The following is a 113375-nucleotide window of genomic DNA, read 5'->3' on the forward strand; positions in this document are numbered from 1 at the left end:
ATGCCGAGCGGTGTCACGTCGCCGTTGGGCGAGGTCAGCGTAATCGTTCCGCCGACCGTTATGCCAAGCTGCTCGGCCATGCGCGAACCGATAGCCACGCCAGAGCCGGAGGCAAAGCCGACGAGATCGCCGGACTGGATGTGGTCAGAAACCGACTTCATCTTGCTCAAGTCGTCGGCGCGGATACCGCGCACCAGCGCACCGGTCGAGCTGTCACCGACCCCTTGCGCCAGGACCTGGCCTTCGACCATCGGGATCGCCATGGTGACGCCCTTGACGCCCGAAAATTTGGTCGCCAGTTCCGGATAATTGTTGAGCGGACCGTCGATCGGCTGGACGATCATGTGGCCGTTGATGCCGAGGATGCGGGAGATGAGCTCGGTGCGGAAGCCGTTCATCACCGCCATGACGATGATCAGCGTCGCCACGCCGAGCATGATGCCGATGAAGGAGAAGCCGGCGATGACAGAGATGAAGGCTTCCTTGCGTCTGGAGCGCAGGTAGCGCCACGCCACCATACGCTCGAAGGCGGAAAAGGGTCGGCTGGAGGACTTTTCAGGCCGCTCTGCGGCCTGCACCTGATTTTCAGTCACGGCGGTCATCCTGCCTTCCCTCGNAAGCCGGCGATGACAGAGATGAAGGCTTCCTTGCGTCTGGAGCGCAGGTAGCGCCACGCCACCAAACGCTCGAAGGCGGAAAAGGGTCGGCTGGAGGACTTTTCAGGCCGCTCTGCGGCCTGCACCTGATTTTCAGTCACGGCGGTCATCCTGCCTTCCCTCGCCTCGTCACTTCGTTGCGATCAGCTTGTTGATCGCCGCTTCGACGGTCATCGTCTCGCGCTCGCCGGTCTTGCGGTCCTTGACCTCGACTTCGCCATTGGCGATCGAACGCGGTCCGACGATGATCTGGACCGGAACGCCGATCAGATCAGCCGTCGCGAACTTCGCACCAGCGCGGTCGTCCCTGTCGTCGAGCAGCGCCTCGAATCCAGCCTTGCCGAGTTCAGAATAGAGCGTCTCGCAGGCGCCGTCACAAGCGGCATCGCCCGCTTTCATGTTTATGATGACGCCATCGAACGGCGCGATCGACTTCGGCCAGATGATGCCGTTGTCGTCATGCGAGGCTTCGATGATCGCCGGCACCAGACGGGTCGGGCCGATGCCATAGGAGCCCATGTGCACTGCATGCTCCTTGCCGTCGGGGCCGAGAACCTTGGCGCCCATGGCTTCGGAGTACTTGGTGCCGAAATAGAAGATGTGGCCGACTTCGATGCCGCGGGCCGACAGTCGGTCGCCCTCGGCAACCGCGTTGAAGGCTGCCTCGTCGTGCATTTCCGACGTCGCCGCATAACGCGAGGTCCACTTGTCGAAGATCGTCTTCAGGCCGGCAACGTCATCGAAATTCGTGTCTTCGCCCGGAATATCGAAGCCGAGGAAATCCTTATGGCAGAAGACTTCGGACTCGCCGGTATCGGCAAGAATGATGAATTCGTGGCTGAGATTGCCGCCGATCGGGCCGGTATCGGCGCGCATCGGAATGGCGCGAAGGCCCATGCGCGCGAAGGTGCGCAAGTAAGCGGCAAACATCCGGTTATAGGCGTGTTCGGCCCCTTCCCGATCGAGATCGAAGGAATAGGCGTCCTTCATCAGGAATTCGCGCGAGCGCATGGTGCCGAAGCGCGGACGGATCTCGTCACGGAACTTCAGCTGGATGTGGTAGAGATTGAGCGGCAGGTCGCGGTAGGACTTCACGTAGGAACGGAAGACGTCCGTGATCATTTCCTCGTTCGTCGGGCCGTAGAGCATCGGCCGGTCCTGCCGGTCCTTGATACGCAGCATTTCCTTGCCGTAGGCGTCGTAGCGACCGCTTTCCTGCCACAGCTCGGCAGACTGGAGGGTCGGCATCAGAAGCTCGATCGCGCCGGAGCGGTTCTGCTCCTCGCGGATGACCGCGTTGACCTTGTCGAGAACCCGCTTGCCCAATGGCAGCCAGGTATAGATGCCCGAAGACTGCTGCCGGACCATGCCCGTGCGCAGCATGAGGCGGTGGGAAACGATTTCCGCTTCCTTGGGATTTTCCTTCAGGATGGGCATAAAAAAGCGGGACAGGCGCATGACGGGTTCCAGAACTTGATGAACGTCGCACTATCGGCGGATTCGGGCGAAATGACGTTGAGCGAGATGCCGGCTTCACCTTTTGATTGGTAAAGGCGACCGCTGCTTTTCGGGTCGGGCTCTCCATTTTCCATCACCGGCAAAGCCGGCAGGAACCTTTAGGAGCCTTGCGTTCATAGCTGCTTCGCCGGCGGAAGAAAACCCTGCTCTCCGTTGTCACGGGCAGAGAAAGCATCCACGGATTTTCAGGGGGAACTCGACGCCGCTCCTGCGTCAAAAGAGCACGCTAGTAACAAGATTACGACAGTAATTGTCAACGGGAATATTTTACCCAACTGTAGCAAAAATGCAAAAAAACAGGATGACAGAGCCCAATGTTTGGGCTAGTTTCGGCTCACAAAACAGGCATGAAGACTAAATTCTTGCCGACTTTCGCGGTCAAGTCTTGGGAGGATAAGATCTTAGGCGCGCTTCGTCGCTGCCGCCGGAAACGGATTAAAGATCACGCGAAACTTGAAAAACAAGGCTTTTAGCCTTGTTTTTTTTTGCTTTTCAGCAAGAGACAGACGCGCGAAGCACCTTGCAAAATTGAACTATGTCAATTTCACGGCGGTCAATCCTGCAATTGCCCGGGTTTTGCCCGCGGGCATGCGCGCAGGCTCCGTCAAGGCACAGATGTGCCCATCAAATTGCACAGAACATGTCGCATTGAGAGCGACCGGCTCACGCGGCGGCCGCGATGAACTTATCAATCAAATTTTGGGTAGAAACGCGGAATGGAATCTATGCCGTAGCCGAGCCTGACGGACAGGATATACCAGGCAAGTTGAATGACGGCCGCAATCACCGTCGTCAAAAGCACAACACGCTTGGCGTTGAACTTCGCCGGGGCGCTCTCGACACTCCCCGGAACGACGCTGTTTTCTTCAGCCTGAGTGCGCACGCCGAGGGGCAGCACGGCAAAGAGCGTGATCCACCAGATGATGAAGTAGATGGCAAAGGTCGAAAAAAGCGGCATTTCAAGCTCCCGGTGAAGGCGATCGGCAAGACAGCGAGCAACCCGCGTTTCGCCGCGACTTCCGCGACATTCCGTCCGCCTTATAGCGCTGACCGCCCGATCGCACAAACCGGCATCGCGCGATCTACTGTCACACCTCTTCGAGTTCGATCAGCGTACCCTGAAAATCCTTGGGATGCAGGAAGAGCACCGGCTTGCCATGGGCGCCGATCTTCGGCTCACCATCGCCCAACACTCGCGCTCCGGCGGCGCGCAACGCGTCGCGCGCCGACAGGATGTTCTCTACCTCGTAGCAGATGTGATGCATCCCGCCCGAAGGGTTCTTCGCCAGGAAAGCGGCAATCGGTGAGCCCTCGCCGAGCGGCTCCAGCAGCTCGACCTTGGTGTTTGCAAGCGTGACGAACACGACGGTGACGCCGTGTTCGGGCAAAGCCTGTGGCTCGGTGACGGAGGCGCCGAGCGTCGAGCGATAGCTTTCGGCGGCGGAGTGAAGATCCGGCACTGCGATGGCGATGTGGTTCACTCTTCCAAGCATTGCGATCTCCCGCTTTGACGTCCGGTTCCGCTTACATGGTCACGGGCGACCGGCCAATCAGACTTTGGTGACAAACACCGTGACGATCGGCTTCTTGCCCCAGATCTGGTTGGCGGTGCTGCGCACGGCGCGGCGGACCGCCTCCTGCAGCATTGCCAGATCCTTGCGCTTTGCCCGCGGAATGCTCTCGACGGCGCCAAGAATGGCGTCATAGAGCGTGTCCTCCATGTCCTCGCCCTCGTCGTCGAACTCCGGCAAGCCGATCGCGACGATATCCGGGTCGCCCATGAAATCGTAGCGGCTGTCGAGAACCACGTTGACGGCGACATGGCCGGCGAAGGAGAGCTTGCGGCGTTCGCCGATGCCCATCTCCTCGAAATCGCCGATGAGGCTGCCGTCCTTGTAGATGCGGCCATGGGGCGCTTCGTCGATCACTTCGGCGGGACCTGGCGCAAGACGCAGCATTTCGCCGTTCCTGAGACGCGGAACGCTGGCGATGCCGGACTGCCGGCCCAGTTCGCCATGCGCCGTCAGATGCGCCGCCTCGCCATGAACAGGTACGAGGATCTGCGGCCGTAGCCACTGGTACATCTGCTGCAGCTCGGTGCGACGCGGGTGGCCGGATACGTGCACCAGCGCCTCGCTGTCGGTGATGATGTGGATGCCCTGTTCCACCAGGCCGTTCTTGATGTCGTTGATCGCCTTTTCGTTGCCCGGGATCGTGCGTGAGGAAAACACGACCGTGTCGCCAGCCGAGAAGGCGACATTTCGCATCTCGTCACGGGCGATCTTGGCAAGGGCTGCCCGCGGCTCGCCCTGGCTGCCAGTCAGGATGACCACGACCTTGTCGCGCGGCACGTAGCCGAACTCGTCTTCGGCGAGGAAAGGTTTGATGCCTTCCATCAGCCCAAGATCCGTAGCGACGGCGACGACCCGCTTCATCGAACTGCCGAGCAGAAGCACATCCCTGCCGGCCTCTTCCGCCGCTTCGGCGATCGAGCGGATGCGCCCGACATTCGAGGAGAACGTCGTGATCGCCACCCGACCCTCAGCGTTGGCGATGATCTTCGTCAGGCTTTCGGAAACCTCCTGCTCCGACGGCGAAACGCCGTCGCGCATCGCATTGGTGGAATCGCAGACGAGCGCAAGCACACCTTCATCGCCGATCTGGCGGAAGCGTGTCTCGTCGGTCAACGGTCCGAGCGACGGGTGAAGGTCGATCTTCCAGTCGCCGGTATGAACCACGGTGCCGACCGGCGTGCGAATGATCAGCGACATTGGCTCGGGGATCGAGTGGTTGACGCCGACGGCCTCAATCTCGAAGGGGCCGACATTGATACGGTCGCCCTGCTTGAAGATCGTGATGGGGATCTCGCCCCGGCTCTTCTCGAAGTCCCGCTTGGCTTCGAGCATGCCTGCCGTGAACGGCGAGGCATAGACCGGCACATTGAGACCGGGCCACAGGTCGTTCAGACCGCCATAGTGGTCCTCGTGCGCATGGGTGATGATGATCGCCTTGAGATTGCGGCGCTCTTCGGCGAGAAAGCCGATATCGGGGAGCACGAGGTCGACCCCCGGGAGCTCTGGCCCCGGGAAAGTCACACCGCAATCGACCATGATCCACTGGCGGCTGCCCGGCCGTCCGTAGCCGTACAGGCCAAGATTCATGCCGATTTCGCCGACGCCGCCGAGCGGCAAGAACACCAATTCTTCTTCTTGCGCCATGTCGTGTTGCGCCCCTGTTCCAAATTTATCCGAAAAATACGTCGCCGGCGGCAATCGCCTGCGTCATGCCGTTGCCGGTGTCGAGCACCAGCCGTCCGGCCTCATCAATACCGGCAAAGCGCCCTGAAAGCGACCGGTCCGGCAGGTTCACGGTTATCGTTTCACCGATGCCGCGGGCTGCCGCCCGCCATTGTTCGATCGTCGTAGCGATACCGGCGCCCCGATCCCAAACCTGCAGGGTCTCCGCCATCGTCAGGAACAGGCGAGCAAACAGTTCGTCGGGCGAAACCGACGCACCTTCGTTGGCCAGCGACGTCACGGGATAGAGCCCTTCATCCGGCTGGACCGCGATGTTGATGCCGCAACCGATGACCAGCGCCCGGCGCCCGTCCGGGAGGCTTTCGCCTTCAAGCAGGATACCGCAGGTCTTCTTGCCGTCGATCAGGATGTCGTTCGGCCACTTGATCTCCACCGGCGCCGAACCCGGCGGCATCACCTGTCGGATCGCCCTGTGAACGGCGACGGCGACAGCGAGCGGCAAAGAGTGCAGGTACTCGACCGGTGCCGGCTCGATGAGGAGAAGCGAAGCGTAGAGATTGCCCGGTTCGGAGAACCATGCCCGGCCGCGACGTCCGCGCCCGCCGGTCTGCCTGATGGCCGTGACCCAGAGATTGCCCGGGTCACCCTGGCGCGCACGCGCCAGGCATTCACTGTTGGTCGACCCGACCGCATCGAGAGCGACGTGCCGGAAATCGTCGAGCGAGATCCGGCCGCCACTTTCAAAGGCGATCAAAAGAAGGTCCGCGCCGCGACTTCAGCGGCGTTTCCGAGCGGGCCGCCGATGAGCACGTATCCGAGAACGAACAGGCCCGAGAGACCGAACACCAGCCGCAGTTCGCCGGCGGTGCGGGCGAACTCGCCCTTGGCATCGTCGAACCACATCACCTTGATGACGCGCAGGTAGTAGTAGGCGCCGACGACGGATGCGAGAACGCCGATGATGGCGAGCGCATAGAGCTGGGCTTCAATGGCCGCCATGAAGACGAAGTACTTCCCGAAGAAGCCTGCCATCGGCGGGATGCCGGCGAGCGAGAACATCAGGACGGTCAGCACCGTCGCCATGAAGGGGTTGGTCTGCGAGAGACCGGCGAGATCGTCGACGTTCTCGACGTTTTCGCCTTCCTTGCGGCGCATCGCCAGGATGCAGGCGAAGGTGCCAAGCGTCATGACCATGTAGATGAGCATGTAGAGCAGCACGCCGCGAACACCAGCCATGGAGCCGGCAGCAAGGCCGACCAGCGCGTAGCCCATGTGGCCGATCGAGGAATAGGCCATCAGGCGCTTGATGTTCTTCTGGCCGATCGCCGCGAAGGCACCGAGCAGCATCGATGCGATCGAGATGAAGACGATGATCTGCTGCCAGTCTGCAACGACAGGCTCGAAGGCGTTGATGACGATGCGAACGAGGATCGCCATGGCGGCGACCTTCGGTGCCGCCGCGAAGAAGGCGGTGACCGGCGTCGGCGCGCCTTCATAAACGTCAGGCGTCCACATGTGGAACGGCACGGCCGAGATCTTGAAGGCTAGGCCGGCGAGTACGAAAACCAGCCCGAAGATCAGGCCGAGCGAGCGGCCTTCAGCCGTCAGCGCAGCCGCGATCTGGGTAAAGCCGGTGTGGCCGGTGAAGCCGTAGATCAGCGACATGCCGTAAAGCAGCATGCCCGAAGAAAGCGCACCGAGGACGAAGTACTTCAGGCCGGCTTCCGTCGAGCGGATGCTGTCTCGGTTGATGGCAGCGACGACATAAAGGGCCAGCGACTGCAGTTCCAGCGACAGGTAGAGCGAGATCAGGTCGTTGGCCGAGATCATCAAGAGCATGCCGAGCGTTGCCAGCACCAGAAGCACCGGGAACTCGAAACGGTCAATCTGGGCGGAGCGCGCATGGCCGACCGTCATCACCAGGGCGGTGATGGAGCCGATCAGGGCCAGAACCTTCATGAACTTGGCGAAGGGGTCCGACAGGAAGGCGCCGCCATAGGCTTCGCCTTCACCGGTCTTAAGCACGAGCCAGAGGCCAGCGATGATCAGGAGGGCAACCGCAAGACCGGTGACCGTCGACGCCGACTTCTCGCCGGAAAACACGCCAATCATCAGCAACGCCATCGCGCCGACCGCGAGGATCAGCTCGGGGATCGAGAGTTGCAGGCTTGCAAGGAGGGTTTCAGCAGTCATGTCCAATCACGTCCTGTGGTCATTGCACCGAAAGCGCAACGTTTTGCGCTGCCTGCAGGGCTGCGGAGTAGTTGTTGACGAGCAGATCCACGGAGGCCGCGGTCGCATCGAAGATCGGTGCCGGGTAGACGCCGAAGAAGATCGTCAGGATCACCAGCGGATAAAGGATGGCCTTTTCGCGACCGGAAAGATCGAGCAACGACTTCAGGCTTTCCTTCTCCAGGGCACCGAAGACGACCCGGCGATAAAGCCAGAGGGCGTACGCTGCCGAGAGGATCACGCCCGAGGTCGCAAAGAGCGCAACCCAGGTGTTGGCACGGAAGGCACCGACGAGGGTCAGGACTTCGCCGACGAAGCTGGACGTGCCCGGCAGGCCGACGTTCGCCATGGTGAACACCATGAAGGCGACGGCGTACTTCGGCATGTTGTTTACGAGGCCGCCATAGGCGGCGATTTCGCGGGTGTGCAGGCGGTCGTAGACAACGCCGACGCAAAGGAAGAGCGCGCCGGAGACAATGCCGTGCGACAGCATCTGGAAGATCGCACCCTGCACGCCCTGAACGTTGGCGGCAAAGATACCCATCGTCACGTAGCCCATGTGCGCAACGGACGAATAGGCGATCAACTTCTTGATATCGGTCTGCATCAGCGCCACCAGCGAGGTGTAGATGATGGCGACGACCGAAAGCGTGAAGACGAACGGCGCGAAGTAATCTGAGGCCAGCGGGAACATCGGCAGCGAGAAGCGCAGGAAGCCGTAACCGCCGAGCTTTAGCAAGACGCCGGCCAGAATGACCGAGCCCGCCGTCGGCGCCTGAACGTGTGCGTCGGGAAGCCAGGTGTGGACCGGCCACATCGGCATCTTCACCGCAAAGGAGGCGAAGAAGGCGAGCCACAGCCAAGTCTGCATCTGGCGCGGGAAGTTATAGGCCAGTAGCTGCGTGATGTCGGTCGTACCGGCCTGCCAGTACATCGCCATGATCGCGAGCAGCATCAGCACTGAGCCGAGCAGCGTATAGAGGAAGAACTTGTAGCTGGCGTAAACGCGGTCCTTGCCGCCCCAGACACCGATGATGAGGAACATCGGGATGAGACCGGCTTCGAAGAACACGTAGAAGAGCACGATATCGAGCGACACGAAGACGCCGATCATGAACGTTTCCAGGACCAGGAACGCGATCATGTAGGCCTTCAGCCGCTTCTCGATCGACAGCCAGCTCGCCAGTACGCAGAACGGCATGAGGAAGGCCGAGAGCACCACGAACAGCATCGAGATACCATCGACACCGAGATGGTAGGAAATGCCGGTGCCGAGCCACTCGTGCTTCTCGATCATCTGGAAGCCCGGGTTCGAGGAATCGAACTGGTACCAGATGTAGACCGACACGGCGAAGGTGAAGATCGTCGTCAGCAGCGAAACGTTCAGGATATTCCGGCGGCCGTAGGCGCTGTCTTCCCTTGTGAGCAAGAGAAGCAGGACGCCGACGAGCGGCATGAAGGTGACCGCGGAAAGTACGGGCCAATCGGTCATCAGAAGGAACTCCTGAACATCATCCAAGTAACAAGCGCGGCAATGCCGATCAGCATCGCAAACGCGTAGTGATAGAGGTAACCAGTCTGCAGGCGGACAACGCGGTCAGTGACGTTGAGCACACGTGCGGCAATGCCGTTCGGGCCGTAGCCGTCGATCACGCGACCGTCGCCTTCCTTCCACAGGAAGGTGCCGAGCCACTTGGCCGAGCGTACGAACAGGAAGTCATAGAGCTCGTCGAAGTACCACTTATTGAGCAGGAACTGGTAGAGGCCACGGTGCTGCTCTGCCAGATACTTCGGCAGTTCCGGCCGGCGGATATACATGTACCAGGCCGTGAAGAGGCCAAGCGCCATGGCGACAAACGGGCTCCACTTAACCCACTTCGGCACGTGGTGGTACTCATGCAGGATTTCGTTTTCCGCCGAGGTGAACAGCGCACCCTTCCAGAATTCGGCATAGCCTTCGCCGAAGAAGTGATCGTGGAAGATGAAGCCGGCGACCAGCGCACCGACGCCAAGGATATAGAGCGGCACCAGCATGACCTGCGGCGATTCATGCACGTGATGCATGACATCCGAGGAAGCGCGCGGCTTGCCATGGAAGGTCATGAAGGTCAGGCGCCACGAATAGAAGCTGGTGAAGAGTGCCGCGACAACGAGCAGCGCATAGGCGAAACCGGAAACCGAGCTGTGGGCGGCATAGGCGGACTCGATGATCGCGTCCTTCGAGAAGAAGCCTGCGGTACCGATGATCGTGCCAGGGATGCCGACGCCGGTCAGTGCGATCGTGCCGATGAACATCATCCAGTAGGTAACCGGAATGTGCTTCCTGAGACCGCCCATGTAACGCATGTCCTGCTCGCCATCGACGGCGTGGATGACCGAACCGGCACCCAAGAACAGCAGAGCCTTGAAGAAGGCGTGCGTGAACAGGTGGAAGATCGCCGCGCCATAGGCACCGACGCCGAGGGCCACGAACATGTAGCCGAGCTGCGAGCAGGTCGAATAGGCGATGACGCGCTTGATGTCGTTCTGGACGAGGCCGACGGTCGCCGCGAAGAAGGCGGTGATCGCGCCGATGATGGTGACGACGGTCAGCGCATCCGGCGACAGCTCGAACACCGGCGACATGCGGGCGACGAGGAAGACGCCGGCGGTAACCATGGTTGCGGCATGGATAAGAGCCGAAACCGGGGTCGGGCCTTCCATGGCGTCCGGAAGCCAGGTGTGCAGCAGGAACTGCGCCGACTTGCCCATCGCGCCCATGAAGAGCAGCAGGGATGCGGCGGTGATGGCGTCAGCCTTGTCGAGGTGCATGCCGAACAGGGTGACGACGGCCTCCCCTGCTCCCGCACCTTCGGCCGGCAGATAGGTCTTGGCGGCAGCGAAGATCGTTTCCAGGTTGACCGAGCCGAACAGCACGAAGACCAGGAAGATACCGAGCGCGAACCCGAAGTCACCGACGCGGTTGACGATGAAGGCCTTCATCGCAGCAGCGTTGGCCGACGGCTTCTTGTACCAGAAGCCGATGAGCAGGTAGGACGCAAGACCCACGCCTTCCCAGCCGAAGAACATCTGCACCAGGTTGTCCGACGTGATGAGCATCAACATCGCGAAGGTGAAGAGCGACAGATAGGCAAAGAAGCGCGGACGATGCGGATCGTGGTGCATGTAGCCGATCGAATAGACATGCACGAGGGTCGACACCGTGTTGACGACCACGAACATGACCGAGGTCAGCGTATCGACGCGGAACGCCCATTCGACATCGAAGGTGCCGGACTGGATCCAGCGCAGCACCGACACCTTGATCATTTCCTGGTGGCCCATGGCGACGTCGAAGAAGACGTACCAGGAGAGCGCAGCGGCAATGATCATCAGACCGCTGGTGACATATTCCGATGCCTTGGCGCCGATCGAACTACCGAAGAGGCCGGCGATCAGAAAGCCGATCAAAGGCAGGAAGACGATAGCCTTGATGATGGTATCCATAGCCCAATCAGCCCTTCATCATGTTGACGTCTTCAACAGCGATCGAGCCGCGGTTGCGGTAGAAGACGACGAGAATTGCAAGTCCGATGGCCGCTTCCGCAGCCGCGACGGTCAGGATGAACAGGGCAAAGACCTGGCCAGTGATGTCATTCAGGAACGCCGAGAAGGCGACCATGTTGATGTTGACCGCAAGAAGAATGAGTTCGACCGACATCAGGATGACGATGACGTTCTTCCGGTTCAGGAAGATGCCGAAGACGCCCAGCGTGAACAGGATGGCGCTGACGGTGAGATAGTGGGAAATTCCGATTTCCATTTTTTTGTTCCTCGATCTCGCGTCCGACTTAAATGCCCTGGCCGGGCTTGACCGTGACCACTTCGACGGCGGTCTCGGGCGTGCGGGCAACCTGCTGCGGGATGTTCTGGCGCTTGATGTTTTCGCGGTGGCGCAGGGTCAGCACGATCGCGCCGATCATGGCTACGAGCAGGACCAGGCCGGCGATCTGGAAGAAGTAGACGTAGTGCGTGTAGAGCACGTCGCCGAGCGCTGCCGTGTTCGTGCGGTCGGCGACCGCCGGGATCGGCATCGAAATCGACTTGGCGATCTCAGGCGAGAATGTCGCACCGCCAACCACGATGATGAGCTCGGCTGCAAGGATCAGACCGATCAGCGCGCCCACCGGCGCATATTCAAGCACGCCGGCCCGCAGTTCCGCGAAGTCGATGTCGAGCATCATGACCACGAACAGGAACAGCACCGCGACCGCGCCGACATAAACGACCAGCAGGATCATCGCGAGGAATTCGGCGCCAGTCAGCAGGAACAGACCTGCCGCGTTAAAGAAGGTCAGGATCAGGAACAGAACCGAATAAACCGGGTTCCTGGCCGCAATGACCATGAATGCCGACGCCACCGCGATGAAGGCAAAGAGATAGAAAAAAAGAACCTGCAGACCCATGATCGGTGCCTTCTTCGTCTTGCACGGCGTGAGGCGCTTCTGGCCCCACTCCACAGGCAAAGCCGGACACGCGTCCGGCCGTTGCCCAAACCTATGTCACATGCACCGCCCTCCCCGGGGCGGCGCTACGCTCTGGCCTCAGCGATAGGGCGAGTCCATTGCGATGTTGCGTGCGATTTCCCGTTCCCAACGGTCGCCGTTGGCGAGGAGCTTGTCCTTGTCGTAGTAAAGCTCTTCGCGCGTCTCGGTGGCGAACTCGAAGTTCGGGCCCTCGACGATGGCATCGACCGGACAGGCTTCCTGGCAGAAACCGCAATAGATGCACTTCACCATGTCGATGTCGTAGCGAACCGTACGGCGTGTGCCGTCGTTGCGGCGCGGGCCGGCTTCGATGGTGATGGCCTGTGCAGGACAGATCGCCTCGCACAGCTTGCAGGCGATGCAACGCTCTTCACCGTTCGGATAACGGCGCAGCGCATGCTCGCCGCGGAAGCGCGGGCTGACCGGTCCCTTTTCGAAGGGGTAGTTCAACGTCGCCTTCGGCTTGAAGAAATAGCGCATCGACAGAAAGAACGCGCCGACGAATTCCTTCAGGAACAGCGAGCTGACGGCTTGCGAAAGACCGGCCATCATTTACCTCCAGAGTTGCCGGCCTGGGAGCGACCGGCGGTATGCTGCCAAACGTGAGCCATCGTCATGCGGCTCCCGTCAGCTTGAGAACGAACGCAGTGATCACGACCATTGCGAGAGAGATCGGCAGGAAGACCTTCCAGCCAAGACGCATCAGCTGGTCGTAGCGGTAACGCGGCACGAAAGCCTTCACCATCGCGAACATGAAGAACACGAAGGATGCCTTCAGCACAAACCAGATGATGCCGGGTACCCAGTTGAGGAACCAGACGTCCACCGGAGGCAGCCAGCCACCGAGGAACAGGATCGTCGTCAGCGCGCACATCAGGCAGATGGCGGCATATTCGCCGAGCATGAACATCATGTAAGGCGTGGAGCCGTACTCGACCATGAAGCCGGCGACGAGTTCGGATTCCGCTTCGGGAAGGTCGAAAGGCGGGCGGTTCGTTTCGGCCAGCGCCGAAATGAAGAACACGATGAACATCGGGAACAGCGCCAGCCAATGCCAGTCGAGGAACGACGCCGGCAGGCCGAGGTTGGTGCCGATGCCGCTCGACTGCGCGTTGACGATGTCCGTCAGGTTCAGCGAGCCGACGCAGAGCAGGACGGTGACGATAACGAAGCCGATCGAGACTTCGTAGGAGACCATCTGTGCCGCGGAGCGAAGCGCGCCGAGGAAGGGATATTTGGAGTTCGACGCCCAGCCGCCCATGATGATGCCATAAACTTCAAGAGAAGATATGGCGAACACGAAGAGGATGCCGACGTTGATGTTCGCGATCACCCAGCCGGCGTTGAGCGGGATCACGGCCCAAGCGGCGAGCGCCAGCGTCACGGAGACGAGCGGGGCGAGCAGGAAGATCGCCTTGTTGGCGCCGGCCGGGATAACCGGCTCCTTGAAGACGAACTTCAAAAGGTCGGCGAAGGACTGGAAAAGTCCCCAGGGGCCCACCACATTCGGACCACGGCGGAGCTGAACTGCAGCCCAGATCTTACGGTCTGCGAGCAGGATGTAGGCGATGAAAAGCAGCAGCGCGACCAGGAGCAGCAGCGACTGGGCGACCATGATGATCGCGGGCCAGACATAGGTCGAAACGAAAGCGTCCATGATACTCTATTCCCTCGCGCTCATTCCGCCGCAGCTTTGAAATTGTTGCGTGCCAAAGCCGAGCATTCGGCCATGACGGCGGATGCGCGCGCTATCGGGTTCGTCAAATAGAAGTCTTTGACCGGAGACGCAAACACGGATTTGCCCATCTCACCTGCTTTTTGACCAAGTGCGGCAATTTCGTCGCCGTTGCCGCTCGCGATCGCGTCGATATCGGCGAAATGCGGGTGGGCCGCATAGAGCTTCGAGCGCAATTCGCCAAGCGAATCAAAGGGCAGCTTCTTGCCGAGCACGTCGGAGAGCGCGCGGATGATCGCCCAGTCCTCGCGTGCGTCGCCCGGTGCGAAGCCGGCGCGGTTGCCGACCTGAACGCGGCCTTCGGTGTTGACCCAGGTGCCGGACTTTTCGGTGTAGGTCGCGCCCGGCAGGATGACGTCGGCGGCATGTGCGCCGTTGTCGCCGTGCGAGCCGATATAAACCGTGAAGCCGGACTTGCGTTCCGCAAGGTCGATCTCGTCAGCGCCGAGCAGGAAGAGAACGTCGGAGGCGGTGACCATCTCGGCCGCCGTCTTGCCGTTCGCGCCCGGAACGAAGCCGAGGTCGAGACCACCGACGCGGGAAGCGGCCGTGTGAAGAACGGCAAAACCGTTCCACTCGGCGGTAATCGCACCGACGGCGCCTGCGAGCTTGGCGGCGGCAGAAAGAACGGCATCGCCGCCCTCCCCTGCAACAGCACCCTGGCCGATGAGGATCATCGGGCGCTGCGCCTTCTTTAAGGTCGCTGCAAACTTGCCCTTGCCCGAGACGAGCTCGGCGAGCGTTTCGGTGCCGGCGCCGAGATACTCGTATTCGTAACGCAGTTCGCCCGGCTCGCCGATCACGGCGATCGGGAAGTTGCCCATGCGGTAGCGCTTGCGGATGCGGGCGTTGAGAACCGAAGCCTCAAAGCGCGGATTGGAGCCGATGATCAGCAGCGCGTCAGCGCTTTCGATGCCAGCGATCGTCGGGTTGAAAAGGTAGCTGGCGCGACCGAGCGACGGGTCGAGTGCGGCGCCATCCTGGCGGCAGTCGACACTCTCGGAGCCGAGCGCTGCGATCAGCTGCTTCAGCGCGTACATTTCTTCGACCGAAGCGAGGTCGCCGGCAATGGCGCCGATCTTGTCGCCGGAAGTCTGGGCGACGGCAGCCTTGACCGCCTGGAAGGCTTCGCCCCACGTTGCCGGCTGCAGACGGCCGTCCTTCTTGACGTATGGACGATCGAGGCGCTGCGTCTTCAGGCCATCCCAGATGAAGCGGCTCTTGTCGGAGATCCACTCTTCGTTGATGTCCTCATTGACGCGCGGCATGATGCGCATGACTTCGCGGCCGCGGGTATCGACGCGGATCGCCGAACCGAGCGCGTCCATCACGTCGATGGATTCGGTCTTGTTCAGCTCCCACGGACGGGCGGTGAAGGCAAACGGCTTCGAGGTCAGCGCACCGACCGGGCAGAGGTCAACGACGTTGCCCTGCAGTTCGGAGGTCATCGCCTGCTCGAGATAGGTGGTGATCTCGGCGTCTTCGCCGCGGCCGATCAGGCCAAGTTCGGCAATGCCGGCAACTTCGGTCGTGAAGCGAACGCAGCGCGTGCAGTGAATGCAGCGGTTCATCACGGTCTTGACGAGCGGGCCGATATACTTGTCTTCGACGGCGCGCTTGTTTTCCTGGTAGCGCGAGCTGTCGATACCGAAGGCCATGGCCTGGTCCTGCAGGTCGCATTCGCCGCCCTGGTCACAGATCGGGCAGTCGAGCGGATGGTTGATCAGCAGGAATTCCATCACGCCTTCGCGCGCCTTCTTGACCATCGGCGTGGTCGTGAAGACTTCCGGCGCTTCGCCGTTCGGGCCCGGACGGAGGTCGCGCACGCCCATGGCGCAGGAAGCGGCGGGCTTGGGCGGCCCTCCCTTCACCTCGATCAGACACATGCGGCAGTTGCCGGCGACCGAAAGCCGCTCGTGAAAACAGAAGCGCGGAACTTCAGCCCCGGCCTCTTCGCACGCCTGAAGCAGCGTGAAATGATCCGGTACCTCGATCTCTTTTCCGTCGACTTTCAGCTTTGCCATCTTCGTACTCAATCCTGTCTTCCGTCCGTCGGCCCATCGGCGACGCACAATTCCAACACAGCCTTGCTGCTTGCGGGCGATGGCCGTCCCCGGTCCCCGCCCTGTTGTCTCAAGCGCCTTTCAGCGCCTTGGCCTGTCCAACCCAATCGTCCCGCTTGATCCGCCCGCCGAAACCGAGTTCGTCGTCGAAGCGGGCGACATCCGCCTCGCTCCAACCGGCGATGTCGGCAAAGCCGCTGATGCCCTTCGCGTTCAGCACCTGCTCGAGCTTCGGGCCGATGCCGGAGATCCGCTTCAGGTCGTCGGTGGCTTTCGCCTTGGCGCGCGTCGCGCGAACCTTGACCACCTTTTGAGCGGCAACCTTCTCGACCACCGGCTTTGCGGCTGCGCGCTTGGCAGGCGCGGACGGCTTGGCGACCGGTTCCGGCTTTGCGTCGGCCTGCACCGTCTTTGCGACAACGGCAGTCGTCGTGTCAGACGATGCGGGCTCTGCCCGCTTCTGCGCCGCCTCGACGGCCCCTTGCATCGCGCCGATCATGGCGCCCGCAATCTGGGTCGTGAGACCGAAGCCGATCGCGGTCGCTGCTGCAACTGCGGCTGCCGGGTGAACCATCAGCGGATGCAGCGGCACCTGTGAAAGGCCCTTCATCCATTCGCCCATGCCGAACGGGTCGGCCGGATCGCCGCCAAGCGGACGTGCGAACGGAATGCCTGCTTCGGCCTGTCCCTTCATCTGTCCCTCTTCGCGTGCGCCGGCCATCGTCGGGTTACTCCGCCGCTTCCAGAACCGCGCCATGCGACGACGCATTGCGCGTATATTCGTCGATGCGCTTTTCCATTTCCGGACGGAAATGCTTGATCAGACCCTGGATCGGCCAGGCAGCTGCGTCGCCGAGCGCGCAGATCGTGTGGCCTTCCACCTGCTTGGTGACGTCGAACAGCATGTCGATTTCGCGCTTCTGGGCGCGGCCCTGAACCATGCGTTCCATGACGCGCATCATCCAGCCGGTGCCTTCGCGGCACGGCGTGCACTGACCGCAGCTCTCGTGCTTGTAGAAGGCCGAGAGACGCCAGATCGCCTTGATGATGTCGGTCGACCTGTCCATCACGATGACGGCGGCGGTTCCAAGACTGGAACCGACCTCGCGCAGACCGTCGAAATCCATGATCGCGTCCTTCATCTGCGCGCCGGGCACGCAAGGAACGGACGAACCGCCGGGAATGACGGCAAGCAGGTTGTCCCAGCCGCCGCGGATGCCGCCACAGTGCTTTTCGATCAGCTCATGGAACGGGATCGACATCGCGTCTTCGACCGTGCACGGGCGGTTGACGTGACCGGAGACCGAATAGAGCTTGGTGCCGTGGTTGTTCGGCCGGCCGAAGCTCGTGTACCAGCCGGCGCCGCGGCGCAGGATGGTCGGGGTGACCGCGATCGACTCGACGTTGTTGACGGTCGTCGGGCAGCCGTAGAGGCCCATGTTGGCCGGGAACGGCGGCTTCAGGCGCGGCTGGCCTTTCTTGCCTTCAAGGCTTTCGAGCAGCGCCGTCTCTTCGCCACAGATGTAGGCGCCGGCACCATGGTGCACGTAGATGTCGATGTCGTAGCCGAGCTTGTTGTTCTTGCCGAGCAGGCCATAGGCGTAGCACTCGTCGATCGCCGCCTGCAGCGCCTCGCGCTCGCGGACGAATTCGCCGCGGACGTAGATGTAGGCGACATGGGCACCCATGGCGAAGCTGGCGACGACGCAGCCTTCGATCAGCGTATGCGGATCGTGACGCATGATGTCACGGTCCTTGCAGGTGCCGGGCTCGGACTCGTCGGCATTGACGACGAGGTAATGCGGACGGCCGTCGCTTTCCTTCGGCATGAAGGACCACTTGAGGCCCGTCGGGAAGCCGGCGCCGCCACGACCGCGAAGGCCGGAAGCCTTCACTTCGTTGACGATCCAGTCACGGCCCTTTTCGAGCAGCTGCTTGGTGCCGTCCCAGTGGCCGCGCGCCATGGCGCCCTTCAGGGACTTGTCCTTGAGGCCGTAGATATTGGTAAAGATGCGGTCTTCATCTCTGAGCATAATTCACCTCTTTACCGCGGCTTCTTGCCGAAGACCTTGATGTATTCGGCTTCGCCGCCATTGGCGAGCGCCTTGGCCTGCTTGACCCAGTCGTCGCGTTCGATGCGGCCCTTGAAATTCAGGTATCCGTCGACCCACTCGCGCTCCGCCTTCTTCCACGAAGCAACTTGCGCGTAGGTGTAGATGCCCAGTTCGTTGAGCGTACCCTCGATCTTCGGACCGACGCCCGAGATCATCTTGAGATCGTCGGTCGCTGCCGGCTTCTCGATGCCGGCCGGACGGTTCTTGTCCTCCAGCGACGGCTTGCCGGAGACGGCAGCAGCCTTGGCCGGCTTCGACTTGTCGACAGTGTCGCCTTCCACCTTGGCGTTGGCAGCGGCTTCCGCCTTTGCCGTCGCCGGGGTCTTCAGCGATGCGTCGGTCACGGCCGACGCGGTCTTGGCGCGGCCGGCATTCGACGGCGGTACGGAGACGGCCGGAGCATCGCTCACCTTCTTGGCGGCGCTGGACGCAGCCTTGGCCGGAGCCGCATCCGCAAGCATGAGGGTCGTCGGGCCGCCTTCCGGAGCCGAATAGATGCGATCGATCTGCGGACCGGGGGTGATTTCAGCACCCTTGCCTGCTTCGAAACGGTCGATGATCTGCTCGAGTTGCTCGGGCGTCAGGTCTTCGAAGGTGTCCTTGAAGATCATAACCATCGGCGCGTTGACGCAGGCGCCCTGACATTCGACTTCTTCCCAAGAAAGCGTGCCACTCTCGTTCAGGGTGAAGGGATCATGGGCAATCTTGCTCTTGCAGACCTTGATCAGGTCTTCGGCGCCACGCAGCATGCAGGGCGTCGTACCGCAAACCTGAATGTGGGCGCGCGTGCCGACCGGCTTCAACTGGAACTGGGTGTAGAAGGTCGCAACTTCGAGCGCGCGGATGTACGGCATGCCGAGCATGTCCGCGATCGACTCGATGGCGGCCTTCGTGACCCAGCCGTCCTGGTCCTGAGCGCGCATCAACAACGGGATGACGGCAGACTGCTCTCGACCCTTGGGGTACTTATTGATCGTTTCCTTCGCCCAGGCGGCGTTCTCCTTGCTGAAGGCAAAGCTCGCTGGCTGGACGGTGTCTTCGGCTAGTCGACGAACGGACATTCTAGTGGACACCTTATCAGTTAATCGAACCGCACCGCGATTTCGTCACCGAGACGAATTCGCAGGCATAGGCTGACTGGTCTTTCTGCAAAAATACGATGTAGCGCGTGCCATTGGCGACCGCGGCCTTGATCTCGTAGCCCTTGGCAACGAGATCGGCCATCGAGCCCCCGCGCATGCCGCCCGACGTCGCGCCGCTTTCGACCTGCTCCTGCGCAGAAACGGTCGATGCAAGCGCGAGAAGAGCGAGCGTGGCCAGGGGCGCGAGACGCATCAGCGGTCCACCTCACCGAACACGATATCGAGGGAGCCCAGCACGGCCGAAACGTCGGCAAGCTGGTGTCCCCGACAGAGGAAATCCATCGCCTGCAGATGCGCATAACCTGGGGCACGGATCTTGCAGCGATAGGGCTTGTTGGTGCCGTCGGAGACGAGATAGACGCCGAATTCGCCCTTCGGCGCTTCGACGGCGGCGTAAACTTCGCCGGCCGGCACGTGGTAGCCTTCGGTATAGAGCTTGAAGTGGTGGATGAGCGCTTCCATCGAACGCTTCATCTCGCCGCGCTTCGGCGGAACGATCTTGCCGTCGAGCGACGAAACCGGGCCGACCTTGGCATCGCCGAGCAGGCGATCGACGCACTGGCGCATGATGCGGGCCGACTGGCGCATTTCGATCATACGGATCAGATAACGGTCGAAGCAGTCGCCGTTCTTGCCGATCGGGATATCGAACTCGAGATCCGAATAGCACTCATAGGGCTGCGAACGACGCAGGTCCCAGGCAGCGCCCGAGCCACGCACCATCACGCCCGAGAAGCCCCAGGCCCAGGCATCGTCAAGCTTGACGACGCCGATGTCGACGTTGCGCTGCTTGAAGATGCGGTTGCCGGTCAAGAGTTCGTCGATGTCGTCGACGGTCTTCAGGAACGGATCGATCCACTTGCCGATGTCTTCGACGAGTTCGTGCGGCAGGTCCTGATGGACGCCGCCCGGACGGAAGTAGGCCGAGTGCATGCGCGCGCCGCAGGCACGCTCGTAGAACACCATCAGCTTTTCGCGCTCTTCAAAGCCCCAGAGCGGCGGCGTCAGCGCGCCGACGTCCATGGCCTGCGTCGTGACGTTCAGAAGATGCGAGAGGATGCGGCCGATTTCCGAATAGAGGACGCGGATTAGCTGGCCGCGGATCGGAACTTTGGTCGCCGTCAGCTTCTCGATCGCCAGCGCGTAGGCATGCTCCTGGTTCATCGGCGCCACGTAGTCGAGGCGGTCGAAATAGGGCACGGCCTGCAGGTAGGTCTTGGTCTCGATCAGCTTTTCGGTACCGCGATGCAGCAGGCCGATATGCGGATCGACGCGCTCGACGATTTCGCCATCAAGCTCGAGCACCAGACGAAGAACGCCGTGCGCCGCCGGATGCTGCGGACCAAAGTTGATGTTGAAGTTGCGGACGTTATGTTCGGTCATACCGATTGCTCCAGGTCGGACGACAGCCGTTCACCGGCTACCGCGGACCACTTAGTCTCACCGTGCTTTCGCCTTCTCGTCGCCGGGCAGCACGTAGTCCGTGCCTTCCCAGGGAGAGAGGAAGTCGAAGTTGCGGAATTCCTGCTTCAGTTCGACGGGTTCGTAGACGACGCGCTTTGCTTCGTCGTCGTAACGCACCTCGACAAAACCGGTGACCGGGAAGTCCTTGCGCAGCGGATGTCCTTCGAAACCGTAGTCCGTCAGGATGCGACGCAGGTCAGGATGGCCGGTAAACAGGATGCCGTACATATCGTAGGCTTCGCGCTCGAACCAGTCGGCACCGGGATAGACCGGCGTTGCCGACGGAACCGGCTCGTTCTCGCCGGTTGCGACCTTGACGCGCACGCGCAGGTTCTGGCGCGGCGACAAGAGATGATAGACAACGTCGAAACGGTCCGGCCGCTGTGGCCAGTCGACGCCGCAGACATCGACGAAATTGACGAAGGCGCACTGCACATCGTCACGAAGGAACGTAAGCAGCGCGATCAGGTTCGCCGACGTCGTCGTCAGCGTCAGCTCGCCATAGGCCAGCGATGCGTCGGAGATCAGCGCACCGCGCGTTTCGCGCAAGTAGGACGCAAGCTCATTCAGGGCTTCACTCATATCAAAGACCCCCTGCCCTTAGCGCTCGATCGTGCCGGTCCGGCGGATCTTCTTCTGCAGCAGGAGCACGCCGTAAAGCAGCGCTTCTGCCGTGGGAGGACAGCCTGGCACGTAGATGTCGACGGGAACGACGCGGTCGCAACCGCGAACAACCGAATAGGAATAGTGGTAGTAGCCGCCGCCATTGGCGCACGAACCCATCGAGATGACGTAACGCGGCTCCGGCATCTGGTCATAGACCTTGCGGAGCGCAGGCGCCATCTTGTTGGTCAGCGTGCCGGCGACGATCATGACGTCGGACTGGCGCGGCGAGGCGCGCGGCGCAAAACCGAAGCGTTCGGCGTCGTAGCGCGGCATCGACATCTGCATCATTTCGACCGCGCAGCAGGCGAGACCGAAGGTCATCCACATCAACGAACCGGTACGGGCCCAATTGATGAGCTCGTCGGTCGAGGTGACTAGAAAACCCTTGTCGGCGAGCTCATTGTTGATCTCGCCGAAGAATGCATCATTGCTGCCAATCGGCTTGCCGGTGGAGGGATCGATGATCCCTTTCGGCTTGGGCGCAACGAGCGTGGTGCCGGAGGTCAGTTCCATTCCAGCGCTCCCTTCTTCCATTCATAGATAAAGCCGATCGTCAGCACTCCGAGGAAGACCATCATTGACCAGAAGCCGAACCAGCCCAGCTCGTGGAACGAAACCGCCCAAGGAAAGAGGAAGGCAACTTCGAGGTCGAAGATGATGAAGAGGATCGACACGAGATAGAAGCGGATGTCGAACTTCATGCGGGCGTCGTCGAACGCATTGAAGCCGCACTCGTAGGCCGACAGCTTTTCCGAATCAGGAGCCTTGAAGGCGACGGCGAAGGGAGCAATCAGAAGCGCCACACCGATCACCAATGCGATTCCAATGAAAATCGCGATCGGAACGTAGGAACCGAGAAGTTCAGTCATTGTTATCCGTCCCTGCCTGCGGGAGGGCGCATGGGAGAGCGCCAGAACAACAAATCTCGCAGGCCGAAAAATATGTTGCAACGCCGGAGTGGTTAGCGCAGCCCGCGCCGTCGCGCAAGCCTTGAGGGGCCATTTAAACCGCTTCGCAACACAGGATCGGACGGGTGATACCGACAAAGCGCGGATTCGCGGGCCGACGCGAACTTTACGGTAAAACAAAGCGAGACGAGACAGATTGCCGCAGCGCACAATCCGGCCCTAGGGCCGGCGCAATTCACAGGAAGGACGGAGAGAAGAAATGGCGCGAGTGACGGGGCTCGAACCCGCGACCTCCGGCGTGACAGGCCGGCACTCTAACCGACTGAGCTACACCCGCGCATGATGACCGCGAACGATCATTAGTATCACCATCGGCCCTCGTTGAGAACGCCTAGGCAAATCCAGATCAAGAGTGGCGCGAGTGACGGGGCTCGAACCCGCGACCTCCGGCGTGACAGGCCGGCACTCTAACCGACTGAGCTACACCCGCATCATCTTGACTTGGTTGAGGCGTTTCCGCCCCGCATCGAGCAGCAGCGCCGTTCGATGAGCGGCTAACTAAGCGGTTCGGATTGGGGTGTCAAGCGTGTTTGAAGACAAATCCGTGACGGAGTGAAAATTGATCCACAGGGCGATAAAAGGATCGAAATCGGAATGGACCAATGGCGCCTGCCGCCACCGGCCCGTCGTCACCTATCCCAACACGCACTCGTCGATGCGCGTACACGGAGGCTGATTCCGGATTGCCTCCCCTCCCTCCCCCGTTCGCCGTTACCGAGGCACCGTCCGCGCATTTTGTCCACAAGCACGAAGCCCGCAGTTTCAGGGTGTCGCGCAACCGCCAACAAAAAAAATCATAAAAACGATACAAATGCTCTTGCGGTTTTTTTCGGTTACGCCTAGATCACGGCCACCGACGCGGCGGACTGATCCGGTCCAAACGCGGAAGGGCGATTAGCTCAGTTGGTAGAGCGCCTCGTTTACACCGAGGATGTCGGGAGTTCGAGTCTCTCATCGCCCACCATTTTCTCCCACAGAAAATCATCACCAAATCTGCTCAAATTGCTGTTCGCGTTATCGCGTGCCGTTTGCGATAGGCCTGCCGCTTCGAATTGCTTTGGCTTTAGAGCTCAGCCGTCAACGGTCGGGAATCAGGGATTCGACGGCCTCGATCGCGATACCCGCCACCGTCAGCCTCGCCGGAGCAGCAAACCCGCCAAATCCCAACGTATCGATAGGCCCACCGGCGCTACCCGCCGCGATACTGCTCGTCGCTGACATGCTCCAGCCAATCCACAGCCTTGCCGTCGAGCGCTTCCTGAATCGCAAGATGCACCATGGCCGTATCGGGTGCTGCACCGTGCCAGTGCTTTTCGCCCGGCGGGAACCAGACGACATCGCCCATACGAATCTCTTGCACAGGGCCACCCCAGCTTTGCACGAGACCACGGCCGGCGGTGACAACCAGGGTCTGGCCGAGCGGGTGCGTATGCCAGGCCGTCCGAGCGCCGGGCTCGAAGGTGACGCTGACAGCGCGGACGCGCGCCGGGTCTGCGGCCTCGATCACCGGGTCCTGGCGTACCGTGCCGGTGAAGTATTCCGCCGGGGCGCGCATCGAAGGTCTCGATCCACCGGGTATGATGTCCATATCTCGTTCCTCCCATTTTCGTGTGTGGCGCTCGTCGTCAGCGAAAGTGCGCTACGGCCAACAGGCCCGACCTCGCCCGCGAGCCTATCATAACCTGTGGATTGTCACAGTCGGACAGGCCTCACGGGCGATCTCGCAAAGATGCTCGTGGTGCGTCAGATAGATCACCTGGCCGACGCGGGCCATTTCGGCCATCTGCTCGAAGGCGCGGCCGGCGCGTCCGTCGTCGAAGGTCTCCATGATGTCGTCGGCGATGAAGGGCAGCGATTCGCGCGCGGCTGCGATTTCGTGATAGCCGGCGATTCTGAGCGCCAGATAGAGCTGAAAGCGCGTGCCCTTGGAGAGATCCTTGGCAAGCTTCGACCCACCGGCCGCCGCATTGGCGATCAGGAACTCCTGTCCCCGGTCGGACTGCGCCGACAGGCCGGAATATTCTCCGCCGCTGATCCGGCTGAAGGTCTCCGACGCGCGCCGCATCATTGCGCTGCGATGCCGCTCGCGGAAAAGCCGGAGCGCGGTCTCGGCGGCGATTACGCCGGCGCGAAGCCGCAGATAGGCAAGCGCCTTGTTTTCGATGTCGAGCAGCAACGTCCGCCGCTTCTGTTCGAGTTCTGCGACCGTGTCGCCGCCTTCGACAGCCGCGAGCGCCTTTTCTCTTTCCCGCATCTCCGTATGCAGTTCACTGACGTCGCGGTCGCTTTGTTCGAGTGCGGCATCCATCCGTGCCAGCTCCAGCCGCACCGCCGTGTCATCGAGTTCCGCGAGCAAAGCCTCCGCCTGCGTGCTCTCGGCGACATCAAGGCGGGAGGCAAGATCCGCCTCCGATTCGGCGATGCGTTCACGCAGGCGCTGCTGTTCCCGACCGGCCTCGAATAGCTGCGCGGCCTCATCGAGCGTTTCGCAGTCGAAGAATTCAAGCACCTGCCGCCTGCGCGCCACATGGAGTTCCCGCTCCGCACAGGCGACACGCCGCTCTTCCTCCAGGCGGGCGATTTCGGCGAGGAAGGTTGCGCGGCGATCCGAAAGCCGCTGCGCCTCGGCGGCGCGCGTCTTCAACGTCATGTAGGTCGTCAGTGTGTCATCAGCGGCCGTCCCGCGGGCAAGCTTGGCAATGGCACGGTCGAATTCAACCTGGTCCTTGCGCATGCCGGCGATGCGATATTCGAGGTCGGCCTTGCGCTGCGTCAGCTTATCGAGCTCCTGCAGGATCGTCAGCATCGGACCGGTCTGCTCTGGAGTCAGCGGTTCGCTCCGCGCGGCCAACCAGCTTTTGGCAAGAAGTTCCGACCATTGTTCTTGCCACGCGTCCATCGCGTCTTCAGCCAGATCGAGCGCCGACTGCCGGCTTTCCAGAAGCGTTCGCGCCCGCTTTGCCGCCTCACGGGCTGCGTTGCGGGCGCCGTCCAGCGCACGCGCCTGCGACACCGCCTGCTCGGCGGCAAGGAGAAGGTTGTCGAGCCGCTCCGGCAGGCGTCCGTCGATATCTATGGCCGCAAGCTCCTCGCGCAAGCCGGCAATCGCTTCGGCCTCCTCGGAATGGGCGCGATCGAAATCCTGGCGCGCCGCGCGCAAATGCGCGCGCAGGTCCAGCGCCGCAAGCCGTGTGGTCAGCCAAGCCTCCAGCTGCGTCAGACGCATCACGCTAGGTAAGCCGCAGGCCAAGACGGCTGTTGCCAAAACCTGCGCTTGCGTCGCCGCGTCGGCCAGAGATTGCTTCTCCTGCTGACGCAGCGTCGCGATGCGGGCACGCCGCTCGGCGATCGACAGCGACAAGCCGCGCATGTCGGCAAGCTGCGCCGTGTCCGCAAGGCGTCGCGCGGAAACCTCATCGTCTTCGCTCATCGCCTGCTCGAAGGCAGTGGCCGTTTCCAGAGCAAGCTCCGCCTTGTGCTGGCGCCACGCTTCATTGCGGCGCTGGCGCAGTGCTGAGGCCGAGAAATCGTCCATCGTGCCGCCAACGGCGGACAGCCCGGCCAGCCGCGCCTCGTCCCCCGCCAGCAACTCCTGCTCGGCGGCGATGCGGTCGACAACTCGCAAATGCCGCTCCTCCTGACTGGCAGCTGCCCTGCGCCAGGTCTCCAGCGTTGCCGGCGACGGGGCGTCGAGCGCGAGCAGGTCATCGGCCGTTCCGGCAAAGGGCCTCAGCTGCACAAGCTTGTCGGCGAGTTCCGCATCCAACCGGTCGATGGCCTGTTGCGCCGCCTGCTTGCGCAGGACGCAGTCACTGCGTCGCAACAGCGACAGCTTTTCGGCAAGTCCGGAGACGTCCGCTGCCCCCTGCTCTTCGAGCCGTAGCAAATCGCCTTCAGCGTCCCGATCTGATTCGACGGCGCTCTGCAGCTCCAGGCGAGCCGAAGCGACACGCTCGACGAGGGCCGAGTGCCGGCGCGCCAAATCCTGAAGCTGCGCGCCGGTCCCGGCCGCAAGTAAAAGCGACGCGGGATCGCGGTCGGCCGGTTCGCCGAGCCGCAACAGGCAGCCAAGAATTTCTGCCCCGGTCCGCGCCAGATCCTCCAATCGAGACGGCATGTCGCGCGCCGCGGTGACATAACGTGCATCAAGCGCGGTTTCCTGAAGCGCGGTCAGGCGCTCGATCAGGCAGAGACCTTCCTTGTCGAGCGGCATTTCCTCGAGCGCATCGCGGCGATGCTGCATCTCGCTGTCGATCTGTCGTAGCCTGATCTCGGTCTCCGCCTCCTGGCGCCGAAGCGCCGGCAGTTCACTCGCCCACTCCGCTGGCGGTACCGGCAGCGGCGGAGCGCCCGCCAGTTCCGCGCGGAGGGCGCGCAGCCTGCCGAAATGGGGCAACGCTTCGACCTCGGCTTTCAGGCGGGCCCGCGCCAGCCGCAACTCGGCTCGACGCGTGATCGCTTCATCGTGGCGTTCACGCGCCTGCGTCAGCGTTTTGCGCAGCGCCGCATATTCGCGTGCATTGATATCGAGCGCATTGCGTTCGACCCTCAGGGCCTCAAGCTCGCCTTTCAGTTCCGCAAGCTGATGCTTGCGCGCCTGTGGCCGGTAGAAGCCGTCGGCCTGCCCGCGCAGGGCTGCAAGGATCGCCGTGCTGTCCGGAAGGCCCGAGCTTGCCGAAAACAGCAGCGACCCGAGTTCGCCTTCGCTTTTCAGGATCGCCTCGCCGCCCTTCTCGATGCTCTCGTCGTCCAGCGAGAACATCATTTGGTAGGTGTCGCGATCGATCGCGCCGAGCGCTCCGGAAAACAGGTTGTCGGGCAAGGGCTGGTCGTCGAGGCCGACCAGCGAGTTCGTCTTTCGCTTGATCCGGAAGACGCGATCGCTGCGGCCGGCCGCTTCGATCGTGCCGCCCACGCGCATCGTCTGGTAAGGGTGCAGGAAGCCGTAGGGGCTCGAATGCTCGATGCCGAAGAGCAGGTCGAGAAAACCGGAAAACAGAGTCGACTTTCCAGCCTCGTTGGGGCCGTAGACGATGTGGAGGTCGGGAGTGCCGGGCACGCCATCGCCGAAGTCAAGGCGACGATCGGTAAACTTGCCGTAGCGGACGAGATCGAGCGCGCTGATCCGCATCAGTGGCCACCCTCGCCGGCGCCGCCGCCATGAAGATGGGCGAGCACCTCGGCGGTTCCCGACAGACCGGCTTCAAACGCCAGCCGCGCGACCGCCTCTTCGTCCGGTGCCAGCGATTGGCGAAGCTCGGGCGGAAGCTGTTGCAGGACGTCTTCCACGGCCGCCAGCACGTCCTGGCGAAACCCGTGCGCCGGCAAGACGTCCGCTTCGACGAGCGCCGCCAGCTCTTCGACGGGATCGAGCATGGCGCCCGGTTTTTCGGTCCGGGCGTTGCCGCAGGTGAGTTCGACCTTCTCGATCCAGCAGCCGGCGATGCCGGCGGCGATGTTGTCGATCTCCGCCCGCAACAGGTCCGCGTCACGGCGAAGGCGCCAGGCCAAGGGCGTCGCGCCGGCGAGCGTCAGACGCAGGATGACGTTCTCTGCCGCTGCTTCACCACAGGTGTGCGAAAGCGCCTGCCTGACGGCATCGAGCATGTCGCGCCATTCCGAGATGCCCGTCAGATCGACACGAAGGCGTTCGAAGCTGGCGATGCCGATCGCCCGCTCGGCAAGACTGACATGGCCGTCGTCGTCGACCGTGACGAACGACACGCTCTTCACGCCGACTTCGTTGATGTCGCGACCCTGCGGCATACCCGGCATGACGATGAAGGGCTCCGCCGCATGGACCTGCCGCTGGTGGATGTGGCCAAGTGCCCAGTAATCGAAGCCATGGGCAACGAGATCGGCGACGCTGCAGGGGGCATAGAGATCGTGACCCGCGGCACCTGCGAGGCTCGTGTGCAGCATGCCGATGTTCACCGCGCCGGGCACCGGCGGCTGGAAGGCCGGAAGCAGGCTTTCGGGCGCATGCGGGCTGGCGAAGCTTACGCCGTGCACATAGACGTCGCGACCGCTTGCCAGCGTCTTGGCGACCACCGCCTTTGCCCTGCCCTTGAAGACGTGGGCGGATGGCGGCAGGGTCAGTTCATTGGTGACCTGCGACTGGGCGTCGTGGTTGCCGCGGATGATGAAGACGCGGATGCCGTGTTCATCCAGCCGGCGCAGTTCCCGTCCGAGAAACAGGGCCGTGTTCATCGACGTCTGGCTGCCGTCATAGAGATCGCCGGCAATCAGCAGGGCATCGGCCTCTTCGGCGATGCAGAGATCGACGATCTTGACCAGAGCCTGCCGCGACGCCCCGCGCACGATCTCTGCGAGGTCGGCATTTCTAAGGGCGAGGCTGCGGAGAGGCGAATCGAGATGCAGGTCTGCGGTATGGACGAAACGGAAGGGCATGGCCGACCATGGCCGTCCCGCCACCGCCCGTCAATCAGCCGTCACACGTCATCCACTTGCGAAATGCGCAGGCTCCCGGCAAGCATATTTCAGCCTGCTGAAGTAAAGGCGGCGCTAATACAAATGCGGTTGGCGGCGATTGTTAACATCGTCTGTTCAAGACATCGCGGCGCTACCTGCAAATATCAGATTATACTCACTTTAATTGATTAGGGCTTTTGTAAGATCTTGTTCGATAGGTTTGCCCCGGCTGCGTTTCAAGCGCGTCCAGGCACCGGAATGATTCCTGCTTCGGCTATCCGCTCCGTCATGACGATCAAGAGCCGGAATGACTTAATTCAAGTACAATTTTACGGACGGCCGTCCTTCCGGGGGTACCATGTCACGGCTCAAGATTTCCCACACGCTTATTGCCCTTTTCCTCGTGGTCGCCGTTATCGTTTCGGCGCTTGCCGTTTCATCTCTCGGCGGCATCAAGATGATGAACGAGCGCAACAACGAGATCGCCACCACCTGGCTACCGCGCGTCTCGCTTTCCCGCGCGCTCGAAACGCAGCTTTCCGATACCCGCATGGCGTTTGCCCGCCATCTGATTTCCCTGACGCCGTTTGAAAAGAAGGCAGCGGAAAAGGTCATCGGTGAGACCGTCGGAGGCTTCAACAAGCTCGCCGACGAATATTCGAGCCTGATGGTCACCGATGCCGACAAGGCGGCGCTCGACAATGTCCGGACTGCCTATCAGGCCTATCTCTCCGTCGCCGAAGGCATGGTCAAGCTCTCCAACAACCTCGAGAACATGAAGGCGCAGAGCGTCTTCAAGGTCGAGATGCGCGAGACCGAAGGCAAGGTCGACGAGGCGATCAAGGAAATGCGGGCGCTGAACCTCACCGGCGCGGATGCCGCCGTTGCCGCAAGCTCGGCCACGCATGACCAGATCCGCATGATCGAGATCGGCGTCATCGCCCTTGCCGCCGTCATCGTGCTCGGCGCCATCCTCTATGCCGTGCGCGGCATCGCTCGCCCGATCCAGATCATCACCCGCTCGATGGCACGCCTTGCCGAAGGTGACACCGACAGCAGCATCCCCTATGGTGCCCGCAAGGACGAAATCGGCGAGATGGCCCGTGCGGTCGAGGTCTTCCGCCAGGCGGCGATCGCCAATCAGCATCTCGAAGCCGACGCCCAGACACAGCGCGCCAAGGCGGAAGCCGAGCGTCTGCGCGTGACGGAAGAAGCGGAAGCAGCAGCCCAGCGCCGCCTTCAGGAAGCCACCGCCGGTCTTGCGAGCGGCCTGCGCCGCCTTGCTTCGGGCGATCTCGCCTTCCAGCTCAACGAACCCTTCTCGCCCGATTTCGAGCAGCTGCGTCACGACCTGAACCAGGCTGTCGCCCAGCTCGCCGACACGCTTGCCGCCGTCTCGTCAGCATCGGGCAGCATCGACAGCGGTGCCCGTGAAGTCAGCCAGAGCGCCGACGACCTGTCGCGCCGGACCGAGCAGCAGGCAGCGTCTCTGGAAGAAACGGCGGCAGCACTCGACCAGATCACGGTCAATGTCGGCAATTCGTCAAAGCGCACTCACGAGGCCCGCAGCGTTGCCGGCCAGGCCAACGAAAGCGCCCGCAAGTCCGGCGCGATCGTCTCCGGCGCGGTCGACGCCATGGGCCGCATCGAGCATTCGTCGAGCCAGATCTCCAACATCATCGGCGTCATCGACGAGATCGCTTTCCAGACCAACCTGCTGGCGCTCAACGCCGGCGTCGAAGCAGCACGTGCCGGTGATGCCGGCAAGGGTTTCGCCGTCGTCGCTCAGGAAGTGCGCGAGCTTGCCCAGCGCTCGGCCAACGCGGCCAAGGAGATCAAGGATCTGATCCGCAACTCCGCCGTTGAAGTCGAAAGCGGCGTCCGTCTCGTGCGCGAAACCGGCGAGGCTCTTCGCACGATCGAAGGCTTCATCGTCACGATCAACCAGCATATGGACGCGATCGCCGTCTCGGCACAGGAACAGTCCGCCGGGCTCTCCGAGGTCAATACGGCCGTCAACCAGATGGACCAGGTCACCCAGCAGAACGCGGCGATGGTCGAGGAAGCCAATGCGGCAAGCGCGACGCTTGCCCAGGAAGCCGGCCGTCTGCGCGAACTGATCGCGCGCTTCACGCTCGCCGAGGCTGGCGGTCACGGCTACGCCCAGTCGACCAACGGCGCGCGCTGGGCCGCCTGATCGCGATCGGAGGCGACGCGCAAGTCGTGTGACGCGCAAACGGTCGCCTGTCGCGAGAATTTCTTGCCACATCGAGTGAAACGGCCGCCAGAAATGGCGGCCGTTTCTTTGTCGGCAATGGAGTTACCGTGAAACGCCGGAGGTTTGTGTCGACAAATGCGGCAATTATAACTATCACTAATGTTACTGCCATTTCACATGGCACCTCATGAAATTCCAGCGACGATCATGAAGAAGACATTTGAAGTTTCCGATAGACTGTTCGAGCTTTACCACCGGGTTCACCGGCTGGTGAACGAATCGATGACCGAGGAAGGCGTGTCGCTGGCGCGCAGCAAGTTCCTCTTCTTCCTCAGCAAGCTCGGCCCCTGTCGTTCGACCGACATCGCCTGCGCGCTGAACTTCGCGCCGCGCACCGTCACCGAAGCGATCGACGGCCTGGAGCGTGACCGCCTGGTCATGCGCAAGCCCGATCCTGAAGACCGGCGCGCCAAGATCGTCTCGATCACCGAAACGGGCCGCGTCGTACTGGAAGCCGCAGAGCACCCGCGCAAGCAGCTGCTCGAGGAGATCTTCTCGGCCCTCGACGACGAAGAACTCGACGCGCTCTTTGATATCGTCGGCAAGCTGGTCGACCGGACGGACGAGATCCGCAAGCGCAAGGATGAGGCCGAAGAGGCAGCGCAGATCGCGATCGCCCGCTAGGAGCGTTCTCGCTCGTCGCAAATCACAAGTGCCGAAACAGAAAGAGGCCGGGACGTCATGTCCCGGCCTCTCCCGTTTTCTCCGGGCGGTAACGCTTACATCGCGTTGATTGCGCCAATGGAGAAGAACAGGGTTTCGCCAGAGGAGTCGTCGACGCCGTCATTGTCGGTGACGACATAGCCGTTGCCGGCGGCATCGACGGTGAAGCCTTCGACCTTGTCGACGACGTAGCCATTCAGCGCCTTCAGTTCCGGAATGAGATCACGAACCTCTTCCTTCTTGACGACGGGCAGTTCACCGCCAAGGGCAGCTGGCTTCAGTTCCGAGAGCGCAACGCGATAGATCTTCTTCAGCTTGGCAGCCTGACCGATCAGGTTGTCGCGCTCGATGACATAGGCATAGTCGCCGTGGACGGAAATTTCCGACAGACCAACCCAGCCGTCACCGGCCTTTTCGAGCGGGTAGCGCACGGCGCCCCATTCTTCGCTCTTCAGGTTGTAGGAGACGAGCTTGACGAAGCCCTTCTCGTCATCCTTCCATTCGCGCTGAACCGCCATCCACAGCGTCTGCTCGTCGCCTTCGCCGACAACGGTGATGCCTTCGAAGCCAAAGCGGGTTTCGCCGGCACGCAGCGCTTCCGGCAGGGCGATTTCCTTCTTGATCTCGCCCTTCTTGTTCACGTGGAAGATCGCGTGGCTGTAGAGCTGGTCGGAGTTGCCTTCCGACGCGAGCCAGAAGCCCCCTTCCCCGTCATTGGCGATGCCTTCGATGTCGAGCTTCTGCGCCGGTGCGCCATCGCGGGTGATGGCGAGCGCTTCGGTGATCAGCGCCGGCTTCTGGGTGGCGTCGATGGTGAAGATCGTGGGCTGCGACGAGTAGACCGAATCGTTGACGGCGCGCAGGAAACCGGGCTTGTCGGCAACGGCAGCGAGACCGGAGAGTGCGCCGAAGCCGATCGGCAGGCCATCCTTCTCGGCGGAGCGGATCTGCGGATAGACCGCTTCGCCCTCGGCACGCTCATAGATCATCACGTGCGAGCGCGCGCCGCCGTCCTCGACGAGATCGACTTCGTTTGCGGTCGCAAAGAGATTGCGCGCGGGGATCGCGACGGCGCCTTCCGGCGAGATGCCCGACGGCAGGAGCTGCAGCAGCTCAGGCTCGGCGCCCGTATCCTTGTAGACGCCGACGATCGAGGCACGTTCGGACAGAACGAAGAACAGGTTGTCGTCACCGAACTTCGCCGCTTCCAGGCCCTCGGGCTCAACGCCCTTGGCCGAAGAGCGCTTCTCGGGATAGTGTCCGATGGCGGCAATCGCATGCTCGAAGCTCGCGCCCGATTCGAAGAGCACCTTGCCGGTGGTGTCGAAGATCGTGAAACCGCGCGAACCGCCTTCATAGTCGCCTTCGTTGGCAACGACGATGCGGTTGTCGCCGAGCCACTTCACCGCGTCGGGCTCGCGTTTGCGGCCCGGCTGCTCGTCCTTGAAGGCAATCGCGCCGTTGCGCTTGGTGTCGATGTTCTTGAGGTCGACCGTGCCGGCAGAGAAATGCGTCTTCACCGTTCCCGTCTTGCCGTCGATGATGACGATGTGGTTGTTCTCCTGCAGCGTCAGCGCGATCTCGTCCTTGCCGTTGAAGGAAACGAATTCCGGCTCCGGGTCTTCACCGGCGATTTCGGCAAGACCGGTCAGCGTCACGCGCTTCAGCGAACCGCAATCGGCAACACCATCCTTCAACGACAAGATGACGAGGTCGCCGGCCGGCATCTGCGGGATCTTGCCGTCGTTCAGCTCTTCATCGCGCTCGTTCTCGATGGCGATGGCCGCCAGCGTGCGGTCCTTGTTGACGGCGATCGAATCCGGCTGGCCGCCGAGATCGCAGGTCGCATCGACTTTCTTCGAGGCCAGATCGACGATCGCAAGAAGCCCCGAAGGCTTGACGAAGCTTTCGCGCGTGTTGACCGCGACGAGTGCCTTTGCACCGGCGATGGTGACCGAGGTCGGCTCGCCGGCAAAAGAGACCGTGCCGGCTGCCTTCGGCGCCTTGGCATCGGTGATGTCGATCAGGCCGACGCGCTTGCCGGGGCTGTCGGAATAGACAAGCGTGTTGCCGTCTTCGCTGGCCGTGATGATTTCGGCAGATGTCGGCGCCTTGCGCGCATCGCCTTCCGGCAGGTTATCGGCAACAGCAAAGGATGCAATGCGGTTGAAGACGGGCTCGGCCGCCGCAGGAAATGCTGCGGATGCAAGAAGAACGGCCGCAAGCGCGGTCACGCGCGAAGTGATGGTCATGAAATCCCCCATGTGCGAACACTGAAAACATGGGGGTTCTGCGCGATGCCGATGACAGCCGAATGACAACGCTTGGGTTTTACACCGTTCCGGTTGCAGGCGCGGCGCGCTCGCGCCGCATCTCGTTGCGCATGATGAACAGCGAGGCGCCAAGGATCAGCACTGCGCCGACCCAAAGATATCCTGTCGGCGCGTAACCGAAGACCAGCCAGCCCGCAAAGACGTTAAGCGGCAGCTTCAGATCGTCGAAGGGCTGCACATAGGCAGCGTCGGCAACAGTATAGGCGAGCGTCAGCAGATATTGCGCGACTACGGTCAGTATCCCGGCGAGCAGCAGGAAGCCGAGTGCTGTCCCATCCGGCATGGTGAAGCCGGCCGAAAGCGCGATGGCGCCGTTGATCGGGGTCAGAAGCACAAGCAGCCATACGGTGATCGTTTCGGGGCGCTCGAGACTTGTGAGGCTCTTGGTGATGAGCGACGAAGCGCCCCACAACAGCGCCGACAGGATCGGCAAAAGGGCGGCCCAGCTGAAGCTGTCCGACCACGGTTCGAGAATGATCATCGCCCCGGCGAAACCGACCGCGGTTGCGGCCCAGCGCGCCGCGCCGACGCGTTCGCCGAGAAACAGGCGGGCGCCGAGGATGATGAAGAACGGTGAGGTCATGACCAGCGCGATCGCCTGCCAGATCGGCACGTGCGCCAGACCGGAGACCCAGGCCCCCACACCGAAGGCGGCCAGCACCACGCGCACGACGTGACGCCAGGGATAGTCGGTGCGCATGGCCGACAGCCCGACGCGTCGCAGAAACGGCAGTGAGAAGAGGAAGGCGAAGGCATATTGCCAGAACGCCATGGCGGTGGCTGGAAAACCGAGCTTCATCGTCAGCCATTGGGTGACGACATTGAGGCCGGCGAAAGCGATCCCAGCCAACACCATGAAGCCGGCTCCGGCCATGGCGCGCGAGGAGAAAAAGCCGAGGGAAGTCTGATTCATGTCATGCACCCTGAAAGCGGACCAAACACAAATCAGGACGCATGAGCGCACGGCACGACGCCGGGCATCCCTACCCTTCGTGCCAGCGACCATTCTCTTTCATCCGGACTATGACCGTCGGCTCCGGAGTTGCACCGGATCTGCTGACCCTCTCCCCAAAAATCGAGGAAAGGCGCTCGCGGGCTTGGGCCACCTTCGCGCGTCTCCAAGACGCCGCGCTGTCATGCCCTTACCGCCGGTGGGGACTTTCACCCCGCCCTGAGAATGGGCAAGCCCTAGAGCAAATGACGGACACTCGCAAGGGCTGCCCCAAAAATGCGAAAGGGTCCGGCTTGCGCCGAACCCTCGAATACCTGGACTGCCGGCCTCGTGTCCGGCCGCCAAGCAAATCTCATCAGCCGTTGACGGCATCCTTCAGGCCCTTGCCGGCCGTGAACTTCGGCACGTTGCGTGCCGGGATGTCAACTTCCGCACCCGTGGACGGGTTACGGCCCTTCGAGGCTTCGCGGCGCGAAACCGAGAAGTTGCCGAAGCCGACCAGGCGAATGTCGCCGCCGTTCTTCAGCTCAGCCTGGATGGTCTCGAAAACTGCATCAACTGCAGAAGATGCGTCGGTCTTGGAAAGTCCGGCCTTCTCAGCAACGGCAGACACGAGCTCATTTTTGTTCATGTTTCCACCCCTTTCAGATTGGTTCGAAACGACTGTGTTTTAAGGCGCGGCGGCTTGCGCTTCGCCCGCGTCTTGCCTTTCCCAATTGCGCCTAATCCCTTGGAATGCAAGGCTTGCAGGGCGCTTTTACAACAAAAAAGACCGGCCAATGGCCGGTCTTCCCAATTTTTCTGCAAAATGAGCGCCGCGCGAGCCGGCTGCACCCATTTTCAAGCCCCCGTCAGTGGGCGACGGAGGAGCCTGCTTCGTCCTGCGAATCAACCGGTGCTACGGTTGCCGGCTCGTTTGCCGGGTCCCAATCGATCGGTTCCGGCATGCGCACCAGAGCGTGTTCGAGCACTTCGCCCACCCGCGAAACCGGGATGATTTCGAGCGCGTTCTTCACGTTGTCCGGGATCTCGGCGAGATCCTTGGCGTTCTCTTCCGGGATCAGCACCTTCTTGATGCCGCCCCGCAGCGCTGCCAGGAGCTTCTCCTTCAGACCGCCGATCGGCAGCACGCGGCCGCGCAGCGTGATCTCGCCGGTCATTGCGACATCCTTGGAGATCGGGATGCCGGTCATGATCGACACGATCGTGGTTGCCATGGCGACGCCGGCCGACGGGCCATCCTTCGGCGTCGCACCTTCCGGTACGTGCACGTGGATGTCACGCTTGTCGAACAGCGGCGGTTCGATGCCGAAGTCGATTGCGCGCGAGCGGACATAAGAAGCCGCCGCGGAAATCGATTCCTTCATCACGTCGCGCAGGTTGCCGGTGACGGTCATGCGGCCCTTGCCGGGCATCATGACGCCTTCGATCGTCAGAAGCTCGCCGCCGACCTCAGTCCATGCGAGACCGGTGACAACACCGATCTGATCGTCACGTTCGGCTTCGCCGTGGCGGAAGCGCGGAACGCCCAGATAGTCGTTAATGTTGGCAGCGTTCACTTCGACCTTCTTGGCCTTGCCCTTGATGATCTCGGTCACGGCCTTGCGGGCGAGCTTCATCAACTCGCGTTCGAAGTTACGCACACCGGCTTCGCGGGTGTAGGTCTGGATGACCGCCATCAGCGCGCCGTCTGTGACCGAGAATTCCTTCGGCTGCAGCGCGTGGTCGCGGATCGCCTTCGGCAGCAGATGCCGCTTGGCGATTTCCAGCTTTTCCTCTTCCGTGTAGCCGGCGATGCGGATCACTTCCATGCGGTCCATCAACGGCGCCGGGATATTCAGCGTGTTGGCGGTGGTGATGAACATCACGTTGGACAGGTCGTATTCGACCTCCAGGTAGTGGTCCATGAAGGTCGAGTTCTGTTCCGGATCCAGCACCTCGAGCAGCGCCGACGACGGATCGCCGCGGAAGTCCTGGCCCATCTTGTCGATTTCGTCGAGCAGGAACAGCGGATTGGACCGCTTCGCCTTCTTCATCGACTGAACGACCTTGCCCGGCATCGAGCCGATATAGGTGCGGCGGTGGCCACGGATCTCGGCTTCGTCACGAACGCCGCCCAGCGCCATGCGCACATATTCGCGGCCGGTCGCCTTGGCGATCGACTTGGCGAGCGAGGTCTTGCCGACGCCCGGAGGGCCGACGAGGCACAGGATGGGGCCCTTGATCTTGGTCGAACGCGCCTGCACGGCGAGATACTCGACGATGCGCTCCTTGACCTTGTCGAGGCCGAAATGATCGACGTTGAGCACTTCCTCGGCATGGTTCAGGTCGGTCTTGATCTTCGACTTCTTGCCCCAGGGCAGGCCGAGCAGCCAATCCAGGTAGTTGCGAACGACGGTGGCTTCCGCCGACATCGGGCTCATCTGGCGCAGCTTCTTCAGCTCTGCATCAGCCTTTTCGCGCGCTTCCTTGGAAAGCTTGGTCTTGGCGATACGCTCTTCGAGCTCGGCCATCTCGTCGCGGCCGTCTTCGCCGTCGCCGAGTTCCTTCTGGATCGCCTTCATCTGTTCGTTGAGGTAGTACTCGCGCTGGGTCTTCTCCATCTGGCGCTTGACGCGCGAGCGGATGCGCTTTTCCACCTGCAGGACGGAGATCTCGCCTTCCATGAAGCCGAGCGCCTTTTCCAGGCGCATCTTCACGCTGGTGGTCTCCAGCATTTCCTGCTTTTCGACGATCTTGATCGACAGGTGCGAAGCGACCGTGTCGGCCAGCTTCGAATAGTCCTCGATCTGGCTGGCAACGCCGACGACCTCGGGAGAGATCTTCTTGTTGAGCTTTACGTAGCTTTCGAATTCGGACACGACCGAGCGGCTGAGCGCCTCGATCTCGACCGGATCTTCCTCCGGCTCGCTCAGGCTATGCGCCGAAGCCTCATAGAATTCCTCGCGCGGCGTGTAGCCGTCGATTTTGGCGCGCGCGCGGCCCTCGACCAGTACCTTGACGGTGCCGTCGGGCAGCTTCAGCAGTTGAAGAACGTTGGCGATGGTGCCGACTTCGTAGATCGCGGACGGTTCCGGATCGTCGTCTGTGGCGTTGATCTGGGTGGCAAGCATGATCTGCTTGTCGGTGCCCATGACTTCCTCAAGCGCACGGATCGATTTTTCGCGGCCGACGAAAAGCGGCACGATCATATGCGGGAAGACTACGATGTCGCGGAGCGGCAGGACCGGGTAGGTCGCGCTTTCAGTCGCCGGTGACGTTTTGTTCGTCATGTCATTTCCTTTCCGTCCCGATTTCGGGCCCGTATCCGGGAGCCCTACAGGCACTCCCGGCTGTCATATTTTCCACATGAAAGTGGAGTGCGACCGCGTCCATTTCAAGGCTCGACGCAGACATCCACAAACAGTGGCCGGGTCCTTCTGACTACGCATCAATGCTGTTGCGGACCTTGCGACGGACTACAAGCTCATGGACCGCAACCATTAAGGTCCTTCATTGAATCGTCACATCATTGCGTTGTTTGCGGCACTTTAGCAACAATCGAATTGTGAAATCTGCGCCCCGGCGCAGGTGTCTCAACAGCTAAGTGTGAACACATGAAGCAGACATGAAAAAGCCCGCACGAGGCGGGCTTCTCAAAGGGTAATTCAGGACGCTCAGGCCGAAACGTTGGTCTTTTCGTCCGACCGTTCCGAGTAGATGTAGAGCGGCCGGGCAGCGCCCTTGACCACCTCGTCCGAGATGACCACTTCGCGCACGCCTTCGAGCGTCGGCAGCTCGAACATGGTGTCGAGCAGGATCTTCTCCATGATGGAGCGAAGGCCACGGGCACCGGTCTTGCGCACGATCGCCCGACGCGCGATCTCGCGAAGCGCGTCCTCGTGGAAGGTCAGTTCGACGTCTTCCATCTCGAACAGGCGCTGGTACTGCTTGATCAGAGCGTTCTTCGGCTCGGATAGGATCTGGATCAGCGCATCTTCATCGAGATCTTCCAGCGTCGCCAGAACCGGCAGACGACCGATGAATTCCGGGATCAGGCCGAACTTGACGAGATCTTCCGGCTCCAGTTCGCGCAGAACTTCGCCGACACGGCGATCTTCCGGCGAGCGGACCGTTGCGCCGAAACCGATCGAGGTCTTCTCGCCACGGGCGGAGATGATCTTGTCGAGGCCGGCAAAGGCACCGCCGCAGATGAACAGGATGTTGGTCGTATCCACCTGCAGGAATTCCTGCTGCGGATGCTTGCGGCCGCCCTGCGGTGGTACCGAGGCAACCGTGCCTTCCATGATCTTCAGAAGCGCCTGCTGCACGCCCTCGCCCGATACGTCGCGGGTTATCGACGGGTTGTCGGACTTGCGCGAAATCTTGTCGACTTCGTCGATGTAGACGATGCCGCGCTGGGCGCGCTCGACGTTGTAGTCGGCAGCCTGAAGCAGCTTCAGGATAATGTTCTCGACGTCTTCACCGACATAACCGGCTTCGGTCAGCGTCGTTGCGTCGGCCATGGTGAACGGCACGTCGATGATGCGGGCGAGCGTCTGGGCGAGATAGGTCTTGCCGCAGCCGGTCGGGCCGACCAGCATGATGTTCGACTTCGCAAGCTCGACGTCGCTGCCCTTGGCGGCGTGCGCCAGGCGCTTGTAATGGTTGTGAACGGCGACCGAAAGGATGCGCTTCGCCTGCTGCTGGCCGATGACGTATTCGTCCAGAACCTTGATGATTTCCTGAGGCGTCGGAACACCGTCGCGGGACTTGACCATCGAGGTCTTGTTCTCTTCGCGAATGATATCCATGCACAGTTCGACGCATTCATCGCAGATGAACACGGTCGGTCCGGCAATCAGTTTTCGGACTTCGTGCTGGCTCTTGCCGCAGAACGAACAATAAAGTGTATTCTTCGAGTCACCGCCGTTGCTTCCGCTGACCTTGCTCATTTCCACTTCCTTCCAGCACGCCGGACACTTTCAAGATAAGTATCGCGGACCACTCAATTTGCCCTGAGCCTCAACCTCAAACAGGGCTTCCGGGAGTACTCACCGCCCCAGGCGTAAACGCCCGACGCAGTCGCAACGACTCTCCCAACTCCGAACGAACACTACGCTGACAGATTCCAACATAGCATTAATGGTTCATATTACCGGCTTTACCCTGTCGATAAAGCCCTTGAGCCATTACAATTGTGTCACAATTACATCTATCCCGACACAAATGCGCGTTATCAGGCCTGCTCGCCGCCCTCGATCTCTTCGCGCGAGGTCAGAACCTTGTCGACAAGGCCCCAGCTCAGAGCTTCGTCCGCATTCATGAAATGATCGCGATCGAGCGTCTGCTCAACCTCTTCATAGGTCCGTCCGCAGTGCTTGACGTAGACCTCGTTGAGGCGGCGCTTCATCTTCAGGATGTCCTTGGCGTGGCGCTCGATATCCGAGGCCTGGCCCTGGAAACCGCCCGAGGGCTGGTGAACCATGATGCGCGCGTTCGGCGTCGCGAAACGCATGTCCTTGTGGCCGGCGGCCAGGAGCAGCGAACCCATCGAGGCGGCCTGACCGACGCAGAGCGTCGAAACGGCCGGCTTGATGAACTGCATCGTGTCGTAGATCGCCATGCCCGACGTGACGACGCCGCCCGGCGAATTGATGTAGAGCGCGATTTCCTTCTTAGGGTTTTCTGCTTCAAGGAAAAGAAGCTGGGCGCAGACGAGCGTTGCCATCTGGTCTTCGACCGGGCCGGTCACGAAGATGATGCGCTCCTTCAGAAGGCGCGAAAAGATATCGTAGGAACGTTCACCGCGGTTGGTCTGTTCAACAACCATCGGCACCAGTGCCAGGGCGGTATCAACGGGATTTCTCATATCGAACCTTCATCAATCGGGTTCGCAAAACCTTTGCGAACCGGGAATCACGGGATTTACCTTCTGCTCCTACATAGAGTGTCAACACCCTTCACTTCAAGTCGCGAAGCTTCGATAAGCTTAATCGAAGGTCCGCTTTGCTTCGAAGTTCGGCCGTCCTCCACACATGGTTGGCGATAGAACATTTTTCCATCGATATCCTCGGTTGAGGCCATGGACGCAAACTCTGCACACAGGCTTCGGTGATATCGGTAAACGAAGGGGAAATCCGCGAACCTGGGCGCTGTTCACAGCTGCGACTCGATCGGCAACACACGGATTACCCCGGCGATCATGCGCCTTGCCAGGCTCGCGTCCGGCTCGTGGCGCACCAGCCGCTCGGAGCCATTGGCGCGATCACGCCAGACAAGACGCGATCCTTCGATGTCGACCCGGTAGCTGATCGACGGCGAAGTTTCCTCCTCGAACATGGAAGCCAGTTCGCCGGCGAGTGCCGCATCCTGAAAGACGACGCCCATTTCCGTGTTGAGTGAAGCGGAGCGCGGATCGAAGTTCATCGAGCCGACAAAACCGTTCAGGCCATCGACCACGAACGCCTTGCTGTGCAGGCTCGCGTTGCGGCGTCCGAACAATGTCATGCGGTGTCCCTCGGCGACATCGCCCTGCTCCTTCAACTCGAAGAGCGCGACGCCGGCCCGGATGAGCTTCCGGCGATATTTGACATAACCGCCGTGAACGGCGGCAACGTCGGTCGCTGCAAGCGAATTGGTCAGGACCGCCACGCGAGCGCCGCGCGAAACAATGGCGGCGAGTTCCCGCGTGCCGGCAACGCCGGGAATGAAATAGGGCGAGATTATCCGCAAGTCCCGCGTGGCTGCCTCGATCAGCGGAAAGAGTTCGCGCAACAGCCAGTTCTGGCGCCGCTGCATCAGCGCCTTTTCCGGCGGATCGGATGCCAGACGGATCTCGGAACTCCAGTGAAGCCGCCGTGTGCCTTGGTAGATCTCCGCCTCGTCAACCGCCTTGTCGACGCGCTCGAGATAGAACCGGCCTGCCGGCGTGCGCGCCAATCCTTCGACGGAATCGCGCAGTGCCGGCAGATACTGCTTGCGCGGCGTGCGCAGCGCCGCGATCGGGAGCACGGATGTGCTGTTCCAGTAGCGGTCGAACATGGCGGATGCCTGCTCCAGCACGGGTCCGACCATCCAGACATCGAGGTCACGGAAATTGGAGAGCTCGGCGGCATCGAAATAGGCGTCTCCGATGTTGCGGCCGCCGGCTATCGCAACGCGGCCGTCGGCTACCCAGAGCTTGTTGTGCATGCGGCGCGTGGCGCTGAAGGCGCGGATCGCCATTTCGAAGCCGCGGCGAAAGCGGTCGGTGCGCGCCCGGCTCGGATTGAAGAGCCGTACGTCGATATGGGGATGGGCGTCGAGCGCGATGCACATTCGGTCATGGATGCCCGCATTGATGTCGTCGAGCAGCAGCCGGACGCGCACGCCACGGTCCGCGGCGGCCAGGATCTCGCGGGCGAGAAGAAGACCGGTCAGGTCGCCCTTCCAGTAGTAGTACTGCAGGTCGAGGCTGCGTCCGGCGCGCCGTGCTGCGTGCGCTCGGACCACCAGGGCCTCAATATTATCGGAAACAAGCGCCACCCCATTGGCACCCGCCTGCCCCGCAACGAGCGGCGCCACATATCGGTCGAGCTCCGTGCCGGCATCGGCCAGCGGGAGTGCGCTTGACGGCGGCCCGTGCGGGCGGCGGCCGAACCGGCCGTAGACATAGAGAACCGTCGCCACAACCAGTCCGAGGATGGCGGCAACGGTGAACAGGATAGAGGATCCCATCGAAAACTCGCCCGTGCCTTTAGGCCGCCCCCGTACGCCCGGCTTCGACCCGTCGGCCGTCTCTTTGTTCCGGCTGCGCCGCCTTCAGGTCGATCGAGGCCTTTACCGGCAGATGATCCGAGGCAATCCGCGCCAACGGCGAATCGTGCACGGCGACCGACGTCACCAGGCTATGCGGGTTTCCGAGCACACGGTCGAGCGGCAACAGGGGAAAGCGTGAGGGAAAACTGGCGACCGTCGCGTGGGACGGATCGAATACCGGGCTGAGGAAGGACAGCGACGAACGCCGCCCCATCCGCCATTCATTAAGGTCGCCGATGAGCAGCGTCGGCCGCCCGTTCGCGTCGGACGCTGCCTCGAGGATCGCCTCGGCCTGCTGGGCACGCGAATGCCGCAGAAGTCCTAGATGGGCGGCGATGATGCGCAGCGGCCCCACTTTCAGATCGAGATCGACGACCAGCGCACCGCGCGGTTCCACGCCGGGCAGCTTGAGCTGCCGCACGTCGGAAACGGCGCCCTCACGCAGCAGCAGGACATTGCCGTGCCAGCCATGCCCCTTGGTCGAAAATCCGGAAATCGGCACCGAAACAAGGTGTGCCTCGCGGCGCAAATGCTCGAGATCGAGCAGACCGGCACGCTCACCGAACCGCTGGTCGGCCTCCTGAAGCGCGACGATATCTGCGCCCAACTCACCGATGACATTGGCGGTACGACCGGGGTCGAAGCGCCCGTCGGTGCCGACGCATTTGTGAATGTTGTAGGAGGCGATTACGATATCGCCACGGCTGACCGCGGCTTCGCGATGAACGACGGTGGGGCGTCTCTTGCGGATCGCAGCGACGATCCCCGCCGATAGACTGGACTGGTTTTTTCCCATGCCGCTCCCTGCTTGCTGGCCGCATCATGCGCAAATAGGTCGCCTGGTGCCACAGAAAAAGGGAGGAAAGCGGAAGTTTGTTCCCCGCGGATAGCACGCCTGGAGATACGGACGCCGGCAGCAAACGCGCGCTACCGGCGCCCCTTCCCGCGCTTTCGTTCAATCGGCCGGCCCTGCAAACAGGATCAGATTTCCGTCGGGATCGAGCACGATAAACGTCCGTGCGCCCCAGGGTTCCGTGCGCAACGTTTGGTGAAAAAAGACCCCGGCCGACTGGTAGCTCAGGAACAATTGCTTGATGTCATTGGCGGTATCGAGGGCGATGGAGGCGGAAAGCAGGTGCTCGCGCTGCCGGATGTCGCCGACGAAGACGGGTTCGCAGACGAGACGCAGAGCGAGCCGAGCATTGTCCCGGATCACCTGCCCGTAGAAGGGCGGATCGCCGTAGACGAAATCGACCGCAAAGCCGAGCTTCTCGGTGAAGAAGTCGCACGCGGCGCTGATATCGGCAACGAACAACTGCGCGGCTGTCGATTGCAGCACCGGCTGCGGTGTGGCGGGTTTGGATTGCATGGTCATTGTCAGGGCTCCTGATTTGAGCGCCTGCCAACTGTCGAACCCCGATTGACGCGCGATCAGTTCCTGCGCGTCGGCGAGCTTGAACTCCGACTTGAGAATAGTCTCGTCGTCAAGATCGCGGAAGCGCGGCAAGGCAGCCCTGATCTCGGCTGCGACCGGATAGTATTGGTCGCGATGCCATCTGAGGTATTGCTTCGCTTGCTTCTTCAGGTTTTCAAGGTTTGGCATGGGCGCAACTACGGTCTGTGTTCCGTAGGCGGGCGTTGCCCTTTCAGCCCTCTGCCGATGCGCCCTACGCAGCCAGCAGAGATTGGCCGCCATGGCACGTGCTGTCAACGCCCCGATGGCGGCGGGTGCCGATATCCGCCCTTGCCGGCCGAACCGCGGTTCCCTTAGACATAGGGACCATTGAAGTCCGCGAAGAGCCGCTGCCATGCCTGCCATTTCCATCGACCGCACGCTGAGGCGCGTTTCCATCGACGCGCGGGATCCAGCCTTCTACCGTGATCCGCTCGCAGCCTATGCCGAGATCCATGCGCAGTGCCCGGCCTTCTTCTGGGAGGAACGTCAGCAATGGTATTTCGCCGGCTACGACCTGGTGAACGCGCTTTTGCGCGACCGACGCTTCGGCCGGCAGATACTGCATGTGGCGACACGCGACGAACTCGGCCTGCCGCTGCCGAAGCCGCATCTGAAGGATTTCGACGCGCTCGAAGCGCATTCGCTGCTGGAACTCGAACCACCGGCGCACACGCGGCTGCGCACGCTCGTCAACCGGGCCTTCGTCTCGCGGCAGATCGAACAGCTGCGGCCGGACATCGAGCAACTGTCGCATGCCCTCATCGACAGCTTTGCCGATGACGGCGAGGTCGAACTGCTGAAAAGCTTTGCCGAAACGCTTCCCGTGACCATCATCGCCCGCATGCTCGGCATTCCCGTCGAAGCGGCGCCCGATCTGCTCGACTGGTCGCATCGCATGGTTCGGATGTATGTCTTCAACCCGAGCTACGAGACCGAACTCGACGCTAACCAAGCCTCCGCAGATTTTGCCGACTATCTGCGCGGCATCATCGCCGAGAAGTGCCGCACCCCCGCAGACGACCTGCTGACGCACATGATTACCTCGGAAAAGGATGGCGAGCGGCTGTCGGAGGCGGAGCTGGTCTCGACCACCGCCCTCCTCCTCAACGCAGGTCACGAGGCGACCGTGCACCAGATCGGCAACGCGGTGAAGACAATCCTGCAATCCGGGCTTCCGGCGAAAGACCTGTTTGCCACGGAGACGGCAACCGCGCTGACGGTGGAGGAGTGTCTGCGCTTTGCGGCACCGCTGCATATTTTCCAGCGTTATGCGCTCTCGGATATCGAACTCGATGAAGGCGTCACTCTGCGAAAGGGCGACAAGATCGGCCTGCTGCTCGGAGCGGCGAACGTGGACCCGAAGAAGTTCACCGGACCGAACGCGTTCCGGCCGACGCGCGACGAAGGCGCCAATGTCTCTTTCGGAGCGGGCCTGCATTTCTGTATCGGCGCGCCGCTTGCCCGGCTGGAGCTCAATCTGGCGCTGCCTATTCTGTTTCAGCGCCTGCCGAACATGCGGCTGAAGAACGAGCCCGAGGTCAAGGACGCGTTCCATTTTCACGGCCTGGAACGCCTCGACCTCGTCTGGTGACGAGCACCGAAGACTGATCTCCGGTGCCCCAGCGATCACAGACGGATGACATAGTCCTTGCGGGTCGTCTCCACGACCTCCCAGGTGCCCTCAAAGCCGGGACGCAGGATCATGCTGTCGCCGGCGCGCAGATGCGCCGCTTCGCCGCCATCCTGCGTGACGATCGAATAGCCTGAGAGGATGTGGAAGTATTCCCACTCCTCGTAGACGATCCGCCATTTGCCGGGCGTCGATTCCCAGACCCCGGCATAGAGACCACCTTCGGCCTCCTCAAGGTTCCAGGTCTTGAACTGCGGCGCACCTGAGATGAGCCGGTCGGCCGCAGGCGTACCGATTTCCGCCTCGGCGGTGGACAGGTCAAACTTCTGCATATTCGTCATCTTGGCACCCTTGCGAAGGGCGCGCTGGCGCGCCCTTCGCAGCTAGTGTTTCAAAGCTTTGCCAACGACTGTTCGAGATCGGCGATGATGTCCGAAACATCCTCAATGCCGACCGACAGGCGCACGACGTCAGGGCCGGCACCGGCCGCCACCTGCTGCTCGGGCGTGAGCTGGCGATGCGTGGTCGAGGCTGGGTGAATGACGAGCGAGCGCGTGTCGCCGATATTGGCGAGGTGAGAGAACATTTCCAGCCCCTCGACGAAACGCTTGCCCGCCTCGTAGCCACCCTTGAGCCCGAAGGTGAAGACGGCACCGGCGCCCTTCGGCGAATAGCGCTGCTGCAGGGCGTGGTTCGGGTCGTCCTCCAGCCCGGCATAGTTGACCCAGGAAATCTTGTCGTGCGTCTTCAGCCACTTGGCGACCGCAAGTGCGTTGTCGCAATGGCGCTGCATGCGCAGCGGCAGCGTTTCGGAGCCCGTTACCAGCATGAAGGCATTGAACGGCGAGATCGCCGGACCGAAGTCGCGCAGGCCGAGGACACGCGCGGCAATGGCGAAGGCGATGTTACCGAAGGTCTGATGCAGCACGACGCCGGCATACTCCGGACGCGGTTCGGACAGCATCGGATACTTGCCGGACTTCGACCAGTCGAAGGTGCCGCCATCGACGATGACGCCGCCCATGGAGTTGCCGTGGCCGCCGATGAACTTCGTCAGCGAATGCACGACGATATCGGCGCCATGCTCCAGCGGCCGCAACAGGTAAGGTGTGGCCATGGTGTTGTCGACGATCAGCGGCAGGTCGTGCTTGCGGGCAACCTCGGCGATGGCGGCAATATCGACGAAGGTGCCGCCGGGATTGGCGAGGCTCTCGATGAAGATCGCCTTGGTGCGCCGATCGATCTTCGCCTCAATGGAAGCCGGATCGGCAGGGTCGGCCCAGCGGACCTGCCAGTCGAAGGACTTGAAGGCGTGGCCGAACTGGTTGACCGAGCCGCCATAAAGCCGGTTGGCGGCAATGAAATTGTCGCCCGGGCTCATGATCGTGTGGAAGACGAGGAGCTGTGCGGCGTGGCCGGAGGCGACGGCGAGCGCCGCCGTGCCGCCTTCGAGCGCGGCAATACGCTCTTCGAGCACTGCCTGCGTCGGGTTCATGATGCGGGTATAGATGTTGCCGAACTGCTGGAGACCGAAGAGTGCCGCCGCATGGTCGGTGTCGTTGAAGACGAAGCTCGTCGTCTGGTAGATCGGCGTCGCCCGTGCACCCGTGGTTGGGTCAGGTTGCGCCCCCGCATGGATTGCGAGCGTGTTGAAACCAGGATTGTCTTTCGTCATTTCGTCCCTCCCGTGACCAGAGCGCGGCCGCCAACCGGCGCGCCGGAGATGCTCTATCACCTTGAATCTACGCGTGAACCGCTATCGAACCTGCGCAGTTGCACGCGCAAGCCGCGGCACTATTCCAGAGCCTTCGCATGCGGTCAAAGAGGATTTTTCAAGAACTGACGGTTGTATGGTCCGCCGGCGATGTGCCGCCCGAGATCAGCCGATCAGGCGTGGGTACTCGATCGCCGGACAGCGGTCCATGACCACCTTGATGCCGGCGGCTTCCGCTTTCGCCGCAGCGCCGTCATGGCGCACGGAGAGCTGGCCCCAGATCGCCTTCGGCAGCGTCTCCAACGCGAGAATCTCGTCGACGAGCGCCGGCAGGGCGTCGGCAGCGCGGAAGACGTCGACCATATCGATCGGCTCCTTGATATCGGCGAGCCGGCCGACCACGGCCTGGCCTTGGATGCTCTTGCCGACATGCCCGGGATTGATCGGGATTACCCGGTAGCCCTTGCGCAGCAGAAACGCCATGACCCGATGGCTCGGACGCTCAGGATTCGGCGAAGCGCCGACAAGGGCGATCGTCTTGGTCTCGCGCAGGATGTCTGCGAGATAATAGTCCGGGTAAGCGTCGTGGTTCATCTGCAGCTTCGGATCCGTTCGTGTTAAACGGTCGTATAATGATGGCGAGGCCGGCCAAGTCAACCGTGCGGCCCGCTCGTCCCCCGCCAAAGATTGCCGCTTCCGCAAGACTTTCCGGTTGCTTTTGCGCCCGTGCGGCGCGACAAGCGTCTCAACGCCCGCTACACCGTTTCCGAGGTTTCAATCTTGCCGCTTGATGTCATTGCGCTCGTCCTGTTCGGGGCGTTGTTGCACGCGACCTGGAATGCGTTGGTCAAGGCGGGAACGGAAAAGTCGCTCGACGCTGCGATGATCGCGCTCGGGGCCGCAGCCGTCGCCATCCCCTTCCTGCCGTTCATGCCATTGCCCAAACCGGAAGCGTGGCCATACATCCTGGTTTCGGCACTGTTCCAGTTCGCCTATTTCCAGCTCGTCGCCGCATCCTATCGCGCCGGCGACATCGGCCTTGTCTATCCGCTGATGCGCGGAGCGGCGCCGTTGATCGTCGCGATGACCAGTGGGGCGTTGATCGGCGAAAAGCTCACCTTCGGAACGATGATCGGTATCCTAACGATCTCTGCCGGGGTGCTGACGCTCGCCTTCGAGTCGCGCAAGGGCGGCAAGAACGCGATCGTGCTTGCGCTGCTCAATGCCTGCGTCATCGCAAGTTACACCTTTGTCGACGGCATCGGCGCGCGCGTCTCGGGCAATGCGATCTCCTACACGCTGTGGATGGCGCTGCTGCCGCCGGTTCTGCTTTTCACCTGGGCCTTTGCCCGGCGCGGCATCAAGCCGGTCGCCCGCCACGTCTACAAGAACTGGTGGCGGGGCCTCATCGGCGGCGCCGGCTCGATCGGCGCCTATGGCTTGGCGCTCTGGGCGATGACCAAGGCGCCGGTTGCAACCGTCGCGGCACTCCGCGAGACCTCGATCCTCTTTGCCGTGGTGATCTCGGTCGTGTTCCTCAAGGAACCGGTCAGCGTCTGGCGCATCGCAGCGGCCTGCGTCATCGCGCTCGGCGCCCTGCTCCTGAAGCTCGCCTGAGCGTCAGTCTTCCTTCCATTCCGGCATGCGCTTGCCGAGGAATGCGCCGATACCGTCCTCGGCATCGCGCGCGAGCATGTTCTCGACCATGACGCCGACGGCATAGTCGTAGGCCTCTGGCAGGTCCATCTCCGCCTGGCGATAGAAGGCCTCCTTGCCGATCTTCAGCGCCTGCGGCGACTTCGAGGCAATGACTGCTGCGTATTTGTCGACCACCTGGCGCAGGTACTGCTGCGGTACGATGCGGTTGACGAGACCGAAATCCTTGGCGGTCGAAGCGTCGATGGTCTCGCCGGTGAGCAGCATTTCCATCGCCTGCTTGCGATGTGCCGCACGCGTGAGCGCGACCATCGGCGTCGAGCAGAAGAGGCCGATATTGACACCGGGCGTGCAGAAGGTGGAGCTGTCAGTGCAGATCGCGAGGTCACAGCTTGCGACGAGCTGGCAGCCAGCTGCCGTAGCCAAACCATCGATCTCGGCGATGACGGCCTGCGGCAGCCGGGTGATTTTCAGCATGAGATCGCCGCAGAGGCGGATCGTCCGTTCGAAGAAGGCCCTGCCCCGGTCGTCGTCTTCGCGGTGCGCAGTCATTTCTTTCAGATCGTGACCGGCGGAAAACAGCTTGCCCGTGGCGGCGAGCACGACGACCCTGATGTCCTTGGCGGTGGCGACCGCATCGAACTCGGCGTGCAGCGCCTCCATCATGGCGATCGACAGCACGTTGGCCGGCGGGTTGTTGAGCGTCAGCCGCAAGACGGGCCCTGACTGTTCACGCAGCAGCAGGCCGTTCGGCTCTTCCTTCTTGAACGACACGACGTCGGCCATCTTCTTCTCCTGAAACTTGAATTTGGTTGGTGGTACGCCGGCCACGCGTGCCGTGCAAGCCGACAGCACACCCCGGTGACGCATTCCGCCTACGACCATTTTCCGCCTTGCGTCCGGCCACCAGCCGGTTTCAGGTGACGGACAGACATGTTGAAGGATAGAATGCATGACCATCGAGCCGATCATGACCGTCGACGACCTCAACCGATTTCTCGACACGGATTTCCCGCAGGTCCATACCGACGGCAAGGTCTTCCATGTCACGGCTGTTGGACCCGGCTTTGCCACCATGCGGCTCGATCCGAACGAACGGCATATCCGGCCAGGCGGCACGGTTTCCGGCCCTACGCTTTTCGCGCTCGCGGACGTCTCGGCCTATGTCGCATTGATCGCCCATATCGGACCGGTTGCGCTTGCCGTCACCACCAATCTCAACATCAACTTCCTGCGCAAGCCCGAGCCGGAACCGCTCGAATGCACCTGCCGCATCCTCAAACTCGGCAAGCGGCTCGCCGTTCTCGACGCGTCGATCGTCAAGGTTGGCGACGACGACCTCGTTGCGCATGCCACAGCGACCTATTCGATTCCGCCGCGATAATTTGTGGTATCAAAATACCATACATATAACATATTGTTTTTGCTTATCTTTATTTCCATGTCGCAGATTTCGCGTTCTTGACGCTTGTTTCGCACTTGCGTATAAGCTGCCGCAGATCGCGGTCCTCTGAGGGCCGCTTTCTCTTTTGCCCGGGAAACTGGACAAAACCAAGCAACAAGAAACGCCCAGCGGTTCGCCGCTCGGGTCCAAAGAAAGATTTTGATATGGCAACCTTCATTCAGAAGCCTGCAGAGGTGGAGAAGAAGTGGATCATCATCGACGCCGAAGGCCTCGTTGTTGGTCGCCTCGCTTCCCTCATCGCAAACCGCCTGCGCGGCAAGCACAAAGCTACCTTCACCCCGCATGTTGACGACGGCGACAACGTCATCGTCATCAACGCCGAGAAGGCAGTTCTGACGGGCAAGAAGTACACCGACAAGAAGTACTACTGGCACACCGGCTACCCCGGCGGCATCAAGGAGCGCACCGCGCGCCAGATCATCGAAGGCCGCTTTCCGGAGCGCGTCATCGAGAAGGCCGTCGAGCGCATGGTTCCGCGCGGTCCGCTTGGCCGTCGCCAGATGAAGAACCTGCGCGTATACGCAGGCGCCAACCACCCGCATGAAGCACAGCAGCCGGCCGTCCTCGACGTCGCCAAGCTGAACAGCAAGAACACAAGGAGCGCCTGATAATGGCTGACCTTTCCGCTCTCAAGGAAATCGCCACGACCGCGGAACCGGCTGCTCCGGTTCACGTCAAGAAGGTCGACGCCCAGGGTCGCTCCTACGCGACCGGCAAGCGTAAGGACGCTGTCGCCCGCGTATGGGTCAAGCCGGGCACCGGCAAGATCACCATCAACGGCAAGCCCTACGCGGCTTACTTCGCCCGTCCGGTTCTGCAGATGATCCTGCAGCAGCCGATCGTCGCTGCTGCCCGTGACGGCCAATTCGACATCGACGCGACCGTTGCTGGCGGTGGTCTTTCCGGCCAGGCCGGTGCCGTTCGTCACGGCATCTCCAAGGCACTCACCTACTTCGAACCGGGCCTGCGCTCGGTCCTGAAGCGCGGTGGCTTCCTCACCCGCGACAGCCGCGTGGTCGAGCGTAAGAAGTACGGCCGTGCGAAGGCACGTCGTTCGTTCCAGTTCTCGAAGCGTTAATCGCTTCAACTGCGACACTTGGAAAGGCGGGGCTTTGCTCCGCCTTTTTTTGTTATCATCCGCCGCAACGTCGACCCCTCGAGGCACAGCATGACAAGCTCCCCCGTCGCCAAGACCCCAGCGCCGCCCTATTACATCGTCACGTTCGCCTCGCGGCGCACGGCAGGCGACCACGGCTACGACAACATGGGAGACGAAATGGAGCGACTTGCGCGCGAGCAGCCGGGTTTTCTCGGTCTCGAAAGCGTGCGCGGCGCCGACGGCTTCGGCCTAACCAATTCCTACTGGGCGGATGAGGAGAGCATCGCGGCCTGGAAAAACAATGTCCGCCACCTGACGGCCCAGCGCCTCGGCCGCGAGCGCTGGTACGAGGATTATCAGGTTCGTGTGGGCAAGATCGAGCGCCAATACGGTTTCGAACGCCCCTAGTTCTGCGGCTGCGCACGGTCGCCGCCACAAGCGGGCTAAATCGGCAACTCCGTCGTCGACTTGAGTTCGCGCAGGACGAAGCTCGACACCACGGTGCGCACATGGGGATTGCGCATCAGATAGCGCGTCATGAAGGTATCGTAGCTTTCGACGTCATTGGCGCGGATCTTCAGCATGTAGTCGAATGTGCCGGATAGAGCGTAGCACTCCATGATCTCCGGCCGGTCGCGCACGACGGCGGAAAAGGCGGCAATCGCCTCGTCGTGATGATCTTCGAGCGTCACATGGGCGATGATACAGAGTTTCAAGTCGAGCTTTGCCGGATCGAGCAGCGCCACGCGCTTGCGAATGACGCCATCCGTCTCCAGTTCCTGCAGCCGCCGCCAGGCCGAGCTTTGCGACATGCCGGCTTTCTCCGCGAGATCGGCGAGCGACTGGCCGCTATCGGCCTGAATGAGCCGCAGCAGCTTTCGCACAGGCTGAAGACTTTCTTTCACATCGGACGGCATTTCGAATTTTCCTCCCGCGATCAGGCGTCAACGTGGCAACTGTGGAACAAATACTCGCTCCATCCGCGATACAATTGCAACAGGAGAGTTCATCTGACGAATGAGGAGACGTCATGACGAAGGAAAGCAGCTACACGGCCAAACTGCCGGAACCGGACGGCACCTATCACTATACCCCGGAAGAAGATGCGATCTGGGGCGAGCTGTACCAGCGGCAGATGAAACTTCTGGCCGACAAGGCGTGCGACGAATACCTCGAGGGCGCCAAGACGCTCGATCTCGGCCCTGACCACGTGCCGCAGTTGAAGGACGTGAACCGCCGCCTTGCCGAAACCACCGGCTTCGGTGTCGAAGGTGTTCCCGCCCTCATTCCGCCGTCCCGCTTCTACGAACTGCTGTCCCAAGGCAAGTTTCCGCTGGCGACCTTCATTCGCCGCCGCGAGCATATCGATTACATCGAAGAACCCGACATCTTCCACGAGGTCTTCGGTCACTGCCCGCTACTGACCAACCAGAGCTACGCCAACTTCGTCCGTCGCTTCGGCGAAAAGGCGGTTTCGCTAGGCAAGGGCTATTCCTGGCACATGTTCCGGATCTTCTGGTTCACCGTCGAGTTCGGGCTGATCAACACGTCGAAGGGCCGCCGCTGCTATGGCGCCGGCATCGTGTCTTCGCCTAACGAGACACGGAATGCGATGGGAACTCCAGGCGTCGAGTTCCGCCCGTTCGACCTGATGACTGTGCTGCGTACACCCTATCGCATCGATATCGTCCAGCCGATCTATTACGTGATCGACAGTTTCGCCCAGCTGGAAACGATCATCGAAGAGGATATCGCCGCGCGCATCACCGAAGCCAAGGCGCTTGGCGACTTCGCCCCGACCTACGAAGCCAAGGCCTCGTAATCGCCGAAGAAACGGCCGGCAGGGCCTTGCCTTGCCGGCAACGATTGTCCAACCTTCCGCCACCACAGGTTTGAGCGGGATGCGCGCAGAGGATGCGCGCTTTCCGGCTCCGAGGCAGAGGCGGGATATGGCGAACAGGACGATCGATCATGCGCTGACGGCGCGCTCACTCACATCGGCGGCGTCCGATCCGACCCATGCCGGGATTCTCTCCTTCATGCGCCGCAAATATTCGAAGCAGTTGAAGGGTGTCGATGCCGTCGTCTGGGGCATTCCCTTCGACGCCGCCACTTCGAACCGCCCCGGCGCGCGCTTCGGGCCGCAGGCGATCCGCCGCGCCTCGGCAATCTTCGACAACGATCCGCAGTACCCGTTCGACCGCGATCTCTTCGCGGAGATGGCGACGGTCGACTATGGCGACTGCCTGCTCGACTACGGCAATCATTCGAAGACGCCGGCAACGATCGAACGCGAAGCGACTAAGATCATCAGGAGCGGCGCCTATCTGCAGACGCTCGGCGGCGACCACTTCGTCACCTACCCGATCCTGAAGGCGCAGGCGGCTCTGCACGGCCCCCTCGCCCTCGTCCAGTTCGACGCCCACCAGGATACCTGGCCGGATGAACGCGGTCGCATCGACCACGGCTCCTTTGTCGGCCGTGCGGCGCGCGAGGGCCTGATCGATACAGATGCCTCGATCCAGATCGGCATCCGCACGCACGCGCCCGAGGATTGCGGCATCCGCATTCTCTATGGCTACGACGTCGAAGAGATGAGCGCTGCCGAGATCGCCGAGACGATCATAAGGCAGGTTGGCGAACGCAAGGCCTATCTGACCTTTGATATTGACTGCCTCGACCCGGCCTATGCGCCCGGCACCGGCACCCCGGTCGCCGGCGGCCCGTCGAGCGCCAAGATCCTTTCGGTGCTGCGCAAGCTCGGGGCGCTGACGGTGGTCGGCAGCGACGTCGTCGAAGTGGCGCCAGCCTACGACCATGCCGACGTCACCGCAATCGCCGGTGCGACGGTCGCGATGTATATGTTGGGCCTGCATGCGGAGAAGCTTGCCGAGCGTGCGCCGCTTCGCTGAGCGCTGCCGTTGCGATGAATGGCCGCTGCTTATATAGGAACAGGTGGGTTTGGCGGCGTTCCGCCGGCCCGTTGAGAAATTGATTCAATTCTATGCCAGAATGATTCCGGAACGGCTTCTAACTGTCTGGCAGAACGGGAAAATCATGAAACCGAAGATCTTCATCGATGGCGAACACGGCACCACGGGCCTGCAGATCCGCACGCGCATGGCCGGCCGTAGCGATCTCGAACTGCTTTCCATTCCGGAAGCGGAACGACGCAATGCCGCGATGCGAGAAGATCTTCTGAACGAAGCAGACATCGCCATCCTCTGCCTGCCGGACGACGCCTCGCGCGAGGCGGTTTCGATGGTCTCGGGCAACAACAAGGTCCGCATCATCGACACCTCGACCGCGCATCGCATTGCGCCCGACTGGGCCTATGGCTTTGCCGAAATGGACAAGGCGCAGCCGGAGAAGATCCGCAGCGCCCGTTGCGTCGCCAATCCCGGTTGCTATCCGACCGGCGCGATCGGCGTGATCCGGCCGCTGCGCCAGGCCGGCATCCTGCCGGACGGCTATCCGGTGACGGTCAACGCGGTCTCCGGCTACACGGGCGGCGGCAAGCAGATGATCGCGCAGATGGAAGACGCGACCAATGCGGATCACATCAGCGCACCGCACTTCCTCTACGGCCTGACGCTCAAGCACAAGCATGTGCCCGAGATGAAGATGCACGGGCTGCTCGACCGCGCACCGGTCTTTGCGCCCTCGGTCGGCAAGTTCGCACAGGGCATGATCGTCCAGGTGCCGCTCTATCTCGAAGACCTCGCCGCCGGCACGACGCTGGAGACGATCCATGCTGCAATCGTCGCGCATTATGCCGGCCAGTCGATCGTCGAGGTCGTGCCGCTCCAGGAGAGTGAAAAGCTCGGCCGCATCGACGCCACCGAGCTTGCCGGCAAGGACACGATGAAGCTTTTCGTCTTCGGCACCCCTGGCGGCAACCATGTGAACCTCGTCGCCCTGCTCGACAATCTCGGCAAGGGCGCTTCGGGCGCGGCGGTCCAGAACATGGACCTGATGCTGTCGGCCTGATCGGCACTGAGCTCAAAACAAAAGACCCCGGCGAGCCGCTCGCCGGGGTCTTTCTTTTTCCGGAGCTCGTCCGGCGTCAGTCGCGCAGTTCGATCGCCGTCGGCCGCGGGTACTCGCCGTAGAAACCGCGCCAGTGGGCGATGGCAAAGCCAAGCACCACAAGCGCGCCACCCTGGTGCGCCACGCCCCAGCCGACCGGCACCTGCAGCACCAGCGTGGTAATCCCGATCACCGCCTGCACCGAGACGAGCAGGAACAGGAGCACGGCGCGGCGCGCATGGGTGGTTTCGGGTGCGGCCCGCAGCGAGGCAATCATGTGCATCAGTGCGAAGGCAAAGAGCACATAGGCGCCAATGCGGTGGACGAACTGGACCGTCTTCGGGTTCTCGAACAGGTTGATCCACCAGGGCTGCTGCAGGAACAGGTCCTGCGGGATGATCGCGCCATCCATCAGCGGCCAGGTGTTGTAGCTGAAGCCGGCATCGAGACCGGCGACGAGCGCGCCGAGATAGATCTGGAACAGACTGAAGATGGCGATGATCGCCGCCATCTTGCGCGAACGGTCGGTGGGCGCCGTGTCATTCGAATGCGCGCTCAGCCCGCGGAAGATCCACATACAGGCGGCAAAGATCAGACAGGCGATGACGAGATGCGTCGCAAGCCGGTACTGGCTGACCTCGGTGCGCTCCACGAGGCCCGATGAAACCATCCACCACCCGATGAACCCCTGGAAACCGCCAAGCGCAAGGATACCGAGCAGCGGCATGCGCAGCTTGCGCTCGACCTTTCCGGTGAACCAGAAATAGGCAAGCGGCAACGCGAAGATCAGGCCGATGGTGCGGGCAAGCAGACGGTGCGCCCATTCCCACCAGAAAATCGTCTTGAACTCGTCGACCGTCATGCTGCTGTTCATCTGCTGATACTGCGGAATGCGCTGGTAGAGCTGGAATTCCTCTTCCCACTCGGCGACCGTCAGCGGCGGGATCACGCCATGGATCGGCTTCCACTCGGTGATGGAGAGGCCCGATTCGGTAAGCCGCGTCGCGCCGCCGACGAGCACCAGGGCAAAGAGGGTGAACAGCACGACTGCCAGCCAGCCGCGGATCTGCCGGCGGTTGCGGTCGGTCCTGCCGATCTCGTTTCGAAGCATTTGTTCAGTCGCCATTTCGACGCCGGCCATCATGTTCCCTCTGGTGTCGTAGGGTTGTCGGCGGTGCAACCGGACGGATCAACGGTCGCACCTCAGGAAAGCCGTTGATTTGCACCAGAGCGGCATGCAAAACAAGGCCGAAACCTTTGCGGCATGCGGTCGCGGCCGCTCCGCGCGCATTTGCCCATGTGAAAGATATGAAATGCCCGTACGCCTCAGAAAGCTGATCGGCACGATCCTGATCATCATCCTCGTCGTCGTCTATGCGCTGGCCGCCGTCACCTTCGCCTCGCTGCTGCTCGGCGCTGCCCCCTGGTACGTGCATCTGGCCTACTTCTTCTTCACCGGCCTGCTCTGGATATTGCCCGCCATGCTGATCATCAAATGGATGGAAAAGCCCGCCAAGGATCGTTGATCCTCAATCCGGTAGCCATTCGGGGGGACGCCCATGCGACTTGCAGTTATCGCTGACATCCACGGCAACGATCTTGCGCTCGAAGCGGTACTCGCCGACATCGATGCGCAAGGGATCACCGATATCGTCAATCTTGGCGACCATCTGAGCGGCCCCCTCAATGCCGCACGCACGGCCGACATCCTCATCAAACGGGCGATCCTTTCGATCCGCGGCAATCACGATCGCTATCTCCTGACGATCGATCCGCATGAAATGGGGCTGTCCGATCGCGCAGCCTATGATCAATTGCAGCCGCAGCACCGCGAATGGCTGGCCACCCTACCCGTCGCGCACGTCCACAAGGAAACGTTCTTTCTGTGCCATGCGACGCCGACGGATGACGAGACCTACTGGCTGGAGGCCTTGACGGCCGTCGGCACCGTCCACATGGCGCAGCATTCGGCCATAGAAGCGAAAGCAGCCGGCGTCGACTATCCGGTTATCCTGTGCGGCCACACCCATATCCAGCGCGCCGTGCGGCTTTCCGACGGCCGCCTCGTCGTCAATCCCGGCAGCGTCGGCTGCCCCGGGTATGACGACGACCAACCGGTGCCGCACAAGGTCGAAGCGGGCTCCCCGGACGCCCGCTACGCGATCATCGAGAAATCGGCCTCGGGGTGGCACGTCACCTTCCGCAATGTCCCCTATGACTGGATGGCAATGTCCCAGCTTGCGGCCAGCCGCAACCGCATGGAATGGGCAAAGGCGTTGGCCACCGGCTTTCTCGATTGAAATTTGCGCGCGCTTCACATTCCTCGCTTCACGCTTTGCTAACCGCGTTCGCCGGTTATTCCCAATCGGCTTCATAAGTATTCCCGAATTAAAGCGATCGTAGCGGGCTTGAGGTTCAATCTCTCCGCAACAAGGACCGGACGGCACCTGCGATGACGAACTCGGAACTCACCATGGACGGCTCCGGCGACCGCCGCGCGCACGCGTCCTTGCGTGCAGATCCGACCGATGCCGCCGGCCGCTTCGAAATCTCGCTTCACCGCAATATGGAGGCGCTCGAAACCGAGTGGCGCGTGCTCGACGGTCTTCCTGAGAACTCGCTGCATCATGCCTATCAATGGTGCAGCGCCTGGGCTGCGACCCATGTCAGCGACCTGGCCCTTCTGCGCGTTACCTTCGATGGCGAACTCCTGCTCGTCCTGCCGCTGGAAGTGGCGCGCGGACGCTTGTTTCGAACGGCAAAGCTGATCGGAACCGAGCATAGCAACCTCAACACCGGGCTCTTTGCCCCCAACGCCGCGGCGATCATCAGCACGCCCGCGCTTGCCGACGCGCTTGCCCGCGCCATCTGTGGCGCGCTGCGCGGCCTTGCCGACATCGTCATGCTCGATCGTCTACCGAGCGACTGGCGCGGTGCCCCCAGCCCCTTCTCCCTGCTTTCGAACGTTGCCAATCCCAACCCGTCGTTTCAGCTTCCCCTTCTCGGCGGCATTCAGCCGACACTGGCCCAGCTCAACGCCAAGCGGCGGCGCAAGAAGATGCGCATTTCCGAGCGACGGCTGGCTGAAATGGGCGGCTACGACTATGTGGTCGCGCGTACGGGTGACGAGGCCCACGCGCTGCTTGATACCTTCTTTCGGCAGAAGGCGACGCGTTTTGCTGCGCTCGGCCTTCCCGATGTCTTCCAGGACAAGGAAACGCAGGCGTTTTTCCATGCGCTCGCCGCCCGTATGGGCGACGACGTTCAACTCATGGAACTCAATGCCATCCGCCTGCGGGGCGAAAACGACGGCCGCATCGTCGCCGTCGCCGGACTTTCCCGCAAGGCAGATCACGTGATCTGCCAGTTCGGGTCGATCGACGAAGCTTTGGCCGGCGATGCCAGCCCGGGTGAATTGCTGTTTTACCGCATGATCGAGCGCCTATCGGGGGAAGGCGTGCGCCTGTTCGATTTCGGCGTCGGCGACCAGCCCTACAAACGCTCCTGGTGCACGATCGAGACACCGCTGCGCGACATCGTGTTGCCGGTGACGTTCGCCGGCCGGCTCGCAGGCCTGCGGCATCACCTCGTCGTGAGGGCAAAAAGGGCGATCAAGGCGAACCGGGCCGTTTATGCCCGCATCCAGCGCACGCGACGGCACAGGCAAGACAAGACCTTCGACAGCAGCGCCGACTGATAACCGAGATAAGAGGACGGGGCCCCGGCGCGTTGTCGCCGGTGGCCGGCGACACCATTATGCCGCGTCGCGGTCCGGGTATTCGGGGTCCGATTGTACCTGGCCGGTCATCAGCACGATGTCGCGATAGCCCGCTGCGCCGAATCCGGTCAGCACCTCGACGATCCGCTCATCGCTCACCGACGGCGCCGACAGGATGATTTCCGCGCCATCGCGGCCAGCGATCTTCTCAACAGCCATTTCATCGGCAGGGCCGCATTCGAGCAGGACGAGATCATAGGCGTTGGTCAAGGCGTCGATGATCATCTTCAGCCGGTCGATGCCGCGCATCGCCTGACGCGGATCGGCATCGCCCTGAGGAATGATGTGCGCGTCGGAAAAACGGTCGGCGTGGATCGTGTCCGTGAAGGGCACCTCCCCCGCCAGCAGGTTGGTGATACCAGGAAGCTGTTGCGAGCGCGCCATCAGGCGTGTCGGGCAGGCAGAACCCGTCAGGTCGATCAATACGACCTTCAGCTCCTCTTCGGCCAGCAACCGGGCGAGCATCACGGTGGCGGTAGAACCCTCGTCTCCGCCGGGCGAAACCGAAATCGCAACGCGCACGTTGGTGGCGCGCAGATGCTCGGCGACGGCCTCGATCGAGAAATCCGCCTCGGCTGCCTCTTCCTCCATGTCCGGTGCAAGCGACACGTCCATAGCAGGCAGCAAGTCGACGGCGTCATCTGCGGCGGGCGCAATTGCAGGCGAAGCCTGAGCCATCTCGACCGGCGGCAAATCGGCGACGCTTGCGGCCAGCGCCGGACGCGGGTGGACCGGTGCCCGTTCGCCCGTAGCCGCGACCGGCCGCAAGGCTCGTCCGCTGAAAAGCTCGCCGAGCATGATGCCAATGCAGGTCAGGAGGAACGTGGCAAGCGCTGCGACGACCGTGATCGGCAGCACTTTCGGGAAACTCGCGCCGGTCGGAACCACGGCACTCGAAATGACCCGTGCATCGGCCGGCGTCGCATTCTCCACCGTGCGCGATGTCGCTTCGCGGTAGCGCGCGAGATAGGTCTCCAGCAATTGCCGCTGCGCCGTTGCCTCGCGCTCGAGCGCGCGCAGCCCCACCTCTTCTTCGCCCGCCCGAGCCGACTGCGCCTTCAGCGCATTCAGCTGCTGGGTCAACTGCTGTTCGCGCAGTTCACCGACCTTCGCCTCGTTTTCAAGGCTCGTCAGGATCTTGCGGGTCTCGGAGCTGATCTGGCCGCGGATGCCTTCGAGCTGCGACTTCAGCGCCTTCAGGCGCGGATGACCGTCGAGCAGGGTCGTCGAAAGATCGGCGACCTGCGCCTGGAGATTGGCCTCGGTTTCCTTCAGCCGCTGGATCATCTGTGAACCGACGACGTCGGCGATGGTGTCCGGCGCGCGGCCGCTCGCAAGCGCCGAACGCACGCCGGCGGCACGCGCCTCCGCATTGGCACGCTCGCCGCGCACCCGGGTCAGCTCCGTCGAGATGTCCGTGAGCTGCCGCGTCGCGAAGTTGGTGGTTTCGCCGGTTGGCAGCAGGTCCGACGAGGCGCGATAGGCCGCCACCTTCGCCTCGGCGTCGCGCACCTTCTCGCGCAGATTGGCGATCTCCGGTTCGAGCCAGCGTGTCGCCTCGGAATTGGTGTCGAGTTTCGCACCGCTCTGGAGCGCCAGGAAGACCTTCGCCATCTCATTGGGCACGGCAGCCGCAAGCTGGCGGTCCTTCGAGGTGAAGCCAATCGCAATCACCCGCGACTTCTCCACCTGGTAGACCTGGAGCTTGTCGGAGAATTCCTTGAGCACCCTCTCCTCGGGCGGCATCTCCAGCGGGTTCTTCTTCAGCCCGAGCATGACGAGAAGATCCGAAAGCGCCGAGGGTGCCGACGACGGGTCGAATTCCTTGAGCTCATAGAGCTTCATGTTGCGGGCGACCTGCTTGATGAGATCGGCCGACTTGAGCACCTGTACCTGGCTGAGGATGCCGGATTCATCGAAGACGCGGTCGGCGCCCGCCTGGGAAGCCTGGTTGGGGCCGCTGAACTCCGGCTCGCGCGATTCGATGAGTACACGGGTTTCGCTCTGGTAATCCGGCGCGATCATCTTTGCTGCGCCGAAGGCAAGCGCCGCCACAGCGACGGTGGCGAGCAAAACCTTGACGCGCCGATCCCAGACGGCGCGAAACAGGCCGCCGAGGTCGATATCCACATCCTGTTGTGCGCTGCCGCTTCCCGACATGCTAGTCGCTCCGAACCTTCAAATCTCGCCGGACCGTAAAGGAACATGGTAACGCAAGGGTTAATGCGATCAACCTGCGGATGATAAAGACGGGGCGGTATCGCCAGGTCTCCGCGAAAATTCTACCGCGAGTTTACCTGCTATTAACCCTAACGGACCGATAACGTCACAAAAGCTGGTCGTTTCCGGAGCCTATGAACCGCATGTCCACCGCAGCTATCAAGACGGGTCTCGCGATCACGGCGGCAGCGCTGTCGATGTTGCTCGGCGGCTGCACGAGCTACCAGCCCGCACCCAAGGCCTTCAGTGAAGCCACGATCCAGCCCTATCGGCTCGACAGCGGCGACCGCCTGCGCATCAACGTCTTCGAACAGGCCGGTCTCAGCGGCACTTACACGGTCGATCAGGCCGGCTACGTCGCCTTCCCCCTGATCGGCACCGTCGCCTCGCGCGGCAGGACGCTACCCGAACTGGAGGGCATGATCGCCGCCAAGCTGAAGCAGGGCTATCTGCGCGATCCAGACGTCACGATCGAGGTCGATCGCTACCGTTCCGTCTTCATCATGGGCGAAGTCGGCCAGGCTGGCCAATACGCCTATGTGCCCGGCATGACCGTGCAGAACGCGATCGCTGTCGCCGGAGGCTTCTCTCCGCGCGCCAATCAGTCGAACGCCGACATCACGCGCAAGATCAATGGCCGCATCATCACCGGCCGGGTTCCGATCACCGACGCGGTTCTTGCCGGCGACACGATCTATGTTCGCGAACGCCTGTTCTGATCTCGATGCAACAAGAGCGGCCTTTGCGCATCATCCACTGCTTCAGGTCGCCTGTCGGCGGGATATTCCGCCACGTGCGCGACCTGGCCGAGGCGCATGCCAAGGCGGGCCATGAGGTCGGGATCCTCTGCGACAGCACGACAGGTGGCAGGCACGAGGATCGGTTGTTCGACGAAATCCGCCCCTATCTGGCGCTCGGCCTGATACGGATGCCGATCCATCGCTCGGTCGGGCCGTCGGATTTTGCCGCGTTGTGGCGCGGCTATAAGGAAATCAGAAGTTTGCGACCGGATGTGTTGCATGGGCACGGCGCCAAAGGCGGCGTCATTGCCCGGCTCATCGGTTCAGCCTTGCGGGTCAACAGGTATCGCGTAGCCCGCCTCTATTCGCCGCATGGCGGCAGCCTGCACTACCGTCCAGGCTCTATGACAGGCCGGCTGGTCTTCCCGGCGGAACGGATCCAGCAGCGGATTACCGACGCCCTCGTCTTCGTCTGCGATTTCGAGCGGCAGACCTATTTCGCAAAGGTCGGCGCGCCGCGTGAGCGCAACGAACTGATCTACAACGGCATCGACGACCGGGAGTTCGAGACCGTCCCGCCTGGGCCGGATGCGGTCGACTTTCTCTATATCGGCATGATGCGGGACCTGAAGGGTCCCGATCTGTTTGTGGAAGCTTTCGCCCAGACCGAAAGGCTTGTCGGCAGGCCGCTGTCGGCGCTTATGATCGGTGACGGCCCGCAGCAGCAGGAATACAGCGATCTGGTGCTGCAGCAGGGCCTCGCCCGCCGCATCCGCATGCAGCCGGCGATGAAGACGCGCGAGGCCTTCGCGCTGACGCGCAACATCGTCGTTCCCTCGCGCGCCGAGTCCATGCCCTATATCGTGCTCGAGGCGCTTGCCGCGCGGAAGCCGGTCATCGCCAGCCGTGTCGGCGGCATCCCGGAAATTCTCGGACGCGACAGCACCGCACTTGCCGAACCCGCCAATGCCCGGTCGCTCGCCGACATCATGGCCCGCGCAATCACCGAGAAGGACTGGGCGGCACGTGTGATGCCCGATCCGAGCACGTTCAAGTCGCAATTTGCAGCTTCGGTAATGTCGGCGGATATGCTAAGCCTCTATCGGGAATTGTGCCGTTACCAGCCGCCCGCCGATAGCGTGTTGCCCACAACGTAAGCGTTTCTTAGTGGCTTTCTGCTATCCCGGCTGAGGGACTTCAGCGCCGGAAGACAGCCATGAACAAGTTTGACCGCCCGGGTTCGTTCGATCCCGAAGCGCTTCGCAAGAAGATTTCGGAAATCCGCGCCCGCGCGCCCGGCGAAATGCCGGGCGAAACAACGACCACGGATCTCAATCCGCTGGCGCGGCAGATCGCCGAGCAGTTCAGCGCCGATACCTATTCGCCTGCGATGATCATGGGGCTGATGCGCCTGTTCGAATTCAGCGCGCTCTTTACGATCGGCTATGCCATCAACGCGCTCTATGTCCAGCCGGGCTTCGAACAACTGCCGCTGTACCTGGCAATTCTCGTCGGTGGTTCCGCATTGGCGGTCGCCGCCATGCAGATCGCCGACACCTATCAGATCCCGGCGCTGCGCGCCTGGCTGCGGGTGATGCCGCGCATCCTCGCCTCCTGGGCCATCGCGTTTGGCGGCATCGCCATCGCGCTGTTCTTTCTGAAATCCGGCCACCAGTATTCGCGCGTCTGGTTCGGCGGCTGGTTCATCGGCGGCGCAATCTTTCTGATCGCCGAGCGCGCCTTCATCGCCTATTCCATCCGCCATTGGGCCCGAAACGGCACGATGGAACGCCGCGCGGTCGTCGTCGGCGGCGGCCAGCCGGCCAAGGACCTGATCCGCACGCTCGAGGACCAGCCCGACAACGACATCCGCATCTGCGGTATTTTCGACGACCGCGACGAGCGCCGCTCGCCCAATGTGATCGCTGGCTACCCGAAGCTCGGGACGGTCGACGAACTGGTGGAATTCGCCCGCCTGGCGCGCATCGACATGCTGATCATCTCGCTGCCGCTGACGGCGGAGAAGCGCATTCTCCAGCTTCTGAAGAAGCTCTGGATCCTGCCGGTCGACATCCGGCTCGCCGCCCACGCCAACAACCTGCGGTTCCGCCCGCGCAGCTACTCCCATGTCGGCGATGTCCCCATGCTCGACATCTTCGACAAGCCGATCGCCGATTGGGACTCGGTCGCCAAGCGCGGCTTCGACATCTTCTTCAGCCTGGTCGCCCTCGTACTTCTGTGGCCGATCATGCTCGGCGCGGCGATCGCCGTCAAAGCGACGTCCCCGGGCCCGATCATCTTCAAGCAGAAGCGGCACGGCTTCAACAACGAGACCATCGAGGTCTACAAGTTCCGCTCGATGTATACGCATATGAGCGACCCGACGGCCCGCAACGCCGTGACCAAGCGCGACCCGCGCGTCACCCCCGTCGGCCGTTTCATCCGCAAGTCCTCGATCGACGAACTGCCGCAGATCTTCAACGTGCTGAAGGGCGAGCTGTCGCTCGTTGGGCCGCGGCCGCACGCCGTGCTCGCCCAGACCCAGAACCGGACCTACTCCGACGTCGTCGAAGGCTATTTCGCCCGCCACCGCGTCAAGCCCGGCGTCACCGGCTGGGCGCAGATCAACGGCTGGCGCGGCGAGATCGACAATGACGACAAGATCCGCCTGCGCACCGCCTTCGACCTGCACTACATCGAAAACTGGTCGTTGCTCTTCGATCTCAAGATCCTGTTCCTGACGCCGTTCCGGCTTCTCAATACCGAGAACGCCTATTGAGCACCGTCGATTCAGGTCGGCTCCCGATCGTTCGCCCCCAGCTCGCGGCGCTCTCGCTGCTTGGCTCCGGGCTCGTCGCCTTTGCCGTGTTTCTCTCCGGTTTCGTCATTTTCGAGCCGGCGCCCTATGAGCTGTTCCTGGTCGCACTCATCGGCCTTTGGGCGCTCGTGGGCCTCAAGATCTCGCGCAGCGTCGCCCCGCTGCTGACGCTTCTGACCCTGTTCATGGTCGGCGGCATCCTGTCCCTGACGGTCATGACCGACCTGACGAAGGGGCCGATGTACATGGCGGTCTCCGGCTTCCTCGCGCTCTCCTCGGTCTTCTTCGCAGCCATCATCGAGGACCGCCACGAACGCCTGCGGCTGATCTTCAATGCCTGGACGGCGGCGGCCATCATCACCGCCCTGCTCGGCATCCTCGGCTATTTCGGCGCCGTGCCGGGCGCGGAAAGCTTCACGCTCTATGGCCGCGCCAAGGGCGCGTTCCAGGATCCGAACGTCTTTGGCCCGTTCCTCTCGGTGCCGGCCATGTACCTCATCCACGGCATCCTCACGCAGCCCATCCAGAAAGCCCCCCCGAAGATCGCCGCGCTGATGGTGCTGGCGCTTGGCGTCTTTCTTTCGTTCTCCCGCGCAGCCTGGGCCCTCAACCTCTTCTGTGTCGTCGCCTTCGTCTTCGTCATGCTGCTCAAGGAGCGAAACGGCCTCTTCCGCCTGCGGATTCTGGTGTTGGCTCTCGTCGGCGGGATCATGATCGTCGGCGCCCTCCTCGTCGCGCTGCAGTCCGAGCAGGTCGCAACACTCTTTTCCAGCCGCTCGCAGCTGGTGCAGGATTATGACGGCGGCCACCTCGGCCGCTTCGATCGCCATCGCCTCGGCTTCCTGATGTCGATGGAAAAGCCGCTCGGCATCGGCCCGATGGTCTTCAGCACGATCTTCCCGGAGGATGAGCACAACGTCTGGCTGAAGTCGCTGACGTCCTACGGCTGGCTCGGCTTTGTCAGTTACGTGACGCTGATCGTCTGGACGCTCTCGCTCGGCTTTCGCTTTCTGCTGCTCAACCGCCCTTGGCAGACCTATCTGATGATCGCCTGGGTCGCCGTTCTCGGCCATGTCGGGGTCGGCAATGTCATCGACACGGACCATTGGCGCCACTTCTATCTGCTCATCGGAATCATCTGGGGATGCGCCGCCCTTGAATATCGCCATCGCCGGCAGGCGCGCGCCGGCCGGAGCTCCTGACCATGGAACATGTGGTTCCGCGCCGGTCGCCGGCCCCTCCCCTCAAGCTCCTGCAGGTGCTGGAGCCGAGTGGCGGCGGCTCGGGCCGGCACTTTCTCGATCTGTGCCGCGGCATGCACAAGCGCGGGCATCACGTCGAGGCCGTCTATTCGCCGGTGCGCGCCGAGGAAGGTTTCGTTCGTGAACTGAAGGCAATCGGCCTGCCGGCCGTACACGCCGTCAACATGAAGCGCGCACCCGGACCGTCTGACTTCGGCCGCTTTCTCGAACTCCGGCGCATCATGCGGGCCAGCAGTTTCGACATCATCCATGGCCACAGTTCCAAGGCCGGTGCGCTGACACGCCTGCGGCTGCCTGGCTCTCATGTTCCGCGGATCTACACGCCCCACGCTTTTCGCACGCTGGACCCGACGCTCGGCCGTGGTGGACGGCTCATCTACGGCACGATCGAATGGGCGCTGGCCCGTTTCTTTACCGATCACCTGATCTGCGTCTCCGACGACGAGTTCCACCATGCGCTCTCGCTGCATATGCCCGAGAAGCGCGTGTCGGTGATCGTCAACGGCGTGGCACCGCCCTCATGCGAAATGGCGCAGACGCTGCGCGCCAGCTTCGGTATCGCGCCCGATGCCTTCGTCTTCGGCTTCGTTGGACGACTTTCCGCACAGAAGGCGCCGGAACGGCTGATCGCAGCGTTCAAGAGTGTCGCCGCTTCCGTCAGAAACAGCCACCTGGTCATGGTCGGCAGTGGCGAGCTCGAAGGTGACCTTCGCAAGGCGATCGCCGCAAGCGGACTGCAGAACCGCATGCATTTGACCTCCGCCTTCACCGGCCCGCAAGCCGTTCCCGCCTTCGACCTCCTGGTGATGCCAAGCCGCTACGAGGCCATGTCCTATGTGATGCTCGAAGGGGCCGCCGCCGGCAAGGCGATCATCGCAACCGACATCGGTGGCGCACGCACGGTGATCGAGGACGATCGGAACGGTTATATCCTGCCCAATAGCGACGACACGTCCGCGCTCACCAAGACCATGATCCAGGCGGCGGAGCCCGAAACCTTCAAGGCCCTGTCGGCTAGCGCCGAAAACCTGAAGGACCGCTTTACGCTCGCCGTCATGCTCGATCGCACAGAGGCCCTCTACCAGAAGGCGGCCTCAAAGCGGCAGACGGTCGACCTGCTCCAGTCAACCAGGTAGCGCAGAAAGAACGGCGTGATTGCCGCTCTGTATTCTCGGGAAACAGAAAAAGAGGCCCTGCTGAAGGACCTCTTTTGCTGCGGTCGCAGGAACGCTTAAGGCGTCGACCCTTCTGCGCCCGAACCGCCACCGGTATCGGGATTTGAACTCGGCGCCCCGGTATCACCGTTGGCGTTTGCGGTGCCGGTATCAGGGTTGGAGCTCGGAGCACCGGTGTCCGGGTTGGAACTCGCTGTACCCGTATCGCCCGGCGAGCCGGTGGGCTGGCCCGGAACGAGGATGACGGCGTCGTCTGCACGGGCAGTGCCGGACGCCGAGATGAGCGGCATTGCCGTCAGGGCCGAAAGCCCGAGCAACGACGCGGCAAAAATCTTCGAAAACGTCTTCATTACATTTCCTCCCTTGGCAGACAGACGCCCGCCATGAGGCCATTCCATCACTTTCGCGAGGACGGCGATCGACCCCAGCCGCGTGGACCATCGCACCGGAACGAGGCATTTTAGCGATTTCCGATGGGCGATAAATTTTGTCAGGCGCAAGCGACAAAACCGCATCCGATCTCGGAGCAGACACGGTGGGCCAAAGCGAAACAAATCAGCAGGCGTTTGAGATTTTTGCCGGGGCAATGGGTGCCCGAATGCGCGATTTTACGCGTGGAACTGCTGGCTACCGCCAGCCGCCAATTGCGGTAGCGCTGCTGTATGACTGAAATCAAAGAGGAAAATGGTCGGAGCGGCGGGATTCGAACCCACGACCCCTTGACCCCCAGTCAAGTGCGCTACCGGGCTGCGCTACGCTCCGAACCGAGGAAACCCCTATATAACCAACGCTTAGAGCGCAAGCGGGAAAATGCGGCCTGGATCGAAAAAGGAACAAACGGCGTGGAAAAGTATGCTTGGGAACTGAAAGTCCGACGGGACTTCCGCAAACTCACAGCATGGCGTCGCACCTGTGAAGCGACTGCGGACATAGAAAGCTCCCGCCATTCGCGCGCCACTGGGTGTCTGCAATTTCCGATGCTGCTTGACGAGGAAATCACCGACCGCCCGTCCGTCTACCGAACCTTCACCAAAACGAGATCCCGTCGCTCGAAACTTGCTGCCTAACGCAACGTTAGCTTGCCATCATGGATGATTTGAGGGACAGTTTGATACTGGCCCTTGAGGCCTGGAGCGTCTCCCCTTCTAGGAGAAAACCATGCCTCTTAAGTCCCTTATGGCCCTCACCGCGCTTGCGCTTCTCACGCTCTCCGGCTGTGCAACCTCCGGTTCGACCAACACGACCTATGCGCAGTGGACCGGCCCCTACCCGGAGCCTGACGTCTCCGCGGCGAGCCCCGGCGGCTTCCGAATCTCCTACTGACGCTTTTCAATCCTTGCTGGGATAATCGCGCGGGCGCCCTGCGGACGGGCGCGCATATGCCCCCCGTCGGCGGGCACCCCGCCGACGGCACCATCTTGGCAATCGTGTAAAAGGTGTCTGTGGAGGCAACCGCATTCGGCAGACGTTCGGCCGTGCGGAACCGGTCTTGATAATCGCCTGAAAGGCTTTCTCAGCGCACCTGGTCGAGAAGCCGCTTGCATTCCAGGAGGTCGTAGAGCGCCTCCTGAAGCAGAGCGCGATCTTCCTTGCCCACTGACGAGGATTTTCCGAGCGAGATCTCCGGCACGTCGTCGCTGCTGCCGCCGAAGGAGAAGAAGCGGCGGCTCGCCGGCGCCTTGGCACGGCCGACGATCTGATCCTCCTCGGAAAGACCAGCCTTCGGCGGTGCCGGCTCCTCGTTGCTGGAGGCTGCCAGCGCCTCGACGGTCGCGAGATCGCCGCTTGCAATCGCCGCGACGAACTTGTTGCCGTTGGTCTTCAGGAGCTTCTGCACGCCCTTGATCGTATAGCCGTGATCATAGAGCAGATGCCGGATACCCTTCAGAAGGTCGACATCCTCCGGCCGGTAGTACCGCCGGCCGCCGCCGCGCTTCATCGGCTTGATCTGCTGGAAGCGGGTTTCCCAGAAACGCAGGACATGCTGCGGCAGATCGAGATCGTCAGCGACCTCGCTGATGGTGCGAAAAGCGTCCGGGCTCTTTTCCATATCGTTCCCAATCCATGCCGTGCGACTCAGGCTCGAAAGCCGTAGTGAAGCCGATACCGCGCCAATGATGGCACGAATCGGCTCCATTTCAACGGCTTATGGATGGGTTTTCAACCACATTTGTGGCTGTCGTCAGGCGTTCACGAAACGGGAGATACCGGTTTCTGCTTGGCCCTGCGGCCCAGATGCGCCTTCAGGACGCGCTGCTTCAAGACATTCGACGCCTTGAAGGTCATCACGCGCCGGGGCGAAATCGGCACTTCCTCGCCGGTTTTCGGGTTTCGCCCGATGCGCTCGTTCTTGTCGCGGACCTGGAAGGTCGCGAAAGAGGACAGCTTCACACTCTCGCCACGCACGATTGCGTTGCATATTTCGTCAATGACGGTTTCCACCAATTCGGCAGACTCTGTCCTCGACAGACCCACCTTGCGAAAAACCGACTCAGCCAAGTCCGCCCGTGTTACTGTTTTTCCGCTCATCTTCCCCCACCAACGTCTGGTACGCCGATCAGCGTCCGAAGACTATTGCCCTTGCCTTTTGCGGTCAAGCGTCTGTTGCTTAAGCAATTTCTTTACCAGCGGAGAAGCACGGAGCCCCAGGTGAAGCCGCCGCCCATGGCCTCGAGCAGGACGAGGTCGCCCTTCTTGATCCGGCCGTCGCCCGCCGCCGCATTCAACGCCAGCGGAATGGAGGCTGCGGAGGTGTTGCCATGGAGATCGACCGTGACCACAACCTTATCGAGAGGGATGCCGAGCTTCTTGGCGGAGCCGTCGATGATGCGCCGGTTGGCCTGGTGCGGCACCAGCCAATCCAGATCTTCGGCCGTCGTCCCGGTCGCCTCGAAGGCAGCCTCGATCACATCGGTGATCATGCCGACCGCGTGCTTGAAGACTTCGCGGCCTTCCATCTTCAGATGGCCGACCGTCCCAGTGGTCGAAGGGCCGCCATCCACATAGAGCTTGTCGCGATGTGCGCCGTCGGAGCGAAGCTTCGCCGTCAGCACGCCCCGGTCGGCAATGGTGCCCTCGCCTTCCTGGGCTTCCAGGATGATGGCGCCGGCGCCGTCACCGAAGAGCACGCAGGTCGTGCGGTCGTTCCAGTCGAGGATACGCGAGAAGGTCTCCGAGCCGATCACCAGCACGCGCTTAGCAAGCCCACCGCGGATATAGGCATCCGCCGTGGTAACCGCGTAGACGAAGCCCGAGCAGACCGCCTGCATGTCGAAGGCCGCGCCATGGCGCATACCGAGGCGGTCCTGGATGTTGACAGCTGTTGCCGGAAACGTGTTGTCGGGAGTGGAGGTCGCCAGGATGATCAGGTCGATATCATCAGGGGTAAGCCCAGCATTGGCGAGCGCAGCACGCGCGGCACCTTCGCCGAGCGAAGCTGTGGTTTCGCCCTCGCCGGCGATGTAGCGCTGCCGGATGCCGGTGCGCTGCACGATCCACTCATCGGACGTATCGACCTTGGATTCCAGCTCCTGATTGGTGACCACGCGCTTCGGCAAAGCTGCGCCGAAACCGCGAACGACGGAACGGATCATCTATTCAAACCTCATCATTCATGCCGGCGGAAAGGGCCTTGGGCGGTTCGCCGCCATGGTACTTCGCCAGATCGAGCTCGATCTTCGACTTCAGGCCATTCTTCACCATGTCGTAGCCGACATCGATCGCGGCTGCAAAACCCTCGGCATCTGCACCACCATGGCTCTTGATCACGACGCCATTGAGGCCGAGGAACACGCCGCCATTGACCTTCCTCGGGTCCATCTTCTCCCGCAGGCGGTCGAATGCGCCCTTGGCCAGGATGTAGCCGATCTTGGCAAGAAGCGTGCGCGACATCGCCGCGCGCAGATATTCGGCGATCTGGCGCGCGGTGCCTTCGGCGGCCTTGAGTGCGATGTTGCCGGAAAAACCTTCCGTGACGACGACGTCGACGGTCCCGCGACCGATGTCGTCACCCTCGACGAAGCCGTAATAGTCGAAGCCGTCGATGTTGGCCTCACGGATCAGGCGGCCGGCTTCCTTGACCTCTTCCTGTCCCTTGATTTCCTCGACGCCGACATTCAGCAGCCCGACCATCGGCCGCTCGATCTCGAACAGCGCCCGTGCCATGGCGCCGCCCATCAGCGCGAAATCCATCAATTGCTGCGCGTCCGCGCCGATCGTCGCGCCGACATCGAGCACGATGCTCTCGCCTTTCAGCGTCGGCCAGATGGCGGCGATCGCCGGCCGTTGAATTCCCTGCATGGTGCGCAGACAGAAGACCGACATGGCCATCAGCGCGCCGGTATTGCCGGCGGAAACGACGACATCTGCCTCGCCGGCATTGATCGCGTCGATCGCTTTCCACATGCTTGACTTGCCGCGGCCGCGGCGAAGCGCCTGGCTCGGCTTCTCGTCCATGGCGACTGCAATCTCGCAGTCGTAAAAGGTGCTGTTGGCCTTCAGCTTCGGATGTTTTTCAAGGAGGCCCGCGCACTGCGCTTCGATGCCGAACAAAACGAACTTGATGTCCGGATGACGTTCAAGCGCCCTTGCGGCGCCGGGGATGACGACTTCAGGACCATAGTCGCCCCCCATCACGTCAAGTGAAATTCTGACCACGCGTGTCTTATCCTTCATTTCTGCCACACAACACGTGCCGCCGCGGCGTACTCAACGGAAACGCATTGACGAAACATATTGCTTCTGACGCTTGAGCCAAGCACGCGGCAGATCGCTTTAGCGGCTCTTCTGGCCGGTTTGGGGCCAAAATACTGCTTTTCCTTTGCGTGACAACCGAATTGTAGATGACGCTTTCGCGACCTCAGTCCTTTTTCCAGTCCTTCAGGACCGCAAAGGGGTTCGGCTTCTTGTCATCGGCAGATGTGCTCTCGATGCGCTCGCCGAACGTCACGCCGGGCTTACGGGGATAAGGCTCGATCGCGAGTGCAACCTGCTCGCTGACGACGACGCCGGCGTCGATGGTGTCGCCGATAAAGGTATCGGGAATATCGGGGCCGTCAGGGTCGAGAATCATCTCGCCACCGTCATTGCTCGCCTGGCGGGCAAGCCGCGAGCCCTCGGGCACGAAGATCGCTTCGACCGGTTCGTCGATATCGGCTTCGACCGGCTCAAGAGTGACGACACAGCTCTGCACGACGCGGGCCCTGACGTCGCCCTTGATCTTCACGCCATCCTTCTTCCAGCGCGCGATCTGCAGGTCGGCTTCGAGCGACAGAACCTCGTTGATGTTCCAAAGCGCGGCAAGCGCCTTGCGCTCGCGCTCGTTGGCGGAGAGATGCACGCTGACCGCGTTCGCCGAAATGTGCCCGACTTTCACCGGATAAGAAAAGGCCGCCTGACTTTCGTCTTTCATGATTGGATCCTTCCTCGCGCGGGCTACCTGGCACCCATCGCGAACGCAGCCGCCAACCGGCTGCCGGTGGCGACGCTCTTGTTTTCTATTACGCCCCAGCCGGCGGAATGTGCAACTGGCCGATTTCGACGGCGTCTTCCGCGACATCGACGAGCTGGGCCTCAACCGCCAGCAGATAGCCAGCAAGCGCAACCATCGAAGGCGCCGCGTCGCCGCCATCAGGATGGAAGTTGCGCCTGAGCGCTGCCGCCAGGGCCTCGACGTCCCTTGCTTCCAGCGCCGCCGCATAGGATTCGAGTCGACCGTAATACATGCCGGCCAACTTCTTCATCTTCTTCGGCACGCCGGCATCGCCGACGCCGAGCTCGCGGATCGAGTGATCCACATCCTCGAAGAAGGCATCGATGATCTCCTGGGCGATTTCCTGGCCAGGCCTTGCCGACGCACGTGTGCGGCGGAAATAGAGGATCAGCGTCGCCGACAGCATCTCGAACCGGCCCATGACCGTGTCCGGAACATCGAGGTCGGTGTAAAGGTAGGGCTGGCGTGCCGCCGCCGTCAGCAATGCATATTGCCGCTCGACAATCGCGGTGTTGCCACTTTTTCTTTTAAACAGTCCAAAAATCATCACAAAGCTCGGGCTTGGCTTTCTCGAAATGCGCGCAAGCGCCCATGACGTTGTTGCATGACAGCCGAAGCTGGTTTACCGAAGCAGGCACGAATTGCAATGGCGGATCTGCCATCGTTTCTCCAAGGGGAGCTGTCGTTGACGAAGCGGTATTTGAGAAAAAATTTTAAGACCCTCGGCCGCGTGGCGGTCGTAGCCACCATCGCCGGTTTTACCCTTTCCGCCTGCCAGTCCGCCAATGTCGGTGAAGTTCTCCATCAGGGCTATGTGGTTGATCAGGAAACGCTAAACCTCGTTCCGGTCGGTTCCAGCCGCGAGCAGGTGCTGCTCTCGCTCGGCACGCCGTCGACGACCGCGACCTTCGACAACGAAGTGTTCTACTACATCTCGCAGACGCGCAAGCGCCCTGTTGCCTTCATGAAGCCCAAGCTGATCGACCAGTCGATCCTGGCCGTCTATTTCGACAAGGAAGGCACCGTCAGCCAGCTGGCTCACTATACGCTGAAGGACGGCAAGGTCTTCGACATGCTGACACGCACGACGCCGACAGGTGGCAAGGAAACGAGCTTCCTCGGCCAGCTGCTGACGGGCCCCGGCGCCGGTCAGGCCGCGGCGCGCAGCCTGTTCAAGGACTTCGGCAACTAAGCCTCCCCATTCCAAACAAAAGGCCCGCGGAACGATGTTCCGCGGGCCTTTTGTTTGCGCATCGATGCGATCAGGCGAGGACGGCCAGAAGCAAGAGCGCCACGATGTTGGTGATCTTGATCGCCGGGTTCACAGCCGGCCCGGCCGTGTCCTTATAGGGGTCGCCGACGGTGTCGCCGGTTACCGACGCCTTGTGGGCGTCGGAGCCCTTCAGATGGCGTTCGCCGTTCTTGTCGACAAACCCGTCCTCGAAGCTCTTCTTGGCGTTGTCCCAGGCACCGCCGCCCGAGGTCATCGAGATCGCCACGAAGAGGCCGTTGACGATGACACCGAGCAGAGAGGCACCGAGAGCCGCGAAAGCCGAAGCCTTCGAGCCCGAGAGCAGCAGCACGCCGAAATAGACGACAATCGGCGCCAGCACCGGGAGCAGCGAAGGAATGACCATTTCGCGGATCGCCGCTTTTGTCAGAAGGTCGACGGCGCGGCCATAGTCCGGCCGTTCGGTCCCCTGCATGATGCCGGGCTTCTCGCGGAACTGGCGGCGAACCTCCTCGACGATCGACCCGGCCGCACGGCCGACCGCAGTCATCGCGATACCGCCGAAGAGGTAGGGAATGAGACCGCCGAAGATCAGCCCCGCGACCACGTAAGGGTTGGAGAGATCGAAGGAGATCTGCCCGACATCGGCGAAGTACGGATACTTGTCGCCGTTGGCGGCAAAGTAGCTGAGGTCGTTCGAGTAGGCGGCGAAGAGCACCAGCGCACCGAGACCGGCCGAGCCGATCGCGTAGCCCTTGGTGACGGCCTTGGTGGTGTTGCCGACAGCGTCGAGCGCGTCGGTGGATTTACGCACTTCCGGCGGCAGATGCGACATTTCCGCGATGCCGCCGGCATTGTCGGTGACCGGACCGAAGGCGTCGAGCGCCACGATCATGCCGGCAAGGCCAAGCATGGCGGTGACGGCGATGCCAGTGCCGAAGAGGCCGGCAAGCTGGTAGGTCGCGATGATGCCGCCGACGATGACGATCGCCGGCAAAGCCGTCGATTCCAGCGAGACGGCCAGGCCCTGGATCACGTTGGTGCCGTGACCGGTCACCGACGCCTGGGCGATCGAGTTGACCGGCCGCTTGTTGGTGCCGGTATAGTATTCCGTGATCACCACGATCAGGGCCGTTACGATCAGGCCGAGAATACCGCAGAGGAACAGATTCCAGCCGGTGATCTCCTTGCCGGCGACGGTGCCGATCGTGCCCCAGCCGATGGTGAAGGACGTGGCGGCGCCGAGACCGAGGATCGACAGGACACCGGTCACGATCAGGCCCCTGTAGAGCGCACCCATGATCGAGTTGTTGGACCCGAGCTTCACGAAGAAGGTGCCGATGATCGAGGTGATGATGCAAGCCGCGCAGATGGCGAGCGGATAGACCATGACGGTCGCAAGCACAGGCGTGCCGGCAAAGAAGATCGCCGCCAGAACCATGGTCGCCACGACCGAGACCGCATAGGTCTCGAACAGGTCGGCTGCCATGCCGGCGCAATCGCCGACATTGTCGCCGACGTTGTCGGCGATGGTTGCCGGGTTGCGCGGATCATCCTCGGGAATGCCGGCTTCGACCTTGCCGACGAGGTCGCCGCCGACGTCGGCACCCTTGGTAAAGATGCCACCGCCGAGACGGGCGAAGATCGAAATCAGCGATGCGCCGAAGCCGAGCGACACCAGTGCGTCGATGACTTCGCGCGAGGCGGGCTCATGACCCAGGCCGGCCGTGAGGACGACGTAGTAGACCGAGACGCCAAGGAGCGCGAGGCCGGCCACAAGAAGGCCGGTGATCGCGCCGGATTTGAATGCGATATCGAGGCCGGAGGCGAGGCTCACGGACGCCGCCTGGGCAGTGCGGACGTTTGCCCGGACCGAAACATGCATGCCGATGAAACCCGCGGCACCCGAAAGGATCGCACCGATCAGAAAGCCGAAAGCGGCGGCGGGAGAAAGAAGAACCCAAGCGGCGATGAATACGACGACGCCGACAATGGCAATGGTCTTGTATTGACGCGTGAGATAGGCCTGCGCCCCTTCACGAATGTAGCCTGCGATTTCTTGCATGCGGGCGTTCCCCTGGTCGGCGGCAAGCACCGACTGTGTTGCCCAGATGGCATAAGCCACCGCGAGCAACCCGCATGCGATAACGCCCAATAAAATGGTCATTTCGCATTACCCTCCGTTACAACCCGCGGACTCACTCCCGGCCGCAGGCCCCTCAAAACCGCGAATCACGCACCACCTCCTCAAGCAGCACCCCTCACGGCGCGGCCAGAGTGCGGTTGCAACAGGAGATCGTCAAGCCCCGAGAAACGCCACTGGCGGCGCCTCGTTCGCTTTAGATTTCAGGGGAATGGAGCGTTAGGCGGCGGCCTTGCGCGGCGCCCGCTTCAGAAGCAGCAGGAGGATAAGGCAGACGATCGTTACCGGCCATACGACCGCGTTCAGCATGTCCCAGCCATAGGCCGTGAGCACCTTGCCCGAGGCAAACGACGACAGTGCCACCGTGGTGAACAGGATGATGTCGTGGAAGGCCTGAACCTTGTCGGCCTCCTGTGGGCGATAGCTGCTGGCAACGATCGCCGTCGAGCCGATGAAGCCGAAATTCCAGCCAAGGCCGAGCAATACGAGCGCGCCCCAGAAGTTCCAGAGCTCGATACCCATATGCGCGACCGCGGCGCAGGCCATCAGCAGAAGGAGGCCGCAGCCGACGATGCGCTCGGCGCCAAAGCGGCTGATGAGCATGCCGGTGACGAAGCTTGGCGCGAACATCGCCAGCACGTGCCACTGGATGCCGAGCGTGGCGAGTTCGGTCGAGAAGCCGCAGCCGATCACCATGGCGACCGGCGCCCCGGTCATCATGAAGGTCATCAGCGCGTAGCTGGAAATGCCGCAGATCATGCCGGTGGCGAAGCGTTGGCTGCGGACAATCTCGCCGAGGGGACGGACAGACTGATCGTGGTGGGCACTCACCATTGCGCCCGGCTCGGGCAGCCGCAGCGGCGCGAAAAACAGGGCTGCAACCAGGCAAATCGGCATCAGGACGACGAAAGCCCCGGCAAAGGAAACCGGCGCGAACAGGTCGCCAGCAAAAATGACGATCTGCGGACCGAGAACGGCCGAAACGATGCCGCCGCCAAGGATCAGCGAGATTGCCTTGGGCTTGTAGAACGACGGCGAGGCGTCGGCGGCGGCGAACCGCAGCTTCTGCGTAAAGCCGTTCGACGAGCCGAGCATCGCAAGGGCGAAGGCGAAAAGCCAGAAATTCTCGCGGAAGAGCGCGACGGCGGCGAGTGCTGCCCCGGCGGCCGCTATTGCGGTCCCGCTCATGAAGGCGAAGCGGCGGCCGATCAGGCGCGACAACACCGCTACCAGCACGACGCCGAGCGCCATGCCGACGTTAAAGGCGGTGAGCGGCGCGGTGGCCAGCGACTTGTCCTCCGCCAGCATCTGGTAGCCGGCGACACCGCCGACCGAAAAGCAGATGGGCCCGACGACGCCAAGAACGGCCTGTGCGGCTGTCAGGAGGTAAACGTTGCGGCGTGTTTCGCGAAGGGTGTTCCCCATGTCCTCAGCAGCAGCCGCAACCATCGACCTTACTTCCTCGGTTCGCCGCGGACCTGCTTGGCAATGCGGTCGAGAACGGCATTGACCAGCTTGGGCTCATCATCCGAGAAGAAAGCCTTGGCGATCTCGACATACTCCGTGACGATCACCGGAACCGGCACGTCCTTGCGCTCGAGCATCTCGAATGTACCCGCGCGCAAGATGGCACGCACGGTGGAATCGAGGCGCGACAGAGCCCAGTCGTCCTGGAGGGCCGAGCCGATCAGCGGATCAAGCTTGCGCTGGTCGCGCACGACACCGGCGACAATCGACCGGAACCAGGAGGCGTCCGCCTTCAGGTAGGTGTCGCCGTCGACATCCTGTCCGAGGCGATGCGCTTCGTATTCAGCAACCACTTCCAGGACACCGGTGCCGCCGATGTCCATCTGATAGAGCGCCTGCACCGCAGCGAGGCGTGCTGCACCGCGCTGGTTGACCTGCTTCAGCGGTTGATCCGAGGGGGTTTTCGTCACTTTTCCGTGCCCAATTTCTTCTTAAGTTCAATCATGGTCAGTGCCGCACGCGCAGCAAAGCCACCCTTGTCGCCTTCCGACCGGCGGGCGCGCGCCCAGGCCTGATCGTCGTTCTCCACCGTCAAGATACCATTGCCGATCGCAAGGCTCTCGCTGACGGCGAGGTCCATGATCGCGCGCGAAGACTCGTTCGCGACGATGTCAAAATGGTAGGTTTCGCCGCGAATGACCATGCCAAGGGCCACGAAACCATCATATTCGGTGCCGCCCTCGTCGGCGCCGTCGAGTGCCATGGCAATCGCCGGCGGGATTTCGAGCGCACCCGGAACCGTCACGATATCATAGGTGGCCCCGGCTGCGTCCAGCGCATGCTTGGCGCCGTCGAGCAATGCATCGGCCATATCGTCATAGAAACGCGCTTCCACAATCAGGATGTGGGCTGCCGTGGTCTCTGCCATGGATCACCTGTCTTTGAGAGTTCCGCGCCGGATGCGACCGGCTGAGGCGGCGGTAAAACCACGCCCGGCGCCGAATGGCAAGCAAATTCCGCCGCAGACGGCCTTTTGCCGCGTTTACAGGGCCGCAACATGCGGCCGTTGCCGCTGCAAAATGCCAATGCCGTGGGTCTTGCGCGGCCGCGTTGCTGGTTCCAAGTTCGAAGCCGTCGATATCAAGCTGGATTTTTCGTATGCCCGAAATCGGTTCGACCAACATCGTCCTGCCCATGAAACCTCTTGGCGTCGTCTTCGACATGGACGGATTGCTCTTCGACACCGAAGCGCTCTACCGCGACGCGATGATCCAGACAGCGGCAGCGCTCGGTCACAACATGCCTGTCTCCCTTTATCTCGATACGATCGGGCTTTCGGCCGAGGCGACGCGCATGTTGCTTCGCGGTCGCTTCGGCGATGCCTTCGACCTCGCTCAGTTCTGGGAGCGTGCCTCGGCGCAATTTGCGACAATGGCGACGACCGAGCTGCGGCTGAAGCCTGGCGTCGTCAATCTCCTCGACCTGCTTGACGGCATGGGCCTGCCGTCTGCGATTGCCACCTCGTCACAACATCACGACGTCCAGCGCAATCTCGACCGGCACGGATTGCGCGACCGCTTCCCGACGGTCGTTGCCTTTGGCGACTACGATCATGGCAAGCCGCACCCGGCCCCGTTCCTGACGGCTGCAAGTCGGCTCGGTATCGCGCCGCAGTATTGCCTCGCTCTCGAAGACAGCCACAACGGCGTGCGTTCGGCTTCGTCTGCCGGCATGATGACGGTCATGGTGCCCGATCTCCTGCCACCGACCGAAGAAATGAAAACCCTTTGCGTTGGGATCGCTAGGTGTCTTCACGAGGTCACCACGGCGCTGAACGGCAGACGAACGTGAGCGCGCAGCTCGGCGTTAAACCAACGCGCGATAGCGCCCAGATGCTTTCGCCAATGGATTGCAACACTAGGATGTATTCCTGTAACCATCGTCGCTAATTTTAGCGATCGCAGGTTGACGACGGGACGAACGCGCGACACGGATAGAACGTATTAGCGTTGCCGCGACAACGGTACGCGAGGGAGGAACATGTGACCGATACGAAAAAGCCGATCGTTAATCCCAAAAACCTAGAACTCGACCACTGGACGCAAGGCACCTTTTTCGAATCCCGCGACGCCGCCTTCGGCGCGCTACTCGGCCTCAAGGATCTGGGCATCGGCTACGGTGAAGTACCGCCGGGCAAGTCCGGCTGCCCGTTCCACAATCATCACGTCGAAGAAGAACTTTTCATCATCATCGAAGGCGAAGGCACGTATCGCTTCGGCAGCGAGCGATATCCGGTCGGCCCCGGCGACATTCTGGGCGCCCCTGCGGGTGGACCGGAAACGGCCCACCACCTGATCAACACCGGCTCGGTGCCGCTCAAGTACCTTTCCATCTCGACCAAGGCGGCCACGGAAATCTGCGAGTATCCGGACTCCGGCAAATTCCTTGCCAGGACGCGTGGTTCCGATGGCCAAAGACGCTTCCTTTTCACCGGCCGTCCGGAAAGCGATGTCGACTACTGGGACGGCGAGCCCGGCGCCTGATTTCATCACAGCTTAGGATCGAATATGCATAGCGTTCCCATTATCGAGACCGACCGCCTCATCCTGCGCCCCTACCGCCGTGACGATTTCCCCGCCTATTCCGCGCTGTTCGGCGATGCCGAGGTGATCCGCTATGTCGGCGGGGTGCCGTTTACGCGCGAACAGTCCTGGACGCGGTTCCTGCGCCAAGTCGGCATGTGGCACTATTTCGGCTTCGGCTTCTTTGCCATCCAGGACCGGGAGACCGGGGGTTTTCTCGGCGAGGCCGGCTTCCACGACGTGCACCGCGCCATCACGCCTTCGCTCGAAGGGACGATGGAAACCGGATGGGCATTGTCACCGAAGGCGCACGGCAAGGGGCTGGCGACGGAAGCCGTCAGTGCGGCGCTCAAGTGGGCCGACCACCAGTTTCCGAAGCTGCGCAAGACCTGCATCATCGACGTCGGAAACCGCGCCTCGATCCGGGTCGCGGAGAAGCACGGCTTCAAGGAATTCTGGCGGACGACCTATCACGGCAACCACGTGATCATGTTCGAGCGCCACCAGAAGGCAGCAGCTGCGACAGGCGACCGAAGGGCTCGCGCGCACGCCGAAACATGAACAATTTTTAATTGTTTTCCTGATGCCAGCGCCATGGAAAGGGCCACATTCCGGCCCAGTTTCCTAGTCGTTGGCACGACGCGCCCTCCCCAAGAAGGGAGCAAACGCCGACCAATCAGTCGAAACAGTCCAGCGCCTTTGCTTGCGGGTGACAACGCCCGCAAACGAACCCTGCTGGCCGCCGCAATGGGCGATCCTCACCGGCCCGGAAACCCGCAAGGTTCCGCGTTCCCGTAACGGGTCGGCTTGCGCCTTGTTGCCGGTAAACAAAGGAGCATGACCATGAACCGCATAGCCAAGCTTTCCGTCATCGCTGCTCTCTCCGCCCTTTCCTTCGGCGGCGTCTCCTATGCTGCGAGCGCAGCCATGAACTGGCCGGCCGAAATCGACCACACCGTTCGCGATTTCAAGGGCGATCATTTCAACGTCGTCGACGTGGATACGCTGAAGGAATCGAGCCAGACGCGCATGTGGATCAACGAAGCGACGCCGCAACAGATTTCGTCCCTGCACGCGGCCGTCGAAGGCAACAAGCCGCTTGCAGCCAAGCTCAAGGCGCAGAATGTCGAGATGAACAACATTGCCGGCGCCGAACAGGCAGCCGATGGCAGCCTGACCCTCTACGTGCGTTGAGTGTCAACACCTCCCGAAACCAGAACCGCCCCCGATTGGGGGCGGTTTGCATTCGGCAAAAGAGGAAGTCGGCTTACTCCGGCTTTGGTGCCGGGAATTCGGCGAGGCGCGCCGCATAACGCGCCATGGTGTCCACCTCGAAGTTGACGAAATCGCCGGCCTTGCGCTCACCCCAGGTCGTGACCTCCAGCGAATGGCGGATCAGGAGCACGTCGAACTCGGCGCCGGCGACCTTGTTGACCGTCAGCGACGTGCCGTCGAGCGCGACCGATCCCTTCGGCGCGACGAATTTCGCCAGATGCTCAGGCGCGCGCAGACGAAAGCGCACAGCGTCGCCTTCCGCTTCCACCGACAGAATTTCCGCCTTGTCGTCGACATGGCCGGAAACCAGGTGGCCGCCGAGCTCGTCGCCGATCTTCAGCGAGCGCTCGAGATTGATGCGCGTTCCCTTGGTCCAGCCGGCGATCGTCGTCAGGCGGAGCGCCTCTTCCCAGGCCTCGACCTCGAACCAGCCCTCGTTGCTGCCGGCTTCAGGCAAAGCCGTCACCGTCAGGCAGACGCCGGAATGGGCGATCGAGGCACCCATGTCGATGGTCTTCGGGTCGTAGCTCGTGGCGACACGCAGCTTGATGCCTTCTTTCAGCGGGGTGACGGCGTCGACGGTGCCGATATCGGTAACAATGCCTGTGAACATCAGTTTTCTCTTTCGTATTCCTCGAACAGATCGCCGCCATACCGTGCCTCGGCGACGCGCCGGAAGCCTGCCGGCACGGACTTACGGTCAAATGGGGATGCAATGCCGTTTTCGCCAATGGTCCCCGGTCCGGTGTAGAGCTGGATACGGTCGACCAGATCAGCATCGAGAAAGGCGCGTGCAGCCACAGCACCGCCTTCGACCATCAGCGAGGAGATACCGCGGGAAGCGAGTGCCGCAAGAAGGTCGGCGATCGAGCCGGCTTCGAGCACCTCGACACCGGCGGCCTCCAGGGCCGCCTTGCGTGCTGCTCGGCCGCCATCAACGTCCGCATCCGCATCGCCGGATCCGTCGCTGGAGACCACGATGACGGGGACCTCCCGCGCCGTTAACACCAGTTTGGAGGAAAGCGGCAGGTCGAGCCGGCGGTCGAGAACGATGCGCAACGGCGAACAATGTTCGAGCCCCGGCAAGCGCACGGTCAGTTCCGGATCGTCAGCCGCAGCCGTGCCGATCCCGACCAGAATCGCGTCGGTCTCCGCGCGCAGCATCTGTACCTGCCCGCGCGAAATCGGACCGGTGATGCGCACTTGCCCCTCACCCTTGCGGCCGATCATGCCATCGGCCGAAACCGCAAGCTTGAGAATCACATAGGGTCTCTTGCTGACCTGGCGCATGAGGTAGGCTTCAAGCGCGTGATGCCCTTCCTCGGGGAGAACACCGATATCGACGGTGATGCCAGCATCGCGCAGGCGCACGACGCCACGCCCGGCAACCCGCACGTCCGGATCGAGGATCGAAATCACCACGCGGGATATGCCGGAGGCGACAAGCGCATCGGCGCAAGGCGGCGTCTTGCCGTGATGGGAGCAAGGCTCCAGCGTCACATAGGCCGTAGCACCCCTTGCCTTCGCACCGGCCTCCGTCAGTGCCTGGGTTTCGGCATGCGGGCGGCCGCTCCGCGCGGTTACGGCCCGGCCGACGATAACGCCGTCCTTGACGATCAGGCAGGCGACGGAGGGATTGGTGGATGTCTGTCCGAGATGGTGGCGAGCCAGCCTCAGCGCCGCGGCCATGAACCTCTCGTCTTCACGGTTGGGCGCTGTCATGGCTCTATCCAGCGTAATCTACTCGCCGGGATCGCGCGCGATCTTGGCGCTGATCTCGGTGATGACCTTCTCAAAATCCTCCGCATGGGAGAAATCGCGATAGACCGAAGCGTAGCGCACGAAGGCCACGTCATCGAGGCTCTTCAGCGCTTCGAGCACCTGCAGGCCGATTTCTTCCGAAGGGATCTCGGTCTCGCCGGAGCTTTCAAGGCGACGGACGATACCGGAAACCGCCCGCTCGATGCGGTCGCGATCGACCGGACGCTTGCGCAGCGCAATCTCGAAGGACCGCAGAAGCTTGTCCCGGTCGAAAGGAACCTTCCGACCGGTTTTCTTGATGATCATCAGTTCACGCAACTGCACCCGTTCGAAGGTCGTGAAACGACCTCCGCAATCCGGACAAATCCGGCGGCGGCGAATGGCATTCCCGTCCTCTGCCGGACGGGAATCCTTCACCTGACTGTCTTCAGAACCGCAATAGGGGCAGCGCATGGGCGACCGATCACATGTAGCCGTACATCGGGAAGCGATCGGTCAGCTTGATGACCTTGTCGCGAACGCCGGCTTCGACGGCGGCATTGCCCTCGTCGGAGTTGGCGACCTTCAGGCCGTCAAGAACCTCGACGATCCGCTCGCCGATTTCCTTGAACTCGGCTTCCTTGAAGCCACGGGTCGTGCCGGCCGGCGTGCCGAGACGGACACCCGAGGTGACGAAGGGCTTTTCAGGATCGAAAGGAATGCCGTTCTTGTTGCAGGTGATGAAGGCACGGCCAAGGGCGGCTTCCGCGCGCTTGCCGGTTGCGTTCTTCTTGCGCAGGTCGACGAGCATCAGGTGGTTGTCCGTGCCGCCCGATACGATGTCGAGGCCGTTGGCCTTTAGCGTTTCGGCGAGCGTGCGGGCGTTCTTGACGACTTGAGCCGCATAGTCCTTGAACGACGGCTGCAGCGCTTCGCCGAGTGCCACGGCCTTGGCGGCGATGACGTGCATCAGCGGACCGCCCTGGAGACCCGGGAAGACGGCCGAGTTGATCTTCTTGGCGATATCTTCGTCGTTGGTCAGAATCATGCCGCCGCGCGGGCCGCGGAGCGACTTGTGCGTCGTCGTCGTTGCAACGTGGCAATGCGGGAACGGCGACGGATGCTGGCCACCGGCAACGAGACCGGCGATGTGCGCCATGTCGACCATCAGCCAGGCGCCGACTTCGTCTGCGATCTCGCGGAAGCGCTTCCAGTCCCAGATGCGCGAGTAAGCGGTGCCGCCGGCGATGATCAGCTTCGGCTTGTGCTTGCGCGCCTGCTCGGCGACGTTGTCCATGTCGAGCAGGTGATCGTCTTCACGCACGCCGTAAGAGACGACGTTGAACCACTTGCCGGACATGTTGACCGGCGAACCGTGCGTCAGGTGGCCGCCCGAGTTGAGGTCGAGGCCCATGAAGGTGTCACCCGGCTGCAGGAGCGCCAGGAACACGGCCTGGTTCATCTGCGAACCGGAGTTCGGCTGAACGTTGGCGAAGTTGACGCCGAAGAGCTTCTTGGCGCGCTCGATCGCCAATTCCTCGGCGATGTCGACGAACTGGCAGCCGCCGTAGTAGCGCTTGCCCGGGTAGCCCTCGGCATATTTGTTGGTCATGATCGAGCCCTGGGCTTCGAGCACGGCGCGGGAAACGATGTTCTCGGAGGCGATCAGCTCGATCTCGTGGCGCTGGCGACCCAGCTCCTTTTCGATCGCACCGAAGATGTCCGGATCGCTGTCGGCCAGAGAGCGGGTGAAGAAGGCGTCATTCGTCTGTGCAGTCATCGGCGCGAGGCTCCTCTCAAGGGTGGCAGTTCTTTAGCTTCCTCGCACGGCGAGAGCAATATCCGCTGTGCGGTTTGCGTCATTTCCCCCATCTGCCGCGCCGAAATATCGCGGCGCTCAACCCATGAAAAAGCCGCGCTCCCAAGGGAAGCGCGGCTCGAAGAATTCCGTGTCGCAAATTCGCTTATTGCGGCAAGGCGTCCTGGTCGACCGAGCCGGGCGACTGCTCGACGCCATAGGGGGTCTGCAGCGCCAGTTCGGTGGCACCGTCGCGCTGATAGATATCGTCGCGGAACTGCACGACGCCGTCCTTGGCAGACCAGGCGGTGATGTAGGTGAAGAAAACAGGGACTTCCTCGGCGAGCGTGATCGGCGTGTTGACGCCGGTCTTGATGGTCGCCTCGATCTGCTGGCGCGACCAGCCGGGCGTTTCCTTCAGAAGCCAGGTCGAAAGGTCGCGCACGTTCTGTACGCGCACGCAGCCCGACGATTCGAAGCGCATCAGCTTGTTGAACAGGCCCTGCTGCGGCGTGTCGTGCATGTAGACCTGATGCTCGTTGTGGAAGTTGATCTTCGTCGACGACATCGCGTTGATCTTGCCCGGGTCCTGGCGGAACATCAGGTTCGGCGCTTTTTCGGCGTTCCAGTCGACCGTCTCCGGCGACACTTCGCCGCCGCTGCCATCAAACAGGCGGATCGAGTTGCGCGCCAGATAGGTCGGATCCTTACGCATCAGCGGCATGATATCCTTCTGGATGATCGAGCGCGGCGCGGTCCAGTAAGGGTTGAGGATGACCTCATAAATCTTCGAGTTGAGGATCGGCGACTGGCGGTCGATCTTGCCGACGATCGCCGTGTGGCGCAGCGCCACGCGGCCGTTCTCGACCGCTTCGATGTAGGCCGCAGGGATGTTGACCATCACGTAGCGGCGGCCGAGGTCGCCGGACATCGACTGCAGGCGCACGAGGTTGGTCTGGAGCTGGCCGAGGCGGGTGTTGGCGTCGACGTTGATCGCCTTCAGCGTGTATTCGCCGATGACGCCGTCCGCCGGCAGGCCGTGGCGGGCCTGGAAGCGCTTGACCGCGCCTTCGACGTAGCTGTCGAAGGACGAGGAGATGCCGGCCGAACGCGGCAGGTCGCCGGAAACCATCAGGCGCTGGCGGAGCTGCTGCACGGACGGATCGGTGACGCCGAGTTCAAGCTTGACGCTGGTCTGGACCGACGGCCAGCCGCCCTGCGACACGATGTTCTGATAGTCGAAGCTCGCCTGCTGCACATGGGCGATCGTTTCCGGGCCGAAAACCGGCGTGTTCGAAACGACCGTCGTCGCGGTGCGCGATGCCCCTTTCGCGTCAAACTGGTCGTCCCAGGAGCCACGGCGAGGCGAATTGATGATCTCGTTCAGAGCGTCCTGTGCGCTTGCCGCGCCGGCGACTGCCACGGCGCCGAAGGTCGCTGCCGAGCGCAAGAAGGCGCGGCGCGAAAATGCATCAATTCCATTCTTTTTCGACATAATCCTACCATCCCAATGCGTCGGCACGCGCCCTATGCGCTGACACGCACGTTGCCGGAGCCCTAACACGATCGTGGTTAACAAAGGTCAACCAACGAGCCACCCTGCCCTCACATGTCTTCACGATGCCGCGAGTGAGGACCCTCATCCGGCAGGCGAAACGCGAAACGAATCCACACGCAAGAAAACACGTGGGCGCACCTACCGCATGTCGTCGTCGCTGTCATAGCAATATGGCCAATTCGTGTCTGGGCGCGAGCGAACGGCGACATGGCATGCCTTTTGCTTTTCGCCGGACGCGACTGGGTTGCAGCCGAACCGGAAACGGCAACATTTTGATTTACTAATGTTTTTGGTTTGAAAAATCACGCGAACGCGAGGAAAGCGTGCCGCAGCGGTGCAGCTTTTTGGCAACAGAACGGGGTGCCGCAAATGGCAAAGGTCGGACACGCAGGGATTGCGCCCGACCCTTGAACTGGAGGTTTTGGCCTGATTACAGGCGATACATGATCGAGTCGTTCCAGAAGCGATCGAGGCGCTGCAGGAGCTTATTCATCTGGGTGAACTCGTCCGAGCCGATACCGCCGACCTTCTGGATCGAGCCGACGTGGCGCTCGTAGAGCTTGGCAACGGTTTCGGCGATTTCCTGGCCGTCTTCCGTCAGGCTGATGCGGACCGAGCGGCGGTCGACGCGGGAGCGCTGGTGGTTGATCAGGCCGAGATCGACGAGCTTCTTGACGTTGTAGGAGACGTTCGAGCCGAGGTAGTAGCCGCGGGAGCGAAGTTCGCCGGCGGTCAGTTCCGAGTTGCCGATGTTGAAGAGCAACAGGGCCTGAACGGCGTTGACGTCGCTGCGACCTTCGCGGTCGAACTCGTCCTTGATGACGTCGAGCAGGCGGCGGTGCAGACGCTCGACGAGGTGAAGGGATTCCATATAGAGACCGCGGATGGTTTCTTCCTGGGGGTCTCGGGGCTGAACTGCCTGCGGCTTCATCTTGGTGTTCATTTGACTGCCTCACTGTTTTGTTTGGCGGTGTCTGTTTGTCTTCCCGCCTTGAGTGAGACCCTATCGAATACGTCTAAAATTCTACTTAAACCGCAGCCTTAACAAGAGCTTGCCATTTGGCGACCCTGTCTCAGGGTGAATCAACCCTTACCTGCCTGGCGAGCCGCCAGCGCTGGTAGAAGATCGCCGCGCGGAAAAGAACGAAGGTAACGGCAACCGCCGCATGCAGCACGACCAGCAGCGGACGGCCGCCGAAACTGGCCGGATAGAACTCGTACATCACGATCTCGATGGCTGCCGCAACCACCCAGACGACCGGCCCCCAGGAGACCAGCAGCCACAGGCCGAGGGCGGCGACCGGATAGATGACGGCAAGTGCGGTTGCGGCCGCCCGCCACTCCGGCGTCAGGAGATCGAAGCGTCCGGCGCCGCCATGGGAAAAGCCGATCAGCATGGCCCAGTAGTTCAGCGCGAACCAGATGCATGAGGCGGAGACCAGACGCAGAAAGAGACCGAAGAGGATCTCGGTCAGCGACGGTTTCGGCACATGGGCAGAATCATGAAGCATGGCCGGCAAGATAGGGCGGGTCTTTGCCATCCGCCAGCGGCATCGCGCCGTCCCCTCCCCCACGGCTCCTCTTAAAGAGAAGAAATGCCGCAGCCGGTTCGCCGGCCGCGCGGTTCCCAATGGCGGCCAGCCCATGATAAAGCGCTTGGCTATCGACGATTTTCACGGGAAAGGCGCGGCGCGATGAACGACAGGACAAATCTTGTGGACAGGGTCACCGGCCATCGCCGCATGCGCCGCAACCGCAAGGCCGACTGGACGCGCCGGCTGGTGCAGGAAAACCGCCTGACCGTCGACGACCTGATCTGGCCGATCTTCATCGTGCCGGGCGAGAACATCATCCAGCCGATCGACGCGATGCCGGGCGTCAACCGCATGAGCATCGACAAGGCCGTGGAAGCGGTAAAGGAAGCGGCCGGTCTCGGCATCCCGGCGATCGCCACCTTCCCCAACATCGACCTGTCGCTGCGCGACGATACCGGCTCCAACAGTCTTGCGGCCGACAACCTGATCAACCAGGCGACGCGCGCCTTCAAGAAAGCCGTGCCTGAGATCGGCATCATCACCGACGTCGCGCTCGACCCCTTCACCAGCCACGGCCATGACGGCATCCTGCGCAATGGCGAGATCGTCAACGACGAGACGGTCGAGACGATCGCAAGGGCGGCCGTCGCCCAGGCGGACGCCGGCTCCGATATCATCGCCCCCTCCGACATGATGGACGGACGCATCGGCGCCATCCGCCAGGCGCTCGACGCTCACGGCCACCAGAATGTCGGCATCATGTCCTATGCGACGAAGTTCGCCTCCGGCTTCTACGGTCCCTATCGCGAGGCGATCGGCACCGGCGGCCTTTTGAAGGGCGACAAGAAGACCTATTACATCGACCCGGCCAACGGCACCGAAGCGATCCGCGACGCAGCCCTCGACGTCGAGGAAGGCGCCGACATGCTGATGGTGAAGCCAGGCCTTCCCTATCTCGACATCTGCTGGCGGATGAAGGAAGCCTTCGGCCTGCCGGTCTTTGCCTACCAGGTGTCCGGCGAGTATTCGCAGGTGAAGGCGGCGGCTGCCAACGGCTGGATCGATGGCGAGAAGGTGATGCTCGAAACGCTGCTCGCCTTCAAGCGCGCCGGCTGCGACGGCATCCTCAGCTACTTCGCGGTCGAAGTGGCCCGCATTCTCGCCAAAGGCCGCTGAAACGCACCGCTTGATCCCGGCTCCGATCCTTGTTTTGCAGGGAATGCCATCCCATATCCTTGCTGCAACCAAACGAGGCTTTTGACCGATGACCATGCACAACGAAGAACTGAGGCTGCCGAGCAATGACTGGCGCGCCTATCAGGGCGTGCTGTCGCGACGCGTCTTTGCCTTTCTGCTCGATTATGCGATCATCGCGCTCCTCTGGATCCCCGCGGCGGTCGTCGTCTTCTTCCTCGGCATCTTGACGCTCGGCCTCGGCTTCATGCTTTATCCGGCGCTCTTTGCGATCGTCGCCATGCTCTATTTCGGCCTGACGGTCGGTGGCCGCGAACAGGCCTCTCCCGGTATGCGCTTGATGGGCCTGGCGATTGCTCGAACTGATGGACGCCCGATGGACTTCCTGACGGCGATCGTCCACCTCGTCATCTTCTGGATCGCCAACGCGCTGCTGACGCCGCTGATCCTGCTGATCGGCCTTTTCACCGACCGCAGCCGCCTGCTGCACGACCTGCTGATCGGTACCGTCACGGTGCGCCGCGACATGTATTGAAACCGGCGCAGGCATAGAGCTGAAAGCGTAAGGCGGTGTTTTCCGCTTCACCGCCGCCACCTATTGTGGTCACCACTAAAATATCGGCCGGCGCAGGCGGAAGCGGCAAACGAGTGAGTTGACGTTTTCCATTCTTGCGCCATGCTACTGTCATGAACCACAGCGCGAAGAGTGACCTCCGCACTCGATGAACACACAGACCGCACCGTCTCCGCAATTTTATCTGACTGCGCCGGCAGCCTGCCCTTATCTGCCGAACGAGATGGAGCGGAAGGTTTTCACCCACATGGTGGGCGAGCGCGCGCCCGAGCTCAATGATCTCCTGACGCAAGGCGGCTTCCGACGCTCGCAGAACATCGCCTATCGCCCGGCTTGCGAGACCTGCCGCGCCTGTATTTCGGTGCGCATCCTCGCCAACGAGTTCAAGCCCACCCGTTCCATGCGCCGGGTGCTTGCCGCCAATCACGACGTGATCTCGGCGGAATATCCGGCCGAGCCGTCGAGCGAGCAGTACAACCTCTTCCGCCGATACCTCGACCGACGCCACCAGAAGGGCGGCATGTCGGACATGTCGGTGCTCGACTATGCGATGATGGTCGAGGACACCCATGTGCACACCAAGATCATCGAATATCGCCTGAGGGTCGAAGGCGACGGCGTCAGCGAGAAGGCACGCGGGCCGCTGATCGCTGCGGCGCTCACCGACCGCATGGGCGACGGACTGTCGATGGTCTACTCCTTCTTCGACCCGACGCAGGAAGAGCGGTCGCTCGGCACCTTCATGATTCTCGATCACATTCGCCGCGCCCGGGAGCGCGGCCTTCCCCACGTCTATCTCGGCTACTGGGTGAAAGGCTCGCGCAAGATGGGGTATAAAACAAAGTTTTTGCCGCAAGAGCACCTCATGGCCCGTGGCTGGGAGCGCTATGAAGGCGGAGACACCACCCTGGAAGCCGCTCCTACGAAAACGGGTTAGAAATTGAGTTCATCTTCCGATGCCGCGATGCACCGGCGCGGCCTTGCCATCACCGGCCTCGGCGGCCTTGCCCTCTCCTTCGACATTCCGCTCATCCGATCCGCCGGCGGCGACGTCTGGTCGCTGCTCGCCGTGCGCAGCCTGTCGACTTTCGTGATCGCGCTCGGCGCCTGGTTCGTACTCAACCGGGTGCTCGGCCGGGAGATTTCGCTGCTGCCGGGCAAGACCGGCCTTTTGGTCGGCGTCTTCTACGGAATCAATTCCTGCACGTTCCTGCTCGCCGTCTTCAACACCTCGACGGCGAATGTGGTCTTCATCCTCGCCTTCACCTCGATGTTTGCCGCCATCCTCTCCTGGATCTTTCTGAAGGAGAGACCATCGAACGCGACGCTCGTGACCATGCTGGTCATGGTGCTCGGCGTCGGGCTGATCGTCCAGGACGGACTGGAAAGCGGTCACCTCTTCGGCGACGCCATGGCGGCATCCTCCGCCTTTCTGCTGGCAAGCGCGATTACGATCAGCCGTGCGAGCAAGCGCGACATGGCGCTGGTGCCGCTGGTGACGGCGATCTTCCCGGCGGCCGTCGCTCTCCTGATGCTGCCGGCAGGCGGCTTCACGATCGCCGCCCCCGGCTACATCCTCTTCAACGGCCTGGTGATGATCCCGCTCGCCTTCTTCTGCCTTGCGACCGGGCCGCGTTATCTCTCAGCCCCGGAAGTGGGCATGTTCTATCTGCTAGAGACTATTCTCGCGCCGATCTGGGTCTGGATGGTCTTCGCTGAAACGCCGACAACGCAGACGCTGATCGGCGGCTCGATTCTCGTCTTCGCGCTGATCGGCCATTCGCTTTGGCAGTTGCGCAGCCGCTCGCTGAGAGCGGCCGTTGCCTGCGCCGAGTAACGCTGTTCAAGACTTGTCGTCGCGCTGACCGCTGGGCCGCGGACGACGCTGCTTGTGGTCGACGCCCCGATCGCGCACCGGCAGCGGCTCCTGCGGCTGTCCCAGCGAAGCCGGGCGGACGCCGGGCATCTCTACGCGCATGACCCACAGTTCGCGGTTGGTGTTGATCCAGGTGGCCGCGACGCTCAACGGCGCCGGATTGCCGATCAAGGCGTCGCCGTCGCGCCGTTTGAGGCGGGTGACGAGGCCTGCAGCCTCCAGGAGCGCGATGTGCGTCTCCAGCTCTTCGCGGGTTACCGCGACGGCTACGGCAATATCGGCGACGCGCGCCTCACCGGCAAAAAGGATCTCGAACATCCGGCGGCGGACCGGGTGGGCAAGGGCCAGCAGGACGTCATCAAGGGCTGTGGCATTCGGCATCGCTGTCATCCCTGTTGGACGCGCAGTGATCCATTATAGCCTTCCGGCTTACAAGCGCCAGTTGCGCCTGCGTTTCATTTGGATTTCCAATGATTTAAGAGATTGCGCCAAACTGCGCCAAAACGAAACAGGAGCCACGCGGCCTCTCGACCGCATGGCTCTCCTTATCCCGGTCAGCCGCTGAACTTGCCGCTGCGCGGGAAGCCCTTCGGAACGACGCGGCCGGCAGAAGCGCGGTCGCCCTGCCATTCGATCAGTTCGTCCTTGGTCTTGGTAAAGACCCGGCCGGCGCTGTCTTCCCAGACGAGACCGTCGGCGATCGTGAAGCAGCGAATGTCGGAGATGCCGCCATCCTTGTAACGCTGCAGCCGCACGCCCTTGCCGCGTGCCATCTCGGGGATCTGAACGAGCGGGAAGACGACCAGCTTGCGGTTTTCGCCGACGACGGCCACGTGATCGCCCTTGACCGGAACGACCAGCTTCGCTTCGTCGCTGGCCGAGACGTTCATCACCTGCTTGCCCTTGCGGGTATTGGCGACGATATCACTTTCGGTGACGACGAAGCCGTTGCCGGCGACCGAGGCGACGATGAGCTTGCGCGCCGGGTCGTGAACGAAGGCCGTCAGGACGTCCTGATCGGTCTCCATGTCGACGATGATGCGCAGCGGCTCGCCATGGCCGCGACCGCCGGGCAGCTTGTCGCCGCCGAGCGTATAGACCTTGCCGCCTGTCGTGAAGACGAGGATCTTGTCGGTCGTCTGCGCCGGGAACGCCACCTTCAGCGCGTCACCCTCCTTAAACTGGAGCGAAGACGTGTCGGAGATGTGGCCCTTCAGCGCGCGGATCCAGCCCTTCTCAGAGATGACGACGGTGATCGGTTCCTTCTCGATCATCGCCTGCTGGATCGCCTCTACGTCGGCTTCCGGCGCATCGGCAAAGGTGCTGCGGCGCTTGCCGATCTCGGTCGCCTTGGCAAACTTCTTTTTGACTTCGCCGATTTCCCAGGCGACGGTCTGCCATTGCTTTTCGTCGGAGGCGAGCAACGCCTCGATCTCGGCCTTCTCCTTCGAGAGCGCATCGAACTCGGTGCGGATCTCGAATTCCTCGAGCTTGCGCAAGGAGCGCAGGCGCATGTTGAGGATCGACTCGGCCTGGAGATCGGTGAGCGAGAACCGCTCCATCATCACCGTCTTCGGCTCATCCTCTTCGCGGATGATGCGAATGACTTCGTCGATGTTCAGATAGGCGACGAGGTAGCCGCCGAGGATTTCGAGCCGGCGGTCGATTGCGGCCAGCCGGTGGCGCGATCGGCGCTGCAGCACTTCGCGGCGATGCGCCAGCCATTCCGACAGCACTTCGTTCAGCGCCATGACCCGCGGCACGCGTCCGAGCGACAGCACATTCATGTTAAGCGGAATGCGACTTTCGAGCTCGGTCAGCTTGAACAGCGATTCCATCAGGATGCCGGCATCGACCGAACGGGTCTTCGGCACGAGGACGATGCGGATGTCTTCGGCCGATTCGTCGCGGATGTCTTCGAGCAGCGGCAGTTTGCGGGCGACCAGGAGCTCGGCAATCTTTTCGATCAGGCGGGACTTCTGCACCTGATAGGGGATTTCGGTGACGACGATCTGGTAGCCGCCGCGCCCAAGGTCTTCCTGCGCCCAGCGGGCACGAACACGGAAACCGCCGCGGCCGGTGCGGTAGGATTCGGCCATGCTTTCCCGGCCTTCGACGATCACGCCGCCAGTCGGGAAGTCGGGCCCTTCGATGCCGCCCTTTTGCGGGTTGGCCGGATCGTAAAGCAGATCCTCGACGGTCGCGTCGGGATGGCGGATGAGATGCAGCGCCGCGTCGCAAAGTTCATGCGCGTTGTGCGGCGGGATCGAGGTGGCCATGCCGACGGCGATGCCGGTCGCGCCGTTTGCGAGCAGGTTCGGGAAAGCGCCGGGGAGCACGGTCGGCTCCTGGTCTTCCTCGTTGTAGGTCGGGCGGAAATCCACCGCGTCCTGGTCGATGCCTTCCAGGAGCAGCGAGCAGACGTCCGTCATCTTCGCTTCGGTGTAGCGCATCGCCGCGGCGTTATCGCCGTCGATGTTGCCGAAGTTGCCCTGGCCGTCGACCAGCGGATAGCGGATCGCGAATTCCTGCGACAGGCGCACCAGCGCGTCGTAGATCGAGGCGTCGCCGTGCGGGTGGAACTTACCCATCACGTCGCCGACGATACGCGCGCATTTCTTGAACGAGGAGTTGGGGCGCAGCCCCATCTCGCTCATCGCATGCACGATACGACGATGCACGGGCTTCAGCCCGTCTCGGACGTCCGGAAGTGCGCGGTGCATGATGGTCGACAAGGCATAGGCGAGGTAACGCTCTTCCAGCGCCGCCTTGAGGTCAACCGGCTGAATGTGATCGTCCCCGCCTGACGGGGGATTGAGGCTTTGTCCCATAGGTTCTTGCTAGCGCAACAAACCCGGAACGGCAAGGTTTTCAGGGCTTGCGCTTGTGGAGAACCCCCTCGCCCCAAATAACCGGCTCGCGCACCGATCCGCTTGCCCCGGCGCAATGTTCGTGCAACGGTCGCGCCGCTATGCGTCGGAGGCTGCCGACAGGTAACGTCCCGGAAAGCATGCCCGAGCAGGAAGATGTGCGGTTCGCCCAAGCGAATATAATTTCGCCCTGTTTCGTAATAGCTTCGGCTGGAGTTGATTTGGACGATTTGCAAGGGGGATCGCAGGACGCGCATTGGCAGACGGAACTGGCGGCCGCGCGCCGCCGACAAAGACGAATGCTGCCATGCGCCTACAGTTGACGCCCTCTCCAAGGGAACCAGATCAGCGACGCCTTATCTTCTTAAACAGCTACACAATCAAAGATTTTCACGAAGGAACTCGAAATGATGCACACGCGCAAGATCCGCCTGATGATGGCGAGCGCCGCGCTTCTCACGCTGACCGGCCCGGCCTTCGCGCTCGATGGCGCCGATTTGATGAAGAAACTCGACGCAGCGACGAACGCGAACGGCACCTCGATCACCTATGACAAGGCCGAAGTCGACGGCGACAAGGTGACGGTGACCGGCGTGAAGCTGAAGGTCGCGAGCCAGCCGGGCGACGCTGTGGACCTGAATATCGGGGACCTGACCTTTGAGGGCGTCGAGGAGACCGAAGGCGGCGGCTATTACGCCGAAACTGTTTCGTTCCCCGACGTCAATGTCAGCCAGGACGAGGGTGCCATTTCCGTCAAGGACATCCTGCTCTCCGGCCTGACGATCCCGGCCAATGCGACCGGCGGAACGATCAACGACATCATTCTCTATGAAAGCGCCAGCACCGGCCCGATCGCCGTCAGCTCCAAGGGCAAGGAAGTCTTCTCGCTCGAAAGCACCGAAGCCAACCTCGCGCGCCAGGAAAATGACGCCGGCTTCGACTTCGACGCGACCGCTTCCGGCATCAAGGCCGACCTGTCGTCGGTCGAGGACGCCAAGACCAAAGAGGCGATCGAAAAGCTCGGCCTCACCACCATCGACGGCGCCCTGACGATGAAGGGCAGCTGGGAAGTCGAAAGCGGCAATGTCGCGCTCGAAGAATATGCACTCGACTTCAAGAATGTCGGCCGGTTGAACTTCGCTCTCGACATCTCCGGCTACACGCTTGCCTTCGTCAAATCGATGCAGGAAGCGATGAAGGCTGCCGAAGCCAATCCGAACAAGGAAGAGGCCAACCAGGCGATGGGTCTCGCCATGATGGGCCTCATGCAGCAGCTGACCTTCAACAGCGCCGAAATCCGCTTCGACGACGCCTCGATCACCAAGAAGGCGCTCGACTATGCCGGCTCGCAGCAGGGCGTGACCGGTGAGCAGATGGCACAGTCGCTGAAGGGCCTGGTGCCGATCATGATGGCGCAGCTCAACGTGCCGGAACTGCAGAACCAGGTGTCGGCTGCCGTCAACGCCTATCTCGATGGCCCGAAGAGCCTGACGATCAGCGCGGCACCGGAAAAGCCGGTTCCGTTCCCGATGATCATGGGTGCCGCCATGGGCGCGCCGAACACCATCCCGTCGGTGCTCGGCGTCAAGGTAACGGCGAACGACTAATCGTTCAGGTTTCTCCCGGCCTCAGCCGAGCCCGGGAGAAACCGACATGACGACCAGCCTTGCGCGCCGAGACAGGCACGCAAGGCTTGATGGCGCCGCACCGGCTTCCCATGTGGCCCACGGCATTCACTCGGCGGACTTCGCCGGCCGAAAGCTGCGCCGCCGCCCTCCCCTGAAAGAACAAGCACCGCCCTTTACTTGCGAACCGCATAGTCGGATCACGTTGCACGCCCTTGTGGAGCGCGCATCGGTTGCGGGACTCTTTTCTTCCCGGTGAGCTATTGCTTGCGCCAAGAAAATTTCACCGTAAGGCGATGGCGTTCTTCATCGAAATCGTGCATGCCACCCTCAGGCAATTCAGAATCCGATTTCCAACGAACTTGAGAGCATTTAAGCCTCGAAGGGGACGTCTCGGACTTTGTGCAAATATACAAATACATGCCCGAATATCGTCTCCACGTTACGGCAGATCGGACGTAAATGCTCGCCTGGCTCCAGCAGTCTGTAAATTTCACTGAAGAATTGTTGGAGGGGAAATTCGCCCCTGTCCGAGCTGACTACTATACGGGCCCGCCCGGTAAGCCATTGCGGCTGCTGCTCCAGGCGCGAACGGATTTCCTGTCGATCTGGCGGGCGAGCGACTATACCGAAACGATCTCGCAGACCCGGATCCTTGGGCGGCAGATCATCGTCGTCAACTCGCCCGACCTGATCCGGCAGGTCGTCGTCAAGCGTCACGAAAACTTCGAGCGCAAGAGCCCGCAGATGCGCCGGGCACTCGAATTCCTGCTGGGCGACGGGCTGTTTATTTCGGACGGGGACACCTGGAAGCAACGCCGGCCGCTGGTGGCGGACATCGTCCACGCCAAGCGGGTCCCCTCTTTCGGGCCCGTCATGGAAAATACGACCAGCGAACTGGTCGAGCGCTGGAACCGCATGCCCGATGGCGCCGAGGTCAACGCGTTGCACGAAATGGCGGGGCTGACCGCCGAAATCATCGCGCGCAGCGTCTTCGGCAACCAGCTCGGCGACGGTAGCGCGGCGGCGGTGACCGAGGGCTTCACCAGCTACCAGTCGCTGGTCGATTCCATCAACATCGGTTACTTCCTCGGCTTTGACGACGGCCTGCCGGTGCTGCGCACGCCGAGCCTGCGTCGTTCGGTCAAGCGCATCCACGCAACCATCGACAAGGTGGTTGAGGATCACCTTGCCGGACGCGGCGACCACAATTCGATGGTCGAGCTGCTGATCCGGCGCCAGCAACGAAACCCGGAACTGAAACTCGACCTCGTCGCCTTGCGCAACGAGGCCGCGACCATCTTCATGGCCGGGCACGAGACGACGGCGGCGACGCTGACCTGGACCTGGTATCTGCTTTCGAAGGCAGGCTGGGTCGAGAAGGCCGTTCACGACGAAATCGCCAGGGTCTGCGGCGACCGGACACCGACGATCGACGACGTGCCTCAGCTCGAATGGTGCCGGGCAGTTATCGAGGAGACGCTTCGCCTCTATCCACCGGTTCCGATCCTGGCGCGGCAGACCCGCGAGGCGGATATGATCGGCGACGTTGCCGCAGAGCCGGGCTCGCTCGTGCTGATCGTGCCGTGGCTCCTTCACCGGACTGAAAGCCTCTTCCAGGATCCACACCACTTCCATCCGGAACGGTTCACCGAAGGCCGGCGCCCGACGCCCTACAGCTTCATCCCCTTTGCCAGCGGACCGCGCGTCTGCCCCGGCCTGCATTTCGGGCTGACCGAAGCGATCCTGTGCCTGGCGATCATCGCGCAGCGCTACCGGGTTCGTGTGAGCCAGCGCCACGCGGTCGAACCGATCTGCCGCCTGACCCTCAGGCCGAAGAATGGCCTGCCGGTCACCTTGCACAAGCGAGAGGCCCCGTCGCATGGCGCCGGATGATCCGCACGCGGCGCAGCCGATCGGCAAGCGCAGGGCCTGGATCTTCGCCGAGGAAAGCGCCCCGCGGCTCGCCGATGCACTGGCGGGTGGCGACAGGGCGCGGGCCTTCCGGCGCTATTGGATCACCGACAACATTTGGAACGTCGCCAACATCGCCGCCCATTTCGGCATGAAGCTTCTGCCGATGGACGCCTGCTCCAGGCTCGGGGCGGCGCTCGGTCTCTTCATGGTTCCGCGCTTCCACAAGGTGGCAACCCGCCGCGCCCGTGAAACCATCGAACAGTTGCGGCCGGACCTTGACGCCCCGCAACGCGAGGCACTGTTTCTCGAAAACTGTCGCGCTCAGGGACGGTTGATGACGGAGTTCTCCGTCGTCAACCGATTGCAGCAGCGGCCGGAGCGGCTGAAGACCGAGGGCCTTGCACCCATCCGTGAGGCGGCAAACCGCGGCCCAGTCATTCTCGTCGGCCTGCATCTCGGCAACTGGGAAGTGGGCACGATCGCATTCCGCAAGCTCGGCCTCCAGCCGCATGCCTTCTATGTGCCGCCCAAGGGCCGGGCCAAGGCGTGGATCGCCGGTCGGGTGCGCAGCAAGGCTGGCTTGCAGTTTCTGCCTCCGGGAATGGACGGGATCCGGCCGGCACTGAAGGTTCTGAAAGGCGGCGGCGTTGTCAGCATCTTCTGCGACGAGGGGTTCGGCGGCATGATCCGCGGGCCGTTCTTCGGCCGCCGGCCGCATCAGGAAGGCAACATCGCCATCGCCATACGGCTGGCGCGCATGACGGGCGCTACGATCTGCCCCTGGTACGGCCTTCGCACCGACGACTTCCGCTTCGAATGCACGGCCTTGCCGCCGATACGTTTGCCGGCGGAGGAGCGCCCCAATGCCCGGCTGCTGGATGACATGCAGTTGCTGAACGACACGATCGAGCCGGTCGTCCGCGCCCATCTCGACCAATGGTATTTCCTCGATAACGCGCTACGGCCGCAGTGAGCTTACTCACGCCTTTTTAACGCCTGCACGTCGCGGCTTTGCGATCGGCGCTTGATGCCGGCCGGGTCTGGCCTATTTATTCCACCAAGGACCGAAATCCCTGTTCCTGACCGATAAAACGGAAGGAGAAACCCATGGGACTGAAGCAGGCGGACATTACAGCCATCCTTGGCCCGGTTGACGAGACGCTGATGGCCGAACTGCTTGCGACCGGCGCGACGGCCGGCGAGCTTGCGGAGGCGATCGCCTGGGTCAACAACGATGAAGCGCTGATCGGGGAAGGCCGCCATCTGCCGGCCGGCCGCGTTGCGGCGCTGATCGATATCTTGACCCCGGACAACGAAGAAGAGCGGAATTTGGGACTGTAGTCGCGAAAGCCGGTTGCCGGGTACGTCCGATTGCAAGCCGCCTTCCGGGCGGCTGGGTGCGTGAGGCCATATGTTCGTGTTGAGGGAGGTCCACAATGGCTGCCAAGGAAGTCAGGTTCAGTAGCGATGCCCGCGATCGGATGTTGCGCGGCGTCGACATTCTCGCCGATGCGGTCAAGGTCACGCTCGGCCCGAAGGGACGCAACGTCGTCATCGAACGCGCCTTCGGCGCGCCGCGCATCACCAAGGACGGCGTGTCGGTCGCCAAGGAAATCGAGCTCGACGACAAGTTCGAGAACATGGGCGCGCAGATGCTGCGGGAGGTCGCGTCGCGCACCAGCGACGTGGCCGGCGACGGCACAACGACGGCCACCGTGCTCGCACAGGCCATCGTCAAGGAGGGCGTCAAGGCGATCGCGTCCGGCATGAACCCGATGGATCTGAAACGCGGCATCGATCTCGCCGTCGACGCGATCGTCGCGAAACTGAAGACCCATGCGCGCAAGATTTCAAACAATGAGGAGATCGCGCAGGTGGGCACGATCTCGGCCAACGGCGACGCCGAAATCGGAAGCTATCTGGCAAGGGCCATGGAGCGTGTCGGCAACGAAGGCGTGATTACGGTCGAGGAGGCGAAGACGGCCGAAATCGAGCTGGAGATCGTCGAAGGCATGCAATTCGACCGCGGCTATCTCTCCCCCTATTTCGTCACCGACCAGGAGAAGATGCGGGTTGAATTCGAAGACCCCTACATCCTCATTCACGAAAAGAAGCTTTCCAACCTGCAGGCGATGATCCCGATTCTCGAAGCAGTGATCCAGGCAAGCCGGCCGCTGTTGATCATCGCCGAGGATGTGGAAGGCGAAGCGCTGGCGACGCTGGTCGTCAACAAGCTGCGCGGCGGGCTGAAGATCGCCGCCGTCAAGGCGCCGGGCTTCGGCGACCGGCGCAAGGCGATGCTCGAGGACATCGCCATCCTGACGGGCGGGACCGTCATCTCCGAAGATCTCGGCATCAAGCTTGAAAACGTGACGCTCGCCAATCTCGGGCGGGCCAAGCGGGTGATGGTCGAGAAGGAGGACACCACCATCGTCGATGGCGCCGGCACCAAGGCGGACATCGACGGGCGCGTCGGCCAGATCAAGGCGCAGATCGAGGAAACGACCTCCGACTACGATCGCGAGAAGCTGCAGGAACGGCTGGCCAAGCTTGCCGGCGGCGTCGCGGTGATCCGGGTGGGCGGCTCGACGGAAGTGGAAGTGAAGGAGAAGAAGGACCGGGTCGACGATGCGCTGCATGCGACGCGGGCCGCGGTGGAGGAAGGCATTCTGCCTGGCGGCGGCGTCGCGCTGCTCCGCGTCGTCCACGCGCTCGATGGGCTCAAGCCCGAAAATGAAGACCAACGCGTCGGCGTCGAGATCGTCCGGCGGGCGCTGGAGGCGCCGGTGCGCCAGATCGCCGAAAACGCCGGCGCCGAAGGCTCGGTCATCGTCGGCAAACTTCGGGAGATGAGCGACTTCGCCCAGGGTTGGAACGCGCAGACCGGTGAATATGGCGATCTCTACCGCATGGGCGTCATCGATCCGGCGAAAGTCGTGCGGGCGGCGCTGCAGGATGCGGCGTCGGTCGCCGGCCTGCTTGTGACCACCGAAGCGATGGTCGCCGAAAAACCGAAGAAGAACGTACCCACGCCACCGCCCGGCCCGGGCATGGATTTCTGACCCGCGCCAGGCGGTCGGTCGCCTAACCGGACGGCTGCCGGTGGCGCCCGACCTCGTCGATCGCAAGTTCAGCGATCGGCAAGAGGTCCGCTTCGCTGGCACCGTCCTGCGCCTGGACGGTCATGCACTGGAGAATGGCGCCGACGAAGCGCGCGAGGCCGCCGGCATCGGTATACGCACGTAGCTCTCCATCCGCTATGCCCTGCCGAAAGCGCGACTCCAGCAAGGCCAGCGTCTCACTGCGCAGTGCCGAGACGTGACTTGCGATTGCCTGATTTTCGACGGCGCAGGTCAGCACCGCGGTTGAGATCATGCAGCCCTTCGGTCGGCCGGGGCGGGTAAATTCATGGGCCGAGGCGCGCAGCAACTGGCCGATTACCTCGATCACGTGCCCTCCACCAGCAAGATTGCGGCCGGCCGCCGCCCCCTCCTCGCGCCGATTTTGTTCGAGCGCCTCGCGATCGAGATCTGCCTTTGAGGTGAAGGCCGCATAGAGGCTTTGCGGCGTGATCCCCATGGCGGCGGTGAGATCGGCGATCGACGCCCCCTCGTAGCCGAGCCGCCAGAAGGTTTCGCCGGCGGCACCAATCGGCGAAGGCAAACTGACGTTCTCGCCGGACCGCATCCTCGACGCCCAGAAATTCCCCTCAGGTGGGGCCGGCATGGCCGGGACGGCCAAGGATGTGCTGACCTTCCTCGAAGCCCTCCGCAAGGGCGGCAGCCCCATCCTGTCAGCAGAGACGGTGAAAACGATGATGCAGGACCAGACCGGGCCCGAAGCTCAGACGCAGGGTCCGGGCTGGGACTTCGGCTATGGCTGGGCCGTGCTCGTCGATCCCAAGGCTGGCGCCACGCCGCAATCGAAGGGCACGATCCAATGGGGCGGCGCCTACGGTCACAACTGGTTCGTCGATCCCGTCGAGAAGATCACCGTCGTCGCCATGACGAACACGACCTTCGAGGGCATGTGGGGTCCGTTCACCCGCGAGGTTCGCGACGCCGTCTACGGCAGGCACTGAACAGACATCTGGCGCAGACAAAGAAAAAGCCCGGCGAGACGATCGCCGGGCTTTCCTTTTGGGGTCAGGTCCGTTCGACCTCAGTCCTTCTTCTGCGGAATCGGGCGGATCGCCAGTTCGCGCAACTGGGCCGGCGTCGCTTCGGACGGTGCGCCCATCAGGAGGTCGACGGCTTGCTGGTTCATCGGGAAGATCGAGATCTCGCGCAGGTTCTTGGCGCCGACGAGCAGCATGACGATACGGTCGATGCCGAATGCCATGCCGCCATGCGGCGGTGCGCCGTACTGGAAGGCGCGGTAGAGGCCGCCGAACTGATCTTCGACCTCCTGCTGCGACTTGCCGGTCAGCTCGAACGCCTTGACCATGACTTCCGGAAGCTGGTTACGGATCGAGCCCGAGGCGATTTCGAAGCCGTTGCAGACCATGTCGTACTGGTAGGCCTTGATCGACAGCGGATCTTCGCCGTTCAGCGCTTCCAGACCACCCTGCGGCATCGAGAAGGGGTTGTGGGCGAAGTCGATCTTCTTTTCGTCTTCCAGCCATTCGTAGAACGGGAAGTCGACGATCCAGCAGAATTCGTAGCGGTCGCGGTCGACGAGGTTCAGTTCCTCGCCGGCGCGGGTGCGGGCTTCGCCAGCAAACTTGTAGAACTTGGCGGGGTCACCGGCGACGAAGAAGCAGGCGTCGCCGTCGTCGAGGCCGAGCTGGGTGCGGATCGCATCCGTGCGCTCTTCGCCGATGTTCTTGGCGAGCGGGCCGGCGCCTTCGAGCTTTTCGCCCTCCTTGCGCCAGAAGATGTAGCCGAGGCCGGGCTGACCCTGGCTCTGCGCCCAGGCGTTCATGCGGTCGCAGAAGGCGCGCGAGCCACCGGTCTTGGCCGGGATGGCCCAGACTTCGACCTTCGGGTTAGACGCGATCATGTTCGCGAAGACCTTGAAGCCGGAACCGGCGAAGTGTTCGGTAACCGCCTGCATCTCGATCGGGTTGCGCAGGTCCGGCTTGTCGGAGCCGTATTTGCGGATCGCCGTTTCGTAAGGAATGCGCGGGAACTTTTCCGTCACCGGCTTGCCGTCGGCAAACTCCACGAAGATGTCGCGGATCACCGGTTCCATCGTCGACCAGACGTCTTCCTGCTCGACGAAGCTCATTTCCAGGTCGAGCTGGTAGAACTCGCCCGGCAGACGGTCGGCGCGCGGGTCTTCGTCGCGGAAGCACGGGGCGATCTGGAAGTAGCGGTCGAAGCCAGCGACCATCAGCAACTGCTTGTACTGCTGCGGCGCCTGCGGCAGGGCATAGAAGCTGCCGGGATGAATGCGCGAAGGCACGAGGAAGTCGCGCGCGCCTTCCGGCGACGAGGCCGTCAGGATCGGGGTCGTGTATTCGGTGAAACCGACGTCGCCCATGTGGCGGCGCATCGACGAGATGATCTGGGTGCGCTTGACGATGTTCTTGTGCAGCGTGTCGCGACGCAGGTCGAGGAAGCGGTACTTCAGGCGCACGTCTTCCGGATAGTCCGGCTCGCCGAAGACCGGCAACGGCAGTTCCTTGGCGGCCGAGAGAACCTCGATCTCCTGCGCATAGAGTTCGATTTCGCCGGTTGGCATGCCCTTGTTGACGGTGTCGTCCATGCGCGCCTTGACGAGGCCGTCAATGCGCACGACCCATTCGCCGCGAACGGTCTCGGCCGCCTTGAAGGCGGGGCTGTCGGGATCGGCAACGACCTGGGTGATGCCGTAGTGGTCGCGCAGGTCGATGAAGAGCAGGCCGCCATGGTCGCGGACGCGGTGGACCCAGCCCGAAAGGCGAACGGTGGAACCGACGTCCGACTTGCGGAGGGCGGCACAGGTGTGGCTGCGGTAACGGTGCATCGTCTTATCCCGGAATTGCAAAGAGCCGCGCAAGCTCGTGGGACACAGCGCGCGGCAACATGGTCAAAATCGGGCGGAAAAGCGCATGATGCGCAGCCTTTGTCAAGCTGCAGCGCCCGCTGCCGCCCCCGATGGAGGTGCGTTGTAAACGAAGGCAAGAGCCAGTCCAAGACCGCTTGTGACAGAAGGCGGCCGAAATGGCGCGAAAAGAACGGCAATCGTCACAATTCGGGACTGTCCGGCGGCAGAATGCGGGGCTACACATGAGCAAGGCCCGATAGTGATCCCACCCGAGTCGTGGCCGCCTGCCCGGATGTCGCCTGCCCCATGTCCCAGATTCGCCCGCTTATCCCCCTCCTCGTCACCGCAGGCATCCTCATCGGCGGCAACGGCCTGCAGGGCACTTTCATCTCGCTGCGTGCACTCGAAGAAGGTTTCTCGACATCGCTGATCGGCGTTATCGGCGCCGGCTACAATATCGGCTTCGCGCTTGGCTGCGTCTACGTCACCCGCATCCTGCGCTCGATCGGTCACATCCGCACCTTCTCGGCGATGGCGGCGATCGCTTCGGCCGCAGCCATCTCGATGGTGCTCGTCATCAATCCGCTGATGTGGTTCCTGATGCGGCTTCTTGCCGGCATCTGTTTCGCCTGCCTGTTTGCGACAGTCGAGAGCTGGCTCAATGCCAGCGTCACCAATAAAAACCGGGCCCGCACGCTTTCGGTCTATCGCCTCGTCGACCTCGGCTCGGTCACGGCCGCACAATATGTCATTCCTGGCATCGGGCTTGGCGGCTTCGAGCTTTTTGCCATCATCTCCATGGCGCTGACGCTGTCGCTGGTGCCGATCTCCTTTGCCGACCGCTCGAGCCCTGTGGCCCCGGAGGCGATCCGCTTCGACGTCAAAGCGCTCTGGAACATCTCGCCGCTTGCGACCGTCGGCTGCATCGTCGTCGGTCTGACCAACGCCGCCTTCCGCTCGCTCGGGCCGATCTATGCGCAGGGCATCGGCCTGTCGGTGACGGCAATCGCCACCTTCATGAGCGCCGGCATCATCGGCGGCGTCGTGCTGCAGTATCCGCTCGGCCACTATTCCGATCGGTTCGACCGCCGCCTGATCATCCTGATCGCCACCTTCGGGTCGCTGCTCGCAGGCTTGTTTCTCGCCTTCGGCGCCGGCAACGACGAATGGCTGAACTTTGCCGGCATCTTCCTGTTCGGCGCCTTTGCCATGCCGCTCTATTCGCTCTGTTCAGCCCATGCGAACGACCACGCGGCCGAGGGGCAGCATGCGCTCGTCTCCGCCGGCATGCTGTTCTTCTGGTCGCTCGGCGCGATCATCGGGCCGCTGTTTGCCTCCTTCCTGCTCGAGGTCTTCGGGCCGCAGGCGCTGTTCATCTACACGGCAGCGATCCTCTTCCTGTTCATGCTCTACACCCTGCAGCGCATGACGGCGCGCGGGCCGGTGCCCGCCGGGGAGCGCGCCTTGCCGTTCCGCAATCTCCTGCGCACCTCGTCCTTTTTCAACAAGCTCGCCGCCGGCAACAACCACAAGCGCAAGGATCGCTGACCTGCGGCAAGATGCGCGCGATCCGGATAATTGCTGAACGCAATAATCAGGTTTAGAACCGGGGCACCTCAAACAGCAGCCGAGATTGCCGAAATGCCCGTCATCAGCCGTCGCACCTTCCTCCAAGGCTCCGCTGCTCTCGGAGGCGCCTTCGCGCTCGGCGCCGGCATGGCGGCGCGCGCCGGCACCGCACCCGATCCGCAGATCCTGATGGCACAGCTTGCCGAAGCCCAGATCGCCAAGGATGGGCTTACGCCCAAGGTCATGACCTACGGCTTGGGTGAGGCTCCAAGTACCGGCATGCCGCCCGTCCTGCGCATGCGCAAGGGCGAGCCCTATGCGGCCCGCCTCTTCAACCGGCTGGACGAGCCGACGACGGTACATTGGCACGGACTGCGCATTGCCAACGCCATGGATGGCGTGCCGGAACTGACGCAGCCCTATGTCTATCCGGGCGACCGTTTCGACTATGTGTTCACCCCGCCGGATGCCGGCACCTTCTGGTATCATCCACATTGCAACACGCTGACCCAGATGGGTGCCGGCCTGACCGGCATGATCGTCGTCGAAAACCCGGACGATCCGACGTTCGATGCCGAGATCGTGCTCAACCTGCGCGATTGGCGGCTCGGCACCGGCGGCGCGTTCATCGACGCATTCAAGCCGCGGGATGCGGCCCGCGGCGGCACTTACGGCACGGTGCGCACCGCCAACTGGCAGCAGGAGCCAACTTACGACGCACCGGCCGGCGGCCTGGTGCGCGTGCGCATCGCCGCAACCGACGTCACCCGCATCTATACGATCGGCCTTGGGGGCGCTGAGGCGAAGGTCATCGCGCTCGACGGCAATCCGGTCGACAAGCCCTTTGCACTTGATCGCTACGATTTTGGGCCCGGCCAGCGCGTCGATCTTGTCGTGCGCATGCCCGACGGCGAGGGTCAGACGGTTGCGCTCGGCAACCTGCGTGGATCGCATCCCTGGACGATCGCGCGCTTCCGGTCAGCCGGAGCGTCGCTCAAGCGCGACCTTCGGGATGTCGGTCCTCTGCCCGCCAACCCGATCGCGGAAGCCGACCTCTCCACCGCCACCCGCGTGCCGCTCGAACTGACGGCGACGGCCGAGCACAAGGCGACGCCTTCGATCTGCGGTTCGCTTGGCTACACCTTCTGGGCGATCAACAAGGTTCCGTGGCCGGGCGACACGCCCGATCCGATCGCGCCGATCGAGGAGATGAAGCTCGGCAAGAGCTATGTGTTGGAGGTCGCCAACCGGACGCCGCATGCGCACCCGATCCATCTGCACGGCCTGAGCTTCCGCATTCTCAATTCCAACAAGCGGACTTTCCTGCCGCCGCCGACCGATACGATCCTGCTTTTGCCCGATGAACAGGCGGAAGTGGCGCTTGTGGCGGACAATCCGGGCGATTGGGTCGTGCATTGCCATATCATCGAGCACCAGAAGACCGGCATGACGGGTTATTTCAAAGTCGTCTGAGATTTCGATTGTGACAGATGCCGCGAAGAGTTACACGAAATTCCAAGCCGCATTTTCGCCACAGTGATTTAAATCTGATGATTGAAACAACAGCAGACCTTGAGGCCGCCTGCCAGCAGCTGGCCCTATCAAATTATATTACGATCGATACCGAATTTCTTCGCGAGACGACTTTCTGGCCGGAGCTTTGCCTGATCCAGATGGCGAGCCCGGACCTTGCCGTCATCGTCGACCCGATGGCGAAGGGCATCGATCTTGCGCCCTTCTTCGCGCTGATGGCCAACCCGGAGGTCATCAAGGTGTTCCATGCCGCGCGTCAGGACATCGAGATCATCTTCCATCTCGGAAACCTTATTCCGCATCCGATCTTCGATACGCAGGTCGCAGCGATGGTTTGCGGCTTTGGCGACAGCGTTTCCTATGACCAGCTGGTCAACCGCGTCACCGGCACGCAGATCGACAAGTCCTCGCGCTTTACCGACTGGAGCCGCCGTCCGCTGACCGAAAAGCAGCTCGACTATGCGCTGGCCGACGTGACGCATCTGCGCGACATCTACAAATACCTGGCGGCAGAACTCGAGCGCGAAGGCCGTTCGCTCTGGCTGACCGAAGAGATGGCCATTCTCGAAGCCCGCGACACCTACGACCTGCACCCTGACGACGCCTGGCAGCGGCTGAAGATGCGGGTAAAGAAGCCGATCGAACTCGCCGCGCTGAAGACGGTCGCCGCTTGGCGCGAGCGCGAGGCACGCGCCCGCAACGTGCCGCGCGGCCGCATCCTCAAGGATGACGCCATTTACGAGATCGCCCAGCAGCAGCCGAAGGATGCGGAAGCACTGGCACGGCTCCGGACCATTCCCAAGGGCTGGGAACGCTCCACCGCCGGAACGGCGGTCGTCGAGGCCGTCAACGAGGCGCTGGCGATCCCGAAGGCCGATCTGCCGAAGCTTCCGCGCCAAAGCCATGCGCCGGAAGGTGCTGCGGCCGCTGGCGAGATGCTGAAGGTGCTTTTGAAGCTGATCGCCGAGAAGCAGGGTGTCGCCGCGAAGATCATCGCCAACAGCGAAGATCTCGACAAAATAGCTGCCGAGGGCGAGAAGGCGGATGTCGCCGCGCTCAAGGGCTGGCGGCGCGAACTCTTCGGCGAAACGGCACTGAAGCTGATCAACGGCGACGTTGCCCTGCGCTTCGTCGACAAGAAGATCGAAGCAGTGGAAATCAGCGCCGAGATCACGTCCGCGTCAGCTTGAAAAAGGGATTGGGCGGAGACAAGTTTCCGCCTGAATCCAGCTCTAGCGAAGGGCCGGGCGGAACAGAATCACCATCGTATCAAACGATGTGACGTGAGCCGGCGCCTTGGACAACGCCGACCGACACGGATGCCGCCTCTTCCGGTACCGGAGCTTTCTGCATGCGTTGGCGCTTTTCGACTTTCGAAGGACTTCTCTTGCTGCTGGTCGTTGCAGGCGCCGGCGCGGTCTACGCATGGGTTTTCTACGGCAAGGGCGCCCTGATCGGCGCGACCTATGCGCTCTTCATGTGCCTGCCGATCATCGCCTTCGAGCGACGCATCATTTTCCGGCGCCTGCATCGACGGATCCACGCCTTTTCCACGCCGGTCTTTTTCGTCGCGTCGCTGGTGATCTACTTCGTGCTTCTCGACATCGGATATGCCGCCGCTGGCCTGCTCATGCAGTCGGGCGGCGTCATGGAGGACCATTGGATGGACGCGATGATGCCGTCCAAGACGGTCCTAATCTTCGCGCTCGGCGTATCAGGTTCGCTCGTCTTCATCCTCAGGGTTCGCGAACTCCTCGGGCGCGACGTCTTTTTGAGCCTGCTCACCGGCCGCTATCGCAGACCGGTCGAGGAAGAACGCGTCTTCCTCTTCATCGACCTGGCCGGCTCGACCGCCTATGCCGAGAAACACGGCGACCTGCGGATGCAGGAGTATCTCGGCAGGCTGTTTGCGACGATCGCCGACCCGGTCATGCGCTACCGCGGCTCGATCGACGACTATATCGGTGACGCCGCCGTCATTACCTGGCCTTTCGATCGCGCAACCAACAATGCGGCCTGCATTCATTGCGTCTTCGACATTCTGGAAATGATCGATGCGGATGCGCGCCGTTGGCAAAAGGAGTTCGGCGAGGTTCCGCGGCTGCGCGCGGCGCTTCATGGCGGCACCATCGTTGCGGCGGAAATCGGGCTCGACCGGCACAAGATCACCTATTTCGGCGATACGGTGAACACCACCGCCCGGCTCGAAGGTTTCTGCAAGACGCTCGGCCACCAGGTACTGATCTCCACCGATCTCGCCCGCAAGATGCGTCTGCCGCATTATGTGCGGGTCGAGGATCTCGGCGAGCACGCCGTCAGAGGACGCGGGCAGAAGCTTGGCGTTCTGTCGTTGCGCGCAGGCAGCGCGGCTCCTCAGCTGGCATCGACCGCGGCCGAGTGATCCCGGCCGGCGCGCAGGGCATCGATCGGCCGGATCGCGATCGCCGTCAGCCGTGCAGCTTGGCACCCTTGGTGATCTTGTCGACCAGCTTCCTGTCCGCATGAATGGCAATGCCGGCGACTGCCGCGTCGTCCGGCCTGGTCTCGGCGAAAACCGCACGGTTGGCGTGGTCGTGACCGGTGGCAAACATGCCGTCGACATAGATCGAAGCTTTGACCTCTCTTTCGATCGCGCGCCGTTGAATGTTGCCGAGCGTCTTCCCATCTGCGGCAAGGACGATGATCGGCTGGATGCTCAAGGCGTTGTAGACGTTGCCGGCGCCATCGCGATAATCTTCGCCGATGATCCCGGGCTTCTGTCCGGCGATCCCGGTGGCGAGGAAGGCGGTGACGTTGAGCTTCTGCCAGGTTGCCAGGTCCTCGCGCAAGACGATTGCAAATTTGGTATCGAACATGACGGCCATCTCCATTTCAGCCCGACAGGGCGTGCCGGAAGACGCATTATCGGACGGCGCTGCGATCGATCTTGAACGATTGTGCGGCGCGCCTGGCGACGGCATTCGGGTTGCGCCTGCCGTCGATGGCATCGAGCGCATCGAGGCGCGCCTGCATGGAAAATTTTTCGAGCCGCACCGCCACGACACCTATGCCATCGGCGTAACGCTCGGCGGCGTCCAGACGTTTCAGTATCGCGGCGAAAGCCGCTTCAGCAATCCTGGAAGCATCATCATCCTCCACCCGGACGAGATCCATGATGGCGGCGCGGGAACGGAGATCGGGCTGCGCTACCGGATGATGTATCTGCAGCCGGAACGGCTACTCGCAGCCCTTGATGAAACCGACCGCTCCCTGCCCTTCGTCGCAGCCCCTGTCGTGGGCGACGAGGCGCTGCGGCAGGCGGTCGGCGAAGCCGTGATGGATCTCGACAATGGCATCGACGAACTGGCGCTCGACGACATTCTCGTGCGGATCGCCGAGGGGCTCTACCGTCACGCCGGCACCAAGGACGCCAAGCCCGCAAAGGCCGACAAGCGTGCCGTTCTACAGGCGAGCGAATTCCTTCGCGCCAATCTCGAACGGCCCGTCGGCTCGCAGGAACTTGAGGCGGTGAGCGGGCTCGATCGCTTCACGCTCGCCCGGCAATTCCGCCGGGTTCTCGGCACCAGCCCCCATCGCTACCTGCTGATGCGCCGGCTGGAGCGGGCACGGCAGATGATCGCCCGGGGCGAAAGCCTTGCCGGTGCTGCGCTCGAAACCGGCTTTGCCGACCAGGCGCATTTCACCCGTCATTTCAAGCGCGCCTACGGCCTGACGCCCGGCCGCTGGGCAAGCCTCGCCGTCGCCGGCTAATCCTGTCACCAAAGCTTCATCGGGTTGTAAAGCAAGCATCACCCAACCGTCATCATAGCCGCCTATCGGGTTGCGGACTGCAGCGCCGCGCGTCCTGGGACGCGCAAGGGTCGCTGCAGCACGTCGAATTTGCTGCACGTCTGCCTCCTTGGATCTAGGGCGATCCAAGGAGACATGCAGAAGGCTCCAACCCAAGGTGAACCTCATGACGAAAACGCTTCTCGCCACCGCGGCTCTTTCTCTTTTGATGACGATGGCCGCCTCGGCCGAGGAAAAGTCCTTTACCGCGACGCTGAAGGGCCACGCGATCCTGCCGGCCAACACGATCATCGCCGCCCCCTCGGACGCACCGGAATACCTCAAGACCTCCGGCAAGTTCACCACCGCGGACCGCAAGCGTGCCGAAGCGCTCGGCACCGTTCCGGGCAAGGACGGCGTTCGCCTGACCGGCCTGTCGCTGCCCTTCGACGGCCAGCCGATGCAGGGCTTTTCCGGCATCAAGGCGATGGAAGACGGCACCTTCTGGAGCCTCTCCGACAACGGTTTCGGCAGCAAGATGAACTCCAACGACGCCATGCTGATGCTGCACCACGTGAAGATGGACTGGGACGCCGGCAAGGTCGAAGCACTGAAGACGTTGTTCCTGACCGACCCGGACAAGAAGGCCCCCTTCCCGATCGTCATGGAAGGCTCGGACAAGCGTTATCTCACCGGCGCCGACTTCGACGTCGAATCGATCCAGCCGGTTGCGGACGGCTTCTGGGTCGGTGAAGAGTTCGGCCCCTACATCCTCAAGTTCGATCTCGACGGCAAGCTGACCGACGTGATCGCGACCACGGTCGACGGCAAGCCGGTGCTTTCGCCCGACAATCCGACGCTGACGCTGCAGGGCGATCCCTCGAAGAAGACGCCCGCCTTCAACCTGAAGCGCTCCGGCGGCTATGAAGGCATGGCGCTTTCCAAGGACGGCAGCAAGCTTTACGGCCTGCTCGAAGGCCCGCTCTGGACCGACAGCGAAACGGTTGAGCAGGCCGATGGCCGCCCGGCGCTGCGCATCATCGAACTCGATGTTGCGAGCAAAGCCTGGACCGGCCGCAGCTGGCTCTATCCGCTGGCTGAAGGCGGCGAGGCGATCGGCGACTTCAACATGCTCGACGACAAGACCGCGCTGGTGATCGAGCGCGACAATGGCGCCGGCACGGTGGACAAGGCCTGCGCCGATCCGAAGGACCCGAAGCCGGACTGCTTCGCAACGGGCTCCAAGGTCAAGCGCATCTACAAGATCGCCTTTGACGACAGCAATGCCGGCAAGGCCGTGCGCAAGATCGGCTACATCGACCTCTTGAAGATCGCCGATCCGGACAACAAGAAGCGTCAGGGCGGCGGCGAAGGCTTCTACGATATGCCCTTCGTCACCATCGAGAACGTCGACCGCGTCGATGAGACCCACATCATCGTCGGCAACGACAACAACCTGCCGTTCTCGGCCGGCCGCGCACTCGACAAGGCCGACGACAACGAGTTCGTGCTGCTCGAAGTCGGCGACTTCCTCAAGGCCGATTAATCAAAAGGGCGCGCGAACATCGGTTCGCGCGCCCTTCCCGTTTGACCGGTGACTTTTCGGCGTCAGCTTTCGAAGTGGAAAGCGAGACGCTTGCCAGTGAGCTTTCCAAGCTGCTGCAGGCGTCCGTCCAGGCGCTCGCCCTGGAATTCCGAATAGTCCGCAGGCACGACGATTTCGAGGTCCACGTCCGGCAGAGACGACTTGCGGAACGTCAGGTTACGGGCAATCCCCGGCATCGATGCGGAGAAAAGATAGGCGACACGCAAGAGGCCGCCGAGCAGCTTTGCCAGTTC

Annotated in this window: 106 protein-coding genes, 4 tRNA genes, 2 pseudogenes and 1 riboswitch (1 of these 113 running past the window's edge); of the genes and pseudogenes, 43 read left to right on the forward strand and 69 right to left on the reverse strand. The window is 62.3% G+C overall.

Going from position 1 to position 113375, the window contains the following annotated elements; genetic code table 11:
- The 25 genes and pseudogenes from ASD01_RS28645 to ASD01_RS28760 all read right to left on the reverse strand — a co-directional run.
- The coding region (locus tag ASD01_RS28645) for an ABC transporter permease (RefSeq protein WP_200954164.1) at nucleotides 1–602 on the reverse strand (602 nt) is incomplete at its 3' end.
- A 15-nt stretch (nucleotides 603–617) separates the two neighbouring features.
- A pseudogene (locus ASD01_RS35825) lies at nucleotides 618–766 on the reverse strand (lipoprotein-releasing system transmembrane subunit LolC); the annotation flags it as partial.
- Nucleotides 767–785: 19 nt separating this feature from the next.
- Entirely contained in the window at nucleotides 786–2114 is a 1329-nt protein-coding gene (proS, locus tag ASD01_RS28650; RefSeq protein WP_034803555.1) for a proline--tRNA ligase, read from the reverse strand.
- A gap of 748 nt (nucleotides 2115–2862) precedes the next feature.
- Nucleotides 2863–3132: a DUF1467 family protein gene (locus ASD01_RS28655; RefSeq protein WP_034803557.1), complete on the reverse strand. Its 270-nt coding sequence runs from the start codon at nucleotides 3130–3132 to the stop codon at nucleotides 2863–2865.
- A 130-nt stretch (nucleotides 3133–3262) separates the two neighbouring features.
- The gene (mce, locus tag ASD01_RS28660) at nucleotides 3263–3667 is read right to left on the reverse strand and encodes a methylmalonyl-CoA epimerase (protein WP_034803559.1); all 405 of its coding nucleotides are present in this window, start codon (nucleotides 3665–3667) and stop codon (nucleotides 3263–3265) included.
- Between the two features lie 57 nt (nucleotides 3668–3724).
- Nucleotides 3725–5392, reverse strand: coding sequence for a ribonuclease J (locus ASD01_RS28665; protein WP_034803561.1), 1668 nt, complete (start codon nucleotides 5390–5392; stop codon nucleotides 3725–3727).
- Nucleotides 5393–5417: 25 nt separating this feature from the next.
- Entirely contained in the window at nucleotides 5418–6182 is a 765-nt protein-coding gene (locus tag ASD01_RS28670; RefSeq protein ID WP_034804231.1) for a biotin--[acetyl-CoA-carboxylase] ligase, read from the reverse strand.
- Complete coding sequence (nuoN, locus tag ASD01_RS28675) at nucleotides 6182–7624, reverse strand: NADH-quinone oxidoreductase subunit NuoN (RefSeq protein ID WP_034803562.1); 1443 nt, start codon at nucleotides 7622–7624, stop codon at nucleotides 6182–6184. The genes ASD01_RS28670 and nuoN overlap by 1 nt, the downstream gene beginning before the upstream one ends.
- A gap of 19 nt (nucleotides 7625–7643) precedes the next feature.
- Nucleotides 7644–9155: an NADH-quinone oxidoreductase subunit M gene (locus tag ASD01_RS28680; RefSeq protein WP_034803564.1), complete on the reverse strand. Its 1512-nt coding sequence runs from the start codon at nucleotides 9153–9155 to the stop codon at nucleotides 7644–7646.
- Entirely contained in the window at nucleotides 9155–11149 is a 1995-nt protein-coding gene (gene nuoL, locus ASD01_RS28685; protein WP_034803566.1) for an NADH-quinone oxidoreductase subunit L, read from the reverse strand. The genes ASD01_RS28680 and nuoL overlap by 1 nt, the downstream gene beginning before the upstream one ends.
- 7 nt (nucleotides 11150–11156) lie before the next feature.
- Nucleotides 11157–11465, reverse strand: coding sequence for an NADH-quinone oxidoreductase subunit NuoK (gene nuoK / locus ASD01_RS28690; protein WP_034803568.1), 309 nt, complete (start codon nucleotides 11463–11465; stop codon nucleotides 11157–11159).
- Between the two features lie 28 nt (nucleotides 11466–11493).
- A complete protein-coding gene (locus ASD01_RS28695) occupies nucleotides 11494–12108 on the reverse strand; it encodes an NADH-quinone oxidoreductase subunit J (RefSeq protein WP_034804235.1) in 615 nt (204 codons plus the stop codon).
- A gap of 138 nt (nucleotides 12109–12246) precedes the next feature.
- Nucleotides 12247–12738, reverse strand: coding sequence for an NADH-quinone oxidoreductase subunit NuoI (nuoI, locus tag ASD01_RS28700; protein ID WP_025426590.1), 492 nt, complete (start codon nucleotides 12736–12738; stop codon nucleotides 12247–12249).
- Between the two features lie 64 nt (nucleotides 12739–12802).
- Nucleotides 12803–13846, reverse strand: coding sequence for an NADH-quinone oxidoreductase subunit NuoH (nuoH, locus tag ASD01_RS28705; protein WP_034803570.1), 1044 nt, complete (start codon nucleotides 13844–13846; stop codon nucleotides 12803–12805).
- 20 nt (nucleotides 13847–13866) lie between these two features.
- Nucleotides 13867–15948: an NADH-quinone oxidoreductase subunit NuoG gene (gene nuoG, locus ASD01_RS28710; protein WP_034803574.1), complete on the reverse strand. Its 2082-nt coding sequence runs from the start codon at nucleotides 15946–15948 to the stop codon at nucleotides 13867–13869.
- 109 nt (nucleotides 15949–16057) lie between these two features.
- Nucleotides 16058–16708, reverse strand: a complete 651-nt coding sequence (locus tag ASD01_RS28715; protein ID WP_034803576.1) for an NADH:ubiquinone oxidoreductase — start codon at nucleotides 16706–16708, stop codon at nucleotides 16058–16060.
- A 7-nt stretch (nucleotides 16709–16715) separates the two neighbouring features.
- Nucleotides 16716–18020, reverse strand: a complete 1305-nt coding sequence (nuoF, locus tag ASD01_RS28720) for an NADH-quinone oxidoreductase subunit NuoF (protein ID WP_034803581.1) — start codon at nucleotides 18018–18020, stop codon at nucleotides 16716–16718.
- A gap of 11 nt (nucleotides 18021–18031) precedes the next feature.
- A complete protein-coding gene (locus ASD01_RS28725; protein ID WP_034803582.1) occupies nucleotides 18032–19162 on the reverse strand; it encodes an NADH-quinone oxidoreductase subunit E in 1131 nt (376 codons plus the stop codon).
- Nucleotides 19163–19178: 16 nt separating this feature from the next.
- Nucleotides 19179–19436, reverse strand: coding sequence for a hypothetical protein (locus ASD01_RS28730; RefSeq protein WP_034803583.1), 258 nt, complete (start codon nucleotides 19434–19436; stop codon nucleotides 19179–19181).
- Nucleotides 19436–20626 carry an NADH-quinone oxidoreductase subunit D gene (locus tag ASD01_RS28735; protein WP_034803585.1) on the reverse strand — a complete coding sequence of 397 codons (1191 nt, stop codon included), beginning with the start codon at nucleotides 20624–20626 and terminating at the stop codon, nucleotides 19436–19438. Before ASD01_RS28735 ends, ASD01_RS28730 begins: the two co-directional genes overlap by 1 nt.
- A 57-nt stretch (nucleotides 20627–20683) precedes the next feature.
- Nucleotides 20684–21289 carry an NADH-quinone oxidoreductase subunit C gene (locus ASD01_RS28740; RefSeq protein WP_034803588.1) on the reverse strand — a complete coding sequence of 202 codons (606 nt, stop codon included), beginning with the start codon at nucleotides 21287–21289 and terminating at the stop codon, nucleotides 20684–20686.
- 18 nt (nucleotides 21290–21307) lie between these two features.
- Nucleotides 21308–21886, reverse strand: a complete 579-nt coding sequence (locus tag ASD01_RS28745; protein ID WP_034803591.1) for a NuoB/complex I 20 kDa subunit family protein — start codon at nucleotides 21884–21886, stop codon at nucleotides 21308–21310.
- Nucleotides 21877–22242 (reverse strand): NADH-quinone oxidoreductase subunit A, encoded by a 366-nt coding sequence (locus ASD01_RS28750; RefSeq protein ID WP_034803593.1) that lies wholly within the window; start codon nucleotides 22240–22242, stop codon nucleotides 21877–21879. Before ASD01_RS28750 ends, ASD01_RS28745 begins: the two co-directional genes overlap by 10 nt.
- 299 nt (nucleotides 22243–22541) lie before the next feature.
- Nucleotides 22542–22618: transfer RNA gene (locus ASD01_RS28755), tRNA-Asp, on the reverse strand.
- 76 nt (nucleotides 22619–22694) lie between these two features.
- Nucleotides 22695–22771 (reverse strand) — tRNA-Asp (locus tag ASD01_RS28760).
- Nucleotides 22772–23229: 458 nt separating this feature from the next.
- Between ASD01_RS28760 and ASD01_RS28765 the strand changes: the two genes are divergently transcribed.
- A tRNA-Val gene (locus ASD01_RS28765) sits at nucleotides 23230–23305 on the forward strand.
- 225 nt (nucleotides 23306–23530) lie between these two features.
- On the opposite strand, the gene ASD01_RS28770 is transcribed toward ASD01_RS28765, so the two are convergent.
- The 3 genes from ASD01_RS28770 to ASD01_RS28780 form a co-directional block, all read right to left on the reverse strand.
- Nucleotides 23531–23929, reverse strand: a complete 399-nt coding sequence (locus ASD01_RS28770) for a (R)-mandelonitrile lyase (RefSeq protein WP_034803594.1) — start codon at nucleotides 23927–23929, stop codon at nucleotides 23531–23533.
- Nucleotides 23930–24016: 87 nt separating this feature from the next.
- The gene (locus ASD01_RS28775; RefSeq protein WP_034803602.1) at nucleotides 24017–27472 is read right to left on the reverse strand and encodes an ATP-binding protein; all 3456 of its coding nucleotides are present in this window, start codon (nucleotides 27470–27472) and stop codon (nucleotides 24017–24019) included.
- Nucleotides 27472–28752 (reverse strand): metallophosphoesterase family protein, encoded by a 1281-nt coding sequence (locus ASD01_RS28780; protein ID WP_034803605.1) that lies wholly within the window; start codon nucleotides 28750–28752, stop codon nucleotides 27472–27474. The genes ASD01_RS28775 and ASD01_RS28780 overlap by 1 nt, the downstream gene beginning before the upstream one ends.
- 379 nt (nucleotides 28753–29131) lie before the next feature.
- Here ASD01_RS28780 and ASD01_RS28785 point away from each other — a divergent pair, with 379 nt between their 5' ends.
- Both ASD01_RS28785 and ASD01_RS28790 read left to right on the forward strand, forming a co-directional pair.
- Entirely contained in the window at nucleotides 29132–30970 is a 1839-nt protein-coding gene (locus ASD01_RS28785) for a HAMP domain-containing methyl-accepting chemotaxis protein (RefSeq protein WP_034803609.1), read from the forward strand.
- Nucleotides 30971–31198: 228 nt separating this feature from the next.
- The gene (locus tag ASD01_RS28790; RefSeq protein WP_034803611.1) at nucleotides 31199–31675 is read left to right on the forward strand and encodes a MarR family winged helix-turn-helix transcriptional regulator; all 477 of its coding nucleotides are present in this window, start codon (nucleotides 31199–31201) and stop codon (nucleotides 31673–31675) included.
- Between the two features lie 95 nt (nucleotides 31676–31770).
- Here the strand turns inward: ASD01_RS28790 and ASD01_RS28795 are convergent, their stop codons facing one another.
- The 9 genes from ASD01_RS28795 to ASD01_RS28835 all read right to left on the reverse strand — a co-directional run bounded on the left by ASD01_RS28795 (nucleotide 31771) and on the right by ASD01_RS28835 (nucleotide 44381).
- The gene (locus ASD01_RS28795) at nucleotides 31771–33978 is read right to left on the reverse strand and encodes an esterase-like activity of phytase family protein (protein WP_162251055.1); all 2208 of its coding nucleotides are present in this window, start codon (nucleotides 33976–33978) and stop codon (nucleotides 31771–31773) included.
- Between the two features lie 67 nt (nucleotides 33979–34045).
- Complete coding sequence (locus ASD01_RS28800) at nucleotides 34046–34960, reverse strand: DMT family transporter (RefSeq protein WP_034803614.1); 915 nt, start codon at nucleotides 34958–34960, stop codon at nucleotides 34046–34048.
- Between the two features lie 87 nt (nucleotides 34961–35047).
- Nucleotides 35048–35230: riboswitch (FMN riboswitch) on the reverse strand.
- 124 nt (nucleotides 35231–35354) lie between these two features.
- The gene (gene hupB, locus ASD01_RS28805; protein ID WP_034803616.1) at nucleotides 35355–35630 is read right to left on the reverse strand and encodes a DNA-binding protein HupB; all 276 of its coding nucleotides are present in this window, start codon (nucleotides 35628–35630) and stop codon (nucleotides 35355–35357) included.
- 220 nt (nucleotides 35631–35850) lie between these two features.
- Entirely contained in the window at nucleotides 35851–38271 is a 2421-nt protein-coding gene (gene lon / locus ASD01_RS28810) for an endopeptidase La (RefSeq protein WP_034803619.1), read from the reverse strand.
- A gap of 384 nt (nucleotides 38272–38655) precedes the next feature.
- A complete protein-coding gene (gene clpX / locus ASD01_RS28815) occupies nucleotides 38656–39933 on the reverse strand; it encodes an ATP-dependent Clp protease ATP-binding subunit ClpX (protein WP_034803621.1) in 1278 nt (425 codons plus the stop codon).
- 284 nt (nucleotides 39934–40217) lie between these two features.
- Nucleotides 40218–40850, reverse strand: coding sequence for an ATP-dependent Clp protease proteolytic subunit (locus ASD01_RS28820; RefSeq protein WP_034803630.1), 633 nt, complete (start codon nucleotides 40848–40850; stop codon nucleotides 40218–40220).
- Nucleotides 40851–41137: 287 nt separating this feature from the next.
- Complete coding sequence (locus ASD01_RS28825; RefSeq protein WP_034803632.1) at nucleotides 41138–42697, reverse strand: phospholipase D family protein; 1560 nt, start codon at nucleotides 42695–42697, stop codon at nucleotides 41138–41140.
- A gap of 19 nt (nucleotides 42698–42716) precedes the next feature.
- On the reverse strand, nucleotides 42717–43574 hold the full coding sequence (locus ASD01_RS28830; protein WP_034803635.1) for an endonuclease/exonuclease/phosphatase family protein: 858 nt from the start codon (nucleotides 43572–43574) through the stop codon (nucleotides 42717–42719).
- Nucleotides 43575–43733: 159 nt separating this feature from the next.
- Nucleotides 43734–44381 (reverse strand): VOC family protein, encoded by a 648-nt coding sequence (locus ASD01_RS28835; RefSeq protein WP_034803637.1) that lies wholly within the window; start codon nucleotides 44379–44381, stop codon nucleotides 43734–43736.
- Nucleotides 44382–44586: 205 nt separating this feature from the next.
- Between ASD01_RS28835 and ASD01_RS28840 the strand changes: the two genes are divergently transcribed.
- Nucleotides 44587–45825: a cytochrome P450 gene (locus ASD01_RS28840; protein ID WP_034803650.1), complete on the forward strand. Its 1239-nt coding sequence runs from the start codon at nucleotides 44587–44589 to the stop codon at nucleotides 45823–45825.
- Nucleotides 45826–45860: 35 nt separating this feature from the next.
- Here the strand turns inward: ASD01_RS28840 and ASD01_RS28845 are convergent, their stop codons facing one another.
- From ASD01_RS28845 to ASD01_RS28855, 3 genes are all read right to left on the reverse strand, one after another.
- Nucleotides 45861–46205: a cupin domain-containing protein gene (locus tag ASD01_RS28845; RefSeq protein ID WP_034803653.1), complete on the reverse strand. Its 345-nt coding sequence runs from the start codon at nucleotides 46203–46205 to the stop codon at nucleotides 45861–45863.
- A gap of 50 nt (nucleotides 46206–46255) precedes the next feature.
- Nucleotides 46256–47539 (reverse strand): O-acetylhomoserine aminocarboxypropyltransferase, encoded by a 1284-nt coding sequence (locus tag ASD01_RS28850; protein WP_034803656.1) that lies wholly within the window; start codon nucleotides 47537–47539, stop codon nucleotides 46256–46258.
- Between the two features lie 204 nt (nucleotides 47540–47743).
- Nucleotides 47744–48172, reverse strand: coding sequence for a CoA-binding protein (locus ASD01_RS28855; protein ID WP_034803659.1), 429 nt, complete (start codon nucleotides 48170–48172; stop codon nucleotides 47744–47746).
- A gap of 186 nt (nucleotides 48173–48358) precedes the next feature.
- On the opposite strand from ASD01_RS28855, the gene ASD01_RS28860 reads away from it, so the two are divergent.
- Nucleotides 48359–49195: a DMT family transporter gene (locus tag ASD01_RS28860; protein ID WP_034804240.1), complete on the forward strand. Its 837-nt coding sequence runs from the start codon at nucleotides 48359–48361 to the stop codon at nucleotides 49193–49195.
- A 3-nt stretch (nucleotides 49196–49198) separates the two neighbouring features.
- Here the strand turns inward: ASD01_RS28860 and ASD01_RS28865 are convergent, their stop codons facing one another.
- Nucleotides 49199–50020 (reverse strand): enoyl-CoA hydratase, encoded by an 822-nt coding sequence (locus ASD01_RS28865; protein WP_034803661.1) that lies wholly within the window; start codon nucleotides 50018–50020, stop codon nucleotides 49199–49201.
- Nucleotides 50021–50186: 166 nt separating this feature from the next.
- Here ASD01_RS28865 and ASD01_RS28870 point away from each other — a divergent pair, with 166 nt between their 5' ends.
- From ASD01_RS28870 to ASD01_RS28885, 4 genes are all read left to right on the forward strand, one after another.
- Entirely contained in the window at nucleotides 50187–50618 is a 432-nt protein-coding gene (locus tag ASD01_RS28870; protein ID WP_034803663.1) for a PaaI family thioesterase, read from the forward strand.
- A 224-nt stretch (nucleotides 50619–50842) separates the two neighbouring features.
- A complete protein-coding gene (rplM, locus tag ASD01_RS28875; protein WP_034803665.1) occupies nucleotides 50843–51307 on the forward strand; it encodes a 50S ribosomal protein L13 in 465 nt (154 codons plus the stop codon).
- A gap of 2 nt (nucleotides 51308–51309) precedes the next feature.
- Nucleotides 51310–51777 (forward strand): 30S ribosomal protein S9, encoded by a 468-nt coding sequence (gene rpsI / locus ASD01_RS28880; RefSeq protein ID WP_034803667.1) that lies wholly within the window; start codon nucleotides 51310–51312, stop codon nucleotides 51775–51777.
- A gap of 90 nt (nucleotides 51778–51867) precedes the next feature.
- The gene (locus ASD01_RS28885) at nucleotides 51868–52206 is read left to right on the forward strand and encodes an antibiotic biosynthesis monooxygenase family protein (RefSeq protein WP_034803669.1); all 339 of its coding nucleotides are present in this window, start codon (nucleotides 51868–51870) and stop codon (nucleotides 52204–52206) included.
- 35 nt (nucleotides 52207–52241) lie between these two features.
- On the opposite strand, the gene ASD01_RS28890 is transcribed toward ASD01_RS28885, so the two are convergent.
- The gene (locus ASD01_RS28890) at nucleotides 52242–52715 is read right to left on the reverse strand and encodes an Lrp/AsnC family transcriptional regulator (RefSeq protein WP_060644831.1); all 474 of its coding nucleotides are present in this window, start codon (nucleotides 52713–52715) and stop codon (nucleotides 52242–52244) included.
- A 113-nt stretch (nucleotides 52716–52828) separates the two neighbouring features.
- On the opposite strand from ASD01_RS28890, the gene ASD01_RS28895 reads away from it, so the two are divergent.
- The 3 genes from ASD01_RS28895 (at nucleotide 52829) to argC (ending at nucleotide 55788) form a co-directional block, all read left to right on the forward strand.
- Nucleotides 52829–53620 (forward strand): phenylalanine 4-monooxygenase, encoded by a 792-nt coding sequence (locus ASD01_RS28895; protein ID WP_034803671.1) that lies wholly within the window; start codon nucleotides 52829–52831, stop codon nucleotides 53618–53620.
- 127 nt (nucleotides 53621–53747) lie between these two features.
- Nucleotides 53748–54710 carry an agmatinase gene (gene speB, locus ASD01_RS28900; protein ID WP_034803674.1) on the forward strand — a complete coding sequence of 321 codons (963 nt, stop codon included), beginning with the start codon at nucleotides 53748–53750 and terminating at the stop codon, nucleotides 54708–54710.
- Between the two features lie 145 nt (nucleotides 54711–54855).
- Entirely contained in the window at nucleotides 54856–55788 is a 933-nt protein-coding gene (gene argC, locus ASD01_RS28905; protein ID WP_034803677.1) for an N-acetyl-gamma-glutamyl-phosphate reductase, read from the forward strand.
- 76 nt (nucleotides 55789–55864) lie between these two features.
- On the opposite strand, the gene ASD01_RS28910 is transcribed toward argC, so the two are convergent.
- A complete protein-coding gene (locus ASD01_RS28910) occupies nucleotides 55865–56968 on the reverse strand; it encodes a COX15/CtaA family protein (protein ID WP_034803680.1) in 1104 nt (367 codons plus the stop codon).
- A gap of 172 nt (nucleotides 56969–57140) precedes the next feature.
- Here ASD01_RS28910 and ASD01_RS28915 point away from each other — a divergent pair, with 172 nt between their 5' ends.
- The 3 genes from ASD01_RS28915 to ASD01_RS28925 all read left to right on the forward strand — a co-directional run bounded on the left by ASD01_RS28915 (nucleotide 57141) and on the right by ASD01_RS28925 (nucleotide 59524).
- Nucleotides 57141–57353 (forward strand): DUF2842 domain-containing protein, encoded by a 213-nt coding sequence (locus ASD01_RS28915; protein ID WP_034804246.1) that lies wholly within the window; start codon nucleotides 57141–57143, stop codon nucleotides 57351–57353.
- A 33-nt stretch (nucleotides 57354–57386) separates the two neighbouring features.
- Entirely contained in the window at nucleotides 57387–58127 is a 741-nt protein-coding gene (locus ASD01_RS28920) for a metallophosphoesterase family protein (protein WP_034803683.1), read from the forward strand.
- Between the two features lie 152 nt (nucleotides 58128–58279).
- A complete protein-coding gene (locus ASD01_RS28925) occupies nucleotides 58280–59524 on the forward strand; it encodes a GNAT family N-acetyltransferase (protein WP_034803686.1) in 1245 nt (414 codons plus the stop codon).
- A 57-nt stretch (nucleotides 59525–59581) separates the two neighbouring features.
- Here ASD01_RS28925 and ASD01_RS28930 read toward each other — a convergent pair whose 3' ends face one another.
- Complete coding sequence (locus ASD01_RS28930) at nucleotides 59582–61765, reverse strand: GumC family protein (protein ID WP_034803689.1); 2184 nt, start codon at nucleotides 61763–61765, stop codon at nucleotides 59582–59584.
- Between the two features lie 203 nt (nucleotides 61766–61968).
- Between ASD01_RS28930 and ASD01_RS28935 the strand changes: the two genes are divergently transcribed.
- Genes ASD01_RS28935 through ASD01_RS28955 form a run of 5 tightly spaced genes read left to right on the forward strand, consistent with a single transcriptional unit; the run spans nucleotide 61969 to nucleotide 67781 of the window.
- Nucleotides 61969–62544, forward strand: coding sequence for a polysaccharide biosynthesis/export family protein (locus ASD01_RS28935; protein ID WP_034804249.1), 576 nt, complete (start codon nucleotides 61969–61971; stop codon nucleotides 62542–62544).
- Between the two features lie 5 nt (nucleotides 62545–62549).
- Nucleotides 62550–63722 carry a glycosyltransferase family 4 protein gene (locus ASD01_RS28940; RefSeq protein ID WP_034803691.1) on the forward strand — a complete coding sequence of 391 codons (1173 nt, stop codon included), beginning with the start codon at nucleotides 62550–62552 and terminating at the stop codon, nucleotides 63720–63722.
- Nucleotides 63723–63781: 59 nt separating this feature from the next.
- Entirely contained in the window at nucleotides 63782–65344 is a 1563-nt protein-coding gene (locus ASD01_RS28945; protein WP_034803694.1) for an undecaprenyl-phosphate glucose phosphotransferase, read from the forward strand.
- A complete protein-coding gene (locus ASD01_RS28950; RefSeq protein WP_034803711.1) occupies nucleotides 65341–66585 on the forward strand; it encodes an O-antigen ligase family protein in 1245 nt (414 codons plus the stop codon). The genes ASD01_RS28945 and ASD01_RS28950 overlap by 4 nt, the downstream gene beginning before the upstream one ends.
- 2 nt (nucleotides 66586–66587) lie before the next feature.
- On the forward strand, nucleotides 66588–67781 hold the full coding sequence (locus ASD01_RS28955; protein ID WP_060644832.1) for a glycosyltransferase: 1194 nt from the start codon (nucleotides 66588–66590) through the stop codon (nucleotides 67779–67781).
- Between the two features lie 95 nt (nucleotides 67782–67876).
- Here the strand turns inward: ASD01_RS28955 and ASD01_RS28960 are convergent, their stop codons facing one another.
- Nucleotides 67877–68170, reverse strand: a complete 294-nt coding sequence (locus tag ASD01_RS28960; RefSeq protein ID WP_034803714.1) for a hypothetical protein — start codon at nucleotides 68168–68170, stop codon at nucleotides 67877–67879.
- A gap of 335 nt (nucleotides 68171–68505) precedes the next feature.
- Nucleotides 68506–68582: transfer RNA gene (locus ASD01_RS28965), tRNA-Pro, on the reverse strand.
- Nucleotides 68583–68978: 396 nt separating this feature from the next.
- Between ASD01_RS28965 and ASD01_RS36285 the strand changes: the two genes are divergently transcribed.
- Nucleotides 68979–69143 (forward strand): hypothetical protein, encoded by a 165-nt coding sequence (locus tag ASD01_RS36285; RefSeq protein WP_089043959.1) that lies wholly within the window; start codon nucleotides 68979–68981, stop codon nucleotides 69141–69143.
- Nucleotides 69144–69333: 190 nt separating this feature from the next.
- Here the strand turns inward: ASD01_RS36285 and ASD01_RS28970 are convergent, their stop codons facing one another.
- The 6 genes from ASD01_RS28970 to ASD01_RS28995 all read right to left on the reverse strand — a co-directional run bounded on the left by ASD01_RS28970 (nucleotide 69334) and on the right by ASD01_RS28995 (nucleotide 73858).
- A complete protein-coding gene (locus ASD01_RS28970; protein ID WP_034803717.1) occupies nucleotides 69334–69870 on the reverse strand; it encodes a MerR family transcriptional regulator in 537 nt (178 codons plus the stop codon).
- 140 nt (nucleotides 69871–70010) lie between these two features.
- Nucleotides 70011–70349 carry an integration host factor subunit alpha gene (locus ASD01_RS28975; protein ID WP_034803721.1) on the reverse strand — a complete coding sequence of 113 codons (339 nt, stop codon included), beginning with the start codon at nucleotides 70347–70349 and terminating at the stop codon, nucleotides 70011–70013.
- Nucleotides 70350–70441: 92 nt separating this feature from the next.
- On the reverse strand, nucleotides 70442–71413 hold the full coding sequence (locus ASD01_RS28980; protein WP_034803724.1) for a beta-ketoacyl-ACP synthase III: 972 nt from the start codon (nucleotides 71411–71413) through the stop codon (nucleotides 70442–70444).
- 4 nt (nucleotides 71414–71417) lie between these two features.
- Nucleotides 71418–72476, reverse strand: coding sequence for a phosphate acyltransferase PlsX (gene plsX, locus ASD01_RS28985; RefSeq protein WP_034804255.1), 1059 nt, complete (start codon nucleotides 72474–72476; stop codon nucleotides 71418–71420).
- Between the two features lie 202 nt (nucleotides 72477–72678).
- Complete coding sequence (locus tag ASD01_RS28990) at nucleotides 72679–73230, reverse strand: YceD family protein (RefSeq protein ID WP_034803727.1); 552 nt, start codon at nucleotides 73228–73230, stop codon at nucleotides 72679–72681.
- 88 nt (nucleotides 73231–73318) lie between these two features.
- The gene (locus tag ASD01_RS28995; protein ID WP_034803730.1) at nucleotides 73319–73858 is read right to left on the reverse strand and encodes a ubiquinol-cytochrome C chaperone family protein; all 540 of its coding nucleotides are present in this window, start codon (nucleotides 73856–73858) and stop codon (nucleotides 73319–73321) included.
- A gap of 138 nt (nucleotides 73859–73996) precedes the next feature.
- Between ASD01_RS28995 and ASD01_RS29000 the strand changes: the two genes are divergently transcribed.
- Entirely contained in the window at nucleotides 73997–74503 is a 507-nt protein-coding gene (locus ASD01_RS29000) for an outer membrane protein assembly factor BamE (protein WP_034804258.1), read from the forward strand.
- 70 nt (nucleotides 74504–74573) lie between these two features.
- On the opposite strand, the gene ASD01_RS29005 is transcribed toward ASD01_RS29000, so the two are convergent.
- The 4 genes from ASD01_RS29005 to ribH all read right to left on the reverse strand — a co-directional run bounded on the left by ASD01_RS29005 (nucleotide 74574) and on the right by ribH (nucleotide 79080).
- Nucleotides 74574–76709 carry a sodium-translocating pyrophosphatase gene (locus ASD01_RS29005; protein WP_034803733.1) on the reverse strand — a complete coding sequence of 712 codons (2136 nt, stop codon included), beginning with the start codon at nucleotides 76707–76709 and terminating at the stop codon, nucleotides 74574–74576.
- A 195-nt stretch (nucleotides 76710–76904) separates the two neighbouring features.
- Nucleotides 76905–78134 (reverse strand): MFS transporter, encoded by a 1230-nt coding sequence (locus ASD01_RS29010; RefSeq protein WP_060529814.1) that lies wholly within the window; start codon nucleotides 78132–78134, stop codon nucleotides 76905–76907.
- Nucleotides 78135–78139: 5 nt separating this feature from the next.
- Nucleotides 78140–78622: a transcription antitermination factor NusB gene (gene nusB, locus ASD01_RS29015; protein WP_034803740.1), complete on the reverse strand. Its 483-nt coding sequence runs from the start codon at nucleotides 78620–78622 to the stop codon at nucleotides 78140–78142.
- Nucleotides 78619–79080: a 6,7-dimethyl-8-ribityllumazine synthase gene (ribH, locus tag ASD01_RS29020; protein ID WP_034803742.1), complete on the reverse strand. Its 462-nt coding sequence runs from the start codon at nucleotides 79078–79080 to the stop codon at nucleotides 78619–78621. The genes nusB and ribH overlap by 4 nt, the downstream gene beginning before the upstream one ends.
- A 230-nt stretch (nucleotides 79081–79310) precedes the next feature.
- Between ribH and ASD01_RS29025 the strand changes: the two genes are divergently transcribed.
- From ASD01_RS29025 to ASD01_RS29040, 4 genes are all read left to right on the forward strand, one after another.
- Entirely contained in the window at nucleotides 79311–80003 is a 693-nt protein-coding gene (locus tag ASD01_RS29025; RefSeq protein WP_034803745.1) for an HAD family hydrolase, read from the forward strand.
- A gap of 191 nt (nucleotides 80004–80194) precedes the next feature.
- Complete coding sequence (locus ASD01_RS29030; RefSeq protein ID WP_034803747.1) at nucleotides 80195–80695, forward strand: cupin domain-containing protein; 501 nt, start codon at nucleotides 80195–80197, stop codon at nucleotides 80693–80695.
- A 24-nt stretch (nucleotides 80696–80719) separates the two neighbouring features.
- Nucleotides 80720–81295, forward strand: a complete 576-nt coding sequence (locus ASD01_RS29035) for a GNAT family N-acetyltransferase (RefSeq protein ID WP_051659660.1) — start codon at nucleotides 80720–80722, stop codon at nucleotides 81293–81295.
- Between the two features lie 282 nt (nucleotides 81296–81577).
- Entirely contained in the window at nucleotides 81578–81928 is a 351-nt protein-coding gene (locus tag ASD01_RS29040) for a hypothetical protein (RefSeq protein WP_034803749.1), read from the forward strand.
- Nucleotides 81929–82001: 73 nt separating this feature from the next.
- On the opposite strand, the gene ASD01_RS29045 is transcribed toward ASD01_RS29040, so the two are convergent.
- The 7 genes from ASD01_RS29045 to ASD01_RS29075 form a co-directional block, all read right to left on the reverse strand.
- On the reverse strand, nucleotides 82002–82622 hold the full coding sequence (locus tag ASD01_RS29045) for a riboflavin synthase (RefSeq protein ID WP_034803751.1): 621 nt from the start codon (nucleotides 82620–82622) through the stop codon (nucleotides 82002–82004).
- Nucleotides 82622–83731 carry a bifunctional diaminohydroxyphosphoribosylaminopyrimidine deaminase/5-amino-6-(5-phosphoribosylamino)uracil reductase RibD gene (ribD, locus tag ASD01_RS29050; RefSeq protein ID WP_034803754.1) on the reverse strand — a complete coding sequence of 370 codons (1110 nt, stop codon included), beginning with the start codon at nucleotides 83729–83731 and terminating at the stop codon, nucleotides 82622–82624. Before ribD ends, ASD01_RS29045 begins: the two co-directional genes overlap by 1 nt.
- A gap of 18 nt (nucleotides 83732–83749) precedes the next feature.
- The gene (nrdR, locus tag ASD01_RS29055; RefSeq protein WP_034803756.1) at nucleotides 83750–84223 is read right to left on the reverse strand and encodes a transcriptional regulator NrdR; all 474 of its coding nucleotides are present in this window, start codon (nucleotides 84221–84223) and stop codon (nucleotides 83750–83752) included.
- Nucleotides 84224–84233: 10 nt separating this feature from the next.
- Nucleotides 84234–85529 (reverse strand): serine hydroxymethyltransferase, encoded by a 1296-nt coding sequence (glyA, locus tag ASD01_RS29060; protein WP_034803759.1) that lies wholly within the window; start codon nucleotides 85527–85529, stop codon nucleotides 84234–84236.
- Between the two features lie 184 nt (nucleotides 85530–85713).
- A complete protein-coding gene (locus tag ASD01_RS29065) occupies nucleotides 85714–87042 on the reverse strand; it encodes a L,D-transpeptidase family protein (RefSeq protein ID WP_060644833.1) in 1329 nt (442 codons plus the stop codon).
- A gap of 493 nt (nucleotides 87043–87535) precedes the next feature.
- Complete coding sequence (gene ldtR, locus ASD01_RS29070; protein ID WP_034803764.1) at nucleotides 87536–88048, reverse strand: transcriptional regulator LdtR; 513 nt, start codon at nucleotides 88046–88048, stop codon at nucleotides 87536–87538.
- A 130-nt stretch (nucleotides 88049–88178) separates the two neighbouring features.
- Nucleotides 88179–88616, reverse strand: coding sequence for a DUF6163 family protein (locus tag ASD01_RS29075; RefSeq protein ID WP_034803767.1), 438 nt, complete (start codon nucleotides 88614–88616; stop codon nucleotides 88179–88181).
- Here ASD01_RS29075 and ASD01_RS36070 point away from each other — a divergent pair.
- The 5 genes from ASD01_RS36070 (at nucleotide 88615) to ASD01_RS29100 (ending at nucleotide 92245) form a co-directional block, all read left to right on the forward strand.
- Nucleotides 88615–88803, forward strand: a complete 189-nt coding sequence (locus ASD01_RS36070) for a hypothetical protein (protein WP_034803770.1) — start codon at nucleotides 88615–88617, stop codon at nucleotides 88801–88803. The two genes, ASD01_RS29075 and ASD01_RS36070, sit on opposite strands and share 2 nt — an antisense overlap.
- Complete coding sequence (gene hemB / locus ASD01_RS29085; RefSeq protein WP_034803774.1) at nucleotides 88800–89816, forward strand: porphobilinogen synthase; 1017 nt, start codon at nucleotides 88800–88802, stop codon at nucleotides 89814–89816. The genes ASD01_RS36070 and hemB overlap by 4 nt, the downstream gene beginning before the upstream one ends.
- An 88-nt stretch (nucleotides 89817–89904) precedes the next feature.
- Nucleotides 89905–90369: an RDD family protein gene (locus ASD01_RS29090; RefSeq protein ID WP_034803777.1), complete on the forward strand. Its 465-nt coding sequence runs from the start codon at nucleotides 89905–89907 to the stop codon at nucleotides 90367–90369.
- 187 nt (nucleotides 90370–90556) lie between these two features.
- The gene (locus ASD01_RS29095) at nucleotides 90557–91345 is read left to right on the forward strand and encodes an arginyltransferase (RefSeq protein WP_034803779.1); all 789 of its coding nucleotides are present in this window, start codon (nucleotides 90557–90559) and stop codon (nucleotides 91343–91345) included.
- A 3-nt stretch (nucleotides 91346–91348) separates the two neighbouring features.
- Complete coding sequence (locus tag ASD01_RS29100) at nucleotides 91349–92245, forward strand: DMT family transporter (protein WP_034803781.1); 897 nt, start codon at nucleotides 91349–91351, stop codon at nucleotides 92243–92245.
- A gap of 126 nt (nucleotides 92246–92371) precedes the next feature.
- On the opposite strand, the pseudogene ASD01_RS29105 reads toward ASD01_RS29100, so the two are convergent.
- A pseudogene (locus tag ASD01_RS29105) lies at nucleotides 92372–92665 on the reverse strand (transcriptional regulator); the annotation flags it as partial.
- 173 nt (nucleotides 92666–92838) lie between these two features.
- Nucleotides 92839–95115: a DNA topoisomerase IV subunit A gene (gene parC, locus ASD01_RS29110; RefSeq protein WP_034803783.1), complete on the reverse strand. Its 2277-nt coding sequence runs from the start codon at nucleotides 95113–95115 to the stop codon at nucleotides 92839–92841.
- A 446-nt stretch (nucleotides 95116–95561) separates the two neighbouring features.
- Here parC and ASD01_RS29115 point away from each other — a divergent pair, with 446 nt between their 5' ends.
- The 5 genes from ASD01_RS29115 to groL all read left to right on the forward strand — a co-directional run bounded on the left by ASD01_RS29115 (nucleotide 95562) and on the right by groL (nucleotide 101758).
- On the forward strand, nucleotides 95562–96761 hold the full coding sequence (locus ASD01_RS29115; protein WP_034803785.1) for a hypothetical protein: 1200 nt from the start codon (nucleotides 95562–95564) through the stop codon (nucleotides 96759–96761).
- Nucleotides 96762–97346: 585 nt separating this feature from the next.
- Nucleotides 97347–98675: a cytochrome P450 gene (locus ASD01_RS29120; RefSeq protein WP_226020675.1), complete on the forward strand. Its 1329-nt coding sequence runs from the start codon at nucleotides 97347–97349 to the stop codon at nucleotides 98673–98675.
- Nucleotides 98662–99669 carry a lysophospholipid acyltransferase family protein gene (locus ASD01_RS29125; RefSeq protein WP_051659661.1) on the forward strand — a complete coding sequence of 336 codons (1008 nt, stop codon included), beginning with the start codon at nucleotides 98662–98664 and terminating at the stop codon, nucleotides 99667–99669. The genes ASD01_RS29120 and ASD01_RS29125 overlap by 14 nt, the downstream gene beginning before the upstream one ends.
- A gap of 134 nt (nucleotides 99670–99803) precedes the next feature.
- Entirely contained in the window at nucleotides 99804–100037 is a 234-nt protein-coding gene (locus ASD01_RS29130) for a hypothetical protein (RefSeq protein ID WP_034803790.1), read from the forward strand.
- A 95-nt stretch (nucleotides 100038–100132) separates the two neighbouring features.
- On the forward strand, nucleotides 100133–101758 hold the full coding sequence (groL, locus tag ASD01_RS29135; RefSeq protein ID WP_034803792.1) for a chaperonin GroEL: 1626 nt from the start codon (nucleotides 100133–100135) through the stop codon (nucleotides 101756–101758).
- Nucleotides 101759–101780: 22 nt separating this feature from the next.
- Here groL and ASD01_RS29140 read toward each other — a convergent pair whose 3' ends face one another.
- Nucleotides 101781–102359: a TetR/AcrR family transcriptional regulator gene (locus ASD01_RS29140; protein ID WP_234798735.1), complete on the reverse strand. Its 579-nt coding sequence runs from the start codon at nucleotides 102357–102359 to the stop codon at nucleotides 101781–101783.
- Between the two features lie 22 nt (nucleotides 102360–102381).
- On the opposite strand from ASD01_RS29140, the gene ASD01_RS29145 reads away from it, so the two are divergent.
- Nucleotides 102382–102777, forward strand: coding sequence for a serine hydrolase (locus ASD01_RS29145; protein ID WP_256385300.1), 396 nt, complete (start codon nucleotides 102382–102384; stop codon nucleotides 102775–102777).
- Between the two features lie 80 nt (nucleotides 102778–102857).
- Here ASD01_RS29145 and aspS read toward each other — a convergent pair whose 3' ends face one another.
- On the reverse strand, nucleotides 102858–104645 hold the full coding sequence (aspS, locus tag ASD01_RS29150; protein ID WP_034803798.1) for an aspartate--tRNA ligase: 1788 nt from the start codon (nucleotides 104643–104645) through the stop codon (nucleotides 102858–102860).
- A gap of 327 nt (nucleotides 104646–104972) precedes the next feature.
- Here aspS and ASD01_RS29155 point away from each other — a divergent pair, with 327 nt between their 5' ends.
- From ASD01_RS29155 to ASD01_RS29170, 4 genes are all read left to right on the forward strand, one after another.
- Nucleotides 104973–106214: an MFS transporter gene (locus ASD01_RS29155; protein WP_034803801.1), complete on the forward strand. Its 1242-nt coding sequence runs from the start codon at nucleotides 104973–104975 to the stop codon at nucleotides 106212–106214.
- A gap of 93 nt (nucleotides 106215–106307) precedes the next feature.
- Nucleotides 106308–107708, forward strand: coding sequence for a multicopper oxidase family protein (locus ASD01_RS29160; RefSeq protein WP_060644834.1), 1401 nt, complete (start codon nucleotides 106308–106310; stop codon nucleotides 107706–107708).
- A gap of 77 nt (nucleotides 107709–107785) precedes the next feature.
- Nucleotides 107786–108958 carry a ribonuclease D gene (rnd, locus tag ASD01_RS29165; protein WP_034803806.1) on the forward strand — a complete coding sequence of 391 codons (1173 nt, stop codon included), beginning with the start codon at nucleotides 107786–107788 and terminating at the stop codon, nucleotides 108956–108958.
- 161 nt (nucleotides 108959–109119) lie between these two features.
- Nucleotides 109120–110169, forward strand: a complete 1050-nt coding sequence (locus ASD01_RS29170) for an adenylate/guanylate cyclase domain-containing protein (RefSeq protein ID WP_034803810.1) — start codon at nucleotides 109120–109122, stop codon at nucleotides 110167–110169.
- Between the two features lie 46 nt (nucleotides 110170–110215).
- Here ASD01_RS29170 and ASD01_RS29175 read toward each other — a convergent pair whose 3' ends face one another.
- Nucleotides 110216–110623 carry a DUF2000 family protein gene (locus ASD01_RS29175; protein WP_034803813.1) on the reverse strand — a complete coding sequence of 136 codons (408 nt, stop codon included), beginning with the start codon at nucleotides 110621–110623 and terminating at the stop codon, nucleotides 110216–110218.
- Between ASD01_RS29175 and ASD01_RS29180 the strand changes: the two genes are divergently transcribed.
- Both ASD01_RS29180 and ASD01_RS29185 read left to right on the forward strand, forming a co-directional pair.
- The gene (locus ASD01_RS29180; protein WP_082572949.1) at nucleotides 110622–111518 is read left to right on the forward strand and encodes an AraC family transcriptional regulator; all 897 of its coding nucleotides are present in this window, start codon (nucleotides 110622–110624) and stop codon (nucleotides 111516–111518) included. The two genes, ASD01_RS29175 and ASD01_RS29180, sit on opposite strands and share 2 nt — an antisense overlap.
- A gap of 205 nt (nucleotides 111519–111723) precedes the next feature.
- On the forward strand, nucleotides 111724–113082 hold the full coding sequence (locus tag ASD01_RS29185; RefSeq protein ID WP_034803816.1) for an esterase-like activity of phytase family protein: 1359 nt from the start codon (nucleotides 111724–111726) through the stop codon (nucleotides 113080–113082).
- Between the two features lie 62 nt (nucleotides 113083–113144).
- Here the strand turns inward: ASD01_RS29185 and ppx are convergent, their stop codons facing one another.
- Nucleotides 113145–113375 carry the 3' end of an exopolyphosphatase gene (ppx, locus tag ASD01_RS29190; protein WP_034803818.1) on the reverse strand. The gene runs 1293 nt beyond the window's last position, so only the last 231 of its 1524 coding nucleotides appear in the window; its start codon lies beyond the right edge, outside the window; it ends in the stop codon at nucleotides 113145–113147.

Source organism: Ensifer sp. Root423 (assembly GCF_001426275.1).
Classification (GTDB): domain Bacteria; phylum Pseudomonadota; class Alphaproteobacteria; order Rhizobiales; family Rhizobiaceae; genus Ensifer; species Ensifer adhaerens.

Excerpts from the sequence above, each read along its gene's own strand:
- proS (WP_034803555.1), bottom strand. The coding sequence starts at position 2,114 with ATGCGCCTGTCCCGCTTTTTTATGCCCATCCTGAAGGAAAATCCCAAG.
- ASD01_RS28655 (WP_034803557.1), bottom strand. The coding sequence starts at position 3,132 with ATGCCGCTTTTTTCGACCTTTGCCATCTACTTCATCATCTGGTGGATC.
- mce (WP_034803559.1), bottom strand. The coding sequence starts at position 3,667 with ATGCTTGGAAGAGTGAACCACATCGCCATCGCAGTGCCGGATCTTCAC.
- ASD01_RS28665 (WP_034803561.1), bottom strand. The coding sequence starts at position 5,392 with ATGGCGCAAGAAGAAGAATTGGTGTTCTTGCCGCTCGGCGGCGTCGGC.
- nuoN (WP_034803562.1), bottom strand. The coding sequence starts at position 7,624 with ATGACTGCTGAAACCCTCCTTGCAAGCCTGCAACTCTCGATCCCCGAG.
- ASD01_RS28680 (WP_034803564.1), bottom strand. The coding sequence starts at position 9,155 with ATGACCGATTGGCCCGTACTTTCCGCGGTCACCTTCATGCCGCTCGTC.
- nuoL (WP_034803566.1), bottom strand. The coding sequence starts at position 11,149 with ATGGATACCATCATCAAGGCTATCGTCTTCCTGCCTTTGATCGGCTTT.
- nuoK (WP_034803568.1), bottom strand. The coding sequence starts at position 11,465 with ATGGAAATCGGAATTTCCCACTATCTCACCGTCAGCGCCATCCTGTTC.
- ASD01_RS28695 (WP_034804235.1), bottom strand. The coding sequence starts at position 12,108 with ATGGGTCTGCAGGTTCTTTTTTTCTATCTCTTTGCCTTCATCGCGGTG.
- nuoI (WP_025426590.1), bottom strand. The coding sequence starts at position 12,738 with ATGGCCGGTCTTTCGCAAGCCGTCAGCTCGCTGTTCCTGAAGGAATTC.
- nuoH (WP_034803570.1), bottom strand. The coding sequence starts at position 13,846 with ATGGACGCTTTCGTTTCGACCTATGTCTGGCCCGCGATCATCATGGTC.
- nuoG (WP_034803574.1), bottom strand. The coding sequence starts at position 15,948 with ATGGCAAAGCTGAAAGTCGACGGAAAAGAGATCGAGGTACCGGATCAT.
- ASD01_RS28715 (WP_034803576.1), bottom strand. The coding sequence starts at position 16,708 with ATGGCCGGCGCACGCGAAGAGGGACAGATGAAGGGACAGGCCGAAGCA.
- nuoF (WP_034803581.1), bottom strand. The coding sequence starts at position 18,020 with ATGCTCAGAGATGAAGACCGCATCTTTACCAATATCTACGGCCTCAAG.
- ASD01_RS28725 (WP_034803582.1), bottom strand. The coding sequence starts at position 19,162 with ATGTCCGTTCGTCGACTAGCCGAAGACACCGTCCAGCCAGCGAGCTTT.
- ASD01_RS28730 (WP_034803583.1), bottom strand. The coding sequence starts at position 19,436 with ATGCGTCTCGCGCCCCTGGCCACGCTCGCTCTTCTCGCGCTTGCATCG.
- ASD01_RS28735 (WP_034803585.1), bottom strand. The coding sequence starts at position 20,626 with ATGACCGAACATAACGTCCGCAACTTCAACATCAACTTTGGTCCGCAG.
- ASD01_RS28740 (WP_034803588.1), bottom strand. The coding sequence starts at position 21,289 with ATGAGTGAAGCCCTGAATGAGCTTGCGTCCTACTTGCGCGAAACGCGC.
- ASD01_RS28745 (WP_034803591.1), bottom strand. The coding sequence starts at position 21,886 with ATGGAACTGACCTCCGGCACCACGCTCGTTGCGCCCAAGCCGAAAGGG.
- ASD01_RS28750 (WP_034803593.1), bottom strand. The coding sequence starts at position 22,242 with ATGACTGAACTTCTCGGTTCCTACGTTCCGATCGCGATTTTCATTGGA.
- ASD01_RS28770 (WP_034803594.1), bottom strand. The coding sequence starts at position 23,929 with ATGGACATCATACCCGGTGGATCGAGACCTTCGATGCGCGCCCCGGCG.
- ASD01_RS28775 (WP_034803602.1), bottom strand. The coding sequence starts at position 27,472 with ATGCGGATCAGCGCGCTCGATCTCGTCCGCTACGGCAAGTTTACCGAT.
- ASD01_RS28780 (WP_034803605.1), bottom strand. The coding sequence starts at position 28,752 with ATGCCCTTCCGTTTCGTCCATACCGCAGACCTGCATCTCGATTCGCCT.
- ASD01_RS28785 (WP_034803609.1), top strand. The coding sequence starts at position 29,132 with ATGTCACGGCTCAAGATTTCCCACACGCTTATTGCCCTTTTCCTCGTG.
- ASD01_RS28790 (WP_034803611.1), top strand. The coding sequence starts at position 31,199 with ATGAAGAAGACATTTGAAGTTTCCGATAGACTGTTCGAGCTTTACCAC.
- ASD01_RS28795 (WP_162251055.1), bottom strand. The coding sequence starts at position 33,978 with ATGGGGGATTTCATGACCATCACTTCGCGCGTGACCGCGCTTGCGGCC.
- ASD01_RS28800 (WP_034803614.1), bottom strand. The coding sequence starts at position 34,960 with ATGAATCAGACTTCCCTCGGCTTTTTCTCCTCGCGCGCCATGGCCGGA.
- hupB (WP_034803616.1), bottom strand. The coding sequence starts at position 35,630 with ATGAACAAAAATGAGCTCGTGTCTGCCGTTGCTGAGAAGGCCGGACTT.
- lon (WP_034803619.1), bottom strand. The coding sequence starts at position 38,271 with ATGACGAACAAAACGTCACCGGCGACTGAAAGCGCGACCTACCCGGTC.
- clpX (WP_034803621.1), bottom strand. The coding sequence starts at position 39,933 with ATGAGCAAGGTCAGCGGAAGCAACGGCGGTGACTCGAAGAATACACTT.
- ASD01_RS28820 (WP_034803630.1), bottom strand. The coding sequence starts at position 40,850 with ATGAGAAATCCCGTTGATACCGCCCTGGCACTGGTGCCGATGGTTGTT.
- ASD01_RS28825 (WP_034803632.1), bottom strand. The coding sequence starts at position 42,697 with ATGGGATCCTCTATCCTGTTCACCGTTGCCGCCATCCTCGGACTGGTT.
- ASD01_RS28830 (WP_034803635.1), bottom strand. The coding sequence starts at position 43,574 with ATGGGAAAAAACCAGTCCAGTCTATCGGCGGGGATCGTCGCTGCGATC.
- ASD01_RS28835 (WP_034803637.1), bottom strand. The coding sequence starts at position 44,381 with ATGCCAAACCTTGAAAACCTGAAGAAGCAAGCGAAGCAATACCTCAGA.
- ASD01_RS28840 (WP_034803650.1), top strand. The coding sequence starts at position 44,587 with ATGCCTGCCATTTCCATCGACCGCACGCTGAGGCGCGTTTCCATCGAC.
- ASD01_RS28845 (WP_034803653.1), bottom strand. The coding sequence starts at position 46,205 with ATGACGAATATGCAGAAGTTTGACCTGTCCACCGCCGAGGCGGAAATC.
- ASD01_RS28850 (WP_034803656.1), bottom strand. The coding sequence starts at position 47,539 with ATGACGAAAGACAATCCTGGTTTCAACACGCTCGCAATCCATGCGGGG.
- ASD01_RS28855 (WP_034803659.1), bottom strand. The coding sequence starts at position 48,172 with ATGAACCACGACGCTTACCCGGACTATTATCTCGCAGACATCCTGCGC.
- ASD01_RS28865 (WP_034803661.1), bottom strand. The coding sequence starts at position 50,020 with ATGGCCGACGTCGTGTCGTTCAAGAAGGAAGAGCCGAACGGCCTGCTG.
- ASD01_RS28870 (WP_034803663.1), top strand. The coding sequence starts at position 50,187 with ATGACCATCGAGCCGATCATGACCGTCGACGACCTCAACCGATTTCTC.
- rplM (WP_034803665.1), top strand. The coding sequence starts at position 50,843 with ATGGCAACCTTCATTCAGAAGCCTGCAGAGGTGGAGAAGAAGTGGATC.
- rpsI (WP_034803667.1), top strand. The coding sequence starts at position 51,310 with ATGGCTGACCTTTCCGCTCTCAAGGAAATCGCCACGACCGCGGAACCG.
- ASD01_RS28885 (WP_034803669.1), top strand. The coding sequence starts at position 51,868 with ATGACAAGCTCCCCCGTCGCCAAGACCCCAGCGCCGCCCTATTACATC.
- ASD01_RS28890 (WP_060644831.1), bottom strand. The coding sequence starts at position 52,715 with ATGCCGTCCGATGTGAAAGAAAGTCTTCAGCCTGTGCGAAAGCTGCTG.
- ASD01_RS28895 (WP_034803671.1), top strand. The coding sequence starts at position 52,829 with ATGACGAAGGAAAGCAGCTACACGGCCAAACTGCCGGAACCGGACGGC.
- speB (WP_034803674.1), top strand. The coding sequence starts at position 53,748 with ATGGCGAACAGGACGATCGATCATGCGCTGACGGCGCGCTCACTCACA.
- argC (WP_034803677.1), top strand. The coding sequence starts at position 54,856 with ATGAAACCGAAGATCTTCATCGATGGCGAACACGGCACCACGGGCCTG.
- ASD01_RS28910 (WP_034803680.1), bottom strand. The coding sequence starts at position 56,968 with ATGGCCGGCGTCGAAATGGCGACTGAACAAATGCTTCGAAACGAGATC.
- ASD01_RS28915 (WP_034804246.1), top strand. The coding sequence starts at position 57,141 with ATGCCCGTACGCCTCAGAAAGCTGATCGGCACGATCCTGATCATCATC.
- ASD01_RS28920 (WP_034803683.1), top strand. The coding sequence starts at position 57,387 with ATGCGACTTGCAGTTATCGCTGACATCCACGGCAACGATCTTGCGCTC.
- ASD01_RS28925 (WP_034803686.1), top strand. The coding sequence starts at position 58,280 with ATGACGAACTCGGAACTCACCATGGACGGCTCCGGCGACCGCCGCGCG.
- ASD01_RS28930 (WP_034803689.1), bottom strand. The coding sequence starts at position 61,765 with ATGTCGGGAAGCGGCAGCGCACAACAGGATGTGGATATCGACCTCGGC.
- ASD01_RS28935 (WP_034804249.1), top strand. The coding sequence starts at position 61,969 with ATGTCCACCGCAGCTATCAAGACGGGTCTCGCGATCACGGCGGCAGCG.
- ASD01_RS28940 (WP_034803691.1), top strand. The coding sequence starts at position 62,550 with ATGCAACAAGAGCGGCCTTTGCGCATCATCCACTGCTTCAGGTCGCCT.
- ASD01_RS28945 (WP_034803694.1), top strand. The coding sequence starts at position 63,782 with ATGAACAAGTTTGACCGCCCGGGTTCGTTCGATCCCGAAGCGCTTCGC.
- ASD01_RS28955 (WP_060644832.1), top strand. The coding sequence starts at position 66,588 with ATGGAACATGTGGTTCCGCGCCGGTCGCCGGCCCCTCCCCTCAAGCTC.
- ASD01_RS28960 (WP_034803714.1), bottom strand. The coding sequence starts at position 68,170 with ATGAAGACGTTTTCGAAGATTTTTGCCGCGTCGTTGCTCGGGCTTTCG.
- ASD01_RS36285 (WP_089043959.1), top strand. The coding sequence starts at position 68,979 with ATGCCTCTTAAGTCCCTTATGGCCCTCACCGCGCTTGCGCTTCTCACG.
- ASD01_RS28970 (WP_034803717.1), bottom strand. The coding sequence starts at position 69,870 with ATGGAAAAGAGCCCGGACGCTTTTCGCACCATCAGCGAGGTCGCTGAC.
- ASD01_RS28975 (WP_034803721.1), bottom strand. The coding sequence starts at position 70,349 with ATGAGCGGAAAAACAGTAACACGGGCGGACTTGGCTGAGTCGGTTTTT.
- ASD01_RS28980 (WP_034803724.1), bottom strand. The coding sequence starts at position 71,413 with ATGATCCGTTCCGTCGTTCGCGGTTTCGGCGCAGCTTTGCCGAAGCGC.
- ASD01_RS28990 (WP_034803727.1), bottom strand. The coding sequence starts at position 73,230 with ATGAAAGACGAAAGTCAGGCGGCCTTTTCTTATCCGGTGAAAGTCGGG.
- ASD01_RS28995 (WP_034803730.1), bottom strand. The coding sequence starts at position 73,858 with ATGATTTTTGGACTGTTTAAAAGAAAAAGTGGCAACACCGCGATTGTC.
- ASD01_RS29005 (WP_034803733.1), bottom strand. The coding sequence starts at position 76,709 with ATGACCATTTTATTGGGCGTTATCGCATGCGGGTTGCTCGCGGTGGCT.
- ASD01_RS29010 (WP_060529814.1), bottom strand. The coding sequence starts at position 78,134 with ATGGTTGCGGCTGCTGCTGAGGACATGGGGAACACCCTTCGCGAAACA.
- ribH (WP_034803742.1), bottom strand. The coding sequence starts at position 79,080 with ATGGCAGAGACCACGGCAGCCCACATCCTGATTGTGGAAGCGCGTTTC.
- ASD01_RS29025 (WP_034803745.1), top strand. The coding sequence starts at position 79,311 with ATGCCCGAAATCGGTTCGACCAACATCGTCCTGCCCATGAAACCTCTT.
- ASD01_RS29035 (WP_051659660.1), top strand. The coding sequence starts at position 80,720 with ATGCATAGCGTTCCCATTATCGAGACCGACCGCCTCATCCTGCGCCCC.
- ASD01_RS29040 (WP_034803749.1), top strand. The coding sequence starts at position 81,578 with ATGAACCGCATAGCCAAGCTTTCCGTCATCGCTGCTCTCTCCGCCCTT.
- ASD01_RS29045 (WP_034803751.1), bottom strand. The coding sequence starts at position 82,622 with ATGTTCACAGGCATTGTTACCGATATCGGCACCGTCGACGCCGTCACC.
- ribD (WP_034803754.1), bottom strand. The coding sequence starts at position 83,731 with ATGACAGCGCCCAACCGTGAAGACGAGAGGTTCATGGCCGCGGCGCTG.
- nrdR (WP_034803756.1), bottom strand. The coding sequence starts at position 84,223 with ATGCGCTGCCCCTATTGCGGTTCTGAAGACAGTCAGGTGAAGGATTCC.
- glyA (WP_034803759.1), bottom strand. The coding sequence starts at position 85,529 with ATGACTGCACAGACGAATGACGCCTTCTTCACCCGCTCTCTGGCCGAC.
- ASD01_RS29065 (WP_060644833.1), bottom strand. The coding sequence starts at position 87,042 with ATGTCGAAAAAGAATGGAATTGATGCATTTTCGCGCCGCGCCTTCTTG.
- ldtR (WP_034803764.1), bottom strand. The coding sequence starts at position 88,048 with ATGAACACCAAGATGAAGCCGCAGGCAGTTCAGCCCCGAGACCCCCAG.
- ASD01_RS36070 (WP_034803770.1), top strand. The coding sequence starts at position 88,615 with ATGGCCGGCAAGATAGGGCGGGTCTTTGCCATCCGCCAGCGGCATCGC.
- ASD01_RS29075 (WP_034803767.1), bottom strand. The coding sequence starts at position 88,616 with ATGCTTCATGATTCTGCCCATGTGCCGAAACCGTCGCTGACCGAGATC.
- hemB (WP_034803774.1), top strand. The coding sequence starts at position 88,800 with ATGAACGACAGGACAAATCTTGTGGACAGGGTCACCGGCCATCGCCGC.
- ASD01_RS29090 (WP_034803777.1), top strand. The coding sequence starts at position 89,905 with ATGACCATGCACAACGAAGAACTGAGGCTGCCGAGCAATGACTGGCGC.
- ASD01_RS29095 (WP_034803779.1), top strand. The coding sequence starts at position 90,557 with ATGAACACACAGACCGCACCGTCTCCGCAATTTTATCTGACTGCGCCG.
- parC (WP_034803783.1), bottom strand. The coding sequence starts at position 95,115 with ATGGGACAAAGCCTCAATCCCCCGTCAGGCGGGGACGATCACATTCAG.
- ASD01_RS29115 (WP_034803785.1), top strand. The coding sequence starts at position 95,562 with ATGATGCACACGCGCAAGATCCGCCTGATGATGGCGAGCGCCGCGCTT.
- ASD01_RS29125 (WP_051659661.1), top strand. The coding sequence starts at position 98,662 with ATGGCGCCGGATGATCCGCACGCGGCGCAGCCGATCGGCAAGCGCAGG.
- ASD01_RS29130 (WP_034803790.1), top strand. The coding sequence starts at position 99,804 with ATGGGACTGAAGCAGGCGGACATTACAGCCATCCTTGGCCCGGTTGAC.
- groL (WP_034803792.1), top strand. The coding sequence starts at position 100,133 with ATGGCTGCCAAGGAAGTCAGGTTCAGTAGCGATGCCCGCGATCGGATG.
- aspS (WP_034803798.1), bottom strand. The coding sequence starts at position 104,645 with ATGCACCGTTACCGCAGCCACACCTGTGCCGCCCTCCGCAAGTCGGAC.
- ASD01_RS29155 (WP_034803801.1), top strand. The coding sequence starts at position 104,973 with ATGTCCCAGATTCGCCCGCTTATCCCCCTCCTCGTCACCGCAGGCATC.
- ASD01_RS29160 (WP_060644834.1), top strand. The coding sequence starts at position 106,308 with ATGCCCGTCATCAGCCGTCGCACCTTCCTCCAAGGCTCCGCTGCTCTC.
- rnd (WP_034803806.1), top strand. The coding sequence starts at position 107,786 with ATGATTGAAACAACAGCAGACCTTGAGGCCGCCTGCCAGCAGCTGGCC.
- ASD01_RS29170 (WP_034803810.1), top strand. The coding sequence starts at position 109,120 with ATGCGTTGGCGCTTTTCGACTTTCGAAGGACTTCTCTTGCTGCTGGTC.
- ASD01_RS29180 (WP_082572949.1), top strand. The coding sequence starts at position 110,622 with ATGACGGCCATCTCCATTTCAGCCCGACAGGGCGTGCCGGAAGACGCA.
- ASD01_RS29175 (WP_034803813.1), bottom strand. The coding sequence starts at position 110,623 with ATGTTCGATACCAAATTTGCAATCGTCTTGCGCGAGGACCTGGCAACC.
- ASD01_RS29185 (WP_034803816.1), top strand. The coding sequence starts at position 111,724 with ATGACGAAAACGCTTCTCGCCACCGCGGCTCTTTCTCTTTTGATGACG.